Source organism: Lysobacter sp. CA199, from assembly GCF_052078715.1.
Lineage (GTDB): Bacteria > Pseudomonadota > Gammaproteobacteria > Xanthomonadales > Xanthomonadaceae > Lysobacter.
In genome coordinates, this window is the sequence record NZ_JBQJIL010000015.1 from 113,338 (window position 1) to 228,680 (window position 115,343).

A 115,343-nucleotide genomic window follows, 5' to 3' on the forward strand; every position below is an offset into this window, starting at 1 on the left:
GTCGGGATCGACATAGACCATGCGGTAACGCCAGCCGCCTTCGGTCTCGGCGCGGCCGGTGTGGAGCACGTCGGGATTCATCAATACCAGCGAATCCGGCGGCGCGAGGTGGTCGCTGCCGCGGTAACGGAAACGCTCCACGCCCGATTCGATCGCGCCCAGCCCGTAGGCCTCGTGGGTATGCGGTTCGAAAGCATGTCGAACGATATGCGCGCGGTACAACTCCACGCCCGGACGATGCGCGGGCTGCCGGAACTGCGCGGCATCGAAACCGTTGTCGAACTGGGCGGGCACGCCTTGCATGGGGCGAGTATGGCATTTGTCGCGAAGTCTCTGTGGGAGGGCTTCAGCCCCGACGTTCTCTGTCAGATCGCCGTGTCGGAGCGGAAAGTGTCGGGGCTGAAGCCCCTCCCACAAGAGCGAGCTGCTTTCACTCCGGTAAGGACGCATCGGCGATAACGAGGTTCGAATTTTGAAGCGCCGATATGCCGTTCAAGGTGGCAAGGATGCGATGTCCGCTGATCGAGTGGCCGCGAGGTCTTTTGTGGGAGGGGCTTCAGCCCCGACGCTCTTTTTTCAGATCGCCGCGTTTGAGTGGAAAGCGTCGGGGCTGAAGCCCACCCACGAGAGCAAGCCTGTCCACAAAAGCCGGCCCCCCAAACGGTCTACGATTCGCCGCCACCCGGACGCAGCGCCTGCAACGCAACCCAGGTGCGCGGAGTCATGATCTCGAACAAGCCTTCGCGCGCGGTGCGACGGCCCAGCACGATCAGGGCATGGTCGCGGCTCAGCAACCAGCGCGCCCGCGCGGCCAGGGCGAGCTCGAGGAATTTCTGATCGTCCGGATCGGCGCAGCGCGGCAACCGGGTCGCGGCGATGTCTTCGGGCGAATACGGGTGCGGCCGCAGCAGCGTGTCGTACTCGCGCAGGCAATGCGCGCGCGTGGCTGGGTCGAGCGCGAGCTTGGGATAGTCGAGGATGCGCAGCCATTCCTCGCGGCAAGCGTTGTCGGTGACCGCGATCAAAGCGCCCTCGCGCAACGCGGCGAGCAGCGGCGCGGTCGCCGGATCGGCGAAGGCGAACAGGTCCAGGCAGACGTTGCTGTCCAGGACGATGCGCGGCGTGTCCGCGCTCATGCGGGCGTTCGCGTGCGGGTCAAAGATCGTCCTCGCCCGGCAGGGAAATGCCGAACTCGACCACCGTCAGCAAGCGGCCTTGTTTGGGATAGCGCCGGTCGGCGCTGGAAAACGCGCTGTCGCCGACCGGAAAATCGCCAGGTTGCAGTGCGGTCTCGCCGGTGTAACCCAACCGCGCGTGCCGCATGACCGCAGCGCTGCCGTCGCCGGCGAGTTTGCCGCCGTTCCAATCGTCGACCACGCCGCCGTAGTCCCAGTCCAAGCCGCTGAAGCGGATCGGTTTGCCGTTCAATCGCGCCAACTCGGCCAGCGGCATGCCCATGCGCAAACCGGTATCCAGGCGCCAGCGCGTGTCGCGGTCTCGGACCGTCACCGTGGACAGGCCGCGCAGGTTCTGTTCGTCCTGGAAGTACAGATAGGCGCGGCGGGTGGAGTCTTGCGGATACACGATCACGCCGCGGAATTGTTCGCCTTCCGCGCCGTTCAATCGCTCGTCGATGGCGACGTTGGCGGCGCCGAACAGTTGCCGCAGTTGCTCCGGGCCGAGGTCGGGTGCCAGCGCGCCGGGCAGCACGTAGTCGGCGATCGGGGCGAGGGTGGGGCGCGCTTTGTCGGCCGCATCGGCGGCGACCGCGTTTGTCGCGCTCGGTTGCTTCGTGACCGTGGGTGCAGGGTTTTGCGCATCTGACGCTGGACGATCGCAAGCGCTCAGCGCCAGGGCCAGCGCCGCGATCGACGCCCACCGCGCGCCGAGCGCGGACCTCATTGCTTGAGTTCGCGGATGTCGGCGCTGGCGATGCGCCAGGCGCGCTGTTCGGCGCTGGCGCCGTCGACCACGGTGCGGCGCAAGGTGTAGGCGCCGACGTATTTGCGCAGGCTGCCGTCGCGTTGGGTGGCGGTGATCGCCACCGGCACTTCGATATGGCGCTGGCCGGCGCCGGCGTCGACGCGACCGGGCGGCGCGAGTTCGATCGAAACGCCGGCGGTCTGGGCGAAACCGTTGGCGAACTGTTGCGGATCCTGTCCGCTGGCGCGGCCGCCGTCGGACCACAGCGCGTAGGCGCGATCGAACTGACGGCCGTTGATCGCCGCGTAGTAGTCGCGGACCAGGGCGACCGCGTCCTCCGGCGTCGGTTCGCTGAGCAGCGCCGCTGCGGGATCGACGGCACCCGCAGCCGGGTCGGGCGCGATGGCCGCCGGATCGTCCGCGGCAACGGTGTCGCCACTTGCCGGCAAGGGATTACCGTTTTCGTCGAGCGCCGGTTCGACCACCGCCGCATCCACCGGCGCGCCGATCTGGCCCGGGCCGGGTTTGTCCGGCATGCCGGTCACGCCGCCGCGGCCGGCGCTTTCCGGCGAGGGCAGGGATTGGCCTGATTCGCCTTGCGCGTCGGTGCCCGCCGCCGGATCCCCACCGCCGCAGGCGGTCAAGAACAGCGACAGGATCGATGCGGCGATCAGAAGGCTCAGCGAAGGCGAGCGCGGCAGGTGCGGGAGGCGCATGGGCGGTCCATGAAAACGGTCGCGCGACACCGGTCGGTCGCGCGTGCGGCCCAGTGTATAGGCGCCTTCGCGACCGCGGCGATCTGCCGGAAGTCGGGATGGGCCGGCGCTCAGGCAGATGGACGCAGGCTGACCGCGCGGCGATGCGGCCGGTTCGCGCGGCGGACTTACTGCAACGTCGCCGAGATCGACACCGCGGTCAGTTCCCAATGTCGGTCGACCGAATTGCGGCGCATCCGGTACCAGCCCTTGTAGCGTCGGCTCTCGCCGTTTTCCAAGCTCGCGCGCAAATCCACCGGAACTTCCAGCGTCTCGGGCCGCGGTTCGTCGTCCAGGGCCTTGGGCGCATCGTTTTCGATGCGCAACCCGCGCAGATTCTTCAGCGAGCGCAGATCGGATTCTTCGTTGCCGCGCGGTTGACGTTGATACGCCCAGTGCTTTGCGGCGTCCTCGGTCTTGCCCGAGCCGACCTTCTGCAGATAGGTGTGCAGCGTCTCGACGGCTTCGGCGCTGTCTTCCAGGCGTTGTTTCTCCAGTGCCTGCGCGCGCAACTCGGCGGCGCTGGGCTCGGCCGGCGGTGCGGCTTGCGCCGGTGGCGGCGCGGCTTGGTCGCCATCGGCCTGGTCCTGGTTCTGGCGTTGGCAGGAGCAGCCGACGAAGGTCAATGCGAGCAAGGCGGGAATCAGCAGGCGCATCGGCGCGGGTCCGGTCAGGCGCTGCGCCACCGCAGCCGTCTGGCGATGCTAGCGGTTGCGGCCGGACTTGCGAATGCCCGCGCCGACCGGCGGCGCCGGCCGACGCAAACCGTGACGCGCTGCCGGTCGCGGCGATGGAGACCTCCGCCGCGACCCGTGCGCGGCGGCGCGAAACTCAGGCCTGCGCGTCGCGCAACTGCTGTTCCAGCTTGTTCTTGAGGGCGTCGTCGATCTTGAGCTGGCGCGCAAGCTCGTCCAGGTACGCGCGCTCCATGTAGCTCTGTTCGTCCACCGCCAGCAGGCTGGCCAGATACATCTCCGCGCCGATTTCCGGCGTGGCCGCCGCGCGCGCGACTTCGGCCGGATCCAGCGGTTTTTCCAGTTCGTCGTGCAGCCAGCGGCGCAGTTCGGGATCGCCGTCGATGCGGCTGAACTCGCCTTCGATGACCTCGCGCTCACGGTCGTCGATATGGCCGTCGGCCTTGGCCGCGGCGACCAGCGCCCTGAGGATGGCCTGGCTGTGCTGTTCGGCCTGCGGCGGCGGCAGGCGGTCGACGGTCTGCGGCTCGACCCCGGTCTCGCCCTGCTGGCGCTTGTAGTCGCCATACGCCTTGTAGGCCAGCACGCCGACCGCGGCGACGCCGCCGTACAAGGCGATCTTGCCGGCATGCTTGCGCAGTTTTTTGTTGCCCAGCAGCAACCCCAACGCGCCTCCGGTCAGCGCGCCCTTGCCGAAATCGGCGTTGAGCAGACCGCGCTTTTCTTCCTTCGGCGCCTCGTACCGCGCCGACGGCTTGCCGCCGCCAAGCAGGCTGTCGAGGCCGCCGCCGGCGAGGCTGTTCTGGGCGGTCTTGAGCAACTGATCGAGAAAGCCTTGGGTCTTCATGCGCGGCGCTCCATGGAATGAGGTCGTGAATCACCGACCTATGGGCGCGCGACAAGGCTTCAAGCCGCGCGCGGGGGGCGCGGCCCGGACGGTAAAGGCCGGGTTTAGGCGCGGCCGGTTCAGCCGCGCTGTTGCACCGCCAGGCGCAGGCCCAGGGCGATGAAGACCGTGCCGGTCAGGCGTTCCTTCCAGCGTCCGCCGCGTTGCTTGAAACGCCGGCCGATCTGCCCGGCCAGGAAGGTCAGGGCCAGGCTGTGGCTCAGGCCGATCGCCGAGAGCAGGGCGCCCAGCACCAGGAATTGCAACCACACCATGCCGCGCTCTGGATGGACGAACTGCGGCAGGAACGCCAGGAAGAACAGCGCGACCTTGGGGTTGAGCACACCGGTCATCACCGAGCGCAGATACACCTCGCGTCCCGATGCGCGCGGCCGAGCGGGCGCGACCGAATCGTCCGCCGCCGCGGGCGCGCCGCTGCGCCAGGCCTTGATGCCGAGCCAGATCAGATAAGCCGCGCCGGCGTACTTGATCGCCTCGAACGCCAACGCCGAAGTCGCCAACAGCGCCGACAGGCCCAGTCCCGCGGCCAGTGCGTGGATCAGCGTCGCCGTCTCCAGTCCGAACGCGGCCTGGACGCCGCGCATCGTGCCGCCGGCGGTGCTCTGGGCCAGGATCCAGGCCGTACCTGGCCCGGGAATCAGCACCAGCAACGCGGCGGCGGCGAGATAGGTGGCGAGGGTGGCGAGATCGAACATGGCGGCCGGTATCGAAGGGTCGAGATAGCAGTCTGCGCCGCCGCGCCGAGGCCGCCAAGTACGGGCGCCGGATCGGCGTGGGATGTTGCGTTCCGCCGATCGCGCGGCTGCGCAACGCGCCGGCGAAACTCAGGCCGCCGCAGGCTGATCCGCGCGCAGCTTGTCGATGGCGGCGATGAACGCATCGGTGCCGGGCCATTGGCCGATCCGGCCGAGTTTCTTCGCGCCGCGGAACACCAGGAACGCCGGAATGCCGTGCAGGCCGAACCGGGTGGCCATGACCGGATCTTCGTAGACGTTGTCGTGCAGCCACTCCACGTCCGGCCAGCTGAAGCGATCCTGGGCGAGCAGCATCTGGCCCTTGGCGATGTCGCAGTTCGGGCAGTCCTTGCCCCACAGGAACAGGATCCGCAACTGACCGTCGTCGGGCAGGAACTCGGCCAGGCGCGCCTCGCGCACCAGCTTCATCGGAAACTGCCAGAAAAAACGCGGGTGGGTGGTTTCGGTCACCCGAACATCGTACTCCGCCCGCGGCCGTGCGGGCGCATGGGGTGGGCGGGGTCGGGCTTTTCCAGGAGGCTCTTGTGGGAGAGGCTTCAGCCCCGACGCTTTCCGATCCGATCACCCACTTCCAACCCGAGCGAGCGGCTCAAGCTCATCCCGTAAGGACCTTGTTCGCAAAGATTCGCGCGTCGACGGACCGCCACCGCGCTATTGCGCAACCAACTGGATATTGTTCTTGCGGAACGCCGCCAAGGTGGTGTCGTAGATATCCGAGATCACATTGTGCTGGCCGTTTTCCGGATCGCTGATCCAGAAGTGTCCATCGAGCTGGATGCCCTTGTCGTTGACGCCGGTGATGTACATATGCGGCGGCGGTTGCTGCAGCACGCGCTCGTGCGCGGCCATGGCCTCGACGAACAGGCGGCGGGCCAGTTCCAGATCGGCGTCGCCCTTGACCAGGATGCCGCAGACCAGGCGCAGGTTACGGTCCGACCAGGATTGGTTGACGATCACGTTGCTGGTCAGGCTGTCGTTGGGAACGATCGCCTCCACGCCGTCGCGGGTGCGGATCATCGTGTAGCGCACGGTCATGCGGGTGACCCGCCCGGTGATCTGGTTGGTGACGATGTTGTCGCCGACCCGCACGGATTGCTCGAACAGCACGATCAGCCCGCTGATGTAACTGGCGGCAAGCTTCTGCAAGCCCAGGCCCAGGCCGATGCCGAGCGCGCCGCTGAACGCGGCCAGCGCGGTGAGGTTGATGCCGCTGGAGGAGAAGATCACCACGGTCGCGGTGATCCACACCGCGACGCTGAAGATCCGCGACAGCGCCAGCACGAAATTGGGCTGCAAGGTGCGGCTGCGGCGCAGCAGATTGGTCACCGCCTTGTCGCCCCACAACGCGATGATCGCGACCACGACGCCGACTACCAGCCCTTTGAAAATTCCCTCGCTGGACAGCGTGATCGCGCCGACCTCGTATTGCGCCGCGTAGAACTTGGCGATGGTCTTGCTGCGGTCGGCGAATACGCCGAACACCAGCGCCAGCCAGGTCACCACGGTGACCACGCGCAGCATGATCTTCAGCAGCAGGGTCGGGCGGAACAGCAGTTCCAGCACGGCGCCGAGCAGGCGGATGATCAGGAACAGCGTCAGCAAGGTCGCCGCCAAGCCGATCAGCGGGTTGTCCAGCGAACCGCCGAACAGGCTCAGCCCGCCCAGCGTCAACAAGGTCAGCAGCGGCGTGCACAGGTATTCGACCAAGGTCCGCAGGGCTGGGCGCTGGTGGCCGAGCACGAGCTTGAGCTTGTGCGTGACCAGCACGCCGACCGCGATCGCCGCGACCAGCGCCAGCAGCGTCACCAACAGGTCGGTCGGATTGGACACCACGGTCATGGCGTCGCTGACGACTTCGGCGAATTCCGGGTCTTGTTCGAGCGGGGGGTTGTGGTCGGCCATCGGCGTTGCGGTCACAGGCTCGGTTCGGTGAGGGCGCGGTCGCGCCGGCATTGCGCGAGCGTTTTGCCCTGCGAGGACACGATGCGTTCGATCCGCATATGTTTGCGGTCGGTGCGCACCTTCATGCAGGCGCAACCGTAGCCATAGCTGTTGCCGCCGTACTGCACCCATTCTTTCTCGGCGATCGGCGGCGGCCAGTCGCCATCGGCCTGATGGCCGCCTTGCATCGCCACGACCCACTCGCCGTCGCGGTCGATCAGCCAGGCGTTGGCGGGGGAGGGATTGACGAACCAACCGCAGCGGTGTTCGACAGCGGCCTTACCCGAAGCCGGTTTCCCGTTAGCTCCCGCCGCCGCAAGCGGCATCGCCGCGAACAGCACGAGCAGCGCCAAGCCGATCCGCCGCAACGCGCTTGCGTGGGGGGCATGATCGAATCGGGTGAATGCCGGCATCGTGAAGCTCCTTCGATCCATCGGTGAATAACGCGCTGCGGCGCCGCTTGTGAGCGTGCCGCGATGGCCAGCCTACGCTATGCGGACCGGCCTTGCCGCCGGTCTTGAGGCCGATGCCTGAGGTGGTCGCGATTGCGCTGGAGCGAGGCGAGCCCGTGTAGGAGCGGCGCGAGCCGCGACCGCGACACCACGCTTTCGACGCATGCGCGATGTCGCGGTCGCGGCTTGCGCCGCTCCTACAGTCGGGTGCCCGGGCCGGCTCGCTGTCAGTCTTCCTCGTGCCTGGGTTTATAGGCCTCGACCAACTTCTGCTGGACGTTGCCCGGCACCGGTTCGTAGTGGCTGAAATCCAGCGAGTAACGCCCGCGCCCGGCGGTCACCGATTTCAACTCCGCCGCGTAGCCCTCCAATTCCGACAGCGGCACCTGCGCGCGCACGACGATCTCGCCGCCGCGGACGCTGTCGGTGCCGCTGATGCGCGCGCGCTTGCTGGCCAGTCCGCCGCTGATGTCGCCCATGTGCTGCTCGGGTGCGTTGACTTCCAGTTCGACGATGGGTTCGAGCACTTGCGGCCGGGCCTTGCCGATCGCATCCAGAAACGCCTTCTTGCCGGCGGCGACGAAGGCGACTTCCTTGCTGTCCACGCTGTGGTATTTGCCGTCGTAGACGATCACCCGCACGTCCTGGATCGGATAGCCGGCCACCGCGCCGTCGTGCAGCACCTGGCGCACGCCTTTCTCGACCGCCGGCAGGAACTGGCCGGGAATCGTGCCGCCCTTGACCTCGTCGACGAATTCGAACCCGCCGCCGCGCGGCAGCGGCTCGACCCGCAGGAACACTTCGCCGAACTGGCCGGCGCCGCCGGTCTGTTTCTTGTGGCGGTAATGGCCTTCGGCCTTGCCGGCCACGGTTTCGCGATAAGCGATGCGCGGCGGGCGCGATTTCACCTCGACGCCGTACTTGTCCTTGAGCCGATCGATGTTGATGCGCAGGTGCAGATCCGAAAGGCCGCGGATCACGGTCTCGTTGGTTTCGGTCTCGTGTTCGACCTGGAAGCAGGGATCTTCTTCGGCCAGCTTGTGCAGGGCGGTGGCGAGTTTCTGCTCCTGGCCCTTGCTCGCCGCCTCCACCGCCAGGCCGAACATCGGCCGCGGGAAATTCAGCGGCTGCAGATGGATATGGTCTTCGTCGTGGCTGTCGTGCAACACCGCGTCGAAATGCAGTTCGTCGACCTTGGCCACCGCCGCGATGTCGCCGGGAATGGCCTGGTCGATCTCGACGTGATCCTTGCCCTTGAGCTTGAACAGATGCCCGACCTTGAACGGCTTCTTGCCGTCGTCGACGAACAACTGCGTGTCTTTCTTGACCGTGCCCTGATAGACGCGGAACACGCCGAGCTTGCCGACGAAGGGATCGTTGACGATCTTGAACACGTCGGCGATCACGTGCGCCTTCGCATTGGGCACCGCCAGGATCGGTTTGGCGTCCTCGCCGATGCCCTTGAGGAACAGCGGGGCATTGGCTTCGCCCGGGTGCGGGAACAGATGCTCGGCTACATCCAGCAGTTCCTTGACGCCGGCCCCGCTGCGCGCCGAACAGAACAGCACCGGCACCAGATGGCCTTCGCGCAGGCATTGCTCGAAGGCGTCGTGCAGCTCCTCGCCAGACAGTCCGCCTTCGCCCAGATCCAGATAATGCTCCATCACGGTCTCGTTGATCTCGACCACCTGGTCGATGATCTTCTGATGCCAGTCGCCGACCGCGCCGAGGTCGCTGTCGCCTTGCGCGCTGCCGAAGCAGTCGACCACGCGTTGGCCGCCGTCGGCGGGCAGGTTGAGCGGCAGGCATTCCGGGCCGAAGGTCTCGCGGATGCTGTCGAGCACGCGCACCGCGTCGGCGCCTTCGTGATCGATCTTGTTGACCACGATCGCCCGGCACAGCCCGCGCGTCTTGGCATGTTCCATCATCCGGCGGGTGCCGTACTCCACGCCGCTGTCGGCATCGACCACGATCGCCACGGTTTCCACCGCCGCCAGCGCCGACAAGGTCGGTCCGCGGAAATCCGGGTAGCCGGGGGTGTCGATCAGATTGACGTGTACATGCTTATTAGAAGCGGCGGCGCGATCGATGCTGGCGATCGCGCAATCCAGCGAATGCCCGCGTTGTTTCTCGACCGGATCGAAATCCGACACCGTGGTGCCGCGTTCGATGCTGCCTGCCGTCTGGACTGCGCCGCCGGCCTGCAGCAGGGCTTCGAAGAGCGTGGTTTTGCCGGCGCCGGGGTGGCCTGCCAAGGCCACATTGCGAATCGATTCTGTGCTGTAGGACATGAGCGGACTTCTCCCTATTCGAAAGGGTGGGAAGGCCGTCATGGCTGTCCGCGCTGCGCGCCCGAGCGTGGCGCTCGGCGGGCGGTCATGGCGGGCCGGCGGGTCGCCGGGATCACAGACTCCCGCAGCGGGCAGGATGGGTCAAGCCCGATGACGCGAAGCGCGCACTGCTTGGCGGTTGTCGGTGTTGCATTGCGGCAGGGAATGGAGGAGTGGGAATGGAAGGCGCGCGCCGTGCCTTTACCCACATGAGGTCCGCGCTCCCATCCGTTCCCCACTCCCCCATTCCCTCTCCCGTAACATCGCCGCCGCTACGCTATGCCTCCCCTTACCGCACCGGAGCCACACATGGGCATTTCGCGTCACGCCACCGCGCATTGGGAAGGCGATCTCAAGAGCGGGCAGGGCCGCTTGAGCACGCCGCAGAGCGGTTTGCTCGACAACACGCGTTACGGCTTCAACAGCCGCTTCGGCGAGGAGAAGGGCACCAATCCCGAGGAGCTGATCGCTGCCGCGCACGCCGGCTGCTTCACCATGGCGCTGTCGGCCAAGTTGACCGAGGCCGGGCATCCGCCGGCCAAACTCGACACCCGCGCCGAGGTCGATCTGTCGATGGAGGGCGGGCCGACGCTGTCGCAGATCCGGCTGAAGGTGACCGCCGAAGTGCCGGGCATCGATGCGGCCAAGTTCCAGGCCATCGCCGACGACGCCAAGGCCAATTGCCCGGTGTCCAAGGCGTTGAGCGCGGTGCCGGTGAGTTTGGAGGCGAAGTTGGTCTGACGCTTTCCCTTCTCCCGCATCGCGGGAGAAGGTGCCCGAAGGGCGGATGAGGGCGTAAGAAAAGCGGCCGACGGCGCTAGTCGCTACTCCGCGCGCCCTCACCCCAACCCCCGGCCCGAGCGCATATCGCTCTGGCGTTCGGCGCCGCGCGAGCCAATGGCTCGCAAGCGCGGCCCCTCACCCCGCAAGCGGGAGAGGGGTTAAGAACCCGACGAGGGAATGGGAACAGAGGCGACGAGTGGAAGATGGAATATCGAGACCGGGTTCATGCCCAATCGAAAGAACCCATGACGCCGCCAACCCCCATCCGCCATGCCCTGCTGATCCACGGCGCCGGTGCCGGCGGCTGGGAATGGGACCTGTGGCGCGAGGTGCTGCACGCGCGCGGCCTGATCACGGTTGCGCCGGATCTGCGGCCCGCGCCGCAAGGCTTGGCCGCGACCACGCTGGACGACTACCGCGAACAGATGCGCGCCGAACTGGCGGCGCTGCCGCGCCCGCGCGTGGCGATCGGCGCCAGCCTCGGCGGCCTGCTGGCCTGGTTATGCGGCGATCTGGCCGACGCGATGGTCCTGATCAACCCGCTGCCGCCGCAGCCTTGGGCCGCGCAGAATCCGCCGCGCGACTGGCCCGAGGTCATGCCCTGGCGCCGCGACGCACGCCTGGCCTCGACCCGCCGGGCCATGCCCGACGCCGACGAGGCGGCCACCGTGTACGCCCTGCGGCGCTGGCGCGACGAATCCGGCGCAGTGCTGCGCCGGGCCGTGGCCGGGGTCGACGCGCCGACGCCAACCTGTCCGCTGCTGTGCATCGCTTCGCGTGAGGATCGCGACGTGGAAGCGCAACACACCGCCCGGTTCGCCGCCGCGGTCGGTGCGAGTCTGATCGTCGGCCCCGGCAGTCACGTCTGCCCATTGCTGGGGCGCGACGCGGCGCGATGGGCCGCGCAGACGGCCGATTGGCTGTCGGCGAGGTAAACGTCCCACCCTCGCAACGGGCGGCCCCGGGCCCATTCAGCCCGGGTTGACCGCTACGGCCCGACGATCCGCATCACGCCATCCCGGCGTCCGGAGTCCACCCCATGAACCGCTCGCTCGTCACCGCCCTGGGCTTGGCGCTGGCCGCCGTCACCGGCATCGCTTCGGCGCAGTCCTACGGTTATCCGCAGAACAGCTATCCGCAGAGCACCAGCAATGCCAGCTACAGCTCGCAGATCGATTTCGCGCGGGTGGTCCGGGTCGATCCGGTGTTCGAAAACTACAGCTCGCAGCCGGTCAGCGGCCCGCGTTGCTATGAGCGTCCGGCCTATGTGCAGGGCGATGCCTACTACGGCGACGGGAACGGCAACGGCGACAGCTATTACGACCCGTACGGCAGCGAGCGCCGCAGCGCCGGCACCGAAGGCGGGCGCACCGCAGCGACCGTGGTCGGCGGCATCGTCGGCGCCGTGCTCGGCAGCAAGGTCGGCGGCGGCAGCGCGCGTTACGCCACCTCGGCGATCGGCTCGATGGTCGGCGGCATGGCCGGGCGCAGCATCTACGAGCAGAACAAGCGCAGCCAGCAGCCGCGCACCGGCTCGGTGCGGGTCTGCGATCCGGTGTCCAACAACGGCAACTACTATTCCACCGGCGGCGAACGCGCGGTCAGCGCGTACGACGTCACCTACGAATACGCGGGCAAGACCTACCGCACCCGCACCGATCACAACCCGGGCGATCGCATCCGCGTGCGCGTGGACGTGCGTCCGGACTGATGGTTCGCAAGCATTACGGCGTGGTCGCGACCGCGCCGTATCCGCATCGACGGTGCCGCGGCGCAAGGAACGGTGCGTCGCCTCCGCCGGTGAACGCCGGGGCCGCAAGGCTCCGGCGTTTTCGTTTGCGCCGGCCGGGTCGGAAAAGCGTCGGGGCTGAAGCCCCTCCCACAACAGACAACGGCGTGTTCGCGAGGTCTTTTGTGGGAGGGGCTTCAGCCCCGACGCTTTTCGATCCGACAGAACGATCTGCACCCAACGCTCGCCTTCCACAAGAAACCCTGCGACGCCCCTTGTGCCTAGACCATGGTCTTAACGCGACCGTTACCTCGCTGGTCTAGCCTCGGACGCATGCCCCAGGCCGAGACCGCCGCATGCGCTATCAGGACTTTCATCGCCGTTCGATCGAGCAGCCCGAAGCGTTCTGGGCCGAACAAGCCCAAGCGATCCACTGGCATAAACCGCCGCAGAGCATCCTGGACTATTCCAATCCGCCGTTCCGCCAGTGGTTCGCCGGCGGGCAAACCAATCTTTGCTACAACGCGATCGACCGCCATCTCGACGAACGCGGCGATCAACTGGCCCTGGTCGCGATCTCCAGCGAAACCGGGCAAACCCGCGAGCTGAGTTATCGCGAGCTGCATCGCGAGGTCAACACTTTCGCCGCGGTGCTCAAGTCGCTCGACGTCGGCCACGGCGACCGCGTGGTGATCTACATGCCGAACATGGCCGAGGCGGTGTTCGCGATGCTGGCCTGCGCGCGCATCGGTGCGGTCCATTCGGTGGTGTTCGGCGGCTTCGCCGCGCACAACCTGGCACTGCGCATCGACGATGCCGAGCCCAAGCTGCTGATCTGCGCCGACGCGGGCATGCGCGGCGGCAAGGTGATCGCCTACAAGCCGCTGGTCGATGCGGCCTGCGCCGAGGCGCAATCGCCGCCGCCGCATGTGTTGATCGTCGGCCGCGGGCTCGATCCCGATCACGCCATGGTCGCTGGCCGCGATCTCGATTACGCCGCGCTGCGCGCGCAATACGACGGCGCCCAGGTCGAAGTCCAATGGCTGGAGTCCAACGAGCCCAGCTACCTGCTTTACACCTCAGGCACCACCGGCAAGCCCAAGGGCGTGCAGCGCGACGTCGGCGGCTATGCGGTCGCGCTGGCCTTGTCGATGTGGTCGATCTACGACATCCGCCCCGGGCAGGTGATGTTCTCCACCTCCGACGTCGGCTGGGCGGTCGGCCATTCCTACAACGTCTACGGCCCACTGATCGCCGGGGCGACCTCGGTGTTGTACGAAGGCCTGCCGACGAACCCCGATCCGGGTATCTGGTGGCGCATCTGCGAGCAGTACGGCGTGCGCACCATGTTCTCCTCGCCGACCGGCATCCGCGTGCTCAAGAAGCAGGACGCGGCCTGGTTGAAGAAACACGATCTGTCGCAACTGCAATGGCTGTTCCTGGCCGGCGAACCGCTGGACGAACCCACCGCGCACTGGATCACCGACGGCATCGGCAAGACGATCATCGATAATTATTGGCAGACCGAAACCGGCTGGCCGGTGTTGGCGCTGATGCCGGGGCTGGACCTGCAGCCGGTGAAGTTCGGTTCGCCCGGTTTACCGACGCCGGGTTATCACCTGCGCGTGATCGACGAAGCCACCGGCAACGATGTCGGCGCGAACGAAAAAGGCGTGCTGGTGATCGTGCCGCCGCTTCCGCCGGGCTGCATGACCACGGTGTGGAACGACGACGCGCGGTTCCTGTCGAGCTATTTCAGCCATTTCAAGGAACTGCTGTACAGCTCGCTGGATTGGGCGATTCGCGACGAAGACGGCTATACCTTCATCCTGGGACGCACCGACGACGTCATCAACGTCGCCGGCCACCGCCTGGGCACGCGCGAGATCGAAGAATCCGTTGCCGCTTACGCCAGCGTCGCCGAAGCGGCGGTGGTCGGCGTGCACGACGAGCTCAAGGGCCAGGTGCCGGTGGTGTTCGCCACGCTCAAGCCCACCGGCGAACAGGACCCCAAACTCGCCGCGGCCGGCATGCAGCAATGCGTGGTCCAACTGCTGGGCGCGGTGGCGCGTCCGGCGCGGGTGTACGTAGTCAATGCCTTGCCGAAAACCCGCTCGGGCAAGCTGCTGCGGCGTTCGATCCAGGCCTTGGCCGAGAACCGCGATCCCGGCGATCTGTCGACCTTGGACGATCCGGCGGCGTTGGAGGAAGTGCGGCGCGCGCTCGAACGCGGCGCCGATGCCGGTGGATGACTCATACCTAATCGCCGAACGTGAGCGTTGACATATTCTTTCCGCGACCGCGTTAGCATCGACGCAATGGGCCGGCAGTCGACGCCCGATTTCACCCGAGAGGCGAACGCGCCATGCAAGATCCCGAAGCCGAATCGAGCGCGACGCAGGACCGCGCACCGGGCTGGGACGCCATCAATCACGCGCTGAACCGGATCTACCCGCGTCAGGCGCCCAGGCACTACGGCACCGTGATCGGCTTCGCGCTGGGCGGCAACGATCCGTTGCCCGGCATCAGCGCCTATAAACGGATCACGCCGGTGCCGCATTGGCACTTCGTCACCTACGGCTTCAGCGAGTTGTACGAAAAACAATCCGACGATCCGCAGATCAGCGGCTACGGATTCGAGTTGACCTTCCGCCTGGCCGATCCGGACGACGGCGCGGAACCGCCGGATTGGGCGCTGAACTTCTTGCAGAATCTGGCGCGCTACGTGTTCGAAAGCGGACACGGTTTCCATGCCGGGCACTACCTCAACGCCAACGGGCCGATCGCCGCCGACAGCGACAGCGCGATCCGTTCGGTGGCGTTCGCCCACGACCCGGAGCTGCCGCCGATCGACAGCGAAAACGGCCGGGTCGAGTTTCTGCAGGTGATCGGCCTGACCAACGAGGAAGAATTCGCGCTCAAGCGCTGGTCGACCTTGAAGGTGCTCGACGTGTTCAAGGACTACCTGCCGCTGTGGACCACCGATCTGGAGCGCGGCTCGCTGCTGGCCGATGGCGACGTCGCCGCGAGGCTGGCCGAAGGCTCGGCGCGCGAAGGATCCTCGGTCGGCATGATCTACACCGATCAGTTGGCGTGGGAGCAGCGCAAGCGCCTGTTGCGCGAGCCGCTGACCCAGGTGGCGATCGGCGCGCGCCAGGTCGGCGAGTTGCTGGCCTTGCTGCCGTTGCGGCTGCCGTTCGCGCATAAGTTCAGCGTGGTCGGGCCCGATGTGCGGGTGGTGTTCGAGCCGGCGGCGCGCAACAGCGCCGAAGCGATCGGCGACGACCTGCATCTGCGCCTGGACGAACGCGCCTTGCGCAGCCTGGTCTCGCGCCTGCGCGCGCAGGCGGGCGACTACGAGGTCGACGGTTTCCCGGCGCTGCAGTTGCAAGTGCGCAAGACCGAGATTCGCAGGACCGACGGCAGCGTGGAGCAGGTGATCGGTTGAGCGCGACGGGTGTCGGCTCGAGCGGCGCAGGCTCGAGCGGCGGGGCCCCGGCCGCGACGGCACATGTGTGACATCCGCCGCGACGCGGTCGGGCCGGCTGCGTTCGTTGCGGGCCCTTGGCGTTCGAAACGCACCAGTATGGACGTCGCTGCGCGCGCGCCGGCCGCGTGGGGCGGGCCTGCCGCGCTTTGCCGAGGGCATCGGCTCGGCGGTTTTGCGCATTCAGGCGATTGAGTCCGGGCCGCCATCCGGGGTCGTGCGCAACTCGCGTCATCGGTCGGTCCGCGTCGCGGGTTAAAATGTCCGGATCGCCCCGCCCGGGCCACCCGGAGTTTCAAGATGACCCAACTCTCCGCCGGCGTGAAGTTCCGCGCCGCGCTCAAAGAAGAATCGCCGCTGCAGGTCATCGGCGCGATCAACGCCAATCACGCCCTGCTGGCCAAGCGCGCGGGTTATCGCGCGATCTACCTGTCCGGCGGCGGCGTCGCCGCGGGCTCGCTGGGCTTGCCGGACCTGGGCATCAACACGCTCGAAGACGTGCTGATCGACGTGCGCCGCATCACCGACGTCTGCGATCTGCCGTTGCTGGTCGATATCGACACCGGCTTCGGCCCGAGCGCGTTCAACATCGAGCGCACGGTGAAGTCGCTGATCAAGGCTGGAGCCGCCGCGTGTCATATCGAGGATCAGGTCGGCGCCAAGCGTTGCGGCCATCGTCCCGGCAAGGAAATCGTCTCGGCCGGCGAAATGGCCGACCGGGTCAAGGCCGCGGCCGACGCCAAGACCGATCCGGATTTCTTCCTGATCGCGCGCACCGACGCGATCGCCGTCGACGGCGTCGATGCGGCGATCGAACGCGCCATCGCCTGCGTCGAAGCCGGCGCCGACGGCATCTTCGCCGAGGCCGCCTACGATCTTCCGACCTACCGCCGCTTCGTCGATGCAGTGAAGGTGCCGGTGCTGGCCAACATCACCGAGTTCGGCCAGACCCCGTTGTTCACCCGCGATGAGCTGGCTTCGGCCGGCGTGGCGATCCAGTTGTTCCCGCTGTCGGCGTTCCGCGCGATGAACAAGGCCGCCGAAAACGTGTACCAGTCGATCCGTCGCGAGGGCCACCAGAAGAACGTGGTCGAGACCATGCAGACGCGCGAAGAGTTGTACGACCGCATTGGGTATCACGCGTTCGAGGGAAAATTGGACGCATTGTTCGCGAAGAAGGGCGGTTGATTCGATTTTCCCTTCTCCCGCGCAGCGGGAGAAGGGGGCCGACAGGCCGGATGAGGGCGCTCGTGACTTGGAGCCATCGACGTAGCCAGAAGTCGCGTGCCCTCACCCTTGCCCTCTCCCGCACGCGGGAGAGGGAAATAGGAATAAAAGACAATTTAATCGAGGAAGGACCATGAGCGATACGCAACAGACCCTGCCGAAACCGAAGAAATCCGTCGCCCTCAGCGGCACCGCCGCTGGCAATACCGCACTGTGCACCGTCGGCCGCAGCGGCAACGATCTGCATTACCGCGGTTACGACATCCACGATCTGGCGACCAAGTCCACCTTCGAGGAAGTCTCGCACCTGCTGGTCCACGGCGTGCTGCCGACCACCTCGCAGCTCAAGGCCTACAAGACCAAACTCAAGCGCCTGCGCGGCCTGCCGGCGATCGTCACCGATGCGCTGGAACTGGTGCCGGCCAACGCGCATCCGATGGACGTGCTGCGCACCGGCTGCTCGGTGCTCGGCACCGTGCTGCCCGAGCGCGAAGGCCATGCGGCCAGCGAAGCGCGCGATATCGCCGACCGCCTGATCGCCAGCTTCGGTTCGATGCTGCTGTACTGGTGGCATTTCACCCGCAACGGCCGCCGCATCGATTGCGAAACCGACGACGATTCGGTCGCCGCTCATTTCCTGCATCTGCTGCACGGCGAGCCGCCGAGCCAGCTTCTGGCCGATTCGCTGGACAAGTCGCTGATTCTCTACGCCGAGCACGAGTTCAACGCCTCGACCTTTGCCGCGCGCGTCATCGCCGGTACCGGTTCGGACCTGCATTCGTGCATCACCGGCGCGATCGGCGCGCTGCGCGGCCCCAAGCACGGCGGCGCCAACGAAGTCGCCATGGACATCATCTCGCGCTACGACAGCGCCGATGAGGCCGAGGCCGACATCCGCGCTCGCGTGGAGCGAAAGGAAATCGTGATCGGCTTCGGCCACCCGGTCTATACCACCGGCGATCCGCGCAATCCGATCATCAAGGAAATCTCGCGCGCGCTGTGCAAGGACGGCGGCAACCAGGTGCTGTTCGACGTCAGCGAGCGCATCGAGACCTTGATGTGGGACAGCAAGAAGATGTTCCCGAACCTGGATTGGTACTCGGCGTCGGCCTATCACATGATGGGCATTCCCACGCCGATGTTCACGCCGTTGTTCGTGATCGCCCGCACCACCGGCTGGAGCGCGCACGTGATCGAGCAGCGCGAGGACGGCAAGATCATCCGCCCGAGCGCCAACTACACCGGTCCGGAAGATCGTCAGTACGTGCCGATCGGGCAGCGCTGATCGCACCGCATCGAGCGCGCGTCGCGCCGGCCGTCGCCGGCGCGCTAAAACGCAATACGACCACGGAAGAGGCCAGGCGTTCGCCTGGCTTTTTCCTTGCATCCGACCTTTGCGGGTTGACGTACGTCCGCATACGACTATCGTCGAATACGACACAGAAATTTCGCGGTTTCAGCTGTCATAGTCCGGTGCCAGCCGGGAGACGTCGGCGCTGGCCGAGCGCGCGAGTGCATCGTTGCGACGATCACAGGCCGCGTTCCGGGACTCCGGAACATCCGTCGTGGGACGGGGTTCAATACGAGGGAAAGCCATGCGCGACAGTGACGTTCCGGTTAAGACCAATGAAGGTCGCGATGAAATCCAACATCGCACGCGCAAGTTACCGACGGTGCTGCGCTCGATCCTGCTGATCGTCGACGGCGATCGCAGCGCGCGTCACCTGCGCGATCTGATCGCGAGCCTGCACGGTCCGGCCGATGCGCTGGAACAGTTGGAGACGATGGGGTTGATCGCATCCTCGGCCGCGGTCGCCGCCACCCAGGTGGCGCATGCGCCGACGCCGCAGGCGCCGTTCGCGGTGCCGCGTGCCATCAACGGCCATGGCGCCGTGCCCGCCGACGCGGCGCAACGCTACCAGACGCTCTACACGCTGATGAGCGAGACCGTGCGCGAACATCTGGGCCTGCGCGGCTATTTCCTGCAGCTCAAGATCGAGCGTTGCGGCAACAGCGAAGAACTCACCGAACTGTTGCCGGATCTGAGCGCAGCCTTGGCGAAGGTGCGCAAGGACGATATCGCCGCAGAAATCGAGGCGCGGTTCGCTACCGGAAGCTGAGCTTCGCTGACGCTGACGCGTCGTCATCGTAATAGCGATAAAGCTTCAATAACCCCTCTCCCGCAAGCGGGGTGAGGGGGCGTGCTTGCGAGCCACTGGCTCGCACGGCACCGAACGCCCGAACGCTATGCGTTCGGGCGGGGCTGGGGCTGGGGTTGGGGTGAGGGTGCGTGAATCGCGGATACCGCGAGCGCATGCATTGAAGCGTCAAAGCTGCCCTCACCCTGGCCCTCTCCCGCAAGCGTCAGAGGAGATGTTCGATCAGGTATGCAACCGCGATTCCATCAGTCAGAACGACGGGCTGGTCAGAGCAGCCCTTCGGCCTTCAACGCCGCCTGCACGCCGGCATCGGCTTCCATGCGCTGCTTGAACGCGGCCAGGTGCGCGTAACCCGACAGATCGACCTTGACCGCATCGGCCCAGCGCAGGGTGATGTAGAGATACGGATCGGCGTAGCTGCGGAAACCGGCGAGCCACTGGCGATCGGCCAGGCGCTGATCGGCGCTCGCGTACAAGCCGCGCAGACGTTCGCGCGCGTGCTGACGCAAGGTGTCGGCCTGGTCCGTATCGGGATGGAACCGGCCCGGCGCGAAGATCGGCAGGAACGCCGGATGCACGTCCGAGTTCACGAACGAGAGCCAACGCGCGGCTTCTGCGCGCTGTTGCGCGCTGCCGTCGCCGGCCAACCGCGCCTGCGGAAAGGTGTCGGCGATGTAGCCCATGATCGCCGCGTTCTGGGTCAGCACGAAGTCGCCGTCGACCACCGCCGGCACCGCGCCGACCGGATTGATGGCGAGGTAGGCGGGCGCCTTCAACGAGTCCTTGTCGAGCACCTCGACTTCGAACGCGCCGCCGGTCCACTGCAGGGCGATATGGTCGGCGGTCGAACACGCGCCGGGCTTGCTGTAGAGCTTCATCCGCTATCCCTCTCGATAAGAAAAACAGGTCGGCGACTATCACCGACCTGCTGCGTATCCTCAAGGAGGGAACTGCAACGGAGCGTTACGAACGCCGGCGCTTGCGCGTCGGCGATGCGCGCCCGGCGTAGCGGCCGGAGCGCGCCTGCGATATCAACCGCGGCGCGACTTGAGCTTTTGCACCTTGTAGAAGGTGTGATCGCCGATGGTGGCGACCTGATAGGCGTTGCGCCACGACGGGCTGGCGATCGCGTGCGCGGCGAAGTGGCTCGCGCCCGGCACGATCTCCTTGCGCTGACCGGCCGGCAAGGCCCAGTTGCGCTCGGCGGCCAGAGCCACGTTGACCGACTCGGCCCAGGCCTCGGAGTTGTTCAGACGCGTGCCCGGCGAGACCAGGGTCGGCGCGAACTGCTTGTTGGCGGTAACGACCTCGCAGACCGTATCGCCCCACAGGCCGCTGTCGCGGCGGCGCAGGGCGACCTCGGCGACGGCTTGCTGGCCGCGCAGGGACTGGTCGCGGGCTTCCAGGTAAACGGTGGTGCTCAAACACAGCGAGTCGGCGGTTTGCGGCGGCAGCACGGAGGCCAGCCACAGGATCCAAGCCAGTTTCATATGACTCCTTGCTCCGTTGCGTCGGGCCGCACTGGATCGTCTGTCTCCCGGAACGGGAGAAAGGGACAGCGGTGAAGCCGACATGGCGTACTGGGGAGGGCAGCGGCTCTAACGGCGCGCTTTTGCCCCGTCACCGGAATCCGAGCCAAATGGGGCTACGGGGCGGTGGTGGGTGCCGCCTCTGCAGGGGCGGCGGAAAAGTTGGCGCAAGGTATCGGCGCCTAACCAAACCGCTACTGAACGACAAAATCCAAACGTCTAATTTGGTTGGAGTTTTTATTCTGAACAGGCGGTAGGTGCTTGGTTTTGAAAGGCTTTGTGCCGGCAAGAACCGCGCCGCCCAATCTCACTGTTGTGTGAGCGGCCGTGTTCAGCAAAACCGCGCCCCGTGAATTGGCGTCTCCGGGCGGCGGTGGACTCAGGTCGGGATGGGATTTCCGGCTCAACCGGTCTGTCCGACCCAACAGATTGGGGGACGAAGAGCCCCAATGGCCAGCGATAGTGGCCGAAGCTCCCTGTAGCAGCGGCGCGAGCCGCGACTGCGACTCCCGGCATGGGTCGTATGCGCGGTGTCGCAGTCGCGGCTCGCGCCGCTCCTACAGTCACACATACATATATATATGTAGGAACCGCGCTCAGAGCTGCGCCGCGAGCCGGCTGCCCTGATCGATCGCACGCTTGGCATCGAGCTCGGCCGCCACGTCCGCGCCGCCGATCACATGCACCGGTTTACCGCTGTCGGCGAGCGCCGCAGCCAAGGGCTTGTACGGCTCTTGACCCGCGCAGATCACCACTTGATCGACCGGCAGCACTTGCTCGCTGCCGTCGACGCGGATGCGGAAACCTTCTTCGTCCAGGCCGAGGTATTCCACGCCGCCGAGCATGCGCACCTGCTTGGCCTTCAAAGTGGCGCGATGGATCCAGCCGGTGGTCTTGCCGAGTTTCGCGCCGGGCTTGCCGGGACTGCGCTGCAGCAGCCAGACCTGGCGCGCGGGCGGTTCGGGCCGCGGTTCGGTCAGGCCGCCACGGTTGTCGCCGTAATCCAGGTCCACGCCCCATTCGGCGCGCCAGCGGGCAGGATCGGGGTGGTGCGGCTCATCGGTCGAGTGGGGGCCGTCGTGGACCAGGAACTCGGCGACGTCGAAGCCGATGCCGCCGGCGCCGACGATGGCCACGCGCGGTCCCGGCACCACCCGGCCTTGCAGTACGTCCAGGTAGGTGCAGACCTTGGCGTGATCCGAACCGGGGAATTCGACCTGACGCGGCTTGATTCCGGAGGCGAGCACGATCTCGTCGAACCCGGCCAGGGCCGCGGCGTCGGCGGTGGTGTTCAGGCGCAACTCGATGCCGGTCTGTTCGATCCGGCCGGCGAAGTAGCGCAGGGTTTCGTAGAACTCTTCCTTGCCCGGAATGCGCTTGGCCAGATTGAACTGGCCGCCGATGCGCGCGGCGCTGTCGAACAAGGTCACCCGGTGGCCGCGCTCGGCCGCGACCGTCGCGCAGGCCAGCCCGGCCGGGCCGGCGCCGACCACCGCCACCCGCTTGGGCGCCTGGGTCGGCAGGTAGTTGAGTTCGGTCTCGGCGCAGGCGCGCGGATTGACCAGGCAGCTGGCGTGCTTATTGGCGAACACGTGATCCAGACAGGCCTGATTGCAGCCGATGCAGGTGTTGATATCGGCCGCGCGCTGCCGGCGCGCCTTGTTGACCCAGTCCGAATCGGCCAGCAGCGGCCGGGCCATCGAGACCATGTCGGCCTCGCCGTCGGCGAGGATGCGCTCGGCCACGTCGGGCATGTTGATGCGGTTGGTGGTGACCAGCGGAATCCGCACCTCGGGTTTCAGCCGCGCGGTGATGCCGGTGAACGCGCCGCGCGGGACCGAGGTGGCGATGGTCGGCACCCGCGCCTCGTGCCAGCCGATGCCGGTGTTGATGAGCGTGGCGCCGGCCGCTTCGATCGCGCGCGCCTGGGCGATCACCTCGCTCCAGGTCGAGCCCTCGTCGACCAGGTCGATCATCGACAGGCGGTAGACGATGATGAAGTCCGGGCCGCAGGCCTCGCGGATGCGGCGGACGATTTCCACGCTGAAACGGCAGCGCTTGCTGGCTTCTCCACCCCAAGCATCACCGCGTCGGTTGGTGCGCGGCACGGTGAACTGGTTGAGCAGATAACCTTCCGAACCCATCACCTCGACGCCGTCGTAGCCGGCCTCGCGCGCCAGCCGCGCCGAATTGACGAAGGCCTTGATCTGTCGCTCGACCCCGCCGGCCGACAGCGCGCGCGGGGTGAACGGATTGATCGGCGCCTTGAGCTTGCTCGGCGCGACTTGCAGCGGGTGATAGCCGTAGCGGCCGGCGTGCAGGATCTGCATGCAGATGCGGCCGCCGTGTTCGTGCACCGCGCGGGTCACCTGTTTGTGCTTGCCCGCTTCCCACGGCCAGCTGAGCTTGCCGCCGAAGGGCTTGAGCCAGCCGACGATATTGGGCGCGAAACCGCCGGTGACGATCAGGCCCACGCCGCCGGCCGCGCGCTCGGCGAAATACGCCGCCAGCTTGGGGAAGTCGGCGGCCTTGTCCTCCAGTCCGGTGTGCATCGACCCCATCAGCACCCGGTTGGGCAGGGTGCAAAAGCCCAGGTCCAGCGGCGCGAACAGGTGCGGGTACAGGGGATGCGGCGCGGACTCGGCTGGATGCGGGCCCGGATCGAGCGGCTGCGGCGGGTTCGAACCGGTACGGACGGCCGTGGACATGCTGGCTGTATACGCTGGCGTATGGAATGCGCACGATGCCGGGAAAAGCGCTGTAATTCAAGGGGCGCGACGCGCCGGCCCGGCCAACGTGCGGGGTCGGGCCCGGCGCGGCCGAGGCCACGGTCAAGGCCGCGCGAAGGCAGGCACGCGGCGGGGCGCAACGCAACGGTTGTCACGGACGCGGCCCATCGCCGAACATGCCCGACCCCCCGTAGTCCGTATTTCATGGATCCAGCCACCGAAACCAGCATCCAGGACTACCTGCGCGCCGACATCGTCGCCGCCGATCTGCCCGATCTGCAGCCCCTGCTGGGCGCGCGCGACCTGCTGCGCGCGTTCTCTACCTTGTTCCACGGCGGCGAAGAGTCGGTGATGGTGCGCCTGCTGGTGCTGCGCGCGATCGGCGAGCGCGGCTCGGCGCCGGACTGGGCGCCGCAGGAACTGCGCGAACACTTCGCCTACCTCGACCCGGTCAAGTTCGACACCGTGATCGGCCGTCTGCGCGACAACGCGCTGCTGCTGTGGGACAACGAAAGCCAGCGCTACCGGATCAGCCCGGCCGGCCGTCAGGCCTTGTCGGCGATCGGCCTGCTGCTGCAGTTCAATCGCGAAGGCGATGAGCTGGCCTACGTGACCGCGCAGATCGCCGCCGGCCAGGCGGTGGGCCGGGTGCGTCCGGACGATTTGCAGCATCTGCTCTCGCGCCTCAACGAATTGCGCGAGGACTTCGACCAGGCCGTGCTCAGTGGTTCGGAGCACCGCATCCTGCGCGCCGCCGGCACCTTGCAGCAGGCCTGGCGCTGGATCGAGAAAGGCACCGAAATCGTCGAGGAAATTTCCGCCGATCTCGAACTCGACAGCCATACCCACCGCGTCGCCCAGCAGATCGGCCGCGCGCAGAGCGCGATGTTGCGCCAGGCCTCGGTGTTCCAGCGCGCGCTGAGCACGCTCGACCGCCATCGCGTGCATCTGGGCGCCAGCGGCCTGTCGTCTTCGGACGTGAATCGGTACTTGCGCGATCTGGATATCGACGCGCTGGCCGCGATCGCCGACGACGTGCTCGCGCGTTCGGCGATACCGGCCTTCATGCTCGCGCCGATCGCCCTGGACGTGGCCGAGTACGAACTGGTCGAACGCGAACGCGAAGCGCGCGAAGACCAGTCGCTGCCGCCGTCGATGGCCGCGCCCAGCGCCGACGGCTCGCCCGCGGCGGCCACCGATTTCCAGCACGCCGAACGTTGGCTCGACGAGTTGACCGCGCTGAGCGCGATGACCGGCGAGGACCCCTTGCTGAGCGAGCTGATTCCGCAGGACAGCTTCACGCTCAGCGCCTACCGCATGTCGCTGCTGGGCCTGATCGGCGATCCGGGCGCGGAAAACCGCGAAGGCGTCAGCGCCTCGATGGCGCGGTTGCCCTTGGCTTGGCACGTGGACAGCGAGTTCGAAACCGTCGAACGCGCCGGCGTGGCCTACATGAGCCGCGGCCGATTGCGCACGGTGAGCGAAGAAGAACGCCTGCAGGCGCGCGCGCCGCGCAAGCGCTCCAAAGCCGATATCGCCGAGAGCGAAGCGACCGACCAGTTGGCTCGCGTGATCGAAGACGGCGACGAGACGGGAACGGCCTCACCGCGCAAGCGCGCCGGCAAACCGAAGAACACCGATAAGAAGACCGCCTCCGCGCGCGGCACCGGGCAACCGGCACGGCGCGCGAAAGCGGCGAAGGAAACCGTGGACACCCCATGAACGACCCTATCGCTTCACTGATCGCGCGGCTGATCGCCGAACGCTGGCTGCCGCGCGACGACGTCGCCGTGCGCGACCTGCTCACCGACGCCGAACTGCGCAACGACCTCGACCGTCGCCTGGCTTCGGTCGGCATGCGCCTGCTCGAACATCCCTATGCGGCCAACATCGCTGTCGGCATCGCGCGGCCGCAGGAATCGGCGGTGTTCGGCAGCGCCAAGGCCTGGTCGTCGACCAATCTGCAACTCGACCGCGATGCGATCGCGCTGCTGGTGGTGCTGTGGGCGCTGTTGGTGTTGCCCAAGCGCCAGCGCCAGATCGCGCGCCAGCAGGCCGATCGCGATCAGGACCAGGAACAGATGTTCGCCGAGCTCAAACCGGTGCCGGTCGGCGCGGAAGTGGTCGAGCCGATCAACGAGCGCACGCTGCTGGCCGATTTCGGCGAAAAGCTCGGCGGCAAGACCCGCATCCAGTTCAGTCTGGGCACGCTGGCGCGGCAAGGTTTCATCGTCCGCCGCAAGGAGCGCATCCATGAAGGTCCGCTGCTGGATCTCGCCCTGGATTACGAACGCATCGCCGGCCGGGTGATGGACGGCGCGCTCACTTACGTGGTCGCCGAGGCGCGTCAGCACGCGTTGGAGCTGGCGGCGCAGGAAGCGGCCGAAGCCGCCGCTGCGGGCGAGGGCGGGGTCGATGCGACCGCGACGGATGCGACTTCGGATTCGTACCCGGTGTCGCCGCGCGTCGCCGCCACGGGCGCCATCGCCGCCGACGGTTACATCGATTTCGACGCGGCCGCGTTCGAGGCTTCGTTCACCGACGCCGATCCGCAATCCGAGTTCGAATCCAACGCCGACGCGGAGCCCGACCTCGCGCTCGACCCGGAAGACGCCCAGGCGCTCGCCGCCGAACCGTTGCCGCAGTTGCCGCCGCAGGCCGCCGAGTCCGCGTCGCAAACGCCCGAACCGTCCCCAGACACCGCAGAGAAGCAGGAGGCCGCGGCCGATGTTTGAGTTCCGCTCCCTCGAAGTCGTGCATTGGGACTACTGGCAGCGCTTTCAGTTGCCGCTGGATGCCTCGATCGTCACCGTGGTCGGCCCGAACGGTTCGGGCAAGACCACCTTGCTCGATGCGCTGCGCACCTTGCTGGCGATCGAAGACCGCGACACCGCACGCGACTACAAGACGTATCTGCGCCACAACGGCAAGCCTTACGCTTGGCTGCGCGCGGTGGTCAGCAATCGCGCCGACCGCCGCGGCGGCCGGCCGTTCTTTCCGATCAAGGACGATCTGGTCACCCTGGCCTGCCGCATCCGCAAGCGTGGCGGCGACTGGAGCCGCGACTACCAGATCGTCGGCGGCGACGTGCCGGTGGAAACCCTGGAGCAGGGCGGCGATTGGCTCGGCGTGCGCGATTACCGCGTGCGTCTGGCCGGTGCCGGCCTGACCCGCGCGATCTGCCGCGTGCTTACGCTCGAACAGGGCGCGACCGACAAGCTCTGCCAGTACTCGCCGCGCGAATTGCTGCAGCTGATCTTCGACGTGTTCGAAGACAAGGCCGTGCTCGACGATTACCAGCGCGCGCGCACCGAGCAGTTCGACGTGGAGAAGGAGCTGCAGCAGCTCGGCCAGGATCTGGCCGGCCTGCATCTGCGGCTGGAATCGGCCAAGGCCGATGTGCGCTCGTTCGAGGAAGGCAATGGGTTGCGCAATCAGCGCCAGCGCCTGGAAAGCGAGATCGCGCCGAAGGTCGAACTGGCCGAGCAGCGCAACGCGATCGAAGGCGCCAAGCCGCGCCTGACCGGCCTGCGCCGCGCGCTGCGCGAGCGCGAACGCGCGCTCGAGCAGATGCGCGACGAGGACGCGATCGCGTCGAGCGGCCGCGATGTGCTGGCCGAAGCCATGCGCGAAGCGCGGCATCAGGTCGGCGCCAGCGAACAGGCCTTCACCCAGGCCCGCGACGCCGCGCGCGACGCCGAAATGCTGGTCAAGCGCCGCGATGAGTTGGCCAAGCTGCAGGCGCAGCGCGGTTCGCTCGATGTCGACGCGCTCAGCGCCAGCGTCGAGAACGGACGCCGCCGTCAGGCCGAACTCAAGCTGGAAGCCGAACGCGACCGCAAGCGCGCCGGCGAGATTTCCGCGCAGATCGCCGCGCTCAGCGGTGGCGGCCGCATCGTCGAACCGTTCGAACGCGATTTCCGCGCGGCGCTCGATCAGGCCAGGATCGAGCACCGGGTGCTGACCGAACTGGTCGAGATCGTCGACCCGCAATGGTCGGTCGCGGTGGAAGCGGTGCTGGCGCCTTATCGCCATTTGCTGGTGCTGGAGAATCCCAAGCAATCGCGCGCGGCCTGGCAACTCGGCGAAAGCCAGCAGTATCGGCACTTCATCGTCGCCGAACGCGCGCCGGTGCCCAAGGCCAGCGCAGGTTCCTTGCTGGAAGTGGTGCGGTTCTCGGCCGATCCGCCGGCGTGGTTGCCGCGCCAGCTCGACCGCATCCGCCGAGTCAGCGACATCGAACACGGCTCGCGCCTGCCGGCCGGACAGGACTGGATCACCCAGAAGGGTTATCTGCGCGAAAGTCGCGGCGGCCGTCATATCGGCGGCAGCCAGCATCACTTCGGCACCGGCGCGCGGCAATCGCAGCTGGCCGAACTGCGCGCCGAGCAGGCCGCGGTCGCTCAGCGCGCGCAGTCGCGCGAAGCCGAGTTGCAGGAACTGAGCCAGCGCGTCGATGCCGATCAGTCGCGCTTGCTCGGCCTGGATGCGACCCAGGAACTGGTGACCCGCGCGGCCGAGTTCGCCGCCGCGCAGGCGCGTTTGCCGGAACTGGCCGAGGCCGCCGCGCTGGCCGCCGCCGCGCTGGCCCAGGCGCGCGCCAAGATCGACGAAGCCGGCGATCAGGACAAGGCCGAAGGCATCGCCGCGGCCAAGCGCCAGGGCCAGATCGACACGCTCGCGCGCGAGCTGCGCGAACGCGGGCAGCAGATCAACGGCGAGCGCCAGAGCCTGATCCAGCGCATCCTCGATTACCGCCGCAAGCGCGCGTTGATGCCCGAGTCCTGGCGCAGCCCGACCGCGCTGCAGGCCGCGCGCGCCGAGTACGAAAGCGCCTCGGCGGTGCGTCGCGAGCTCGAGCGCATGGACGACCGGCTGGAGCGCGGCGGTTTCGTCACCGACGAGGCCTGCGTGCCGCTGCGCGACAAGATCGGCGCCGACCACGATGAGCTCGCCAGTTCGATCATGCGCCGCGAAGGCCATCTGGAGCGCGCCAAGCGGCTCACCGAGGAAGCGCGCGGCGCCTACATCAACGTGTTGCGCGCGACCGTACGCCGCTACAAGAAGAATCTGGCCGCGCTCGGCGAGCTCGCCGGCATCGGCGTGGACGCCGACATGCCCGAGTTGGCCAACAACGACGTCGCTCTGGCCCAGGCCGGTTTGTCGGTGCGTTTCGATTTCGACCGCAAGGGCTGGATCGGCCTGGACGACGGCGAGGCCTCCGGCGGCCAGCAGGTGATGAAGTCGCTGCTGTTATTGGTGGCCTTGCTGCGCGATGAGGACCAGCCGGGCGGCTTCGTCTTCATCGACGAACCGTTCGCGCATCTGGACGTGTTCAACATCGAGAAGGTCGGCCGCTTCCTGCGCGCTACCGACGCGCAGTACATCCTGACCACGCCGATCACCCACAACCTCAACGTGTTCGATCCATCCGACCTGGTGCTGACCACCAGCAAGCGCCGCGGCGGCAGCGCCTGGGCGGAACCGGTGGCGGTGCTCAAGCGTCAGCGCGAGGACAATAAGGCGGCGTAACCAAAGCCGCGGCGAATTCCACGCCATCCCCCTGTAGGAGCGGCGCAAGCCGCGACCGCGAAACCTAGGTTTCGCCGCAACTGAGGTTTCGCGGTCGCGGCTTGCGTCGCTCCTACAGTGACTCAGTGGCGATCGAAGCGATCTGGTCGCAATCAGCGCGCCAGCGCTGGAACAATACGTCTCGCTAATACCGATGCGCTTCGGCTTGACTCACGCCGCGCCGCCCTTACTCTATGCACACGAAAAACCACCCGATCCTTTAGGCAGCAACCCGTCATGAAGCGCTTCCCGCTACTGATATCGCTGAACGCCCTGCGCGAGAGCGCGGGCCGGGTGCGCCTGCCTCCTGTGATCTACGGTTCGCGGTCGATGTAATCGGCCCCGCCGCAGCCACACCGAATCAGAGCACCCGCAAGGGTGCTTTTTTATTGCCTGTTGTTTGACCCGACGCCGGCCCGCGAGGCCGGATTCCACTCGCCGCCGTCGCTCGCAACCCAAGGAGAACGTGTCGTGAATACCGCGACCGATACCCAAACCTAGCCGCGCGCCCTGTCGCCAACCGGGGACGCGCGGCCTCCCTTCGTTGGCAACATTGCGAATCATCTTATGAACACCACCATTGCTTCGAGCTGGCGCAGCCTCGGCATCATCGCCCACGTAGACGCGGGCAAGACCACGCTCACCGAACGCCTGTTGTGGAAAACCGGCGCGATCCACCGCATGGGCGAAGTCCACGACGGCGCGGCCACCACCGACTTCACCAAGATCGAACAGGATCGCGGCATCACCATCGGCGCCGCGGCCGTGCAGACGCGCTGGACGCCGCAAGGCCAGGCCGAACATCGGCTGACCATCATCGACACGCCAGGCCATATCGACTTCGCCATCGAAGTCGAACGCTCGCTGCGCGTGCTCGACGGCGCGGTCGCCGTGTTCAGCGCGGTCGACGGCGTGCAGCCGCAATCGGAAACCGTGTGGCGCCAGGCGCGCCGGCACGGCGTGCCGCTGATCGCGTTCGTCAACAAGATGGACCGGATCGGCGCTTCGTTCGAGCGCACCCTGGCGCAGATGCGCGAGAAGCTCGACGCGGTGCCGTGGCCGCTGGGTCAGTCGATCGGCGTAGAAAACGATCTGCGAGGCTGGGTCGACTACGTCGCCCGCGACATCGTGCTGTGGGATGCGGACAACCAATTGTCCCGCCGCCCCTGGAGCGAGGACGAGGCGCGCGAATTCGAGCCGTTGCGTGCGCGCCTGATCGAGGCGGTCGCCGATCACGACGATGCGCTGGCCGAGGCGTTTCTGGAGGCGCGCGCGATCGATGCGGACGCGCTCAAGGCGGCGCTGCGCCGCGCCACGCTCAAGGGCGCGGGCACGCCGGTGCTCGGCGGTTCGGCGTTCAAGAACAAGGGCGTGGAAACGTTGTTGGACGCGATCGTCGACTATCTGCCGTCGCCGTTGGATCGGCCGAGCGTGCGCGCAGAAAGTGAAAGCGCACGCGAACGCGGCGAAGTCGCGCTCGCGCCGGATGCGTCCGGCCCGCTCGCGGGATTGCTGTTCAAGATCGTGCATCAGGAACACGGTGCGCTCTCGTTCGTGCGCTTGTACTCGGGCACGCTGCGGGTCGGCGATACGCTGTGGGCTTCGCGTCGCGATAAGTCGGTGCGGGTCGGCCGCTTGGTCGTGGTCCAGGCCAATCGCGGGCACGACGTCGATGTCGCCTATGCGGGCGAGATCGTCGCGGTCCAGGGTTGGAAGGATGCGGTCAGCGGCGAAACGTTGAGTGCGGTCGGCAACCGGTTGGTACTGGACGCGATCCAGGCGCAACCGGCGGTGCTGTCGTGGCGTCTGACCGCGGGCAAGGCGGGCGACTTGATCCGCCTGGGCCAAGGGTTGGCTAGCCTGGCACAGGAAGATCCGTCGTTCCGTGTGGGCACCGATTCGGAAACCGGCGAGACCTTGGTATGGGGCATGGGCGAACTGCATCTGGACGTGATGGTGCAGAAGCTGCGCGACGATTGGGGCGTGGAAGTGCGCACCGGATCGCCGCGCGTGGCCTACCAGGAAACGCCGAGCGCCGCGGTGCGCGCGATCGAAGGCAAGTTGTCCAAGCAGAACGGCGGCACCGGGCAGTTCGCCCGTGTGGTGATCGATGTCGAGCCGCGCCAGGACGGGCAGTTCGAGTTCGTCGATCGCACGACCGGCGGTGTGGTGCCGCGCAACTTCGTCAATGCGACGGAGAAGGGCTTGCGCCTCGCGCTCGCGGAAGGCCCGCGCGGTTACCCCGTAGTCGGTCTGACCGTGACCTTGACCGACGGCCAGACCCACGCGGTGGATTCGTCCGAACTGGCGTTCCAGCGCGCGGCCGGCGATGCGCTCAAAGCGGCGTTGGCGCAAAGCGGCACGACCTTGCTCGAACCGGTGATGTCGCTGGTCATCGACACGCCCGGCGGCAACGTCGGCGACGTGGTCGGCGATCTGCAACGGCGCTCGGGCCGGGTGGTGTCGCTCGAGGACAAGGGCACGCGCACCGATGTGACCGCGCGCGCCCCGCTGGCCCAGTTGTCGGGTTACACGACCGCGTTGCGGTCGTTGACCCAGGGCCGCGCTTCGGCGTCGATGGTGTTCAACGGCTATGAGGAAGCGCGTTCTGCGCCGAAGGCGGCGTAAGCGCTGTGTGGTAGGCAACACGAGACAGGGCCGGCATGCCGGCCCTGTTTTTAACTCGGATTCGTGGGTTTTCTTTTGCTCGTCATCCCCGCCTTCGCGGGGATGACGGCTTCAAGCTATAGGGCGATCTGGATGGAACAGGAGCCGCTCCTGCGCGCCGTCACCATCCCGCCAACACCAACTTCCCGATCGTCTTGCCCGACTCCAACCGCCGATGCGTCTCGCGCAGATTCGCCGCGTCGATCTTGCCCAGCGTTTCGGTGTGCGTGCCCTTGAGCTCGCCCGCATCGATCAACTGCGCCACGCGGTCGAGGATCTTGCCTTGTTCGATCATGTCCGGCGTCTTGAAGCGCGGACGGGTGAACATCATTTCCCAGTGGATGCCGATGCACTTGGCCTTGTACGGGTCGCCGATCTTGAGCGCGCCGGGCGGCTCGACGATCAGGCCCACATGGCCCTGCGGCGCCAGCAGTTCGCCGAGCGTTTCCCAATAGTGGGCGGTGTCGACCAGATTGACCGCGGCGTCGATCTGCTCGAAACCCAAAGCCTGCAGCTGCGGCGCCAGCGGTTGGCGATGGTCGATCACATGGTCGGCCCCCATCTGCTTGCACCATTGGACGCTTTCGTCGCGCGAGGCGGTCGCGATCACGGTGAAGCCGGCGCGTTTGGCGATCTGGATCGCGATCGAGCCCACGCCGCCGGCACCGGCGACGATCAACAACGACTTGCCCCGCCCGCCGCTGTCCGGATCGAACGGCATGCGCTGGAACAGCAGTTCCCAGGCGGTGATCGTGGTCAGCGGCAAGGCCGCCGCCTGCGCCGCGCTGAGCGACTTGGGCGCCGCGCCGACGATGCGTTCGTCGACCAGATGTAGTTCGCTGTTGGTGCCCGGACGGGTGATGTCGCCAGCGTAGTAGACGCGGTCGCCGACCTTGAAGCGGGTGACGCTTTCGCCGACCGCTTCGACGACGCCGGCGGCGTCGTAACCGAGCACGCGCGGCTGCGCCTCGACCTGCGGCTTGGGCGAGCGCAACTTGGTATCGACCGGATTGACCGAAATCGCCTCGACCCGCACCAGCAGATCGTGGCCGCTGGCGGTCGGCGCGGGCAGGTCGACGTCGACCAGCGACTGCGGATCGTCGATCGGGAGGTAACGGGTGAGTGCTACGGCTTTCATTGCGGACTCCGGATTGCGTGGGAGGGTGAGGCCGGCATCGATGGATCGATGGCGGATTGTGGGCCAAGCGGCCGGCCCGTTCTGCGAAAGCGCGCCGGCCGCGAGATATCTGGATTCAGCGCGTGCCGAACAACGCCGCCTCGTCTACGGCTTGCGCCATGGCGCGGTAACCGGCGTCGCCCGGATGCAGGCGATCGCCCGAATCGTAGGCCGGCAGGAAACGCCGCGGATGCTTGGGATCGCGGGTGATCGCATCGAAGTCGACCACCGCGTCGAACTCGCCGCTGTCGCGGATCCAGGCGTTGACCGCCTGGCGCACCTTTTCCTTGTCGGCGCTGTAGTAATCGCGGATCGGCGCATCCGGCAGCGCGCCTTCGAACGGGGTCAGGGTAGCGCCGACGATGCGCACCGAGTCGAGCCGCGCGCGCGCGATCAACTGGCGGTAGCCCTCGATCAGGCGTTCGGCGCTCATCGCTTCGCGTTGGGGCTCGAAGCTGCTGCCGGGCCAGCCGATGTCGTTGATGCCGATCAGCACGAACACGGTGTCGGGTTTGAGGCTGAGCACGTCGCGTTCGAATCGCGCCAAGGCGCTTACGCCCATGCCGTCGTTCAACACTTGTCCACCGGAGATGCCGGCGTTGAGCACGGCCACGTCGCGCGCGGCCAGCCGCTGGGCGAGGACGTCCGGCCAGCGTTGGTAACGGTTCGGCGTGGAGGCGGCGCCGTCGGTGATCGAATCGCCCAGGGTCACCACGGTGCGGGTCGGCCGCGCCGGTTCGACATAGACGCCGCTGAGGAAAGGCCGGGTCTGCAGGACTTCGCCGCCGTCGATGCGCGCGTCGGCGGTGCGGTCGCCGGCGGCCAGATAGGCGTCCTGGCGTCCTTCCCAGTGGAAAGTTTTCAGTGGCGTGTCTTGCGGCAGATACAGGCTGACCGCGACTTCGCCGAGCGCGGCGACATCGAGTTCGACCGGATCGCTGAGCACTGGCGCGCCCGCCGGCACGGTCACGCTGGAACGGCCGCCGAAGGTCAGCGCGCGGTCGCTGTCGGTGTCGATGCGCGAGCCGCCGGCGCTGCGGGCGATGCGCGCCGCGCCGATGACCAGCGGCCGGTCGCCGTAGGCGTTGGACACCGTGATGCGCACGCGCTGGCCGCCGACGCTGACGCGCGCGACCTGGCGCACGGTCTGATCGTGCAGCCGCTGCGGCGCGCCATTGGGCAGGACGAAGCCGGCTTCCCAGGTCGCCTGAGGGCTGGCGATCCAGGTGCCGACCCAGCGCGTGCCGTCGGCGGCCTGGGCCGGGACGGTCAGCGCCAGCGCGACCGCGGCGGCGGCGAGCGGCTTGAGCAGGGACGAAGCGTTCATGAGGAGAGTCCGCAATAACGTCGGGGATTCGACGGGCTCACGTTAGGTTCTTCCGATTCGCGCCAGTAGCAGGCAAGATCGCATATGGTTCATTCCATATCGGAATGAACAGCGTCCCGGGAGTGGCATGGACACGCTTCGCAGCCTCCAGACCTTCGTGCGCGCGGTCGAATTGGGCAGCTTGTCGGCCGTCGCGCGCGAGCAGGGCACCACCCAGCCGACGATCAGCAAGACCGTCGCGGCGTTGGAACAAGACCTCGGCGTGCGCCTGCTCCAGCGCAGCACCACCCACCTGGCGCCGACCGAACAAGGCCGGCGTTTCTACGAACGCGCGCGGCGGGTGATCGAGGAGTACGGCGAAGCGGTGGCCGACGCGCGCGGCCTCACCGAAACACCGGCCGGGCTGCTGCGGGTGAGCGCGCCGGTCAGCATCGGCGTGCTGCGTTTGAATCGATTGGCGCAGGAGTTTCTGGCGTTGTATCCGCAGATCGAGATCGAGCTGATCCTCAACGACCGTTTCGTCGATCTGGTCGAGGAGGGCATGGATGCGGCGCTGCGGCTCGGCGCGAACCTGCCGCCGAACGTGGTCGCGCGCCGCGTCGCGCTGTCGCCGCGCGGATTGGTCGCGTCGGTCGAGTATCTGGCGCGGCATCCTCGCATCGAAACGCCGGCCGACGTGGCCGCGCACAACTACCTGCGTTTCGCCTGGGCCGGCGACAGCATCGAACTGCACGGGCCCGGCGGCGAGGTGCAGCGCCTGAGCGCGAACGGGCGGTACCGGATCAACAATTCGCTGGGGATACGCGAGAGTTTTCTGATCGGCGCAGGCGTCGGCCTGGCGCCGGCCTGGTTGGTCCAGGACCTGATCGACAGCGGCGAATTGGCCTGGGTGTTGCCGCAATGGAAGGCCTCGGCGCATGAAGCGTATCTGCTGTATCCGGCGCGGCGGTATCTGCCGTTGCGCACGCGGGTGTTCGTGGAGTTCTTGAGTGAGCGGTTGGTGCGGTTGCCGGGGTTCTTTGCAGTGGCCGATCAGGCCTGATGCTCCAAAGCTTTTGCCGTCATTCCCGCGAAGGCGGGAATCCAGAGACTGCAGAGTCACTCCTCGGTGAATCCCTGGATTCCCGCCTTCGCGGGAATGCCGAGCAAGGGCGAAGGCGACCATTCGTATCGAGATCGGCATACGCATCGAGTAGTCGAAGCTCGAACTCAACCCGCGGCGCAAACCGCAGCCGCTTCGCCTTCCACCCGCGCATCCGCGGCAATCGCAGCCGCGCGTTTAGGCGCATCCAACTTGGCCGCCAACACCGCCAACACCAATCCCGACAGCGTCACCAACGCCGCAACCCAAGTCACCGCGCCCAATCCCGGGCCATGTTCGATCACCGCGCCGCCGAGCCACGCGCCGAGCGCATTGCCGAGATTGAACGCGCCGATGTTGAGACTCGAAGCGAGGTTCTGCCCGGCCGGATCGGTCTTCTGCAACACCCACAGTTGCAGCGGCGGCACGGTTGCGAACGCGGCTACGCCGAGCAGGCCGACGAAGGCGATCGCGGCGAGCTGATGGTGCAAGGCGAAAGTCATCACGCCCAACACGATCGCCAAGGCGATCAAGGTGCCGATCAACGCCGGCGCCAGACGTTTGTCGGCCAGTCGTCCGCCGATCAGATTGCCCAGGATCATGCCGCCGCCGAACACCAAAAGAATCGGTGAAACCGCGGCAGCGCTGAATCCGCTGATGGAGGTAAGAATCGGCTGGATAAAGGTATAAACCGTAAACACACCGGCAAAGCCCAACACCGTCATCAACAAGCCAAGCAACACCTGCGGGTGCACCACCGCCTTGATTTCGCGGCGCAGCGCCACCGGCTCGGGCTTGCTCTTGTCCTTCGGCACCAGCGTGGCGATCACCACAGTCGCGATCAGGCCGATGATCGACACCGCCCAGAACGTGGAACGCCAACCGTACTGCAGGCCCAGCCACGCGCCGGCGGGCACGCCGAGCAAGGTGGCCACGGTCAGGCCGGTGAACATGATCGAGATCGCCGAGGCTTTCTTGTCGGCCGGCACCAGGCCGGTGGCGACGACGGCGCCGACGCCGAAGAACGTACCGTGCGCCAGCGAGGTGATCACCCGCGCGATCATCAGCACGGTGTAGTTCGGCGCGATCGCGCAGACGATGTTGCCGAGGGTGAAGATCACCATCAGCGCCACCAGCACCGCCTTGCGCGGCATGCGCCCGGTGGCGATGGTCAGCACCGGCGCACCGACGAACACGCCCAGCGCATAGCCGGAGATCAGCAGCCCGGCCGCGGCCAGGCCGACCTGCAGATCGGCGGCGACCTGCAGCAGCAGGCCCATGATCACGAACTCGGTGGTGCCGATGCCGAAGGCGCCGACGGTCAGCGCGTACAGCGCGATCGGCAGACCCTTGGCACTGGGTACTGTCTCGGTGGCGGCTGGCGTGGCGGCGGGGGAGGAGGACGGGGCATGCATGGGGGCGCATCCGGGGAAAGATGCGGCAGTCTGGGCCGTTGCATCTTGTGGAAAAACCCGCAGGATGACGAATCACTATCAACGGTTCGTTGAAAATGCCATGGACCGCATCGCCGACCTGACCCTGTTCCTGCGGGTGCTCGACCTGGGCTCGATCAGCGCCGCCGCGCGCAGCCTGGACGTATCGGTGGCCGTCGCCAGCCAGCGCCTGAAGCGGCTGGAACGCGACCTGGGCGTGCGCCTGCTGCACCGGACCACGCGCCAACTGCACGCCACCGCCGAGGGCGTGGCCCTGGCCGAACGCGGCCGGGCCCTGATCGAGGAGCTCGAAGGCCTGACCAGCGACCTGCGCCAATCCGGCAGCGAGCCTTCGGGCGTGTTGCGCGTTACCACGTCGGCTTCGTTTGGGCGCATGTACATCTCGCCGTTGCTGCCCGAGTTCCAGCGCCGCTACCCGGCGGTGCGTTTGAGCGTGAACCTCAACGACGAGCGGCTGGACCTGATCGCCTCGGGCATGGACCTGGCGATCCGCATCGGCCCGCTCGACGATTCCAGCCTGGTCGCGCGCAAACTCGCCGACAACCGCCGGCTGCTGGCGTGTTCGCCCGACTACCTGCGCCGCCACGTCGCGCCGCGCGTGCCCGGGGATCTGGCCGATCACGAATGCCTGCTGCTGGTCGGAGCGCAGGGGCGCATGGACTATTGGCGCATGCTCGATGGCGCGGGCCACGAGACCACGGTGCGGGTCAACGGGCGGCTCGAGAGCAACTTCGGCGAAGTGCTGCGCGACGCGGCGATCGCAGGCTTGGGCATCGCCCATTTTTCGGCCTGGCACGTACACGAGGACCTGCGCGCGGGGCGCTTGGTCGAAGTACTGCCGGGTTACCGATTGCCCGACACCGCGATCAACGCGGTGATGCCGCAGCGCCGGTTCGTGCCGTTACGGGTGAGGGCGTTCGTGGATTTCGTGGCCGAGTCGTTCGGACAGGTGCCGCCGTGGGAGCGAACCGCATGACCACTCCGCGTCGCCGAGCGCCGCTGTAGGAGCTGCGCAAGCTGCGACCGTGTCATAACGGCAACGCTGAAAGTTCCGTCGCAGTTGAGTTGTCGCAGTCGCAGCTTGCGCAGCTCCTACAAGAGCAGGCGCGACTGTCGCGGCGATCGGGCAAGGCTTTTAAATCACGCTTCAATCGAATCCGAACGCATCCAAGGCCAGCGATCCCATCTCGTGCGAGCGATGGATCGTCCGTACGTTCGGCGCTTCGCCCGCCGCGCCCAGCGCGACGAACAGCGGCATCAGATGCTCGACCGTGGGATGCGCATGCCGCGCGTTCGGCGCCTGCGCTTGCCAGTCGAGCAGGGCGGCATGATCGCCGGCATCGAGTTTCTCGTGCATCCACGCACTGAACTCCGCCGCCCACGACGGCATCGGCGCGTCGCGTTGCGTCCAGTCCAGGTCGCCCAGGTTGTGCACGAAACCGCCCGAACCGATCACCAACACCCCTTCGTCTCTCAATGCAGCCAGTGCCTGGCCCACGGCATAGTGCTGCGCGGCCGTGCCATGCGGCATGACCGATAACGGCACCACCGGAATATCCGCCTGCGGATACATCCGCCGCAGCGGCACCCACACCCCATGGTCCAGGCCGTGGTTGTCGCGCAGCTTGGCGTTGAGACCGGCGTCGCTGAGCCGCGCGGCGATCTGTTCGGCCAGGCGCGGCAGGCCCGGCGCCGGGTACTGGATCTGGTACAGCGGCTGCGGAAAGCCGCCGAAGTCGTGCACGGTGTGCGGTTTGTCGTGGCCGCCGACCATCGGCCGGTCGGTCATGAAGTGGGCCGAAGCGATCACGATCGCGCGCGGCCACGGCAGTTGCTGACCCAGCGCATCGAGAAAACGCCCGGCGGGCGAATCTTCCAGCGCGAGCATCGGCGAGCCGTGGGAAAGGAACAAGGTGGGCAAGCGAGTCGGGATGTCCATGCCCGAAGGGTGATCCTCGGCCGGGCGATTTCCAAGTTCGGCCGGCGCGCAACATCGTTCTGTAATTGCGAGCAATTCGCAACAACCTGTCGGATTGTCCGCTCCGACGCTTCCGTATCGTCGCCGCGCAATCGGCCTGCGAGCCGACACGGCGCAACCGGTCGCCGCGCCGGACCCTTCGCGTCTGGCAAAATAGCGGGCTCACTCACCCGTTCGCAGGCCCCGTGCACATGAGCCACTTCGACATCCGCTCGACCGTCCGCCCCGATCCCGACAAGCCGATGGTCGACATCGCCGACTACGTCGCCGACTACAAGATCGATTCGAAAGAGGCTTACGACACCGCCCGCTACATGCTGCTCGACTCTTTGGCCTGCGCCGCGCTGGCTATGGACCACAAGGAGTGCCTCAAGCACCTCGGCCCGCTGGTGCCGGGCGCGCAGATGAGCGGCGGCGCGCGCGTGCCGTACACCTCCTATGAGCTCGACCCGGTCCAGGCCGCCTACAACATCGGCGTGCAGATCCGCTGGCTCGACTTCAACGACACCTGGCTCGCGGCCGAATGGGGCCATCCGTCCGACAACCTCGGCGCCATCCTCGGCGTGGCCGACTACCTGGGCCGCAAGGCCGAGGCTGAAGGCGGCAAGGCCATGACCGTGCGCGACGTGCTCGGCCACGCGATCAAGGCCCACGAAATCCAGGGTGGCTACGCGCTCAAGAATTCGTTCAACCGGGTCGGCCTGGATCACGTGATCCTGGTGCGCCTGGCTTCGACCGCTGTCACCACCCAGATGCTGGGCGGCAACAAGGAAGCGATCGTGACCGCCGTGTCGCACTCGTGGATCGACAACGGCGTGCTGCGCACCTACCGCCACGCGCCGAACACCGGCCCGCGCAAGAGCTGGGCCGCCGGCGACGCCTGCCGCCGCGCCGTCACTCATGCCTTGAATGCCGTGAAGGGCGTGGTCGGTTATCCGAGCGCGCTGTCGGTCAAGACCTGGGGCTTCTACGACATCGCCTTCAAGGGCAAGCAGTTCGAGTTCGAGCGCCCGTTCGGCAGCTACGTCATGGAGAACGTTCTCTTCAAGATCAGCTTCCCGGCCGAGTTCCACGCCCAGACCGCGGTCGAGTGCGCGATGAAGCTGCACGATCAGGTCAAGGACAAGCTGGACCAGATCGAGCGCATCGAGCTGGAGACCCAGGAAGCCGGCGTGCGCATCATCGACAAGGCCGGCCCGCTGGCCAATTACGCCGACCGCGACCACTGCCTGCAGTACATGGTCGCCGTGCCGCTGATCTTCGGCCGCCTGACCGCCGACGACTATGTCGACGCCATCGCCGCCGATCCGCGCATCGACGCCCTGCGCGACAAGATGACGGTGAAGGAGAACGAGCAGTTCACCAAGGACTACTTCGATCCCGACAAGCGCTACATCGGCAACTCGGTGCAGGTGTTCTTCAAGGACGGTACGTCCACCGAAAAGGTGTCCATCGACTTTCCGATCGGCCACCGCAAGCGCCGCGCCGAGGGCATCCCGGTGCTGATGGCCAAGTTCGAGGCCGCCGTCCGCGCCAAGTTGCCGGCCGCCCAGGCCGACCGCCTGCTGGCCTTGGCCAACAACCCGGCCGAACTCGAAGCCCTGCCGGTGACCGAATTCATGGCCCTGTTCGCCCAGTCGGCCAAGTAAGCCGCCCGCTTCGGCAATCCACACCCGAGAAGTGCAGTTCGTTGCTGAACGGACTGCCTTCTCGAACCTGAATGGATCGCTACTCGGTCCCAGTATTCATGGAACCGAGTCGAATGTTAGACGGTTGTTAACACCGCTTTCACGTTGGCAAACCTACTCTGCGCAGCGATGGCGTCATCCAGGCGGCCGTCCTGAACGGTAGAAACCTCGCAGACGCGGTTTCCAAAAATTTTTAGAACCAGGAGCTACAAGATGAATAAGAAACTCCTCTGTGCCGCCCTGCTGGGTGGTTTGAGCCTCGCGCAGGTCGCCAGCGCTCAGGACTTCGACGACCGTTGGTACCTGACCGGCGCTGCCGGCATGAACATCCAGGACAACGACCGCGGCACCCGCAACGCTCCGTTCGGTGCGATCGGCCTGGGCAAGTTCCTTAACAAGAACTGGTCGTTGGACGGTGAACTGAACTATCAGAACCCGAAGTTCGACGACAACCAGGACGCCAACTGGAGCCAGTACGGCATCTCGCTGGACCTGCGTCGCCACTTCGTGACCGACGGCCGTAACTGGAACCCGTACGTCCTGATGGGCCTGGGCTACCAGCGTTCGGAAGAAGAGTACCTGTTGCCGTCGGTGCTCTCGCCGGGCAACCGTAAGGACGGCAACTTCGCCGCCAAGGTCGGCGTGGGTATCCAGGGCGACCTGGGCCGCGTCGGTATCCGTACCGAGCTGGCGTACCGCGCCGACTTCGACGACACCAGCGTGAACGCGCCGCAGGAAGATTGGTTCGGCGACGTGCTGGCTTCGGTCGGCATCGTGATCCCGCTGGGTCCGGAGCCCGTTGCTGCCGTGGCTCCGGCCCCGATCGTGGAAGCCGGTTGCGCCGATAAGGACGACGACGGCGACGGCGTGAACAACTGCGACGACAAGTGCCCCGGTTCGCAAGCTGGCCAGACCATCGGTCCGGACGGCTGCCCGGTCCCGGTCTCGATCGACCTGAAGGGCGTGAACTTCGATTTCGACAAGGCGACCCTGCGTCCGGACGCGGTCACCATCCTCAACGAGGCCGCCGAAATCCTGAAGCGCTACCCCGAGCTGAAGGTCGAAGTCGCCGGTCACACCGACCTGTGCGGTAAGGACGAGTACAACCAGAAGCTGTCGGAGCGTCGCGCCAAGGCTGCGTACGACTACCTGACCAGCAATGGCGTCGACGGTGGCCGTCTGGCCGGTCCGATCGGCTACGGCGAGAGCCGTCCGCTCGAGCCGACCCCGCAGACCTTCCCGGCCTGCAAGAGCGAAAAGAACCGCCGCACCGAGCTCAACGTCCAGAACTGATCGGACGAGGCGGCAGCTACGGGCCGTTCGCGGCCCGCAGTGCAACAAAGCTGAAGCCCGGCCTAGCGCCGGGCTTCATTTTTGTATCGCAACCGCACGCGTAAGCATTATCAAAACTAAGACATCCGCCGCATTTTGTTTCCGAATTCCGACCGTTCGTCGGCCGAATCGAGACGAAGTGGGCGTAGCGAGTATGTAAACGTTACATACAAATCTGCTCATACCCGACTGAACTACGTTAAGTGGTATTAACAAACTTCTTGACCGTGTATGATCCCCCCGCCAGTGACTGCGGCGCCCGGCCATGCCAGTGCTGAAAGTGTCTCTGTCACAGGAGTCAGCGCCGCATAAGACTGTCCCGATCACACAGTCCCGATCACCCCCCGTTCCGATCGATCTGAAGGAGTTACAAATGAAGATTCGTATGTTGAGCACCGCATTGCTCGCGGGCTTGGCTTTTTCGCAGGCTGCCAGCGCGCAGGATTTCGATGACCGCTGGTACCTGACCGGTGCTGCCGGCATGAACATCCAGGACAACGACCGCGGCACCCGCAACGCTCCGTTCGGTGCGATCGGCCTGGGCAAGTTCCTTAACAAGAACTGGTCGTTGGACGGTGAACTGAACTATCAGAACCCGAAGTTCGACGACAACCAGGACGCCAACTGGAGCCAGTACGGCATCTCGCTGGACCTGCGTCGCCACTTCGTGACCGACGGCCGTAACTGGAACCCGTACGTCCTGATGGGCCTGGGCTACCAGCGTTCGGAAGAAGAGTACCTGTTGCCGTCGGTGCTCTCGCCGGGCAACCGTAAGGACGGCAACTTCGCCGCCAAGGTCGGCGTGGGTATCCAGGGCGACCTGGGCCGCGTCGGTATCCGCACCGAGCTGGCGTACCGCGCCGACTTCGACGACACCAGCGTGAACGCGCCGCAGGAAGATTGGTTCGGCGACGTGCTGGCTTCGGTCGGCATCGTGATCCCGCTGGGTCCGGAACCCGTTGCTGCCGTGGCTCCGGCCCCGATCGTGGAAGCCGGTTGCGCCGATAAGGACGACGACGGCGACGGCGTGAACAACTGCGACGACAAGTGCCCCGGTTCGCAGGCTGGCCAGACCATCGGTCCGGACGGCTGCCCGGTCCCGGTCACCATCGACCTGAAGGGCGTGAACTTCGATTTCGACAAGGCGACCCTGCGTCCGGACGCCGTGGCCATCCTCAATGAGGCCGCCGAGATCCTGAAGCGCAACCCGACCCTGCGCGCCGAAGTCGCCGGTCACACCGACCTGTGCGGTAAGGACGAGTACAACCAGAAGCTGTCGGAGCGTCGCGCCAAGGCCGTGTACGACTACCTGACCAGCAATGGCGTCGAAGCCACCCGTCTGGCGGGCCCGGTGGGCTACGGCGAGAGCCGTCCGCTCGAGCCGACCCCGCAGACCTTCCCGGCCTGCAAGAGCGAGAAGAACCGCCGCACCGAGCTCGGCGTCCAGAACTGATTGGACGATCGGCAACTGCGGGCCGTTCGCGGTCCGCAGTGCAACAAACCAAGAAGCCCGGCCTCGTGCCGGGCTTCTTTTTTGCGTGCGTAGCGGGTCGCTGACGGACGGTCGCGCGAACGCCGGCGCGCGCTTGCGGCCGCTAATGCAGCCCGTTCATAAGAAATGCCGATAAGCGACTGATTTCGCGGGTTGTCCGATCTGTTCGCCGCGCCTACACTGGCGCGCATCGTTGAAAACACGCGCGCCGGCTTCGCCTTTCGCGCCGATCACTGGAGAGAGAGCCATGCGCCGATTGCTTGCCGCCACGTCGTTGATCCTGATCGCCGGAGCGGCGCAGGCGCAGAGCAGCACCGCCAACTGCGCGGCCTTGACCGCGGCGCGCGCACAGCCGGTGCAACCGACCCTGATCGCGCCGGTCTCGCCGGAACTGGTCGCGCCCTCGCATCAACTCGGCGCGCCGACCGGCGTGCTGTCGCAGGCCTTGGACGAAGCGTTGTCGGTCGACCAGGTGCTGCTGCGTATCCGTCTGGACGGCTGCAATGTGGCCAAGGCCACGCCGGCCTCGACCGGTATGCCCTCGGCCAACGATCCGGCGGCCTACAAGCCCAAGACCGAGTTCGACAACACGCCCTGGCGCTTCGACATGAGCCAGGGCGGCAAGCGCATGACCGCCGACGAATTCAGCGCCTGGATGAAGGCCAAGGGCGTGCGCGTGGCCAAGGGCGCCGCCGCCGCTCCGGCCGCTGAACCCGCGCCGGCCGCTCCGGCTCCGGCGCCCGCTGCGGCCGAGCAGAAGAAAAAGAAGTAAGCCTCGCACACGAGGTTTAATTCCGATGGCCGTGGGCGACGCCCGCGGCCGTTTTACTTTGAGTATGGCGCGCCGCGGAGTATCGGCGTGGCACGCCATGCGATCGGGTTTCGATCCGTTGCGATAATGCGCGGCGCATCGCGCGCATCCGCATTCGGGATATCGGCGGCGGCGCTATGGCTTCGTCGGCCCGGCGCGAATCGCCGAATAATGCGTTAACGCGCTGAATATCGGAAGGTGCGCCGATAATCTCAATCATCGGTCGCGTTCGCCGCCGTGGCGATACCGTCTGAGCATCACTGCTTCCAGGATAGCTGCGTTGAACAAACCATTGCCCCGACACGGCCTGGCCCGCGTGCTGTCCAAGCAGGGGCTGTGTTCGCGCAGCGAGGCGGCGAAATGGATCGCGGCCGGACGCGTGTCGGTCGACGGCTGCATCGTGCGCGATGCGGAGTTTCCGATCGTGCAGGGCCGCCACCACATCGTCGTCGATGGCAAAGCGCCCGATGCCGCGCCGCGAATGTACCTGATGCTGAACAAGCCGCGCGGTCTGGTGACCACGGTCAGCGACGAACGCGGCCGGGACACCGTGTACCGCTGCTTCGACGGCGCCACGGTCGATGGCGCGCCGCTGCCATGGCTGGCTCCGGTCGGCCGGCTCGACAAGGCCAGCGAAGGCCTGCTGCTGTTCTGCAACGACCCGCAATGGGCCGCGAACATCACCGATCCGGAGCTCGGGCCGGACAAGACCTATCACGTGCAGATCGACGCGATTCCCGACGCAGCGCAGCTGGCCGCGCTGCAGGTCGGCGTGAGCGAAGACGGCGAACTGCTGCGAGCCAAATCCGCGGTCTTGCTGCGCAGCGGCGAAAAGAACGCGTGGCTGGAGATCGTGCTCGACGAAGGCCGCAACCGACAAATCCGGCGTTTGCTGGCGACGTTCGACCTCAACGTGTTGCGGCTGATCCGGGTGGCGATCGGTTCGCTGGCTTTGGGCGATCTGGGCAAGGGCCAGTGGCGTCAGCTGAGCCAGGACGATCTGGACGATTTGCGATGAGGCGAACACAGAGTGGACCCGAACTCCGACCGGGATAACAGTCGTCGCCGACAGCGGCGCGATACATTGCCGAGGTAAGGATTGTCGGATCAAGCCCTAAGCGTCGGCGCCGCCCAAACAGGGTTCGAGCGCCCACGCAATCACAAGGAGGTGCACCGCCCGCAGGACAGGGCCATTCCATTGGAAATCGTATGCAGCGTCGCGAACCGCGCGGCGTCGGCGCGCGTGACGCCTATTGGCGACGTCGACGTCGCGCCAATAAATCGACCATTCAAGGAGAAACACGATGACTTACGAAATCGCACGTTCCGCCATCGCCCGGCCCGTCGCCGCCCGGTTCGCCGCCTTGCGCGTGCTGATGCTGTCGCTGCTGATGCTGGTCAGCCAAGGCGTCTGGGCCGATCCGGTCGTGGCCGATCAGGTGCTGTCGGTGACCAAGCAGAACTTCACCGTGCTCAAGCAAAACTACCAGATCGCCAAGATCCAGTTGCAGGCCGGGCAAACCAACGCCGCGGTGATGTCGTTCACCCTGGCCAAGGTGCAGGCTACGAAAATGACCTCGGATCTGATCCGCCTGTTGAATGAGAACCGGCATACGCTGGACAACGGCCTCTACCAGAACGGTGACGAGCAACAGCGGACGGTGAACTTCAACACCATCGCCAAGAGCACCGCGCAGACGCTCCAAGTCAAGTTGACGATCCTGACGATGCAGCCGACCTCGCAGATCGATCTGGTCATCGCCGATCAGGCGCTGACCCGGTTGACGTTTGATATGAATCGGGTCGAGCAGGCGATGATCGCCGCGCAACAGTAAGCCATTACGGCTGCGGCGCGGATCGCCGCATCGCCCCCACTTCAAGGAGAAAACGATGTCGTACGCAATCACTGTTTCCGATCCTGGCATCCAATCGCCTGCGTTCATGCCGGGCCGATCGGCCAAGGCCCTGCTGGCCGGACTCGTCGCGCTGCTGCTCGCAAGCACGCTGTTGTTCAGCGGCCGCGCCTCCGCCGATCCGGTCGTCGCCAACCAGATCCTGCAGGCGATTCGTCAGGATCGGCAGGTGCTCGACTTGTATATTCAGCTGGCCAAGCAGCACGCATCGAGCGGCAACATCGCCGCAGCGCGTTCGACCTATCTGTCGGCGAACATGGAGGCGCTCAAGCTGAGCGCTCGTTTGCGGAATCTGCAGCAGCAGAATCTGGATTCGTTGAATCGCGGCCTGTATCGCGATCGCGCCGCGCTGGAGCGAGCCATCCAGTTCGGGCAGTCGGCCAATGTGGACATCAAGGTGCTGGCGCTGGACCTGCAGATGCTTACGCAAACGCCGACTTCCCTGCAGTTTCAGACGCAGCTGCAGATCGACACGATCAAGTTCAATATGAACATGGATCGGCTGGAGCAGGCGATGCGCGACGCTTGATCGCATCGCATCGCATCGCGGCTAAGGCGCGGACCGCGCCTTAGCCGTTACGTTGCCTTGTCGAAGAAGTGGCCTGGGCCCGCGGCAAGCCGTCAGGCCTTGATGACGCCCAATTCGCGGCCGATCTTGACGAACGCGTCGATCGCGCGATCCAGATGTTCGCGGGTATGCGCGGCCGACATCTGCGTGCGGATGCGCGCCTGGCCCTGCGGAACCACCGGGAAGAAGAAGCCGATCGCGTAGATGCCTTCTTCGAGCAGACGCGAGGCGAACTTCTGCGCGAGCGGGGCGTCGTACAGCATCACCGGGCTGATCGGATGCACGCCGGGCTTCACGTCGAAGCCGGCCTGGGTCATCCGCTCGCGGAAGTACGCGGTGTTCTGCGCCAACCGGTCGCGCAGGTCGCCGGCCGCCGACAGCATCTCGAACGCCTTGATCCCCGCGGCCACCACGTGCGGCGGCAGCGAATTGGAGAACAGGTACGGGCGCGAACGCTGACGCAGCAGTTCGATCACTTCCTTTTTGGCGGTGGTGAAGCCGCCGAGCGCGCCGCCCATGGCCTTGCCCAGGGTGCCGGTGAAGATGTCGATCCTGTCCATCACGCCCTTGACCTCGGCCGAGCCGCGGCCGGTCTGGCCGAGGAAGCCGGTGGCGTGGCATTCGTCGATATGCACCAGCGCGCCGTACTTTTTCGCCAGTGCGGTGATCTCGTCGAGCGGGGCGATGAAGCCGTCCATCGAGAACACGCCGTCGCTGGTGATCAGCTTGGTTTTGCAACCGGCCGCGTCGGCGGCCTGCAGCTGCTTCTCCAGATCGGCCATGTCGCAATTGGCGTAGCGGAAGCGCTTGGCTTTGCACAGGCGCACGCCGTCGATGATCGAGGCGTGGTTGAGCGCGTCGGAGATGATCGCGTCGTTTTCGCCGAGCAGCGGCTCGAACAAGCCGCCGTTGGCGTCGAAGCACGCGGCGTACAGGATCGTATCTTCGGTGCCGAAGAAATCCGCGATGGTTTTTTCCAACTGCTTGTGCAGGTCCTGGGTGCCGCAGATGAAGCGCACCGAAGCCATGCCGAAGCCGTGCGTGTCGAGCGCGTCCTTGGCCGACTGGATGATGTCGGGATGATCGGCCAGGCCCAGGTAGTTGTTGGCGCAGAAGTTCAGCACCGTACGGCCGTCTTCGAGCACGATCTGCGCCGACTGCGGGCTGGTGATGATGCGCTCGGACTTGAACAGGCCCTGGGCGCGGATTTCGTCGAGGGTGTCGGCGTAGTGTTGGGTCAGGGACATGAGGGGCCGGGATTCGAGATTAGGGATTTGGGATTGGCAAAAGCGGGATGGCTGAGATCGGGCGGGATCGCTTTACGAATCCCGTAAACCCAATCCCGAATCCCGCTCAGTTCCAACTAAGCACGACCTTGCCCGCCTTGCCCGCTTCCATCAGATCGAAACCCTTCTGGAAATCGTCGATCGGCAGCTGATGGGTGAGCACCTTGCCGAGCGGGAAACCGCCGAGCACGAGCTGCGTCATCTTGTACCAGGTCTCGTACATCTTGCGGCCGTAGATGCCGTGCAGGGTCAGGCCCTTGAAGATGATCTTGTCCCAGTCCGCGCCGGCGCCCTTGGGCATGATGCCGAGCATGGCGATCTTGCCGCCGTGGTACATGCAGTCGAGCATGTCGTTGAACGCGCGCGGGTTGCCGCTCATTTCAAGGCCGACGTCGAAGCCTTCCATGTGCAGGTCGGCCATCACGTCCTTGAGCGACTGGTTGGCGACGTTGACCACGCGGGTGGCGCCCATGTCGGCGGCGAGCTTCAAGCGGAAATCGTTGACGTCGGTGACCACCACGTTGCGCGCGCCGATGTGCTTGCAGATGCCCGCGGCGATGATGCCGATCGGGCCGGCGCCGGTGATCAGCACGTCCTCGCCGACCACGTCGAATTCCAGCGCGCAATGCGCGGCGTTGCCGTAAGGGTCGAAGAACGCGGCCAGTTCGCTGGGGATCTGGTCGGGAATCGGCCACAGATTGCTGGCCGGCATGACGATGTACTCGGCGAACGCGCCATTGCGGTTGACGCCGATGCCGGTGGTGTTGGGGCACAGGTGCTGGCGGCCGCCGCGGCAATTGCGGCAGTGGCCGCAGACGATATGGCCTTCGGCCGACACGCGCTGGCCGGGGCGATAACCGACCACGCCGGGGCCGAGATCGACCACGCGACCGACGAATTCATGGCCGATCACCAAGCCTGGCTTGATCGTGCGCTGGCTCCACTCGTCCCACAGGTAGATGTGCAGGTCGGTACCGCAGATCGCGGTCTTTTCCAGCTTGATCAGCACCTCGTTCGGGCCGGGCACAGGCACCGGAACTTCTTCCATCCAGATGCCCTTGCCGGCTTCGCGCTTGACCAGGGCTTTCATCGTTTGCGTCATGGGACTCGATACCTGTGGGCCGCGGCCGGGCCGGGCGGGAATGAAGGCCGAATTATACGCACTCGCCTTCGACCGGACCGCCGCCGGGGTTTGCCCGGGCCGGGCGGCTTGGCCTATCGTCGCGGCTTCTTCGCCGTCTGGTACGACCATGCGCCCCCGTGTGTTAGCCCTGTCCCTGGCGCTGTGCGCCACCGCCGCCCAGGCCGATGAAGGCATGTGGATGCCCTCGCAATTGCCCGACATCGCGCGACAACTGCGCGCAGCCGGGTTCAAGGGCGATCCAGGCGATCTGGCCGAACTGACCCGCGCGCCGATGAACGCGGTGGTCAAGGTCGGCGGCGCCACCGGTTCGTTCGTGTCCGGCGATGGCCTGGTGCTGACCAATCACCATGTCGCCTTCGGCGTGATCCAGTACAACTCCGGCAAGTCCGCGGACGGCCGCGATCGCGACTTGATCGGCAACGGCTTCGTCGCCGCCGATCGCGCCGCCGAACTGCCGGCCAACCCGGATTTCCGCGTGCTGGTGACCACCGGTTTCGACAAGGTGACCGATCGCATTCTCAAGGATGCGCGCGGCAAGAACGGGCGCGCGTATTTCGATGCGGTCGAAGCGGCGAGCAAGGTATTGGTGGCGCAGTGCGAGCGCGAGGAGGGGTATCGCTGCAGCGTCGCCAACATGTACTACGGCACCGACTTTTATCTGATCCGGCAGTTGGAGCTGCGCGACATCCGTCTGGTGTACGCGCCGCCCAACAGCATCGGCAACTACGGCGATGAGATCGACAACTTCGTCTGGCCGCGCCACAGCGGCGACTTCACCTTGCTGCGCGCCTACGTCGGTCGCGACGGCAAGCCGGCCGATTACTCGCCCGACAACGTGCCCTACACGCCGCCGGGGCATCTGCAGATCTCCACCGATCCGGTGCGCGAAGGCGATTACGCCATGCTCGCCGGTTATCCGGGGGTGACCTTCCGTCATCGCATGGCTTCCGAGTTCGCCCAGCAGATCCAATGGCAGCTGCCGTCGCGGGTGGCTTTGTACGCCGACATGATCAAGACCATCGAAGCGGCCAGCGCCGGCGATGCCGATGCGAAGGTGCGTTACGCCGCGCAGATCGCCGGGTTCAAGAACACGCTCAAGCGCGCCCAGGGCGAACTGGACGGCTTGCGCCGCAGCGACGCGGTCGATGTGCGCCGAGCCGACGAGACGGCGATGTTGGCCTGGTTGAACAAGCAATCCGAGGCCAAGGCGATCCGCGCCGACATCGACGCGGCGCAGAAGGTGCTCGAACACGGCGCTGTGATGCGCGATCGCGATCAACTGCTGACCGCGATCCGCACCCAGGCGCAGTTGCTCAACGCCGCGCTGACCGTGCAGCGGCTCGCCCAGGAACGCGCCAAGCCCGATGCCGAGCGCGAATCGGGTTATCAGCAGCGCGACGAGGGCCTGATCGCCGGCAAGCTCAAGCAGGTCCAGCGCCGGTACGCGCCATCGGTGGAGAAAGCCCTGTTGCTGGAACTGCTGAGCCAGTACAAGGCCTTGCCGAAGACCGCGCGCGTGGCCGAGTTCGATCGCGTGTTCGCCGGCGAAGACCGCGCCGCATTGCAGCGCACCCTCGATGCCTTGTACTCCGGCACCCGATTCGGCGACGAGCAGGTGCGTGCGCAGGCGATGACGTCCGACGCGGCCGCGCTGGCGGCGTCCGACGACAGCCTGCTCAAGGCCGCGGCCGCGCTGTTGCCGGCGGTGCTGCGCGCCGAAGATGAAACCAAGAGCCGCGAAGGCGAATTGCTGCGTCTGCGTCCGGCCTACATGCGCGCGCTGATCGCGTATCGCCAATCGCAGGGCCGCGCGGTGTATCCGGATGCGAACTCGACCTTGCGCGTGAGTTTCGGCGCGGTCAGCGCGATGGATCCGCGCGACGGCGTACATTATCGACCGCTGACCACGGTGCAGGGCATCGTGGAAAAGCACACCGGGGCCAAACCCTTCGACGCGCCGCAGGCGCTGCGCGAGGCGATCGCCAAGGGCGATTTCGGCAGCACCGTCGATCCGGAGCTCAAGACCCAGACCGTGGATTTCCTGACCAACCTCGATACCACCGGCGGCAATTCGGGCTCGCCGGTGCTCGATGCCAACGGCAGGCTGATCGGGCTCAACTTCGACAGCAACTGGGAGGCGGTGAGCGCCAGCTGGATGTTCGATCCGCGCTACAAGCGCGCGATCCACGTGGACATGCGTTACCTGCGCTGGCTGCTGGCCAAAGTGTATCCGGCGCCGCATCTGCTCAAGGAAATGAAGTTGCCGGCGGAATGATCCAGCCGCGGCGAGGCGGTCCGACCAACGGCGCCCCACTGTTCATGTAGCCCCACAGCCGTGCCGATGTGGGGCGAATGGCCCGAAAACCGGCCGTCCGCTGCGTTGCGCGACGGCGGCCACGGGCGCGCCCGGAGCCGGATCGGCAAAACTTTCCGGCCGATTTACCGTTATTTACCGTCATCCATCTCGTAAGGGGAACACGATGCGCTACACCGTATTGGCCGCCGCGCTCGCGGCAGGGACGCTGGGACTGGGCGTTGCGTCCACGGCCGTCGCCGTCGAGGGCATGTGGGTGCCGCAGCAGTTGCCGGAGATCTCCGCGCCGCTGAAGAAGGCCGGACTCAAGCTCAACGCCAAGCAGTTGGCCGATCTCACCGGCGACCCGATGGGCGCGGTGGTATCGCTCGGCGGCTGCACCGCCAGCTTCGTGTCGCCGCGCGGCCTGGTGGTGACCAACCACCACTGCGCCTATGGCGCGATCCAGCTCAACTCCACCGCGCAGAAGAATCTGATGCGCGACGGCTTCAGCGCCGCGACCGTGGAGGAGGAAGTCTCGGCCGGTCCGAGTTCGCGCATCTACGTGCTCGATTCGATCCAGGACGTGACCGAGCAGGTCAAGGCCGCGATCGACGATGCGGTCGAACCGATCGACCGCACTCATGCCTTGGAAGCGATCGACAAGCGTCTGGTCGCACAATGCGAGGCGCAAGCCGGTTACAGCTGCGATCTCTACAGCTTCTTCGGCGGCGGCACCTATCGCTTGTTCCGCAGGCTCGAGATCAAGGACGTGCGCCTGGTCTACGCGCCTCCGGGCAGCGTCGGCAACTACGGCGGCGAAGTCGACAACTGGATGTGGCCGCGCCACACCGGCGATTTCTCCTTCTACCGCGCCTACGTCGGCAAGGACGGCAAGCCGGCGGCGTATTCGAAGGACAACGTGCCGTATCAGCCCAAGCGTTTTCTGAAGATCGCCGACAAGCCGCTGGGCGACGGCGATTTCGTCATGGTCGCCGGTTACCCGGGCCGCACCAGCCGTTACGCGCTGGCCAGCGATTTCGACGCGACCGAGAACTGGACCTACCCGGTCACCTCGGCCCACGACAAGAAGCTGATCGCGCTGATCGAGGAGGTGTCCAAGAAGGATCCGGAGATCGGCGTCAAATACGCCAGCACCGTGCGCGGCATGCAGAACCGCTCGAAGAACTACGACGGCCAGTTGGAAGGCTTCAAGCGCATCGGCGCGGCGCAGAAGAAGCGCGCCGACGAACAAGCCGTGCTGCAATGGTTGGGCAAGCGCGGCGAGCAGGGCGCGCCGGCGTTGGCCGCGCACGAGAAGCTGGAGGCGGTCGGCGAGGCCGCGATCGCTCACCGTGAGCGAGATATGGCGTTCTCGCAACTGCGCAGGGTCGGCGTGATTTCGGCGGCGGGCACCTTGTACCGTCTGGCGGTCGAGCGCGCCAAGCCCGATGCCGAGCGCGAGGAAGGCTATCAGCAGCGCGACCTGCCGGCGATCAAGGCCGCCCTGGAGCAGATGGAGCGCCGTTACGATCCGCGCATGGATCGCGAGCTGCAGGCGTACTGGTTGCGCGAATACGTCAAGCTGCCGGCCGGCGAGCGCATCGCCGAACTCGACCGCTGGCTCGGCGGTTCCGACGAGAAGGCGATCAAGCGCGGGCTGGACAAGCTGGCCAAGACCAAGCTCGGCGGCACCAAGGAGCGGCTGGCGCTGTTCGACGCCGACCGCGCCGCGCTCGACAAGAGCAAGGATCCGGCGATCCAACTGGGCAAGGCGCTGTTGCCGGCGGTGCTGCGCCTGGAGCAGGAAGCCAAGACCATCGAAGGCGAAACCCTGGTCGCGCGCCCGGTGTATCTGCAGGGCGTGATCGATTACCGCAAGAGCCAGAAGCAGGCGGTGTATCCCGACGCCAACTCGACCTTGCGCATCACCTTCGGCAACGTCAAGGCCTACACCAAGCTCGACGGCAGCAAGCAGGCCTCGTTCACCAAGCTGGAAGAAGTCGCGGCCAAGGCCACCGGTCAGGAGCCATTCGACGCGCCCGCTGGCTTGCTGGAAGCCATCGCCGACAAGCGTTACGGCGGTCTGGCCGACAAGCGGCTGAAGACGGTGCCGGTGAATTTCCTCTCCGATCTGGACATCACCGGCGGCAACTCGGGTTCGCCCGTGCTCGACGCGCAGGGCAAGCTGGTCGGGCTGGCGTTCGACGGCAACTGGGAGTCGGTGAGTTCGAACTGGCTGTTCGACTCGACCATGACCCGCATGATCGCGGTCGATCAGCGCTACATGCGTTGGATCATGCAAGAGGTGTATCCGGCGCCGCAGTTGCTGATCGAACTGGGCGTGCCGGCGAAGAAGTAAGCCCACGCGCGGTCCATCGAGGTTCGCAGACGCCAGCCGCTCGCGCGGCTGGCGTTTTTTTTCGAGCGCCTTCGATTCGCCGCAAGCACTAACGAATTTTTAGCGTTATCGAACGAGTCGGAAGCAAAAACTGAGCGCCGAGCTACTGCGAACACCCACATGCCGTTTTCGCCATGGCGTTCACAGATTTACCCAGGCTAGACTCGGCCTTTCGCCGATCCAGGACGTTTTGATGCGATACACGCTGCTGGCCAGAACCATGGCCATGACAGGGACGTTGGTCTGCGGTCTGGTCTGGCACGGGACTGCGCAGGCGGTGGAAGGCATGTGGACGGCGCAGCAACTGCCCGAGCTGACGTCCGCGCTCAAGCAATCCGGCCTGCGGGCCACGCCCAAGCAACTCGCCCAATGGGCCGATCCCAAGGGCGATCCGCTCGGCGCGGTGGTGCCGTTGGGCGGATGCACCGCCAGCTTCGTCTCGTCCAAGGGCCTGCTGCTGACCAATCACCACTGCGCGCTCGGCGCGATCGGGCTCAATTCCACCCCGCAGCGCAATCTGCTGCGCGACGGCTTCAAGACCGGTACCAATAACGAAGAAGTCTCCGTCGGGCCGAACGCGCGCATCTTCGTGCTCGATTCGGTGCAGGACGTGACCGCCAAGGTCCAAGCCGCGCTGAGCGGCGCCGATCCGCTGGCGCGCATCGTCGCGCTGGACGTATTGGAGAAGCAGCTGATCGGCGACTGCGAGAAAACCGCGGGCTACGGCTGCCGCCTTTACAGCTATCTGGGCGGCAACCGCTACGAACTGCAGCGCAGCGTGGAGATCCGCGACCTGCGCCTGGTCTACGCGCCACCGGAGAGCATCGGCAACTTCGGCGGCGAAAGCGACAACTGGATGTGGCCGCGCCACACCGGCGATTTCGCCTTCTATCGCGCCTATGTCGGCAAGGATGGCAAGCCGGCGCGGTATGCGATCGACAACGTGCCGTATCAGCCCAAGCGTTGGCTCAAGATCGCCGACAAGCCCTTGGGCGCGGGCGACTTCGTCATGCTCGCCGGCTTTCCCTCGCTGACCAACCGTTACGCGATGGCCGACGATTTCCAGGCCAACGCCGAATGGACGTATCCGACCGTGGCCGCGCACTACAAGCGCCTGGCCGCGTCGATCGAGGCCGAGAGCCGCAAGAACCCGCAGATCGCCGCCAAGTACGCCGGCACGTTGCGCGGCTGGCAGGGCGCGGCGAAGAATTACGAAAGCCAGATCGAGAGCTTCCGCCGCGCCGGCACTGCGCAGATCAAGCGCAACGAGGAAACCGAGCTGCTGGAATGGCTGCGCGGCAAGGGCGCGGCCGGGCAAGCGGCGTTGGCCGCGCATGCGCGTCTGGTCGAACTGGGCCAGCAGGCGCGCGCCGAGCGCGATCGCGATCTGATCCTGGGCCAATTGGCGGCGACCGGGTCGTTGTCGGCGGCGACCCAGCTGTACCGTTCGGCGATCGAGCGCACCAAGCCCGATGCGCAGCGCGAACCCGGTTACCGCGACCGCGACCGCACCGCATTCGAGAACGGCCTCAAGCAGATGGACCGCCGCACCGAGCCGCGCATGGACCGGCAGTTGCAGAGCTACTGGCTGCACGAATACGTCAAGCTGCCCAAGGAACACCGCGTCGTAGCGCTGGACAAATGGCTGGAGGGCGAGGACGAGAAGGCGGTCAAGCGCGCCTTGGACCGCATCGCCAAATCGCGTTTCAACAATCCCGAACAGCGCGCCAACTGGCTCAACAGCGATCGCGCCGGGTTCGAACAGAGCAAGGACGCGAGCAAGGACGGCGCGATGTCCTTCGCCGTGGCGGTCATGCCGACCTTGCTGCAGATGGAGCAGGAGATCCGCGCCCGCGCCGGCGAAACGCTGATCGTGCGTCCGGTGTATCTCAAGGCGCTGGCCGATTTCCGCAAGAGCGTGGGCCGAGTGGCCTATCCCGACGCGAACGGCTCGCTGCGCATCAGCTACGGCACGATCACCGCATACACCAAGAGCAACGGCGCGCAGCAGCTGCCGTTCACGCGGGTCGACGAGATCGCCGCACGCAACACCGGTACCGCGCCGTTCAATGCGCCGCAGGCCTTGCTCGACGCGGTCGCGGCCAAGCGTTACGGCGCGACCTTGATCGACAAGCGGCTCGAATCGGTGCCGGTGAATTTCCTCGCCGATCTGGACATCAGCGGCGGCAACTCCGGTTCTCCGGTGCTCGACGGGCAGGGCAAGCTGGCGGGCATCGCGTTCGACAACAACTGGGAATCGGTGAGCTCCAGTTGGTTGTTCGACCCGGCCGCCACGCGCACGATTTCGGTCGACCAACGCTATCTGCGCTGGGTCATGCAGGAAGTGTTTCCCGCGCCGCGATTGCTGGCGGAGATGGGCGTGCCGGCGTCGGGCAAATGAAGCGCCCGCCAGCTTGATGTCCGACTGCAGGAGCGGCGCAAGCCGCGACAGCGACATCACAGATGCGACGCAAGCGAGGTTTCGCTGTCGCGGCTCGCGCCGCTCCTACAGGGAGAAACGAAACGGCGGCGATGCTTGCAAAAACAACGGGCCGGCAATGCCGGCCCGTTGCGTGTTCCCGCGGCGCATGGCGCTGCGCCGCTTGCGCATCAGTCGCGCGGCGGCGGGCAGATCATGTGGCCGCTGCTGTACTTGGCGGTGCGCACGCCCGATTCGGTGAGCACGCCGTCGCAGCTGAGCTGCGCTTCGCCGACCACGTTACCGGCGGTGTCGAAATAGAAATAGAACTCGCCGATTTCGTCCGGACCCGGTGGGCGGGCGAGGGCGACGGTGGCGACGAGGGCGGCGGCGAGGCCGATACCGGCAACGAAAGACTTACGCATGGCGAACTCCTGATTTCTTCAACATGGCGAAAGATGCGTCCGGCGCGACAGCTGCCGCGCGACGGAAGCGGGGGTACAACCGGTGGCGCGATGAGTTTCGCCGCTGCTGTCGCTCACGGCAGTTGCGCCCCTCATCGAACCGTTGCTGCATGAAACATCACCCGTGCGCGGCCACGACAGGCCGCGCGCCGATCACGCTTCCGGATCGCAGATGTAGTAGCCGACGCCGAAATCCTTGGTCGGGCGGCCCCAGGCTTCGCGCGTGCCGTCGCAGTGGATCGAGGACTGGCCGGACACCGAGCCGTCGGGGTTGTAGTAGGTGTAGATCTCTCCCGGACCGGTGGGACCGGGCGCGGCGAGCGCGGCGCCGACCGCGGCGAGCGCCGCGAAGCCGAGCGTCAGAGCGAGTTTCTTACGCATGATGAGGTTCTCTCTTCAAAGTGCCGGCAGATCGCCGGCGCAACGAAACTAGGCCGCGCGGAGCGATTACTCACCTGACAACTAACACCTGAACGTATCTTTGTGACATCGGTCGAATCCGTTCCACCGACGGCCTCGGACAAAACTGAGAACCGATCGACATACGCACATCGAATCGGCGATCGGGGTTCAATTCATAACGGGCCGGGGTTCGAAACCCAGGCGTCCATCGGCCGCCGCCCCGACATGCATGCTTGCCAAGCGCGCCCGCGCTGGCTTAGGCTGCGCGGGCAGTCGCGGATTCCCATGCCAGCCGGCCCCGTCTCCCGACCCGTGTCAGATGCCGCTTCCACGCGGCGCCGCTTGCGGCGGATTGGTCCCTGTTCAGGGGCGCGATTCCCACCCTGAGCGCATATCTACCCGTAGTGCCGGCTCGCAACGTCTCCCGTCTGTCCCTCACGACTTGGAGCTTGCGATGAAAGTACTGGCCTGCGATGGCATCCACGAAGACGGTCTGGCCCTGTTCCGCGATGCGGGCTGGGAAGTCGTCGTATCCGATCCGATCAAGGAACCCGCCGCGCTGGCCGCCGCGCTCAAGGGCGTGGACGCGATCCTGGTGCGTTCGGCGACCAAGGTGCCGGCCGAGGCGCTGGCCGACGCGGCGCAATTGCGCGTGATCGGCCGCGCCGGCGCCGGCGTGGACACGATCGATGTCGAGGCCGCCACCGAACGCGGCATCGCGGTGATGAACGCACCCGACGGCAACACCCTGGCCGCGGCCGAACACGCGATCTCGCTGCTGTTCGCGCTGGCCCGCCACATCCCCCGCGCCGACGCCGGTATGAAGGCCGGCGAATGGCCCAAGGCCGGCCTCACCGGTTTCGAACTGGAAGGCAAGAAGCTCGGCGTGATCGGTCTGGGCCGCATCGGCGGCACGGTCGCGCGCAAGGCACAGGGCATCGGCATGGAAGTGGCCGCGCACGATCCCTTCCTGCCCGCCTCGGCCGCCGGCAAGGGCAGCGTGCCGCTGAAGACGCTCGAGGAACTGCTGGCCTGGGCCGACGTGGTGACCCTGCATATCCCGCGCACCAAGGAAACCACCAACCTGCTGTCGGAAACCAGCATGCGCTCGATGAAGAAGGGCGCGTATCTGGTCAACGCCGCGCGCGGCGGACTGGTCGACGAAAACGCCTTGCTGCAGCTGATCGAAGAAGGCCATATCGCCGGCGCCGCGCTCGACACCTTCGTCACCGAACCGCTGCAGGCCGACTCGCCGCTGCGCGCGAATCCGAAATTGATCCTGACCCCGCACCTGGGTGCGTCCACCAGCGAAGCGCAGCAGGCGGTCAGCACGATCCTGGCGCGCCAGATCATCGATTTCGTCGCCACCGGCGCGGTCGCCGGCTGCGTCAATCTGCCGCCGCTGACCGCCGAAGCCGCGCGCGAAGTCGGCCCGTGGATGCCGCTGATGTCCTCGCTCGGCCGCCTGGCCGCGCGCCTGGTGCCGGCGCCGACGCGTCTGGAAATCACCTACGCCGGCCGTACCGACGCGCTGGATACGCGGCCGTTGTCGCGGTTGTTGGTCGCTGCATTGCTCGGTACCGCTTCGGGGCGGGTCACGCCCGTGAACGCATTGCAGGAAGCGGCGGCGCGCGGCCTGGTGGTGTCGGAAACCCTCGGCGGCGACGGCGACGGTTTCGATCGTCTGCTCAAGCTGCGCGTGGTCGGCGAGAACCGCACCCGCGAGATCGAAGCGACCTTGCATCGCGGTCCGCGCGTGGTGCGTCTGGACGGCGTGGAAATCGAATTCGACCCGCAGGCGCACGTGCTGCTGCTGCGCAACGAAGACCGCCCCGGCATGATCGGCGTGGTCGGCTCCACCCTCGGCGCGGCCGGCGTCAACATCGTCAACTTCGCCCTCGGCGCGGCCGGCGACGGTGAGGCGCGCGCGGCGATCACGGTCGATCGTCCGGTCAACGACGAACAGCTCGCCGCCTTGCGCGCGACCCCCGGCATCCTTTCGCTGGCGCAGGTGTAAGCATGCGCATCCTGCTTGCCCGTCACGGCGAAACCCCGTGGAACGCCGAAGGCCGCTATCAGGGCCAGGAAGACATCGCCTTGTCGCCGGTCGGCGAGAGCCAGGCCCGCGCGCTCGGCGCGCGCCTGCGCGACGTGTCGATCACCCGCGCGGTCGCCTCGCCGCTGTCGCGCGCGCGCTACACCGCCGAGTTGGCCCTGGGCGAGGAACGCGCCTCGATGCTCAAGCTCAATCCGGGCCTGATGGAAATCGCGCACGGCACCTGGGAAGGCCTGCTCGCCAGCGAAATCCGCGAGCGCGACGGCGACCGACTGCGCGCGTGGCGCGATACGCCGCATGAGGTGCTGATGCCCGGCGGCGAATCGATCTTGCACGTACTCGATCGCGCCTGGCCGGCGTTCGCGCGCGCCTGCGAAGGTTTGAAGGCCGACGACACTTTGCTGGTGGTGGCGCACGACGCGGTCAACCGCGTATTGCTGTGCAAGGTGCTGGGCATTCCGCTGGCCAAGCTGTGGACCTTCCGCCAGGCGCCGACGACGTTGAATCTGCTCGAAGGCGACGATGTCGATCGTCTGGAAGTGGTGCGATTGAACGATTGCAGCCATCACACGGCGTTGTTCGGAGAGGCGGTGCATCGGGCGTTGTAGTTCGCCGCGCGAAACGCCACGGCGCGCGAGGCCGGTTTCGCGCGCAGCTTGCGTGCGGCGACGCGGTGTCTTTGGGAAGGTCTGGATCAAGCACTGACGTGCTTGATCCGCGAGACGCGAGCAACGTCGGCTTGGACTAATCGGCCGAGTCATGCACGCCCAGCGACCGGACCTGTCCGCCGAACGATTTGCCAAACCCATCTTAATTCGCCGAATCGCCGCGCACCAATGTGCGTTTTTGTGCCCGAGCGCCGCAGCGCATCCAGTGCGAATCATGGAACCTCGCCCTGCGATCCACGGTGCAGGGGGCGTCGATTGCTGATTCTTTCTTCGAACTCAGCGGAGTCTCCCCTATGCCTACCCATGTATCCGCTCGTCCCAGTCCACTGGCCGCCGCCGCGGGCCTGTTGGCCTTCGCGCTTCCCGCGTTGACCGCATTCGCCCAGCCCGCGCTGCCCGACGGCAGCCTCGACCCCGGTTTCGGCCGCGGCGGTGTGGCGATCAGCGATTTCCCGCTCAACAACGATTGGGTCCACGCCGTCGCGACGCAGCCCGACGGAAAAATCCTCACCTTCAGTCGCGGCGGCGGTCCCACGCCGCACGATCCGACGTTCTTGCGCTGCCGCCTGTTGCGTTGGAGCAGCGACGGCAAACTGGACCCAACCTTCGGCAACGCTGGTCAAGCACTACTTAGTGGGCCGAGGGACAGCGCGGGGTTGCCCTCTTGTACCACCGTAGCCGTGCAGTCGGACGGAAAGATCGTGGTCGGCGGTACGCTGGGTTTCAATGTGCTGTTGGCCCGCTACACGCCCGATGGTCGCCTCGATCGCGATTTCGACGATGACGGCATCGTGGTCACCCGCGACTATTATCTCAACGAGCCCTATGAGATCGCCTTCCAGCCCGACGGCAGGATCGTGGTGGGCGCGATCGGTTTCGATGATTCGTCGAGCACGTTCACACCGGCGGTCGCGCGTTTCACCGCCAACGGCAAGCTCGATCCGAGTTTCGGTCGTGGCGGCGTTGCCGCGACACCGCTGCCCGAGCGTTTCGGCGGCGGTTCGGTAAGACTGGTGTTGCAGCACGACGGCAAGATCGTGACGGCCGGTTCGGTGCAAAACGCCAGCATGTTGATCCGTTATCTGCCCGACGGCCGCCTCGATCCGGCTTTCGGCGCGGGCGGCATCGTACGTTTCATCGGCAATAACCTCTACGACACGGTCAACGGGATGGTGTTGCAGGCCGATGGCAGCTTCCTGACCAGTCATAGCCTACGCACGTTCGATCCCGGCCCTGACTTCAAAGGTACGGTGATACGGCATCGCGCCGACGGCAGTCTGGACAGCGGCTATGGCTCGCCGCTGGTGCGCGGCAGCGGCCGCCTGGCCTTGCAGGCCGACGGCCGCGTACTGATGTTGGGCTACCACAACCGATCATCGGTGATGCAGCGAATCAATCCCGACGGCTCGCCCGACACCGGTTTCGACAGGCCGCGGATCGACTTCGGCGGTGTGGACGGCACCTTTCAGGCCATGGCGGTGCAGGGTAACGGCGCAATCGTGCTGGTCGCGTGGCTGGACGATCAACGCATCGGCGTGGCGCGCTTGCTCAGCCCGACGTATTGCCTGGCGGACCCGTTCAATCCCGGGCGCTACATCGGTTTCAGCGACAGCGGCTGGTTCTCCACGGCTAACAGCGGTGTCGGCGGCAACGGCTACGGCGTGGTCGGACGCGGCAGTATCCAGGCGTGGAATCGACCGGGCGTGGGGCAATATCATCGTTTGACCGCATCGGGCGCTTCGCCGGATTCGGTGTATCGCGTCGATGCATCCGTGCATACCGACGGCCGCTCCGGTTGGGGCTCCGGCAACGTGTTCGCCAACGGCGCGACGCCGGCCCGTTACGCGACCTTGGATGCGCGCATCAACGATATCGGTTGCAGCATTCGTTCCAGTCGATAGTCGGACGCCAAGCGGCGGGGCGCCGAGGCGAAGCCGATAGGCGCCCTGCCGTTCGCGAGCGACGCCCGGCAGTCCGCGGTGCCGTTGCCTCCGCGCGAACCACCCGGCCCGGACCCGAGTCTCAGCCTGCCTGACGCAGGAACTTCTGGGCGACAATACGCGGATGCAAACCCGCACTCTCGCCGACTGGCTCAGCTACATCGAACGCATCCACCCCAAGTCCATCGACATGGGGTTGGAGCGCATCCTCGCGGTGTCCAGGCGTCTGGGCCTCAAGCGCCCCGGGCGCAAGGTGGTCACCGTCGGCGGCACCAACGGCAAGGGCTCCACGGTCGCCTTCATCGAGGCGATCGCCCGTGCCGGCGGCAAGAAAGTCGGCGCGTATACCTCGCCGCACCTGCTGACCTATAACGAGCGCATCCGCATCGACGGCCGCGACGCGGCCGATGCCGACATCGTCGCCGCGTTCGAGGCCATCGAGGCCGCGCGGCTGAGCGGCGGGGAGGGCGGGATCGCGCTGACCTACTTCGAATACGGCACCCTGGCCGCGTTGTGGCTGTTCGAACGGGCCAAGCTGGATCTGGCGATCCTGGAGGTCGGCCTGGGTGGACGCCTGGATGCGACCAACATCGTCGATCCCGACGTCGCGGTGATCACCACGGTCGATCTGGACCACCAGGATTACCTCGGCGAGGACCGCGAAAGCATCGGGTTCGAGAAGGCCGGCATCGCCCGCGCGTTCAAGCCGCTGGTGCTCGGCGACGACGATCCGCCGTCGAGCGTGTTGCGCCACGCGTACGAGATCGGCGCCTCGGCGGTGCGCGCCGGTTGCGATTTCTTCTTCACGTCAACCGAAGAGGACGGAAACTGGCGCTGGCGCGAAGTGAATTACCAAGTTGACCTGCCAGCCCCCTTTCTATCCGCCCCGGTGCAACTGCGCAACGCCGCGGTCGCGATCGCCGCGTTGCGCGCGCTGGGCAGATCGCCGAGCCGCCAGGAACTGGCGCAGGGCGTGGCCGCCGCGCGCGTCGCCGGGCGGCTGCAGCGCTTCGAGCACGAGGGCATCGAGGTTCTGGTCGACGTCGGCCACAACCCGCAGGCCGCGCGCGAGTTGGCCACCTGGCTGGCCGCGCAGCCGCTGCGGCGCACGCATGCGGTGTTCGCCGCGCTGGGCGACAAGGACGCGCCGGGCGTGGTCGCGGCGCTGGCCGAGCGCATCGATGCCTGGCATCTGGCCGGCCTGGTCGGCAGCGGCCCGCGCGGCGTGAGCGTGGAGGCCTTCGCCGAACGCCTGCGCGACAGCGCGGCGGCGCAAGGCAGCCGCCATGCCGACGTCGCGTCGGCGCTGGCCGCGACCCTCGCGCAGGCGCGGCCGGACGAGCGGGTGCTGGTGTTCGGCTCGTTCCACACCGCCGCGCAGGCGCTGGAATGGCTGGCTGCGCACTCGGCCTGATCGATCGCCCCGCGTCGCGCCCCGCAGCGGGCGAGGCGCGCGCAACGGCCGCTTTATCCCGCGATTTTCTGAACATAGCGCTCCGACCCAAGCGCGTACACCGGTCCGATGCCCGCGCGGGGGTATAATTCACGCCGATAACCGGCCCTTGCGAGTGATCGAGTAGCGATGGAACCTGCCCTGAAACAGCGACTGATCGGTGCGATGGTGCTGATCGCCCTGGCGGTGATCTTCCTGCCCATGCTGATCAAGGGCCCCGCGCCGGAGAGCGGCGCGTCCGATGTCCCTTTGACCTTGCCCGAGCAACCGCAGGGCGGCGGCCAGACCGAAACCCGCGAACTGCCGCTGGTGACCCCGGGCGATGCGCCGCAAGGCGGCATGGTCGGCATGGAACATCCCGCGCCGACTGGCGACGGCCAGACGCTGCCGACCGTCGACACCGCGGCCGGCCGTCCTGACGGCATGATGCCGCCGTCCACCGCGGGCGGCGATTACGCGGTCAGCTTCGGCAGCTACGCCAGCGCCAGCGACGCGGATCGGGTGATCGCGGCGCTGCACGCCGCACGCCTGCCCGGCTATCAGGAAACCGCGGCCGGCGCCAACGGCCGCACCGTCTACCGGGTGCGGATCGGGCCGTTCGCGACCCAGGCCGACGCCGAATCCGCGCGCCTGAGCTCGACCAAGGTGCGCAACGACATCGGCGCCAAGGTCGTGGTACTCAACGCCGACGCGGCCGATCTGGCCACGCCGGCAGGCCCGTCGCAACCCGCCAAGCCGGCGCAGCCTGCGGCTGTCGCGCCCAAGCCCGAGCCCAGCAAGCCCGAGCCCACCAAACCGGCGCCGGTCAAGCCGGTGAAGATCGAGCCGCTGCCGGCCGAAACGCCCAAGCCGGCGCCCGCGAAACCCGTCGCGGCCAAACCCGAGCCCGCCAAGCCCGCGCCCGCACCCGCCAAACCCGCCGCCGCTGGCACCGGTTTCGCCGTGCAGTTGGGCGCGTTCGGCAACGTGGATGAGGCCAACAAGCTCCGCGACCGCGCGCGCGCGGCCGGTTTCAGCGCTTTCGTCGAACAGGTCCGCACCGACAAGGGCACGCTCAACCGCGTGCGTATCGGTCCGGTGGTCAACCGCGCCGACGCGGACAAGCTCAAGACTCAGGTCGCGGGCAAGCTCGGGATCGGCGACGCCCTGGTCAAACCGCATCCGTGATCGCGGACGGCGGGTGCGGGGCGGGGCCGCCAGTGAACGGCGGCCGGACACACTAAGGAGCGGCGCGCTATGACGGCACTGGATTGGGGACTGCTGCTGATCGTCGGCTTGTCGGCGCTGCTGGGCATGGCCCGCGGGCTGATCGGCGTGGCGGCGTCGCTGGCGGCCTGGCTGTTGGCCGGGCTCGGCGCGTTCCTGTTCGGCGGCGATGTCGGCCGCAGCCTGACCTCCGAGCTGGGCTGGGGTTCCTACGCCGCCGGTTATGCGCTGAGCTTCGCGGTGATCTGGATCGGCGTCGGACTGATCGGTTACGTGATCCGCAGCATCGCCCATTCCTACGGCCTGTCCGGGATGGACCGGATGATGGGCATGGGGCTGGGCGCGGTGCGCGGGGTGATCTTCGCCTGCGCCGCGCTGGTGTTCATGGCCATGACCACGTTGCCGCGCGAACGCGCCTGGCGCGAATCCAGCTTTGCCGCGGTGCTGATGCCGGGCGCCCGGCTGATGCGCAGCGCGCTGCCCGATCCGATGGCGGCCAAGGTCGATCTGGAAGGCCGCGGCAACTCGCTGCAGGCCACGGTCCAGGCCGAGGCGCGCGGCCTGGAAAAGAATCTGAAGCAGAAAATGCCCACGGGCTTGCCCGGCGGTCTGGGCGAGGCGATGTCGGGCGGCTTGGGCGGTTTGGGCGGCGGCCACGAAAGCGATCAGCGCGATCAGCGCGATCCGTCGCCATTGCCCTTGCCGCTGCCGGAACCTGAATCTGAATCTTCGTCCGGATTGGTCGGTCTGCTGCCGGGCGCGATGCGCGACCTGCTGCCCCAGTCCAAGCAGAACTCCAAGCACAACCGCGCCGAAGGTACCCAGATCGAAGGCGATCCGGCCCAAGTCGGCGCACAACGGCGCGACGACAAGCAGGTGCAGTGACTCGCGCCGGTCCGCCGGCGCAACGCTACATCGCGGCAAACGCCATCGAAATCCGGCTCCACGGCACCACAACGGACCGTGCCGAACACGTTCTTTCTCGCCCGCCATGAACGGCGGTCGAGCATTTGCGGCGCGCAGCGGCGATAATCCGCGCCGCCGCGGTCACGCGGCATTCGACTCTCAGGCAGGACCAGCGCTATGTGCGGCATTCTCGGAATCGTCGGCAACACGGATGTCGCCGCCCAGCTCTACGACGGACTCACCGTGCTGCAGCATCGCGGCCAGGACGCGGCCGGCATCGCCACCGCCGACGGCGCCCGCCTGCGCGTGCACAAGGGCAACGGCCTGGTCAGCGACGTGTTCGACGAGAAGGCCATGCGCCTGCTGGAAGGGCGGGTGGGCATCGGCCATTGCCGCTACCCGACCGCCGGCAGCGAGGGCTCCGACGAGGCCCAGCCGTTTTACGTCAATTCGCCGTTCGGCATCGCCCTGGCCCACAACGGCAATCTGATCAATACCGACATGCTGCGGCGCGAGGTGTTCGAGCAGGATCGCCGCAACGTCAACACCGAATCCGACTCGGAAGTGCTGCTCAACGTGTTTGCGCACGAGTTGGACCGTCAGCGCGTGCTGACCCCAGAGGCCGCGTTCGGCGCGATCGAAGGCGTCAACCGCCGTTGCATCGGCGGCTACGCGGTGGTCGCCACCGTGCTGGGCCTGGGCCTGATCGCGTTCCGCGATCCGCACGGCATCCGTCCGCTGGTGCTGGGCAAGCGCAACACCGGCGGCCAGGACGAATACGCGATCGCCTCCGAATCGGTGGCGCTGGATCTGCTCGGCTTCGAGCGTCTGCGCGACGTGCGTCCGGGCGAAGGCATCGTGATCAACGCGCGCGGCGAACTGTTCTCTCGCCAGTGCGCGCAGCCGCGCCAGCACGCGCCGTGCATCTTCGAATACGTGTACTTCGCCCGTCCCGACTCGATGATGGACGACGTCTCGGTGCACAAGGCGCGCATGCGCATGGGCCAGACGCTGGGCGAGAAGATCCTGCGCCTGCGTCCGGATCACGACATCGACGTGGTCATTCCGATTCCCGACACCTCGCGCGATTCCGCGCTCGAGATCGCCAACACCCTGGGCGTGAAGTACCGCGAAGGCTTCATCAAGAATCGCTACGTCGGCCGCACCTTCATCATGCCGGGACAGGGCGAGCGCGCTAAATCGGTGCGGCGCAAGCTCAATCCGATTCCGCTGGAGTTCCGTAACCGCGTCGTGCTCCTGGTCGACGACTCGATCGTGCGCGGCACCACCTCGCGCCAGATCGTGCAGATGGCGCGCGACGCCGGCGCGCGCAAGGTCTATCTGGCCTCGGCCGCGCCGCCGGTGCGCTTCCCGAACATCTACGGCATCGACATGCCGTCCACCGACGAGTTGGTCGCGCACGGCCGCACCGACGACGAGGTGCAGACCCTGCTCGGCTGCGACTGGCTGATCTACCAGGATCTGGACGCGCTGGAACAGGCGGTGTCCGGCCCCAAGCACCGCATCGATCACTTCGATTCCTCGTGCTTCAACGGCGAATACGTCACCGGTGTGGAGCCGGGCTATTTCGAGCGCATCCAGCAACTGCGTTCGGACGAAGCCAAGAAGACCCGTCGCGCCTCCTGAGCCGGGGCGCGCGCCGGCCATGCCGAACTTCAGCACGCTGTTCAATAGCAGGCTGTTCAATGGCAGTCTGTTCGACGCCGCGCGCGCCTGCCTGGACGCGGCCACGCCCGACGCCAAGGTCGAGCTGACTTTCGCCTGCGCGCAAGCCTATGCGCGCGGCGAACTGGCCACGCCCGACGACGCGCCCGCGCCGGAACCGGTCCGCATGCCCGGCCGCCCGGCACGCCCGGCGCTGGTGCATCCGCGCGAACTGCCCAAGCGCGGTTTCGGCACCGCCGAAGGCCGCGCGGCGTTCATTCACGCGATCGCCCACATCGAATTCAACGCCATCGACCTGGGCTGGGACGCGGTGTATCGCTTCCGCGGTTTGCCGGCGCAGTTCTATACCGATTGGGTCGGCGTGGCCAACGACGAAGCGCGCCACTTCACCCTGTTGCGCGATCGCTTACGCGAACTGGACTACGACTACGGCGATTTCGACGCCCACAACGGTTTGTGGGAAATGGCCGAGAAGACCGCGCACGACGGCTTGGCGCGCATGGCCCTGGTGCCGCGGGTTCTGGAAGCGCGCGGGCTGGACGTCACCCCGGGAATGATCGTCAAGCTGACCTCGATCGGCGACAAAGCCACGGTCGCGATCCTGGAAACGATCCTGCGCGAGGAAGTCGCCCACGTCGCCGCCGGTTCGCGCTGGTTCCGCTGGTATTGCGAACGCGCCGGAATCGATCCCAATCCGCGTTTCCGCGAGTTGCTGGGCGAGTACGCGCGCGCGGTGCTGTACGGGCCGTTCAACTTCCCAGCGCGCAGCGCGGCGGGGTTCGACGATGAGGAACTGCGGATGCTCGAGGCTTTCGTCGAGCGGTAGCGGGCCGCTGGTCGCTTGGCGGCGCGGCGGGATTGGGGAAAAGCGTCGGGGCTGAAGCCCCTCCCACAAAAGACTTCGCGGCTGACAGAACATCTCGCGGCTGAAATCTTTTCCGAATCGCTTCAGGGCTAAAACCTTCCTGCGCAAGCCTTGGGATACGAAGCTTGTGTCGAGGAGCTTGGCGACTGCGAAGTCTTTTGTGGGGAGGGGCTTCAGCCCCGACGCTTTCCTCTCAGCCTGCCGGCAAATCACTTTGCGTCGTTCCGCCGGCCTTGCCGTGCGCCGCCACGGCAGCTGCTGACTCTCCCAAGCAAAGCCCCGGCGCCATGCCATCCTGAGCACCCATATCGTTGGCGGTTTTCGCCCGGCATAACCACGCAGTCTCATCGTGCCGACCCGCGCGTCGCTGTTTTTTTTCTGTACCGGTTGCCCTGCCGCCCGCGTTTCGCTGCACCGCCGCAACGGCGGGCCATCGAAAGCAAAGTCGCCGCCCGCGCCGTGTGCGATCTTCTGCTTTCCTGGCAAGGGGAGGGGACAGCATGAAGCGATGGACGATCTGGGGTGCGGCGCTGTGCGCCGCGCTGTCGACGGCGGCATGGGCGCAAACCCCGGCCTTGTCGGAGGCCGATTACGCGCGCGCCGAGCGCGTGCTGGACTACAACCTGAAGGGCCGGATCAAGAACGCCACGGTGCGGCCGAATTGGCTCGCCGATGGTCGCTTCTGGTATCGCCGCGACGGCGAGCGTGGCGTTGAATACATTTTGGTCGATCCGGCCCGCGGCGAACGCCGGCCGCTGTTCGATGCGCCGCGCCTGGCTGCCGCGATGCAGGTCGACTTGCCGGCCGCACCCACGCCCGAACTGCTGACGCTGCACGCGGACGACGGCGCGCTCAGCGCGCGATTGCGCGGCGCCAAGGCGCGCGAGCTGGATTGCGATCTGCAGACCTATCGCTGCGCTGCGGTGGACTCGATCCACGCCGATCCGGGTTGGCTGCTTTCGCCCGACGGCAGCCGCGCGGTGTTCGTGCGCGAACACAACCTGTGGCTGCGCGACTTGCGCAGCGGCGCCGAACGCGCCTTGACCCGCGATGGCGAGCGTCATTACGGCTATGGCGTACAGCCCGATTTCTGGATGCGCGGCATTCCCAAGCTGCAAGGACGCGGCCAGACCCGTCCGTTCGAGGTGGTGTGGTCGCCCGACGGCCGTCGTCTGTTCGGCGTGCGATTCGACGAGCGCAAGGTGCTGCCGTATCCGTTTCTGGCGCTGGCGCCGGAGCATGGCTTCCGTCCGGTGGCTTACGAATTACGGCTGACTTTGCCGGGCGATCGCGAGCCGGCCCGCGACGAGTGGTTCGCGATCGAGGTCGACGCGGGCGGCGCGCGTCGCATCGCGATTCCGGCCGGATGGAACGCGATGCGCGAAGCTGGCGTGCTGGGTTGGTCGGTCGACAACGAGCGGGTGTACACCGCGATCGCCTACGACGGCCGTCCGGCGGGTGCGCGTCTGGTCGAGATCGGCTTGCGCGACGGCGCCGTGCGCCAGGTGCTCGAGGAGCGCTCGGACACCCGCGTGCAAGTCAACGATTTCCTGTACCTGCCGGCCGCCGCGCGCGTGCTCGCGGCGAGCGGCGAGGCGGTGTGGTATTCCGAACGCGACGGTTGGGGGCATCTGTATTTGTACGATCTGCGCAGCGGCCGTCAGATCCGTCGTTTGACCGGCGGCGAATGGGCGGTGCGCGATCTGATCGGCATCGACGAACGCCGTCGCCGGCTGTATTTCACCGCGGGCGGACGCGAGTCGGGCGATCCGTATGAGCGTCGTTTGTATCGGGTTTCGCTCGATGGCGGCGAGCCGACGTTGTTGACCGCGGAGCAGGCCGATCACGACATCAACGGCGGCGGCGGAACCTTGTTCGACGGCCGCGCCGCCGATCCTTTATCGCCGGCGCGCGACTATGTCGTCGATACCTACTCCACGCTCGACCAGCCGCCGCGCAGCGTGCTGCGGTCCACCGAAGACGGCAAGGTGATCGCCGAACTCGAACGCGCCGATGTGTCGGCGGTGGCCGCATCGGGCTGGTTGCCGCCGCAACGGCTCAAGTTCAAGGCCGCCGACGGACGCACCGATATCTACGCGACGGCCTACTTCCCGCCGGACTATTCGCGCGAACGCGCCAAGCCCGGACAGTACCCGGTGATCGACGCCTTCTACGGCGGGCCGCAGGTGACCAATGCGCCGGTCGCATACGTGGAGGCGACCGCGGCGATGAATCCGATTTCGCGTTCCAGCCTGGCTCGTCTGGGTTTCGTGGTGATCACCATCGACGGACGCGGCACGCCGGGCCGCTCGCGCGCGTTCCACGACGTCAGCTACGGACTCAAGCACGACCCGCAGGTAGAGGATCATGTCGCCGCGATCAAGCAACTGGCCGAGCGTTGTCCCGGCCTGGATCTGCAGCGCGTCGGCGTCTACGGCCATTCCTACGGCGGGTATTCCTCGACCCGAGCGATCCTGTTGCGGCCGGATTTCTACAAGGTCGCGGTGTCCTCGGCCGGCAATCAGAACTTTCAGGGCATGTACGGCGGCGGCGTATTGGGGCTGGATCGTCTGCTGACTGGCCCCTTGGACTACGGCAACGGCGAGCGCTTGCGACCCTCGCCCGACGCGGTGCCGACGGTGTACCGCGCGTTCGACAACGCCAGCCTGGCCGATCGCCTGCAAGGCAAGCTGATGCTGGTCTACGGCGACCTCGACGAAAACGCCTATCCGGCCGTGACCGTGCAATTCACCTCGGCGCTGATCCGCGCCAACAAGGACTTCGACCTGCTGTACCTGCCCAACCAGAACCACGAACTGTTCCGCAACGATCCGTACTACACCCGGCGGATGTGGGATTACTTCGTCGAGCATCTGATGGGCGCCAAGCCGCCGGCGAACTATCGCCTGAAGCCGCCGCCGAAGGTGGATCAGATGGGATACTGATCGGCAGGCGCCTTGCGCAGAGAGGGATGACATGCGGTTATCGATATGGAGATTGAGGGGGCGTATGCAAAATGCCTTGGCTTACTTGCGACACCTGTTGCGTGGACCGGGCGCGCGCCGCCAGCGAGCGATGGCCTATCTGCGCGACGGAGTGGTGTATGTCCGTCCGGAGAACCTGACCGTCCATCGGCTGGGGATGGGGACAACCCCGGTGGAAGCAGTGGAGGCGACGGCACCGGAAAGGCTGGGTGCAGCGATGGAACGAGCCTTGGCCGCATCGAGAGAGGGAGTGCCGCATCCTGTGGTCTGGGACGACCTGACCGCTCCCTTGCGCGAGGCGGCGAAGGTCAGATCCTGGTCGGCGTTTGTAAAGACAGCGAAGTTTGTCCAAATCGAACGTTCGGCCACGGAGGTCGTGTTCTTCCCATACAAGAACGTTGGGCCGAGAAAGAGGCACGAGCCTTTAATCGGCAAGGAACTCAGACGGCCTTCCACCTCGACGCAGATCGGCGAAGAATTGCTGGCCGTATTCGATCTGTGCGAGTGATCGCTCGGTGGCCGGATGCCCGCAATCGCGTTTCGGCGAAAGCGCGACCGTGACGGTGCAGGGCACGAGAGGCTAGTTCCACCACGCTCGCCATGGCCCGTCGGCATGGCAACGCCGCGATCGCGAAAGTCATCGATGTGTCAGCGCGATGACGGCCTGTGTGGGTGGTGCAATTGCCAAACCGCACACGGTTTCCGGGGAAGCCGTGCACAGGCGGCGTGCCGAATCCATCAACTGACGCCGATTTGAAATATCGCTTTCACACGTCCCCCACAGACTCCCGGGCTTCGCTCTCAAGCCGCCCAGAGTGATTAAGCGCAGCGGATTCTGCATCGCACGCGGCGGCCACTCACCCTTGGAAGTCCCCATGACGACGAAGACGACGCTCCTCGCCGCCTCGATTTTGCTGTGCCTGCAAGCCGGAACCGGCTTGGCCGCAGAACTCGCGCCCGCCACCGCCAGCGCCGACGCGGGCACCACCGCCGACGCCGGCCGCGACGCCACCACGCTCGACGCGGTCTCGGTGGTCGGTACCGGCCAGACCCGTCAGGTGCAGGCGCTGGGCCGCGCCGAACTGCAGCGCGAAGCCGCCGGCACCAGCCCGCTGAAGGTCATGGCCAAGCTGCCGGGCGTGCACTTCCAAAGCTCCGATCCGTGGGGCAACTACGAGTGGTCGAGCAAGCTCAGCATCCGCGGTTTCTCGCAGCAGCAGCTTGGTTTCACCCTCGACGGCGTGCCGCTGGGCGACATGAGCTACGGCAACCACAACGGCCTGCACATCGGCCGCGCGATCAGCTCGGAGAATCTGTCCGGCGCGGAACTCTCGCAAGGCAGTGGCGCGATCGATACCGCGTCCTCGGGCAACCTGGGCGGCACGCTGCGCTTCTTCAGCTCCGATCCGGCCGCCGACTTCGGCGTGCGTCTGGCCCAGACTTTCGGCAGCGACGCCACCAGCCGCAGCTACGCGCGCCTGGACACCGGCGACCATAACGGCTTCAGCGCTTATCTGAGCGGCGTGTTCCACACCACCGACAAGTGGAAGGGCGACGGCCCGCAGCGCAACAGCCAGTTCAACGGCAAGTTCGTCTACGCCGGCGAGGACTTCAAGATCACCGGCTTCGCCGATTCCTCGCGTCGCCGCGAAACCGACTACGCCGATTTGTCGCTGGAATCGGCCCAGCGCCTGGGCATGGACTGGGACAACTACGCCAAGGATTGGCAGCGCGCGATCGACGCGGCCGGCGGCATCTTCCGCGGCGGCGTCACCAGCCTGGACGATGCGTACTACATCGCCCGCGGCGTGCGCGACGACGACCTGGTCTATCTGAGCGCGGATTGGAACGCCACGCCCGACCTGACCCTGTCGGCGACCGCGTACTACCACACCAACAAAGGCCAGGGCCATTGGGCCACGCCGTACTCGACCTCGCCGACGGTGCCGATCCGCATGCGCACCACCGAATACGACATCGAGCGTACCGGCTTCATGCCCAACCTGAGCTGGCAGATCGGCAATCACCGCCTGCAGGCCGGCCTGTGGCTGGAGAAGAACGACCACGGCGTGCAGCGCAACTTCTACGACCTCAACCGCAACGAGCCGCCGGACGAGATCTTCTTCTATCGCAATCCCAGCGCGCGCGTGTTCCGCCAGCGCTTCGACACCGATACGCGCATGTACTACGTGCTCGATCACATGGAGTTCGCCGACGGCCGCTTGGCCGTGGACGCGGGCTTCAAGGGACTGCGGGTGGAGACCGACGGCAAGACCCTGATCGGCGGCGCCAGCCGCGCCAGCGGCAAGCTGGTGTCGGAAGACAACTTCCTGCCGCAGCTCGGTGCGCGCTGGCAGCTCAGCGAACACGAAGAAATCTTCGGCTCCTACAGCGAGAACCTGTCGGCGTTCCGCACCGGCGTCAACGGTCCGCATTCGACTTCGCAGGCGGCCTTCGACGCGGCGGTGAAGACGCTGGAGCCGGAAAGCTCGAAGACCTTCGAGGCCGGCCTGCGCACCAGCCGCGATAGCATCGAGGCGTCGGTTGCGGTGTACCGGGTCAATTTCGAGAACCGCCTGTTGGCGATCGCGCGTTGCGCAGGCATCGTCGGCTGCGCCTCCAGCTTCGCCAACGTCGGCGACGTCGACAGCCGCGGCGCGGAGATCACCGTGCTGTGGAAGCCGATCGCCGGTTTGAGCTGGTACCACTCGCTGGCGTTCAACGATTCGCAGTACGAGTCCGACTATCTGGACGGCACTACCCTGGTGCGGACCAAGGGCAAGCAGGTGGTCGATGCGCCCAAGCGTCTGTATGCGACCGAAGTGCGTTGGGAGCAAGACGGTTTGTCGCTGCAGCTCGGCGCCAAGTACACCGACAAGCGTTATCTGACCTATCTCAACGATTCCAAGGTCGACGGCTTTTGGGTGGTCGACGCCTCGGCTTCCTACGAATGGAAGCAGTTGTCCTGGGCCGATGCGTTCAAGCTGCAGTTGAACGCGACCAACCTGTTCGACAAGGAGTACTTCGGCAGCCTCGGCACCAACGGCTTCGTCGCCTCCGATCCGCGCGGGCTGAACTACACCGTGCAATCGGGCGCGCCGCGTCAGGTGTTCGTAACCGCGGAAGTGCGGTTCTGATCGGCGCCAACCCGGTCCGATGACTTCGCACGGCTTGTCCGCGTGCGAATGGATCGCAACGAACGCCCGGCTTCGGCCGGGCGTTCGCGTATCGGTGTATGTGCCATCAGTCGACTCGTTAGGCATAGCGCAAACTCGTTAGTATTCGAGCGGGGATGCGAGCGGGGGAGAGTCGCGATGGGGATCGGATTTCGAGTCGCCAGCACGTCTTGGAAACGGCGCATGTGGGCCAAGCCCAGCGTGTCGGCACTGGCGCGCGAACTGCGTCGCACCTGCCAGGAAGCCTTGTCCGAGCCGATGCTGCGCGAGCGCTTGAACCTGTGGCAGCGCGAGCAGGGCGTGAGCGTGGCCTGGCATCCGGCCGAGGAAGGCTTGTCGATCGACCTGCGCGCCGACGGCAGTCTGCTTGCCTGGGCCGCCACCAATACCATCGGCCCCGGTTATCACGCGTTCCTGATCGACTTGCTGGATAGGATCGCCGCGCAGTGGGGATTGCGTTGGCTTTGGGACGATGCGGGCGAGGACGAGGGCGGCGATGAAACCGGCTATGCCGTTCATCGCGACATGGCCCGCTTGCAGGACGAAATGGCGGCGTGGTTGCGGCAGATCGCCAAGATATTGCTGCAACACCACGATGCCGAGAATCTGTTCGTATCCATGCCGATCGGGCCGTTGCCGCGCTTCGCCGGTTTCGTCGGCTCGCCCATGGGCATCTGGAGCGAGGAACGTTTCCGAGCCGTCGCCGACGATGCCGGCGAAGCCTCGCGCTTGGCGCGCGAATTCTTTCCGTGGTGGGAGCGCGGCTTCGGCGCGGATTTCTGGAGCGGGATCGCGCGGGTGGGCCTGTGGTGCGACGTCAGCTGGGTCGGTCCGCGCGATCAGGCCGAACGCGACACCTTGCGTCGCGTGCTGGAGAGCGATCGCCGCGCGACCGCGCTCGATCCGCGCCGCGGCCTGGAGCCGGCCCTACGCGACGAATTGCAATGGTTGCTCGAACGCGGCGCGGAGATCGAACTGCCGCAGGCCGAAGGCCCGGGCTACAAACGCCTGCCCACGCGGCACAGCTTGTACGACGAGCCGTGGAGCGTCGAGGTGCCGGGCCACTTCATCGAACATCGGCTCAACGAAGACAAGAATCTGCAGTACGTCGGCGACCGCCGCGCGGTCTACGTCAGTTCGCTGAGCATCGCCGCGGCCGCCGCCGGCCCGCCGCCGGCTGCGGAATTGCTGGAGACCGCCAATCGCGAAGCTCCCGCGGACCTGCAGTGGACGCAGGACGAAATACTGGGTTGCGCGCATTGGGAACACGACGCCGGCGGCGGCGTGCGCCACCTGTACACGGCCTGCGCGGTCGACGGCCACGTGCTGCTGCTCACCATCACCGACGAACTCGACGCCCCGGGCGACTGGGCCGAAGCGGTGGCGCGTTCGGTGCGTTGGGCGTCGCGAGCGGATTGAACGGCGCGACCGGGGCCGCCGGACGCGTTCCCAGCAGGGCAGCGGGAACCGCCGTCCGCAATATTTCCCGCCGACGGCCTCAGCTCATATTCTGCAACTGCATCCCGTCGCGATCGACCCGCAGCACCGAACCTTGTTCGTACCAATCGCCGAGCACGATGCGGGTGCGCGCGCGGCCGTCCACTTCGAGCCCATGCACCGCCGGGCGATGGGTGTGGCCGTGGATGATCGTATCGATGCCGTAGCGCGCGAAGGTCTCGGCGACCGTGGCCGGGGCGACGTCGGTGATGGTTTCCATGCGTCCGGCGTCCTTGAGCCCGGCCTGGTGCGCCTTGCTGGCCGCGCGCGCCTGTTGCGCGAACGCCAGCCGCGCCGCCAGCGGCTGGGCCAGAAACTGCGCCTGCCAGGCGGGATGGCGGGTCTGGGCGCGGAACTGCTGGTAGGCGACGTCGTCGGTGCACAGCAGATCGCCGTGGCCGATCAGCACCGGCTGGCCGTACAGCACGATCACCGACGGATCGGGCAGCACCCGCATGCCGGCGCGTTCGGCGTAGTCCTGGCCGAGCAGGAAGTCGCGATTGCCGCGGATGAAGAACACCGGCACGCCGCTGTCGGCCAGGGCCTTGAGCTCGCGGGCGACGAACGCGCCGGTCTCGGACGGATCGTCGTCGCCGACCCAGGCTTCGAACAGGTCGCCGAGGATGTACAGCGCATCGGCGCCGCGCGCGTCCTCGCGCACGAAGCGGCCGAACAGCTCGGTGATCTGCGGACGCTCGGCGTCGAGATGGAGGTCGGAGATGAAGAGGGTCGTCATGGGCCTAGTTTAGGCCACCACCGCTCAATCGGTTTCAAGAGGGTAGGAGCGGCGCAAGCCGCGACCGCGGCCTCCGGGATACGTCGCAGACCCGATGTCGAGGTCGCGGCTTGCGCCGCTCCTACCCCCTTGAAACCGGGCAAACACGAGCTTCCGCGTTCCATGCCGGCACCGATACGGCCAGTCCGTTAAAATGACCGACTCCCCGATCCACCCGAGCCCCGCATGACCCGCACCCGCTTCGCCCCCAGCCCCACCGGATACCTGCACATCGGCGGCGCGCGCACCGCGCTGTACTGCTGGCTGGAAGCGCGCCGCGCGGGCGGGCAGTTCATCTTGCGGATCGAGGACACCGACCGCGAGCGCAGCACCCAGGCGGCGATCGACGCGATCCTGGAGGCGATGGACTGGCTCGGCTTGAGCTATGACGAGGGCCCGATCTATCAGACCCAGCGCCTGGACCGTTACCGCGAGGTCGCCGAACAGATGGTCGCCGCGGGCACCGCCTATTACGCCTACGAGACCAAGGACGAGCTGGCGGCCGCGCGCGATGCTGCGTTGGCGGCCAAGGAAAAGCCGCGCTACAGCGGGGCTTACCGTGAGCGCAACGAGCCCGGCTTCGATGAAGCACGCCGCGACGATCCCAACCGGGTGATCCGCTTCAAGAATCCGCTCGAGGGCACGGTGGTGTTCGAGGACAAGGTCAAGGGCCGGATCGAGATCGCAAACAGCGAACTCGACGATCTGGTGATCTTCCGCGCCGACGGTTATCCGACCTATAACTTCGCCGTCGTCGTCGACGATCTGGACATGCGCATCACCGACGTCGTGCGCGGCGACGATCATGTCAACAACACCCCGCGCCAGATCAACATCTACCAGGCGCTGGGCGCGCCGGTGCCGCATTTCGCCCACTTGCCGATGATCCTCGATCCCGAGGGCGCCAAGCTGTCCAAGCGCACCGGCGCGGCCGATGTCATGCAGTACCGCGACGACGGCTATCTGCCGCACGCGCTGCTGAACTATCTGGTGCGGCTGGGCTGGTCGCACGGCGATCAGGAGATCTTCTCGATCGAGGAGATGACCCGCTTGTTCCAACTCGTCGACGTCAATTCCAGCGCCTCGCGCCTGGACGCGGCCAAGCTGGGCTGGATGAATCAGCAGTACCTCAAGAGCGACGATCCGGCCGAAGTCGGCAAGCACCTGGAATGGCATTTGCGCCAACAGGGGCTGGATCTGACTCAAGGCCCGGCGCCGGCCGACGTGGTGATCGCGCTGCGCGACCGCGTGCAGACGCTCAAGGACATGGCCGAACGCGCGGCGGTCTGGTACCGCCCGCTGGAAAACTACGACCAAGCCGCGGTCGCCAAGCACCTCAACGCCGCCGCGCAGGCGCCGCTGAACGAGGCCCGCGCGCGTCTGGCGGCGTTGGCCGCCTGGACCGCCGACAGCGTGTCCGCGGCGCTGCACGAGGCCGCCGAGGCGCTCGGCGTGGGCATGGGCAAGGTCGCCCAACCGCTGCGCGTGGCGATCACCGGCACCCAGGTCAGCCCGGACATCTCGCATACGGTGTACCTGGCGGGCCAGGCCGAGGCCTTGCAACGCATCGACGCCGCCCTCACTAAGATTCCTGCGTAGGAACCCGCCAGCGTCGCCGTCCCGCGCCGCGCATCAGGAGCCCCGCCATGAGCACCAGCCACGCCTGCACCGATCCCCAACACCACGTCCACGACGGCGATGCCTTCGTGCACGAGGTCGAGCGGGCCTGCGAGCAGCGCGGCCTGCGGCTCACACCGATCCGCGCCCACGCGCTGCGCCTGATCGCCGCCGCCGGTCGGCCGATGAAAGCCTACGATCTGCTCGATCAGATGAAGGCCACCCACGACGCCGCCGCGCCGCCGACGATCTACCGCGCGCTCGACTTCCTGCTCGAACACGGCTTCATCCACAAGCTTGCCTCGATCAACGCCTTCGTCGGCTGCCACCATCCCGGCGGCGCACAGCATGCGGTGCCGTTCCTGATCTGCGACAACTGCCAGTCGGCCACCGAGCTGGAAGACGAGCGCATCGTCGATCTGCTGGAAACCCGCGCACGCGCGCTGGGTTTCGTACCGCAGGCGCAAACGCTGGAAGTGCACGGCCTGTGCGCCGATTGCGTCGAAGCCAAGGCGAGCGCGTAGCTCGCGACATCGATTCGCCCGGCGCAACCCGCTGGACCGGCCGGCGACTGATCGCACGGTTCAATGCGGACCTGCGTTGCCGTGAACGGTTCTTGCGGGTGCAGCTTTCGCGCCGATGATGTTCAACCCGCTGGAGCGAACCGAACCGCTCGCGGTTGAAGCACCCTCCCGCAACGGCACCCGCGCTCAAGCGGGCGGTTTTCTGCCGCGGTGTCCGGCGATGGCGTCAAGGAAATCTCATCAGGCACTCGCGCACCTGGTCGGCTTGGCCCGATGCGATCAGATCGCACGCGCGGGCGTCGTCGAGCGCCGGTACCGTCGCGCGCAGCCAGTCCAGGCTGCGCTCCCGGCAGTGGTAGTGCACCGCCCAGGCGATATCGGCGTGGCCGCCGCATTCGCGTATCAGCTCTTCCTGGAACGAGCATTCCTGGAACGATTCCTGGCACCAACGCGCGTACGCCGACCAGTGGGACGGATCCAAGCTCATCGCTGTGCTCCTGGGGTGGGACTCAAGCCGGGACCGGCACTGCACGCTGGATCTGCGCCTCGCGGATTGGCAGATGCGCGGCCGCGGCCATCAGCGCCAGGGCGATATCGGCATACCACATCCAGGTGTAGTCACCGAACTTGGCCATCGCCAGTCCGCCGAGCCAGGCGCCGAAGAAGCCGCCGATCTGATGCGAGAGCAGGGTCAGGCCGAACAGCGTGCCCAGATAGCGCGGCCCGAACAGTTTACCGACCAGGCCCGCGGTCGGCGGCACCGTCGCCAGCCAGGTCACGCCCAGGCCCGCGGCGAACAGATAGAACGTCATCGGTGTCGGCGGCGAGATCAGATAGATCGCGATCAGCACCGCGCGGCTGGCGTACATCAGCGCGAGCAGATGCTTCATGCGGTAACGCTGTCCCAGCCAGCCCGCGGCCAGGCTGCCGGCGACGTTGAACAGGCCGATCAGCGCCAGCGCCATCGCCGAGACATTGTCCGACAGCCCGCACAACGCGATTTCGCCGGGCAGATGGGTGACCAGGAAAGCGATGTGGAAGCCGCAGGTGAAAAAGCCGATGTGCAACATCCAGTAACTGGGATTGCGCAGGGCGATGCGCACTTGTTCGCGCAGGCCGATGCCCGGTGCCGGCGTGGCGGTGGGGTTCGCCGCGTTCGCCGCCGCCGGCTTGCGGCGACGCAATGGCCAGGCCAGCGGCAGCGTCGCGAATGCGGCCACCGCCAGGGTCCACATCGCCGCCATCCAGCCGGCGGCGGCGATCACCGCCTGCACCAGCGGCGCGAACAGGAACTGGCCCATCGAGCCGCCGGCATTGATCAGCCCGGCCGCCATCGAACGCTTTTCCGCCGGCAGTTGCTGCGCGGTCGCGCCGATCAGGATCGAGAAGCTGCCGGCGCCGGCGCCGGCAGCGCCGAGCAGGCCGAGCGTGACTATCAACCCCCATTGCGACGACACCAACGGAGTCAGCGCCATGCCCGCGATCAACAACACACCGCCGAACACCAGCACGCGTCCCGGGCCGCGCTGATCGGCCAGCGCGCCGAACACCGGCTGCACCGCGCCCCACACGAACTGGCCGATCGCCAGAGCGAAACTGATTTCGGCGATGCCCATGCCGGTGCTCTGGCCGATCGGCTTGATCAGCAGCCCCTGCGATTGGCGGATGCCCATGGTGATCATCAGCATCGCCGTCGCGGCCAGCAGCAGCGGCCAATAGGACGGAGTCTTGGCGCCGGATAACGCGTCGGGGGTGGCGTTCATTGGGATCTCGGCAGGTGGGGCTGCGGGAGGTGAGGGGACGATGTTTGTTCGACTGTGCGCACGCTTACGCGCGCAGTCGTGCTTGCGGTGGATCCGATGCGACGCCGCAGTGGCCGCGAAAATTCGTTGGTGCGTTGGCGGTCGTTCTTGCCGTCGTTCCCGGGAACGCGGAAATCCTGGATTTTTTCGGGCGAGAGACTCCGAAGTCTTCCCGCACCTGCACCCGCTCGCGCATCCGCTTTTGCTCTTGCCGTCATTCCCGCGAAGGCGGGAATCCAGGGCCTTTCGCGCGAAAAACTCTGAAGCCGCCGTGCTGCCCTTGTGCCGTGACTCCCGCAAAGGCGTAACTCCAGCGACTTCGAACGTTCTCGCACAAAAGGCCTTGGATTCCCGCCTTCGCGGGAATGACGGTCGGAGGGTTGCGCGGCATAGGATCGCGCGGCGCAAGGGACGAGGTTCGCGAGCATCACTCTGTCGCTCCTTGCAACTGTGCGATCGCCCGATCCAACTGCGCATGCAACAACGCAATGCCGTCCTCGCCGAGCCCGCGATCGATCCCGTCCTGCGCCACCCGCCACAACGGTTGCGCGCGTTCGATCACCGCGCGGCCGGCGGCGGTGATGCGCAGCCGGCGTTGGCGTGCGTCTTCACCGGGCACCGATTCGATCCAGCCCGCGGCGACCAGGGGCTTGAGATCGCGGCTGAGCGTGGTGCGGTCCATGCCGAGCTCATGCGCCACCTCGCCCAGCGGCCGGCCGCGGCCGCCGGTGCGGCGCAGGATCGAGTACTGGTTGAGGTTGATCCCGACCGGCGCCAGCGCCTGGTCGTAGCGCTGGCTCATCAGCCGGGCGAGTTTGCGCATGCGAAAGCAGGTGCAGACGCTGGGCGGGGCGTTTTCGGTCGCCAGGGTTTCGCGGATCGTGCTCATTATGTGTATATACACCTATATGGGTCGCAACCGCAAACGCCGGCGCGAAGGCCGGCGTTCGGGGCCGCGGGACAGGCGCTACCGGACGACTTGGAGAGAGTCGGATCGGCCCCGCAAGCAATCGGTCGGACCGCGGATCAGAAGAACACCCGCACGCCGAAGTCCACGCCGCGGCCCGGCAACACCACCGTGTCCTTGAGGAAGGAGGTGTGCACGCGCGCGGTCTGGTCGGTCAGGTTGGTGCCGTCCAGGAACAGCTCATAACCCAGATTGCCGACATCCCAGTGATAGGCCAGATGCGCGTCGACCAGGGTGTAGCCGGCGGTCGGGGTTTCGTTGACCGCGACCTTGTCCTGCTTCATGTAGCGCGTGGCGCCCAGCGAGGCGCGCCAGCTGTCGGCGTCCCAGCGCAATTCGCCGCCGACCCGGGCCGGAGCGATGCGCGGCAGATTGCCGCCGCCGTTGTCGAGCTTGGCGCGCACGGTGTCGCCGAACACGCGCACGTCGAACTTGCCGGCGTCGCCGTCGAACAGGTGCGCGATGGCTTCGCCTTCGAAGCCGGTGAACTTGGCGTCGGCCTGGCTCCACTGGCGGATCGGGTTGTTCTCCTCGTCGAAGCCGCCGGTGTCGAGCAAGTAGATGAAGCCGTCGAAACGGGTCTGGTACGCGGCCAATTTCGCCTCGAACATCGCACCGTGGTAATGCAGGCCGAGCTCGAATTGATTGGCGCGCTCCTTGCGCAAATTGGCGTCGCCGATTTCGTACGACGCGGTCGCCGCGTGCAGGCCATCGGCGAACAGTTCCTCTTCCGCCGGCGCGCGCTCGGCGCGGTCGACGTTGAAGGTCAGGCGCCAGGCGTCGTTGAACTTCCACAACACGCCGGCCGACAGGCTCAGCGGATTGAAGTCGCGCTTGGCCGCGCCTTCGGGCGAGACTTCCACGCGGTCGATGCGCGCGCCCAGTTCGATCTGCAACTGGTCCCACTTGCGTTGTTCGGTCAGGAACACACCGCCGGCGCGGGTCTTGGTCTTGGGCACGAAGGCTTCTTCGCCGATCGCCTGGAACTTGCGGTCGTAGCCCTGCACGCCGATGGCGCCGACCCATCCGCCCAGCGGCTTGTGGGTCAGCTCGAAGCGGCCTTCGGTGGCGTCGCTGAGAAAGCGCGTGCCGATTTCGCTGCCTTCGAACTCGGTGTGCTCATATTCGGTGTTGGCCACGCTCGCGCGCAGGCCGCTGAAGATGCCGAATTCCTGATTGATGCCGCCCTTCAACTCGAAGCGGTTCTGCCTCATGTCGATGTGCACGGGCGATTCGCCTTCTTCGGCATTGCCCGGTTCGCCGGGATTGCCGTACTTGTCTTCGTAGCGCGCGGCCGAGAAGCCCAGGAAGCCCAGGTCGCCGACCAGCGATGCGCCGAGCGCACCGGTCTTGGTGTCGACGAAGCTGTTGCGTTGGCGGCCGAGCGGAGTGTCGTAGTCGTCGTTGTTGCGATACACGCCGTCGGCATGCAGCACCAGCGCGCCGTCGGCGCCGCTGGCATCGACTCGGGCCATGCCGGTGACGCCGTCGTTGACGGTGCTGCGGCGGATCTCGGCGCGGCCGGCCACGGTTTCGTCGAGCGGTTTTTCGGCGATGCGGCCGTCGACCACGTTGACCACGCCGCCGATCGCGCCGCTGCCGTAGAGCAGGGTGGCCGGGCCCTTGAGCACTTCGATCTGGTCGGCCAGGAACGGCTCGACGGTGACGTTGTGGTCCTGGCTGACGGTGGACACGTCCTGGGTGGCCAGGCCGCCGGTCATCACGCCCACGCGCGGGCCCTCCAGGCCGCGGATGATCGGCCGGCCGACGCCGGCGCCGAAGTTCGAGCTCTGCACGCCGGGCAGCTTGCCGACGGTTTCGCCCAGGGTGGTGCCGCGCGCTTCATCGAGTCGTTCGCCCGAAAGCACTTCCACTGGCTGCGCCAATTCTTCCGCGCTGGACTGCAGCGGGGTGGCCGTTACCACGACCGCGTCCAGGCTGGTGGCCTTGGTGTGGCGGGTGTCGCTGGGAATGCCGGGGGTGCTGCTTTGAGCGGGAGTGTTCTGGGCGGAGGCATCCGCGGAGGCGTCCTGGGCGGCGGCTTGGCCGAACGGCAGGGCGAGGGTCAGTGCGATGGCTAGCGCGCTGCGGTGCGTGCGCGGGAAGCGGGCGATGGGCTTGGGCATGTCGAGGGGGCTGGGGTAAACTGGCGGGGAGGGTTGAAATGTTATAAAGTAACGTTACCTAATTGACAACCGTCCCAGAAGTCATCTCTACATGCCTTCCTTTCTTCGCGAACTGCTCGACCGGATCGGCGCCGTCGGCTCGCTGGCCTGCGCCGTGCATTGCGCCGTCCTGCCGCTGCTGATCGCCTTGCTGCCCTCGCTGGGCATCGCGGTGTGGTTCGGCGACAGCTTCGAGCTGGCGTTCGTGATCTTCGCGACCTTACTGGGCAGTTTCAGCGTGATTTCCGGCTATCGCCATCACCGCGAGTTGCGTGCGTTCTCGCTGTTGGTTCCCGGCCTGACCCTGCTGTGGGTCGGCGTGCTGTACGCCCCCTTGCACCATTCCCTGCTGCCTCACGCCATCGCCATGACCTGCGGCGGCGTCCTGGTCGGCCTGGCCCATCTGGCCAATCTGCGCCTCAACCACGGCCATATCCACGACGCCCGCTGCGCCCACTGAGCGCACCGGTCGATCTAGAACGCCTAATCGGGGCGCTTGTGCTAGGCTTCGCAGCCTCGCGCGCGGCCATGCTGCGCCGGAAACCGGGCTTCGCGCCCTTCCGCAGCGGCACTGGCGGCTGCGCGGACCATCATTCGAAACATGTTCAAACGCATACAGGAGCACGACCATGGGTAAAGGCGACCGCAAGACCGCCAAGGGCAAGCGCTACAACTCCAGCTACGGCAATGCCCGCAGCAAGGCCGTGACCAAGGCCGCCGGCACCGCCGCCGCCCCGGCTGCCAAGAAGACCGCCAAGACCGCCGTCGCCAAGGCGCCGGCCAAGAAGGTCGTGGCGAAGAAGACCGCAAAGGAGTAAGCCGCCTGCCGGCTGTTACGCAGGCCGCTTCGCGGCCGTGGGTAACGGACTGCGGCTCAGGCTTAAAGAAAGCCCCGCCTATGCGGGGCTTTTCTTTTGCCGTGGTTTGGCTGCCGGGGTTGGCGCCGGGCCGCTTCCGGCCCGGCGCGAGATGTTTTTGAGCGTGAGCGCAGTCGGAAAAATCGCGACAAAGTGTAAGTTTTTCATTAAGATTCCGGCCGTTCCCGGGAATGGGAACGGAATCGAATTCATCAAAGGACCCAAGGGGATTTATGAAGAATCAACTCGTGCTGGCCGTGCTGTTGGCCACCGCTTCCTCGACCGCCGCGGCGGCCGACGGTCTGCGCCATACCTACGTCGAAGCCGGTTTCATCCGTCACCAGGTCAAGACGCCGCTGCAAGGCCCGGCCGAAATTCCTGCCGCCGATGTATCGATCGAAGACGCCAAGGCCGATGGCGGCTACATCGCCGGCTCGTACGAGATCGGCGAGCGTTTCTATGTGTTCGGCGGTTATCAAAAGGGCAACGCCGACATCGGCGTGAGCATCGTTGGCTTGGGCGATGTGCTGGAAATCGATACCGATCTGCAGCAGGGCCGGGTCGGCTTCGGTTATCACCGTCCGGTCAGTGACCGCGTGGAGTGGACCGGCGAGCTGAGCTTTATCCATACGCAGATCAAGTTCGATCGCGAATACGTCGTCAATCCGCGTGCCAAGGGCGACGATTACCGCGCTTCGCTGGGCCTGCAAGGCGATCTGGCCGCGAACTTCGAAGGCTGGGTCAAGGCCAACTACACCGACGGCGACGTATACGACGGCGAGTTCAGCGGCACTCTGGGCGCGCTGATCAAGTTCAACGAAGTCTGGGGCATCGTCGGCGAAGCCGAAGTCGGCTCCGACGATCGTCAGTTCCGCGTCGGCGTGCGCGCGAGCTTCTGAGCGAGCGCGATACGATCGCAAGGCGATGGACGAAGCCCGGCGAAAGCCGGGCTTCGTTTTTTCGTATCCTGCATGCGTCGGGATTCATGTAGGAGCGGCGTGAGCCGCGACCGCGGCATCGGGCTTACGACGCAGTTGAGCTGCCGCGGTCGCGGCTCGCGCCGCTCCTACAGGCGAGAAGCGAAGCCAACGATCAGCCGGGTGCGTTCTGCACGAGCACGTATTGCTTGCGATATTCCAGGCCAGCGCCGGCGGGCCAGGTCGCCGCGTAGGCGCGCAACGCGTCCAGTCCCTGTTCCCATTCCTCGCCATCGACCCGACAATCGGCCTGGCAGGCGCCGTTGGCATGGTCGATGGAGGCGAACAAGCGCAGGCCATACATGCGATCGGTTCGCAGCAGAGGCTCGAAGGCGTCGATCGATTTGGTAAACAGACAGCAAGGGCAGAAATCCTCGGCCTCCGCGTCGTGGTCCGCTTCTTCTTTCGCGTTGTCTTCTGCGTCGTCTTGCACCGTCAAGTCCGACTCGGACTCAGGCCGGCCGTAGTGCTCGATCGGCCCGAACAACAGACGCCGTTTGCGCGCCGGCTGTCCATCCTCGTCCGGCAATTCCAGGCTCATGGTCATGCACGCTTCGGGCTCGTCGCGCTCGGCGTCGAGCAGCACCGGCAGGTCGGTCCGCGCCCATTTGCGAAACCCCGCGCCGGCGGCTTCGTCGAAGGTTTCGTGGATCGCGTATTGGTATTCGAACAATCCTTGCGGCGACAAACGCGGGTGATTGCACTGCACCGTGGTGGCGGTGCCGATGTTGCCGTCCTCGCGCTCGTGGAATTCGATGAACTGCGGCAACAACCGCCACTGGCTGTCGCTCAACTCCAGCCAGCCGTCCTCGCGCACCCGCGCCGCGTGGCCGAGTTCGCTCAGCACCGTGGCGGCGAGTTCGGGCAGGTCGAAAGGCTCGAACCATTCCTCGCCGGTTTCGTCGTGGAAGCGCAGATGGCCGTGCGTGTCGCTGCCCGGATTGCCGGGCAGCGGCTCGAAGCTCTGCGTCGCATCGGCTTGGCTCACGGCCTCGCTCACGGCCTGGCCGCCTTGGCCTCGACCACGCCCCACACCCGCAACAGGTTGTCGCCGAGCACCTTGCGGATGGTTTCGTCGGAGTGGCCGCGCGCCTTCAGGCCTTCGATCAGATTGGGATAGTCGGCGACCGATTTCAGTCCTTCCGGCAGCGCGCCGCCGACGCCGTCGAAGTCCGAACCGATGCCGATGTGATCGGCGCCGACCAGCTTGATGCCGTAGTCGATCTGATTGAGCACCGCATCGATCTTGACCGGCAGCGGCGGATGCGCGGCTTCCCATTCCTTGTCGAAGGCTTCCGAGGATTTCGGCGTTTCGCCGCGCGATCGCGCCGCGGCCTGTTCCTGTTCGAACTTGGCGCTGGCAACGAAATAGGCCTGGGTGACGGCGGCCGACGCGGGATCGACGAACGCGTTGCCGAACACGACCTGGATGACGCCGCCTTTGGCCGTGACCGCCTTTGCCAGTTCATCGCTTAGGTTGCGCTCGAAGCCCGGAGTGAAATGACGCAGGCCCGAATGGCTGGCGATCACCGGCGCCTTGCTGCGCGCGAGCACGTCGCGCACGGCGTCGTCGGACAGGTGCGAGACGTCGACCATGATGCCCAGGCGGTTCATTTCGTCGACGACTTTCTCGCCGAACGGGCTCAGCCCTTTCCAGGTGCGCTTGCGGCTGTAGGACGAATCGCTGATGCGGTTGTCTTCGCTGTGGGCCAGGGTGATGTAGCGCACGCCGCGCTCGTGGAACAGTTTGAGCTTGGACAGGTCCTCGCCGATTGGCGCGCCGTTCTCCATGCCCAGGGCCAGCAGCACGCGCTGGCCATGCGCGTGCAGGCGCTCGAAATCCTTTGGCGAGCGCAGCAGCGCGAACTGATCCGGGCGGCGGCCGATCATCGCCTCGACCGCGTCGATCTGGGTGTGGGCGGTCTGCGTGGCGGTATCGGCGCGGTCTTCGCCGGGCGAGGTGTAGATCGACATGAAGGCGACATCGAGTCCGCCCTGGCGCGCGCGCGGGTAGTCGAACTCGACCTTGGGCGTGTCCAGGCCGAGGTCGGCCCAATGGCGCAGCAGCAGGCTCGGCGCGTCGATGTGGGTATCGACGATGGTCGCCTCCTGGGCGAAACGCTGGCCTGCGCTGAGGGGCTGGTCGGCCTGCGCGGCGAGCGGCAGCAGGGCAAGGGCTAGGGCGAGAGCAGCGATCCGCACGTGACCTCCGTAGTGTCGACTGGGCGCATCGAATCACGCGCCGGGCGCCCAGCGTACAACAGCGCGCGTGGGCTGCCTTGCGGCGCTGCAGCGTTTGCGCGGCGAGGCGGCGAGGCGTGTGCTTACCTCGTCGATGCGGGTTCGCGGTCGCGGCTTGCGCCGCTCCTACCCCAAAACGAAAGCGCTCCCTGTAGGAGCGGCGCAAGCCGCGACCGCGAACCGACTACCGCCGGCGCAAGCTCACTTACCGAGATTCAATCCGACTCGCTGGGTTCGACCAGCACGCGGCCACCGGCGACCACCCGGTGCGCCAGGCGTCCGCCGAGCCAATAACACAGCTCGGACGGATGCGAGATCCGCCATTGCACGAAATCCGCGCGCGCGCCGACCCGCAGCACGCCGGCATCGACGATGCCCAGTGCGCGCGCCGCATGTACGGTCGCGCCGCGCAGCGCTTCTTCCGGGGTCAGGCGGAAATGCGTGCACGACAACTGCATGGCCTGACGCAGCGACAGCAGCGGCGAGGTGCCCGGATTGCAGTCGGTCGCCAGCGCCATCGCCACGCCGTGCTCGCGGAAGGCTTCCAGCGGCGGCAGCTTGGTTTCGCGCAGCACGTGGAACGCGCCAGGCAACAGAACCGCGACCGTGCCGTGCGCGGCCATCGCGCGCACGCTGTCGTCGGAGGTGTGTTCGACGTGATCGGCCGACAAGCCGTCGAACGCCGCCGCGAGTGCGCCGCCGCCCAGATCGCTGAGCTGATCGGCGTGCAGCTTCACCGGCAACCCCAGCGCGCGCGCGGCTTCGAACACGCGTGTGGTCTGTTGCGGGCTGAAGCCGATGCCTTCGCAGAACGCGTCGACCGCGTCGATGAGTCCTTCGGCATGCAGACGCGGCATCCATTGGCAGACCGCATCGATGTACTCGTCGGCGCGGCCCTGGTACTCCGGCGGCAGCGCATGCGCGCCCAGATAGGTGGTGCGCACTTGCACGCCGAGCGTCGCGCCGACTTGGCGCGCGACCCGCAGCATCTTGCGTTCGTTATCGAAATCCAGGCCGTAGCCGGACTTGATCTCCAGCGTGGTCGCGCCGTCGGCGAGCAGGGCGCGGGCGCGCGGCAAGGATTGACGCAACAGCTCGGCCTCGGAGGCTTCGCGGGTGGCGCGCACGCTGGAGACGATGCCGCCGCCGGCGCGGGCGATCTGTTCGTAGCTGGCGCCCTTCAGGCGCAGCTCGAATTCGCGCGCGCGGTCGCCTGCGAAGACCAGATGGGTGTGGCAGTCGATCAGGCCGGGGGTGATCCAACCGTCGGCCTCGATCACGGACGCGGCCAGTTCGGCCGGCGCGCCCGGCAATTGCGCGCGCGGCCCGAGCCAGGCGATGCGGCCGTCGCGCCAGGCCAGCGCGGCATCGGCGATCTCGCCGTAACCCTCGGCGGCGTCCAGGGTCGCCAGCGAAGCGCCGAGGGCCAAGCCATCGTAAAGCCGGCCATCGTAAAGCCGGCCGTCGGGCCGGGGCGTGAGCGGGGCGGAAGCGGTGTTCATGCCGCCAATTCTAGTCAATGGCGGTTGTCGGAGGGGCTCGAACCCCGAGGCGTTCCCTTCGGATGACGCATTCGCACTCGAGCAACGGTCTGGGGCCGATCCTGGACCTTGCGCAGCCCGCAGCCCGCAGCCGCGCCATACGCGCCGCAACGGTCGCGCCGCGCGCGCATGCAGGCGAGAATGCGCGCATGACCACCTCGACTCCGACCGTTCTTTGGACCCCCGACGGCTGGCGCGGCGACGCCGCCGGCGAGCGCATCGTGCCGGGCATCGCCAATCTGCATTCGCACGCGTTCCAGCGCGCCATGGCCGGCATGGCCGAACGCCAGACCAATCCGGCCGACAGCTTCTGGACCTGGCGCGAGACCATGTACCGCTTCGCCGAGCGCTTCACCCCCGAGGCGCTGCATGCGGTCGCGACCCAACTTTACGTGGAAATGCTCGAAGCCGGCTACACCAGCGTGTGCGAATTCCACTATCTGCATCACGCGCCCGACGGCCGTCCCTATGCCGATCCGGCCGAAATGTCGCGCGCGCTGATCGCCGCCGCGCGCGAGACCGGCATCCGCATGACCTTGCTGCCGGTGCTTTACATGACCGGCGGTTTCGACGAACGGCCGCTGAGCGAACGTCAGCGTCGCTTCGGGCACACGGTCGAGGCCTATCTGCGCCTGCTCGACGACCTGCGCGCCGACACCGACCAGCTGCTGCAAGTGGGCTGCTGCCTGCACAGCCTGCGCGCGGTGCCGCCGCAGCCGATGCGCGAGGTGCTGGCCGCGTTGCCGGCCGACAGCCGCGTGCACGTGCATATCGCCGAACAGGTGGCCGAGGTCGAAGACTGCCTGGCGGTGCGCAAGGCGCGTCCGGTGGAGTGGCTGCTGGCCAACGCACAGGTCGACGAACGTTGGACCCTGGTGCATGCCACGCATCTGGACGCCGCCGAAGTGCGCGGTATCGCCGCTAGCGGGGCGACGGTGGCGATCTGCACCACCACCGAAGGCAATCTGGGCGACGGCTTGTTTCCGCTACGCGATTACCTCGATGCCGGCGGCTACTGGGGCGTCGGCTCGGATTCGCATATTTCGGTGTCGCCGATCGAGGAACTGCGTTGGCTGGAATACGGCCAGCGACTGATCACCCGGCGGCGCAACATCGCGGTGAGCGCGGCGTCCGACAGCGTCGGCGAAACCTTGTTGCGCGGCGCGCACGCCAGCGCGGAGCGCTCGACCGGTTTCGCCGCGACGGCGTCGGCCGGCGACACGCTGACTTTGGATCGCGACGCGCCCGCATTCGCCGGAGCGAGCGATGAAGACTATATCGATCGCTGGTTGTTCAGCGGCAATCGCAATCTGGTGCGCGAGGTGCGGGTCGGCGGCCGGCAGATCGTGGCCGAAGGACGGCATCGCGACCGCGAGGCGATCGCGGCGCGCTATGGCCGGACTTTGCGGGGTTTGCTGGCCGAGTGAGCCGTTGCTCGAGGCGCGGCGATCTTGGCGGAAAGCGTCGGGGCTGAAGCCCTCCCACAAAAGACCTCGTCGCAGCGCAATCTTTTGTGGGAGGGGCTTCAGCCCCGACGCTTTTCGATCCGATCCAATCAGCGATCCGATCGCTTCAAACCGCGAACAGATCGTCGATGGGCACGCGCCTGTCGGTCAACGCGCCTTCCAGGTTCAGAAGAAATTCCTTGGTCGGCAACCCGCCGCCGAAACCGGTCAGGCTGCCGTCGGCGCCGATCACCCGATGGCAGGGCAGCACGATCGGCAGCGGATTGCGGCCGTTGGCCGCGCCGACCGCACGGGTGGCGGTCGGCTGACCCAGATGTCGCGCCATCTGGCCGTAGCTCCAGGTCTCGCCCCATGGAATCAGCGCCAGGGTATGCCAGCACTGCAACTGAAACGGCGTGCCGTGCGGCGCCAACGGCAGATCGAACCCTTGGCGCGTGCCGGCGAAGTATTCGGCGAGTTGCTTGCGCGTTTCCAGCAGCACGCCGTTGTCGCCTTCCCGCCAGTCCGGTTCGATCACCACCGGATGCCAGGGCGCTTCGAATTCGATCAGGCGCAAGCCGTCCTCGCCGCTGGCCAGCAACAAACGTCCGACCGGACTGTCGATGTGCTGGAACGTGACCGCGCCGGTCTTGAGGCGGATGTGCTTGCTCATGCGGCTTTCCTCGGTTTGCGTACCGCCTTGGCCGATACCGATGCGGTCGTGCCCGCCGCGGCCTGGGCGATCGGCACCGGCATGCTGTCGCGCCAGACCTGGATCACGCCGTAGGCGCGCCACGGTCGCCAGGCTTCGGCGCGCGCGTTGAGCGCTTTCGCGGTCATGCGCACGCCGTCTTCGGGCAGGGCTTTTTGCAGCACCAGATCGTCGGCCGGGAACGCATCGGGATGGCCGAGCGCGCGCAGCGCGATGTAATGCGCGGTCCACGGGCCGATGCCGGGCAGGGCGACCCAACGCGCGACGAAATCGTCGAGGGTGCGTTCGGCGCGGAAATCCACCCGGCCTTCGAGCAGCGCGCGCGCCACCGTGCGCACCGTCTCGGCGCGCGCGCGGGTCAGGCCGATCTCGACCAGATCCGCATCGGCCAACGCTTCGGGCGTGGGAAACAGATGCTCCAATCCCGGGCCGAACGCTTTCGGCAGGGCTTGACCGAAGCGCTGCGCCACTCGCGCGGCCAGCGTGCGTGCGGCGGCGACGCTGACTTGTTGTCCGAGGATCGCGCGCACCGAAATCTCGAAACCGTCCCAACCGCTGGGCAGCCGCAATCCCGGACGTTTGGCGAACAACGCCTGCAGGCGCGGATCGACCGACAAGGCCGAGGCGATCGCGTGGGGATCGGCGTCCAGATCGAACATGCGGCGCAGGCGGTTGATGATCTCCAGCAATCGCGCCGGCGCGGGCCCGTGCAGTTCCAGCTTCAACGCATGCTGGGTGTCGCGCTTGTCGGCTGGCCAGGCGCTCACCCGCAACCAACCGGGCGATTGGATCGGGCCGATCACCCGGCTGTAGCTGCGTTCATCGACCACTTCCACCCCGGGCAGGGCGCGGCCGCGCAGGAAATCCAGCATCGCGGCGAAGTCGTACGGCGGCCGGTAGCCCAGCCGCAGCGCCAGACCGTCGCCGTCGCCGTTCGGCGTTTCGTTGGGGCGCCGGCGCAGATCGCGCGGGGCCATGCGGTAGGCCTCGCGGAAGGTCGTGTTGAAGCGGCGCAGGCTGCCGAATCCGGCGGCCATCGCGACTTCGGTGATCGGCAAGCGGGTTTCGGTCAGCAATTGCTTGGCGAACAACAAACGGCGCGTGCCGTGCACACCGATCGGCGGCGCGCCCAAGCGTTCCACGAACAAGCGACGCAGTTGCCGTTCGCCCAGGCCGACGCGTTGCGCCAGTGCTGCGAGCGGTTGTTCGGCCAGCAGACCTTCGTCGATGAGTTTCAATGCGCGTGCGACCGCGGCATCGCCGCGCCGCCACGCGCCTTCTGCCGGCGACAATTCCGGACGGCAGCGCAGACAGGGCCGGAAACCGGCGGCTTCGGCCGCGGCGGCGTGACCGAAATATTTGACGTTCTCGCGCTTGGCCGCCGGCGCGGGGCAGACCGGGCGGCAATAGATGCCGGTACTGGTCACCGCGGTGAAGAACAGGCCGTCGAAGCGCGGATCGCGGCTGAAACGGGCTTGTTCGCAGACCCGCCAGTGCGGCAGCGAAGCGTTCGGTGCGGGGGCGGCGATGGCGTCCATGCACGTAGGCTAGCACCGCGGGCGGGGCCGGACTCGCCGGATTCGGACATCAATGGCGGACGGATTCGGACGAGCCTGCCGGCGGGGGCGGGCGTGATCGGCGCGATCGGGTTGCGTCGTGCGGATAGCGACCGTCTGGCGCTCTTGTTGGAGGGGCTTCAGCCCCGACGCCTTTCGGTCCGCTCGCGGCGATCCGATCGAAAGGCGTCGGGGCTGAAGCCCTCCCACAAAAGCTCTTGTCGCGTCGGCTTGCAAGCCCGCCGCTCCGATGGTCAGAGCGACGGGCTTCGCGCACATGCCGGACGGCTTATTGGCAACTCGGCAGCGGCGTACCGTCGCTCCATGCGTTGCGCAGCCACTTGATGCCTTCCACGCCGTTGTAGGGAATGGTCGGCGAATGGCTGGCCGGGTCGTTCTGGCCGAGATAGCAGGCGCTGCCCCATTGCGAGCCGCGCATGAATTGCGTGTCGCTGACCTCGATCACCACGCCCGAACCCAAACCCGAATCGTATGGCGCGAGCGTATAGCCGCCGCCGGCGAGCCGGCTTTCGCGGATCGTCAAGGTCGAGCCGGCGCCGGGACGGTCGGCCCAGAAAATCGCCGCGTTGCCATGGCCGGAGCTGTTGACCGGACGCGCGTCGATATCGCTGTGGATGACGCTGACGTGGCCGACTTGCCCAGGCGAATAGAACTGCAACGCGTCCAGATGATCGTCGGGATAGAAACAGGTGTCGTGAATCAAACTGTCCTGGATCAGCACCGGTTCGCCGCCGCCGGCGACCAGCATGTCGTCGCCGTTGTGATGCAGATGCGCGCGGATCAGCGTGTAGCTGTTGTCGCCGTTGATCAGGCGGCGGCCGCCGTTGTTGACCGCCGGGCAGCGTTCCGGACCCAGGTCGACGTCCTTGAGCACCAGATTGCGATTCGTGCGGTGATCGACGAAGCCCTTGATGCGGCTGTTGGTCACGGTGACGTTGTCGTGGCGGATGGTCAGGTCGCCGGTGATCAGCAAGGCATTGATGATCTGTCCGTTGCGGCTGCTGCTGTAATCGCCGTCGATGGTGGTCAGGCTCTGGCCGGCCGGGACGCCGGTGCAGGCGTGGTCGGGAAACGCCGGGAGCGGCGGGCAGGCGCGTGCGCTGGCCAGCGGCGGGGTGGTCGCGGCGACCGCTTCGGAACGCGCCGATTCGTTGCCGGCCGCATCCACCGCGCTGACCCGATAGCCGTAGCGCGTTTCCGGTTGCGCGGTGTCGTGGACGTAGGCGGTCAGTTCGGTTTCGCTCAGCGCCTCGGCGTCGCCGTCGAGATAGACGCGGTAACGCACCGCGCTGGTGTCGTCGGCGCTGGCGGTCCAGCTCAGGTTCACCGTGGTGGCGTCGGCCACCGTCGCCGATAGGCCGGTTGGCACGCTCGGCGGCGTGGTGTCGCCGCTGAGCGGAGCGAACTCCACGTCGACCCAGTAATTGGCCGAGCGCCAGGTCGAATCCGGGAATCCGCTCTGCGCGGCGTAACGATAGTTGCCGTTGCCGCCGTCGCTGCCGTCGCTGCCGTCGCGCAACGCGCGCAGCGGACCGTTGGCGTAATCGGCGGCCGAGAAGTAGTCCAGATCGGCCGAATAGCGGCCGTTGGGCGCGTAATAGGACACGATGTAGCTGGTGTCGGCGGCGATGCGCACCGGCGTGGCGAATGCGGCGCGCTGCCAGCCCGACGCGGTCTCGTCGGCGAATGCCACGCGCGCCAGCAAGGTCCCGTCCTGGCTCCACAGGTTGCCGATGTGCGCGCCGGTATTGGCCGTGGACTTGTAGAAACGCACGCCCTTGATCCAACCCGGCTGCGTGCTGCGGAAGCGCAGGCCCAGCTCGACGCCGTCCGGGTCGGTGGAATCGACCAGGGTCAGCAGGGCGCCGTCGGTCCACAGGCTCTGGTTGCCGGCCTGGAACGCGCGCACTTCGCGGATGTTGGTCCAGTAGGAACTGTTGTGGGTGCAATGCAGCTTGCCGGTCACGCGCATCGCGCGCACTTCACGCGGCGCGCCGCCGAAGCTGTAGACCACACCGGCGGTCTGCGATGAGTCGTAGGCGTATTGCGGTGTCACCGTCCAGCCGCTGTCGCGCCAGTCGCCGCGCGCGCTGTTGGAGAACTGCAGGCTCAGGCCGTCGCAGAACGCGCCGTCGCCGCTGCTGTTCCAACTGCCGTGGACGATTTCGACCCGGTCGATGGTGCGCGGCCGGTCGCTCCACAGCACGCCGGCGGCTTCGTAGTTGTCGCTGGGTTCGGCTTGGCCGCCGCTGAGATCGACGTCGACCGTGTCGTCGCCGTCGTTGAGCAAGGGCGCGGCGACGCGCACGCTGGTCGGCTCGGTTTCGCTGCGGCCGTCGGCGCCGGGTGTGTAGCCGTGCGCCCAGCGATAGGCGGTTCCGGCCGGAGCGATGTTCTGGGCGGAAACCGCCGGCGCGCACCACAGCAATGCAAGCAGCATCGCCGCGTGCGGCAAGCCGATGCTGGATAAACGCAAGTGGGTGCGTGCGGCGGAGCGCCCAGCGCGATCGCGCGCAGGCGTGGAACCTGATTCGGTCGGCATAGAGGGTCCGATGCGTGGATCGCGCGAGAGAGAACAAGCGCGCTCAAGGAACGGCGAACCGTTCCTTGAGCGGTGTTGCGGGGAGGAGGTCCCTGGATATCCCGGGCCTAAGCTAGCGTCGGCGAACCGCCGAAAAGCTGGGCGGGCGTCACCAAAACTCAGATCGATGACAAACGTCAGGATCGGGCACTGTCACGGGCGCATGCGCGCACACGAAGTCGCAGGTTTTCGGTATTGCCGGGCCCGGCATTGTCATGCTGCGCGTGTGACAACCCATTCGCGCCAGCGTCATCGCCCGGCGTTGCGCACCGGTCTGCGCAGTGCCGGGCGATTGCGGACCGATCCAGTCCGTGCGGCGGATCGGCGCGTCGTGCCTTCGCGCGATATCGGCAATCGCTCGCTGACCTTCCCTATGTCGGAAGTCTCTGCGCGAGGGATTTCAGCCCCGTCGCTTTCCGGTTAACCGCCGCAAGACTTCATGGGAATTGAGTCGACAGCGTCGGGGCTGAAGCCCCTCCCACAAAAACTTCGACGGCGTCGACGAGACCGTAAGTCTCTGCGATTCGCGTATCAGACCGACGCGGGCGCTTGTCGTAAAGACATCTTTACGCATCGCGTATCGCGTAATGCTTTCACTGCCTGCGCACGACGCGGAGCGCGATCGCAGCGGCGAACGACGAAGCGTGAAAGCCGACATATTTTATTTGTTGAACGCGTCCGGCTGGAACGAAGGTCGGGCTTTCTTTCGCAAATCCTCCGCGCTATGTATCTGTCACACACCCGAAACCTGGAGAGCCGCATGAGGCGATGTCAGCCGTTTTCGGCCGTGCTGGCCGCGACCGCGACCGCGACCGCGCTCTGCTCGGCGATCGCGCCGGCGCACGCGGCCGAAAGCCGCGTCTATACCCGTTCGGGCTACACCGTGGATTTCCGCGATCTGGATGGAAAGACTCAACAGGTCACCGCCGACCGCATGGTCGAGAGGTTCTTCGAGGTTTACCCGCGGCTGGCCGCCGACTTCAATCCGAGCGCGGTCAAGACGCTGCAGTTCCGGCTGGATCCGGCTTACGACGCAGTCGCCTATGCCGATGACGGCAAGGTGGTCTACAACCCGGGCTGGTTCGTGAAGCATCCCGACGACATCGACGTGGTCACTCATGAGGTGATGCACATCGTGCAGGCCTACGGTCCGTCGGGGCAGCCGGGCTGGCTGGTGGAGGGCATCGCCGATTACGTGCGCCATGTCTACGGCGGCGACAACCAGGCCGCAGGTTGGGCGCTGCCGGCGTACGCCACGACCCAGAAAGTCACCGACGGTTACCGCGTAACCGCGCGTTTCCTGGCGTGGCTGGAACTGCACGGCCATGCCGGCATCGTCAAATCGCTCGATGCGCGTCTGCGCGCGGGCCAGTACACCGCCGCTGCCTGGCGAGCGCTGACGGGGAACAGCGTGGATCAGCTGTGGGCGTCTTACGCGGCGGATCCGCGGCTGTGAATTGCGCGGTTCTAACTGCGGCCTCGAAATTAGATCGATTGAATAATGCTTTGGATGAGGTGTCGTCGAAATCCAAGAGTGGCGTTTGCTCGGGCAACGATTGTCTGAATTCTAATGCGTTGAATTTAGATCGATTTAAACCCGTACGCCATTGAGTCCGAACGGTCCGGCCTCGCTCACAGGGCCGGCGTCCACTTCCGGGGAGAGAACGAATGAAGCGGCGAGCGTATTGGATGATCGTTACGGGGCTGGCGGTATCCGCCGGCGCCGCGCAGGCCCAGCAAACGGCCGGCAATGACGCGGCGCAGTCGGAAGGCGAAAGCCGCAGCGCCAAGCAACTCGATGCGGTCAAGGTCACCGGATCGCTGATCCCGCGCGCGCAGATCGAAGGGCCGTCGCCGGTGGTCACGCTGACTCAGGCGCAGATCGACGCGAAGGGATTCGGCAGCGTGTTCGATGCGTTGCGCGCGCTGCCGCAGGCCAACGGTTCGGTGCAGGATCCGCAGTTCACCGGCGGCTACACGCCCGGCGCCAAGACCATCAGCCTGTTCGGCCTGCCGCCGGGATACACGCTCACCCTGCTCAACGGACGGCCGATGGCGAGCTACCCGTTGGCTTACAACGGAGGTAGCAACATCACCGATATCGCCAACGTTCCGCTGAGCATGGTCGAGCGCGTGGACGTGCTGACCGGCGGGCAGTCTTCGATCTACGGCTCGGCGGCGATCGCCGGCGTGGTCAACATCGTGCTCAAGGAACGGGTCGAGGGCACGCATCTGCGCGTGCGCGCCGGCGGCTACAGCGACGGCGGCGGACGCAACGAGCGTCTGCAATTCAGCAGCGGCTTCAATCGCGGCAAACTCGACGTGAGCTACGGCGTGGAATTCGGTCGCGAGCGGCCGGTGTGGGCCTACCAGCGCGACTACATCGATTCGTATTTCGACGATCCCACCGGTCGCGGCGCGGTGCCTTCGCGTACGTTCCTGCGCCAGCAAGTGGGTGCGGGCCAGCATTACATCGATCCGGGCGCGGCGACTTGCGCCCCGCTGAGTTATCTGTACGGCGGCACCACCGCCTACAGTTTCCGCGACGCCGCCGGCACCGGCTATTACTGCGGCAGCGCCCACAATGTCGGCTACACGACCTTGTCCAACGAGAGCACCAACGCCAACGGCTCGGTGTTCCTGCGCTACGCGCTGGACGGCGGGACCGAGCTGTACGCCGACGCGCTCTACAGCTACAGCAACCCGACTTACAGCGGCGGCAGTCCGTTCTGGAACCAGACGTTCTTCAATCGCGACAGCGGCCAGTACGAGCAGTGGCAGCGCATTTTCGCGCCCGAGGAAGTCGGATTGCAGGCCAAGGACCAGCACGTCTACACGCGCAGTTACAACTTCACCGCCGGCGCGCGCGGACCGGTCGGAGACAGCCGCTTCGATTACGATCTGTACTACAACCGCTCCCAGTCCGAGGTGGTCCGCAAGTCCACGGATTTCCTCGCGCGCGACGGCATCGACGACTATTTCCTCGGCCCGCAGTTGGGCACCGATGCGGCCGGGTACAAGATTTTCTCGCCGAACCTGGCCCGGCTCTACCAGCCCCTGGACAAGTCGGTATACGACCGCTCCAGCGACACCAATCGCGCCGACTCGATGGCCTGGACGCAGAACGTCACCGGCACCTTGACCACCACCGAACTGTTCCGGATGCCTGCCGGTCCGGTTGGTTTCGCCGCGATCGTCAAAGCGGGCAACGAGGAGTTCGAAAACAACTCGGCCAGCGAACTGGCCAAGACCGGCTACTTCCGCGGCGCCACCGGACGCACCAGCGCGGCCGGAAAGCGCCGCCAATACGCGGCCGGCGCGGAAATGCAGTTGCCGTTGCTGGACAAGTTCACCGCCAACCTGTCGACCCGCCACGACAAGTACAGTTATGCAAGCGAGGGCAACGGCAAGTTGACCTACAAAGTCGGCTTGGAGTTCCGCCCCACCGAAACCCTGCTGCTGCGCGGCAGCTACGCGACCGCGTTCCGCGCGCCGGACATGTTCAGCCTGTTCTCAAGCCAGAACAGCGGTTACTCCACCTCCACCGACTACTACCGCTGCCGCGTCGCCGGTTACGACGCCAGCTCCTACAATCGCTGTCCGTATGCAGGCCAATCGATGCTGGCCTATTCCAGCGGCAACACCCGTCTCAAGGACATCACCGCGCGCTCGTTCACTTACGGCTTCGTCTGGTCGGCGCTGGACAATGCGCTGAGCCTGTCGGTGGATTACAACTCCATCGTGATCGAGAACGAGGTGCAGACCCTGAGCAACGACCAGATCCTGCGTAACGAGGCGGATTGCCGCCTGGGCGTGTCGGAGAACGGCGACACGGGCTTCGACATCAATTCGCCGACCTGCCGCGAGTTGTTGAGCGAAGTCCGGCGCCTGCCGGCGAACGATCCGGTCACGCCCAACGGCGTCGAGGCGGTCTATACCTATCCCATCAACGTCGCCGAGCAGCGCCAGAGCGGCATCCAATCGACGCTGGATTACCGTGTGCGCAGCGAGCGTCTGGGCGATTTTCTGTTCAACGCCAACTACTACACGGTGCTCAAGCACAGCTCGCGGCAGAGGGACGGCGACGACACCATTGACTTGCTGTGCTGCGCCAACTCCAATGAATTGCGCAGCCGCGCCAGCGCCAGCGCGACCTGGAAACGCGACGACTGGAGCGCGACGCTGTACGGCCTGCGCAACGGCAAGACCTGGAACCGGATCGGCGAGGCGCGCAACGTCGGTCCGCTGATCACCTACAACGCCACGGCCCGTTACCAGATCAATCCCACGTTCTGGATGTCGGTTGCGGTCAACAACCTGACCAACAAGCGACCGCCGGTGGATCGGACCGATGGCGACTGGCCGTATTTCGATCGCGACAATTACAGCGCGTTGGGTCGTTCGTTCTGGTTGGAGCTCGGCGTGGATTTCGGTTCCTGACTGTGCTGCGTTGACGCCGCGTGCGTGTCGCGACCCCGCGTGCGGACGTGCGCGGCGTTGCGTGATCGCGATGCGCATGCGAACAGGGCCGAGGCAAATCCCCCGGCGCAGTCGCATCCACCTGAAGCGCGCCACGCAGGCGCCAGCCCCCTTTTTCAATGGGGCGAAGTTTGCGAGATCTTCATCTGCCGTTGCTCTCACCGTTCCCCCTTTGAAAAAGGGGGCAGGGGGGATTGGCTCTTGTCGCCGAATCGCCGCGTTTCACACCACCCAACCCATCTTCAGCCAACGCGAACGCAGCCGAAAAAACGGCCCGGCAGTCGGGGGACATGCCGGGCCAGAGGTCTTGCTGCGGAGCAGGTTGAGGTCCCTGGAGTACTGGCGTCCAAGCTACTGCCGATGCGCGAAACGAAAGAGCCGCCACCGTCACTGAATCCCGAACTGATGACAAACGTCAGCGCGGAAAGCGCGAAGCCGATCGAGAAAATCGCGGCGGCGTGCATCGTTCGCCGACATCGCGCGACGGTTTCAGCCGTTACTGTTTTTTCTTCGCGCGATCGGGCAATAACGCCGGCAGCAGCGGCGTGATGTCGCCGTCGTTCTTGGCCGGGACGATGCCGATCAAGCGCGCCAGCAGCGGATACACATCGACGTTGTCGAACGGCGGCAAGATCGCGCCGCGCTTGAACGCAGGGCCGCGCGCGAGAAAGATCGCGCGCATCGACGGCAGCGCCGGATCGTAGCCGTGCGAGCCGCGGGTCTGGTTCTTGGGCCAGGCCTTGAGTTTCGCGTCTTCGATCGCGTCCCAGCCTTCGTGCATCTGGCAGACGATCGGCGGCACCCGCGGGTGAGTGCCGTAATGCCAACGCGCCGGCAGCTCGCTCTTGCGCCAGCAGTCGTAATGATCGTGCGGGCCGAGCAGACGGCGTTCGACTTCGGCCTCATGGCCCGGGTTGGGGGCGATGCCGATCGATTGGCCGACCGAAGTCACCACCGCCTGTTCGACCGACACCATGTCCTCGACCGCGATGCGCTGTCCCGGCGCGACTTCGGCCATGCCATGGTCGGACACCACGATCAGGTTGACCCGTTCGAGCTGGCCGTGCGCGGCCAGGCCGTCGAGCAGGCGGCCGACGGCGGCGTCGATGCGTTGCAGGGCCTCACGCGATTCGGGCGAGTTCGGGCCGTGGTCGTGGCTTTCGTGATCGAGCGCATCGAAGTACAAGGTCGCCACGTGCGGGCGCGTGGTGGCGGGTTCGCCCAGCCAACCCAGCACTTCGTCGACGCGCGTGTTCTCGTCGATCTTGGCGTCGAATGGGCGCCAGCGGTTCGGGCGCTGGCCGTGGATCGGCGCTTCGCTGCCGGGCCAGAACAAGGTTGCGCTGCGCAGACCGGCTTTCTGCGCGCCGATCCAGATCGGTTCGCCGCCTTTCCACCAGCGCGTATCGCCCACCGCATCGCGGTCGGAGATCTTGAACTTGCCGATTGCGGTGTCCCACATGCTGTTGTGGATCACCCCATGGTGGTCGGGGCGCAGGCCGGTGACCAGGGTGTAGTGATTGGGAAACGTCAGCGACGGATACGAAGGCGTCATCCATTGCGCGCGCACGCCGTCGCGCGCCAACCGTTCCAGGTTGGGGGTCAGGCCTAGTTCGAAATAGTCGGCGCGGAAGCCGTCGATCGAGATCAACAGCAGCGGCGTGTCGGCCGGCGGCGCGGAGCGGGTCGGCGCGGCGCAGGCGGTCAGGATCAGGACGAAGGCGAGCAGGGCGGCGCGGGCCGCGGGGATGATCGAACGCATCGGCGCATGATAACGGCCGGCGGTTGCCGGCCGGTGTCAGTCGTCGCTCGCGCCGGCCGCGCGGCGAGCCGCCAAGGTCGGCACCATCGGCGATGCGGTCGGCGCCGGCCATGACTTCAGTCGCTGGCGCGGCGCCGCGCGCGGCGGGATAGTGGGCGCGGGTTTTCATCGAGATACGCCATGCGCGCCACCGCTCGTGCCGCCTGTCTGGGCCTGTCGTTGCTGGCGTTCGCGCCGGCGTGGGCGCAGGCCGACGCAAACTCCGGTGCCAAGCCGGCGACGCCCGCTCCGGACGCGGCGCCGCCGTTGACGCCGCTCAGCGACGAGGAATGCGCGGTCTGGGCGCGCGAGCTGAGCTTCGCCCGCTCGGTCGCCGAACACGACACCAAGGCCTTCGCTTCGCATCTGCACGCGCAAGCGGCGTTCGGCGCCGGCCGCCCGCAGCCCACGCGCGGCCGCGAACGAGTGGTCGAGCAATGGGCCGGGCTGATCGAAGGCAAGACCCTGCGGCTGCGTTGGTACCCGACCCGGGTGACCATCGGCGGCGACGGAGAGGTGGCCTGGTCGACCGGGCCGGCGCTCTATCACAAGCTCGATCCGGGCGCGGAACCGCGCTATTCGATCGGCGCGTACCAGTCGGTCTGGCGGCGCGACGGCGACGGGGCGTGGAAGATCGTGTTCGACGACGGTCTGACCCCGCGTCCGGCCACCGAGGCCGAAGCCATGGCCTTCGAACGCGGGCGCCGCGAGGACTGCCCGCGACGCTGACGACTGCTTAAACGGCCGGTGCCGCAGGGCCGTCGTGGCGGTGCCGGAAGCGTAGGCTGGCTGTGTCCGTTACGTCTCAGGGTTCCTGTTCTCAGGAGGTGTTCGATGAAACGTTCGATGCTTGCCGTATTGCTGGGCGCTTGCGTGTTCGCCGCCTCGGCGCAACCCGCGCACGAGGATGCGCGCGAACCGACCACGCCCGCCGCCACGGCCCAGGCCGATGCCAAGCCGGCCGCCGCGGCCGCGGCCGCGAAGAAAGATCGCCGCGATCCCACCTGTCTGACCCAGACCGGTTCGCGTTTGCAACCGCGCAGCCAGAACGGCTGCGCCGGTTACGGCCGCAGCTACAGCCGCGATGACCTCGACCGCACCGGCCGCACCGATGTGGGCCAGGCGCTGCGTCAGCTCGATCCGCGCTTGAACTGAGCGCGCGCGTATCCCTTCCGGTTCGGGCTTCGGTTCGGACCGTCCTCACGCCCGGCCTTGCGCCGGGCGTTTTTTGCGTGCGGGTGTTTTTGCATAGCGGCGCGTCCTTATGCAGCGCCGCAACAAGACCGCATCCGATGGCACTGCATCCGATGGCACGTTTACCCGAACAGAGCCCGGACGATCAATCGAGTCAGGCCCGGCCCCGCAAAAACATTCAAATCCACCGTTCCGGTAACGCCGTCGACGCTCCCGGCCGGCGAATACTGCCAACAGTTCCATGCGTTCCAACCGGTCGGGATTTTCGGCTCGGTTACACCGTAGTCGGCGATCCATAACGGATAACCGGAAAAATCCGCGTTCACCGTCTGATCCCAGAACGAGGGGCTGGTGTAGATCATCGGCCTGCGGCCCAGGGCCTTTTCGACGGTATCCAGCCAGATTTGCAGATTGGCGGCAACGCTGTTGCTGCCGTAATCGCCTTTGAAGGTTTCTATATCGACGACCGGCGGTAGATCCTCGGCGCCGAGCGTTCCGACCGTATGGATGAAATTGTTCGCCTGGGCGACCGGATCGTCATAGGTTTCGTAGAAGTGATAAGCGCCGCGCAACATGCCTGCGCCTTGCATTGCTTGCCAATTGGCGGCGAATTTCGGGTCGAGATAGGTATTGCCTTCGGTGGCCTTGGCGTAGGCGAAGACGATGCCGGCGGCTTTCACCTTTGCCCAATCGACATCGCCTTGGTAGTGGGATACGTCTATGCCATGGATTTGGTCGAGGTTGGTCATTGGATGGCCGTCGTCGCGTTGTGGAGTCGGGGCGGGTCGGCTGCGCGACCCGGTCTGACTGTTGTTAACGACTGGCCGCGGTCGGCGTGAAAAGGGTGAAGGCGGCTATGGCCGCGATGGCTTAGCCGCGCCGCGTGGGGCATTCCGGCAGCGGACCGTTTCAATGCAAGCCGCTTCGGCGGTTGCCGCTCTTGTGGGAGGGGCTTGAGCCCCGACGCTTTTCAGCCGGATCGCGGAGATCCGAGTCAAAAGACGTTGGGGCCGAATCCTCTCGCGACGGTCGAAACCGCTGTCGCAGCTCAGGCTTGTATGCCTTCGAGCAAGCGATCCAGCGACGCCTGGTAGAAATCGCGAAACTCGCGTTCGCCATAACTGAAGCGGCCGGCGCGGTACAGCACGATCAAGCCGTGGGTATGCGCCCACATCGTCATCGCGATGTCCCAAGGATCGCCCGCGCGCAGGCGGCCGGCGTGCTGCGCTTCGATCACCACGTCGGCGACCACGTTCAAGGTCGGCGAGCGGCGCGCGCGGAAATCTTCAGGAAAACGCCGCGCCTGATCGCGCCGCATCGAGAAGGCGTGATCGAACAGATGCGGGTGGGCCAAGGCGTAGTCCAGATAGATCTGCTGGGTGGCGCGCAGGCGCGCGATCACGTCGCCGCCGTCGTTGCGCGCGCTCCAGTGGCGCGAGATCTCCTGGAAGCTGTCGTCGCTGATGCGTTGCAGCAGCGCCTCGCGATTGGGGAAGTGGCGGTAGATCGCCATCGGGGTCACTCCGACCGCCTCGGCGATGCGGCGCATGCTGACCTTCTGTGCGCCGCCGCGCTCGAACAAGGCGCGGGCGGCGCGCAGGATACGGTCGGCGGTGGCGGGCACAGTCATGTATACAGCGTATACATTTTCGCCTCGCAGCGGCAAATTCGGGCGCAAACACCGTATTGGCTGCCCGTCCGGACCGGCGTGCGCTGGCGGGGGCTCGGACCGCGGCGCGATAATTCCTGCTTCTCACGAACGCCGGAGTCGCCGTGTCCGCCACCGATCGCAACGATCCCTCTCGCGTCATCCGCGCCCCGCGCGGCAGCGAAATCAGCTGCAAGTCCTGGCTCAGCGAAGCCGCCTTCCGCATGATCCAGAACAATCTGGACCCGGACGTAGCCGAGAATCCGGCCGAACTGGTGGTCTACGGCGGCATCGGCCGCGCCGCTCGCGACTGGCCTTCGTTCGACGCGATTCTCAAGTCGTTGCGCGAGCTGGAAGATAACGAGACGCTGCTGATCCAATCGGGCAAGCCGGTCGGTGTGTTCCCGACCCATGCCGACGCGCCGCGGGTGTTGCTTGCGAATTCCAACTTGGTCCCGCACTGGGCGACCTGGGAGCACTTCAACGAGCTCGATAAGAAAGGCCTGATGATGTACGGCCAGATGACCGCCGGCAGCTGGATCTACATCGGCTCGCAGGGCATCGTCCAGGGCACGTACGAAACCTTCGTCGAGATGGGACGCCAGCATTACGGCGGAAGCTTGAGCGGCAAGTGGATCCTCACCGCCGGCCTGGGCGGCATGGGCGGCGCGCAGCCGCTGGCCGCGTCGCTGGCCGGCGCGTGCTCGCTCAATATCGAATGCAAGCAGAGCAGCATCGACATGCGTCTGCGCACGCGTTACGTCGACGAACAAGCCAGCGACCTGGATGACGCGCTGGCGCGCATCGCCAAGTACACCGCGGCCGGCGAAGCCAAGTCGATCGCGTTGCTCGGCAATGCCGCGCAAGTGGTGCCGGAACTGGTGCGCCGCGGCGTGCGTCCGGACGCGGTGACCGACCAGACCAGCGCGCACGATCCGGTGCACGGTTATCTGCCGATCGGCTGGACGGTCGAGCAATGGCTGGCCGAACAGAAGATCAATCCCGAAGGCGTGCGCGATGCGGCCAAGAAGTCGATGCGCGTGCATGTCGAAGCGATGCTGGCGTTCCAGCAGCAGGGCATCCCGACCTTCGACTACGGCAACAACATCCGCCAGATGGCGCAGGATGAAGGCTGCAAAAACGCCTTCGATTTCCCCGGTTTCGTGCCGGCCTATGTGCGTGCGCTGTTCTGCCGCGGCGTCGGTCCGTTCCGCTGGGTCGCGCTCAGCGGCGATCCCGAGGACATCTACAAGACCGACGCCAAGGTCAAGGAAATCATCGCCGACGATGCGCATCTGCATCGCTGGCTGGACATGGCCAAGGAGCGCATCAGCTTCCAGGGTTTGCCGGCGCGCATCTGTTGGGTCGGCCTGGGCCTGCGCCACAAGCTCGGCCTGGCTTTCAACGAAATGGTGCGCAACGGCGAGTTGAAGGCGCCGATCGTGATCGGCCGCGATCACCTCGACAGCGGTTCGGTGGCTTCGCCCAACCGCGAAACCGAAGCGATGAAGGACGGCAGCGACGCGGTCAGCGACTGGCCGCTGCTCAACGCCATGCTCAACGTCGCCGGCGGCGCGACCTGGGTGTCGCTGCACCATGGCGGCGGTGTCGGCATGGGTTATTCGCAGCACTCCGGCGTGGTCATCGTTTGCGACGGCAGCGAAGAGGCCGACAAGCGGATCGCGCGAGTGCTGTGGAACGACCCGGGCACCGGCGTGATGCGGCATGCCGATGCGGGCTATGAGATCGCGCAACAGTGCGCGAAGGAGCAGGGGTTGAAGTTGCCGATGCTTTGAACCGGTCGCCGCGATCCGGCGGAGTTACTTGAAATCAACGCCGCGATGCGGCGCGATCTCCCTGTAGGAGCGGCGCGAGCCGCGACATCGTGGTGACGGTCGGCGGCGAAGGATTCGTCGCTGTTGCGTTAGCGCTGTCGCGGCTTGCGCCGCTCCTACAAGGGGCTGCGTTGCGATGAATGCTTGATGTGGGAGCGGCGTAAGTCGCGACATCAGGGGTGCCGTCGGCGGCGAAGATTTCGCCGCAACTGCGTCAGCGCTGGGGCCGCTCCTACACGCGTTTGGGTAAAGACGAACGTACGGCCTGGCGAATCCGGGCCGTCGTCGTTCGTGCGCGATCAACCCGGAATCGAAGGCTCCACCAGCCGCTCCAGCAGGGTCAGCGACTCCTGCCAGCCCAGATGGCACTGCTCGACCGGGATCACCTCGGGAATGCCTTCCTGCACTACCTGCACCTCGGTACCGCAGGACACCTCGCGGAAGGTGATGGTGGTGACCATGGTGCCGGGCAGGTTGGGATCGTCGAAGCGGTCGTCGTGGACGATGCGCTGATTCGGCACCAGTTCCAGATAGGTGCCGCCGAAACTGTGGCCGTTGCCGGTGGAGAAATTGGTGAAGCTCATCTTGTATTTGCCGCCGACCCGCGCGTCCAGCTCGTGCACGGTGCAGGTGAAGCCGTCCGGCGGCAGCCACTTGGACAGGGCGGCGGCATCGAGAAAGGCACGGTAGACGCGCTCGGGCGGGGCGGTGAAGACGCGTTGCAGGCGGACGGTGCCGGTCATGGGTGATCTCCTGTGATGAGGTGAAGCCCTCATGATGTAGACGAACGGGACGGGCGTGGATCGACATCCCAGGGCGAATACATTCTCGTAACGGTCATGCGGGGCGCTGCCGGGGGCGGTTGTCGATCCGGTGTCCCGTGGTTCGTCGTACTGTTGTCACTGGTCAATCGGGCAGCCCGCCCTATCATCGGCCGGTGCGACTACAGCACGGAGCTCGCGATGACTCAAGAACCTTCCACCGTCGATACCCCCGCGGCCGCCGCGCCGCCTGCGCACACGTTGTGGAGCGATCTGCGCGATGCCATCCGCGGCACCGACGCCGACTACACCAAGATCCCGCTGCGGCGCGCGGTGTTCCTGCTGGCCGTGCCGATGGTGCTGGAGCTGGTGCTGGAGTCCACCTTCGCGGTGGTCGACATCTTCTTCGTCGCCAAGCTCGGGCCGTCGGCGGTGGCGACGGTTGGGCTGACCGAGAGTTACCTGTTCCTGCTGTACGCGGTGGCCATGGGCCTGGCGATGGCGGTGACCGCGGTGGTGGCGCGGCGGGTGGGCGAGGGCAGGCGCGAGGACGCGGCGATCACCGCAGTGCAGGCGATCTTCATCGCTTTGCTGGTCTCGGTGTTGCCCGCCGTGGCCGGCATTTTCTATGCCCAGGACCTGCTGCGGCTGATGGGCGCCGATGCCTGGAGCATCGAACACGGCTACCGCTACACCCAGTGGATGCTCGGCGGCAACGCGGTGATCATGCTGTTGTTCGTGATCAACGCGATCTTCCGCGGCGCCGGCGACGCGGCCATTGCGATGCGGGTGCTGTGGCTGTCCAACGGTCTGAACATCCTGCTGTGCCCGCTGCTGATCTTCGGCCTCGGGCCGGTGCCGGCGCTCGGCATCGAGGGCGCGGCGATCGCCACCAATATCGGCCGCGGCATCGGCGTGCTGTTCCAACTGTGGGTGCTGTTCCACGGCGGCAAGCACATCCGGGTGACGATGGCGCAACTGGTCTGGCGCGGCGCCATGCTGTGGAACATCGTGCGCACCTCGCTCGGCGGCGTCGGCCAGATGATCGTGGCGATGACTTCGTGGATCTTCCTGATGCGGATTCTCGCCAGCATCGGCAGCGAAGCCGTCGCCGGTGCGACCATCGCCATCCGCATCATGATGTTCACGATGATGCCGGCCTGGGGCATGTCCAACGCCGCCGCGACCTTGGTCGGGCAGAATCTCGGCGCGTCGCAGCCCGATCGTGCCGAAGCCTCGGTGTGGCATATCGGCTGGTACAACATGGCCTATCTGGTGATCGTCTCGGTGCTGTTCTTCGCGTTCCCGCGGCAGTTGATGGATTTGTTCACCGACGATCCGCAGGTGATCGCGATCGGCGCGGAATGGTTGCGGATTCTGTCGTACTCGTTCTTCATCTACGGCTGGTGGATGGTGACGGTGCAGGCCTTCAACGGCGCCGGCGACACCATGACGCCGACCAAGATCAACGTGGTGTTCTTCTGGCTGATCCAGATCCCGCTGTCGTACGTGCTGGCCATTACCCTGGATTGGAAGCATTCGGGCGTGTTCTGGGGCGTGTTCATTTCCGAAACTTCGGTCGGCCTGTTCACGCTGTGGTTGTTCACTCGCGGGCGTTGGAAGAACGCGCAGGTATAAGGCTTCTGTGGCGGGTCTTCAGTCCCGGCGCTTTCGATCGGTTCGTCTCGAACCGGTAAAAGCGCTGGGGCGTGAGCCTCTCCCCCTATTTGCGGAAACCTCGGCGAGTCGAGTCCTGATTTTCAGGCGGCCGGTTCGGCCAACGGCGCCGACCATTCGACTTCGGTTTGGCGGAACTGGCCAGGAAACAGTTCGCCCGGCAGCGAGGCCGGACGCAATACGCCGTGCCGCCGTACCGCTTGCGCGGCGAGCCGGTCGATACCGGCGCTGATCAAGGCTTCGAGCTCGTTGTAACGCGGATCGTAATGGCCGTACTTGGGATGCGTGTCCGAGGTCTGCCGCCCGGCGTTGACCTCGGCTTCCCAACGTCGCCAGATCACCCAATGCTCCTGCGCCCAGGCCCAGGTTTCCGCGTCGATCGGCGTGACCACGAACACCTCGCCGTACTCCTCGTTTTCCAAGTCGTACACACGGGAGAAGTAGTGCGGCCGGCCCTCGCAATCGGCGATGCCGGTGCGCGGACCGTCCCAGTAGTCCCAGGTCATGTGGATGGGTTCGTAGGCCATGGAGATGGGTTGCGGGATCGGGTGGCGATAGCATGCGCGATCGGTCGGCCCGGTCAAGATCGCACTGCACCATCCGCGATGGCGCCCGCTGCGGCCCGCGTCGGGCGCCGCGAGCTTCGATGCTGTCGTGCGATCAGCGATCCGTCCACACCGCCAATTCGTAACCGCGCCTTGGTCGATCGCGCACATCGCAGCCAACCTGGCCGCGTAAGCCGCGAGGTCTTTTGTGAGAGGGCCTTCAGGCCCGACGCCCGCACCGCGCCCGCAAACGAAAAGGGCCGCCGTCGCCGGCAGCCCTTTCGCATCGCATCGCGTGGCAACGCCAGGCGACGGACTACTTCGACAGCTCCAGCGCCAAGGACGACACCCAGCCCTTGTTGCCGAGTTCGTCCTCGACTTCCCACATCGCGCCCTGCTTATTGCCGGTGGGGTAGAGCATCATGCCCGCATCGAGCGGACGCACCACCTTGCCGGCGCCGTTGGACGCGGCGAACAAGCGCGCGGCCTTGACCACGGTGACCGCCTGCTGCGAATTCGACGCCGAGGGGTTGTCCGACAGGCCGCCGAGTTCGGAGACCAGATTGGTGTAGGCCTGCAGATAGGCCATGGTGATGACCTGACCGACTTCGGTGTTGGCGTAACCCGACACGCCGGCGCCGCCCAGACCGCTGCTGCCGAACAACGCGCCGCTGGCGCCGAAGCCGATGTCGGTCTTCTTGGCGCTGCCTTCGGCCATCGCGACCTGTTCGGAGGAACGCACGTCGGTGACGGTGAGCACCACGTCGGCGGTCTTCTTGTTGAAGTTGAGGTTGCTGGCGACCGCGCCGGCCTTGCCGCCGATCAGGCCGCCGAGCATGCCGCCGATCGCGTTGCCGCCGGCGTTGCTGTTCTTGGAGATCAGATCGGGCACCAGCACGTAGTCGGCGGCGCGGATCTGGCCCTTGCCGACGTTGGACTTGTTGCGCAGCTGGCCGCTGGAGGACAACTCGCGCTCGCGCATGGCCATGTCCATGCCGGCGCCGCGGTCGACCAGGGTGAAGCAGCGCGACTTCTGCACGAACACCTTGATCAGCTTGCTCGGCGCCGGCAGTTGCTGGCCGCTCCACCAGTTGACCGAGTCTTCCGGCTCGATCACCGAGATCGCGCCGAGGTTCTTGGAGCAGGTCGGGATCTGAGTCATCTTCTCGGCGCGCAGATCCTGCGCGCTCTTGCGCTGGGCCCACGTCGGTGCGGCGGTCAGCGCCAGTCCCAGGCCGATCGCGCATACGGCGGCCGGGATTGCCCTAATTGCGGTCTTCATTGTCGGTTCGTTCCTTCAAACTGCTTCCCTGAAAGCCGCGTCCATTGCGGCGCGCGGCGCCTGCGCGGTCGTCCCGTCCGATCCCGGCCTCGCTGCGAGGCAGCGGGAGGTCTACCGGATTCCCCAGGCGGGTTCGGGCGGGTTGGTCCCGTCCGAGCGACGACTCGCCCGCCGATGATAACGTGATAGCTGTCGTATTCAGGCCAGGGGCCGGCCGCACCGACAGACGGCGCCGGGCGCTGAGCGGCTCGCAGCCGTGCGGCCGGGCTCTGGACTCAACCTGTGCGACCTCCGCCGGCGATCCTGTCGACGGTTTTCTGCCCGGTATTCCGATCATGCTCACGACCCTGGCCATCGCCAATTACCGATCCCTGCGCGAACTGGCCGTGCCGATGGCGCGGCTCAACGTGGTCACCGGCGCCAACGGCAGCGGCAAGTCGAATCTGTACCGTGCGCTGCGCCTGCTGGCGGAAACCGCGCAAGGCGGCGTGGTGCCGGCGCTGGCGCGCGAAGGCGGATTGGAATCGTCGCTGTGGGCCGGGCCGGAAACGATCAGCGCACGGATGAAACGCGGCGAGGTGCCGATCCAGGGCGGGGCGCGCAAGGACCCGGTCTCGCTGCGCCTGGGTTTCGCCGGCGAAGACTACGGCTACGCCATCGACCTGGGCCTGCCGATTCCATCGAATTCGCGTTTCACCCACGACCCCCAGATCAAACGCGAAGCCATCTGGAGCGGCCCGTTCCTGCGCAGCGCCAATGTGCTGGTCGACCGCAACGGCAGCATGGCGCGCGTGCGCGACGGCCGCGGCTGGCGCGTGGTCGCGCAACACCTGAGTCCGTTCGAAAGCCTGTTCGCGCAGATCGCCGACCCGCACGCCGCGCCCGAAGTGCTGACCCTGCGCGAAACCATCCGTGGTTGGCGCTTCTATGATCACTTTCGCAGCGACGCCCACGCACCTGCGCGGCAACCGCAACTGGGCACGCGCACCCCGGTGTTGAGCCACGACGGCCGCGACCTCGCCGCGGCGTGGCAGACCATCATCGAAATCGGCGACGAACGCGCATTGGCCGCGGCGGTCGACGACGCCTTCCCCGGCGCGCGCGTGGACATCGCCGGCGAAGGCGCACGTTTCGCGCTCGAGTTCCATCAACACGGTCTGCTGCGGCCGTTGTCGGCGGCCGAACTCTCCGACGGCACCTTGCGTTACCTGCTGTGGATCGCCGCACTGCACACCCCGCGCCCGCCGCCGCTGATGGTGCTCAACGAACCGGAAACCAGTCTGCATCCGGATTTACTTCCGGCGCTGGCGCGGTTGATCGCGCACGCGGCCAAACGCACGCAGGTGTGGGTGGTCTCGCACGCCTCGCGCTTGATCAGTGCGTTGGAGCAGGTGGATGACTGCAACAGCATCCATCTGGAGAAACAGTTCAGCCAGACGCAGATCGTGGGGCAGGGGATGCTGGATGCGCCGGCTTGGTATTGGCCGGAGCGGTGAGCGGATTTTATGCGCCGTGCTGGACTTAAGCAGCGGCTCTGCGAGAAACAACAAAACCTGAGGCGAATTCAGGCGTCGGAACAAACTGCGACTGCAGTTGCACTTTCGCGGTCGTTTTATTTCAGCGCGATTGCAGTTACCCACCCGAACATGCGTCAGCCTTGACTGCCCCCGCGCACGGGGAGTAAATGGAGCAATCAGCCCGGCCAGGAATTGCCGGCGGCGTCGCAACAGCAGCGACGCCCGATCGTTACAACGGTCCAAGCCACATGGAGTAGTGCAAATGGAATTGCCGATGTTCGCGGTAACACGCGCCCTCAAGTTCGAGGGCCTCTCCCAGCCTACGATCGCTCGCGGCGCGAGCGCGCGGCTTTCTTGCCCATCCCTCATTGATGCCCGTGGCGTAGCCGCCTCGGGCGCTTGCGCGTGCTCGTCTGGCATCGCGGAAGTCCTTCCTTTCTGATTTCGGGAATCGACCATGTTCACAAGGATTCGTTACATGACGCCCAAACCCGAGTGGTTTCCCTCCGGCCGGATGTCCGGTTGGATCAAGCACGCCGTGCACCTGGGGCTGCTGCTATGCAGCACCGGCGCGGTCGCGGAGGAAAGTCAGATCAAATGGCAGATGACGGCATTCACCAGTCCGCCGCCTACGGCGCATGACACCCAGTACCAAGCCGAAGAAGCCATCAAGGTGATACCCAGCCCCTTCGGCGGTGCGCCCAGTCCTTTCCTGGAGATGACCAAGATCAAGGAGATCGCGCCAAGGGCCGACGGTAAAGCCGATGTCGTTTACTGGATGGGTCTATCGTCGCCGCTAGATCCGGATTGGCGCTACAGCCATGGACTCTCCCTGGACAAGTTCGCCGCCGAAGCGGAAATGGCCGCGTCCTTGAAGGCGTACTACGACGAGGAAAACCCGCATTGCCCGATCAAGGCGAAAGTCACTCCCGTCGGGGCCTGGGCCGCTTCGGTGCCTGGCTACGAAGGCCTGCTCGAAGAGCGGGAGTACACGGTCGAGTACTACACCGGACTCAACACGCCGAATTCGCCCTGCGAGGCGATGTCCGATCCAGTGGGCACGCAACGCGGCCGCAAACAGCAATGCCCGAGCCAGTGGACGCAGTGGAGCAACGAGCGCCAAGCCTGCGTCAACGAGAACTTCCTCGCCAACGTCGTCACCAACAAACTGCTCACTTGCGAAACGGCGACACCGGCGGTGTTTTCCGGGCTGGCGGGAAATCCCTGCGACACCAAGACCGGCGAGAAGAGCGAACATCAGCAGGATTTCGACCTGGGTTGGATCGCCTTCACGCGCAGCTATCACTCTGGCGTCGCGATCCGCTCCGGCGGCTTCGGCCCGGGTTGGACGCATTCGCTGGACCTGCGGCTCAGTATTTCTGCAGATACTCTCAGTCTGACCGGAGGCAACGGCTACCAGGTGCGCTACAAGAAAGTCGGCGATGCCTATATCGCAGCCGACAACAGCGGCGATCGGGTAGTCGCATCCGGCCCGCAATGGCGCTTGCATCGCGAGAACTCGGTTCTGCTGTTCGATGGCAAGGGACGCCTCGTGGAGCGGCAGGCCGAAGACGGCACCGCATTGATCTACACCTACAGCGATCATGGCCGCCTGGAGAAGGTCACGCACTCCACTGGCCGCTCGTTGCAACTCAATTACACGGACAGCTCCGGCGACGCCCTGATCACCTCGGTGACCTCAGAGGGCGCGACGCTGGCCAGTTACACCTATACCGCGAAGCGCCAGGTCGAAACGGCGACCTTCCCCGGCGGTACTTATCGAAAATATCACTATGAGGACACACGCTTCCCGCGCCATCTGACCGGCGTGACGGTGGAAGGCGAGGTGCGTTACAGCACCTTCGCCTACGACACCAAGGGGCGCGTGATCTCCAGTCAGCACGACAGCGGCATCGACGGAGTCGCCCTGGCCTACCGGCCGGAAGGCGGCGCGGTCGTGACCGATGCGCTGGGTCATCAGACGACGTATGGTCTGACCAGCGGCACCGGGGCGCTACCGCGGCGGGTCAGCGACGTCGTCGATGATCGCGGCGCGTTGAGCAAGATCTACAACGACGAAACAGCCGACTTCCGTGGCCGTTCTGCCGAATTCACCGATCGCAAGAACGTTAAAGCCAAATATGCCTACGCCGAAGCCAACGACCCGGTGACCGGCGCGCTTGCGCGCACCGTGACCACCACCGAAGCCGCAGGCACGGCGCAACAGCGCGTCACGTTGGAACGCCACGATATCGCCAGCAACCGGCCGATCTACTCGGCCATCGCCAATCGCGAGACCCGCATCGTCCGCAACGCACGCCTGCAGCCTGCCTCGATCGCCGTGCGCGACACGACTACCAACGAAACCCGCACCACCACGTTCGCCTACTGCGAAGCTGCCGACGTCGCCGCCAGCAACAGCGCCTGCCCGATCCTGGGCCTGCCCAAGTCGGCCGACGGCCCGCGCAGCGACGTCAGCGACCTAGTCCGCTTCGAGTACTACGGCAGCGACGACAGCACCTGCGCCAGCCAGCCCCCGCTGTGCACTTTCCGCAAAGGCGACCTGCGCAAGACCATCGACGCGCTCAACCGCACCACCGAAGTGCTGGGCTACGACCCGCAAGGCCGACCGCTGTCGGTGCTGGATGCCAACGGCGTAGTGACCGATTACGAGTACAACTCGCGCGGCTGGATCACCGCCACCAAGATCCGCGGCGCCGACAACGCCGTGGAAACCGACGACCGCATCACCCGCGTCGAACATTGGCCGACCGGGTTGGTCAAGAAGGTCACCCTGCCGGGCAATGTGGCCACCACCTACACCTACGATGCGGCCCAGCGCCTAACCGACATCACCGACAACGCCGGTAACTTCATCCACTACACCCTGGATTTGGCCGGCAACCGTAAGCAGGAAGACACCAAGACCGCCAACGGCACGCTCAAGCGGACGTTGTCGCGCGTGTTCAATACCCTGAGCCAGCTGGAAGCACTCAAGGACGCTTCGGAGAACCCGACCGGCTTCCGCTACGACAAGAACGGCAACCCGGACCGGACGACCGACGCGCTGCTGCGGAATACCGACCAGGCCTACGACCCGCTCAATCGCCTTATCACCACCATGCAAGACGTGGGCGGACTGAACGTTGAGACGAATCTGGAGTACAACGCCTTCGACCAGATCACCAAGGTCAAGGATCCCAAGCGCCTCGACACCGTCTATGCCTACAACGGCTTCGGCGACCGGACGAAACTGACCAGCCCGGACACCGGCGTCACCGACTACACCTACAACGCCGGCCTGCTGGCGACCAAGAAGGACGCCAACGACGCCGTCGCTCACCGCTACACCTACGACGCCTTGAACCGTCCGAAGGCGATCTTCTACACCACCGCGGGCCCGGCCGATGTCGAGTACGACTACGATGTCGTCAATACCGAGTGCGCCGCAGGTCAGACCTTCGCGCTGGGTCGCGTCACCGCGATGCGTCACGACGGCACCGAACTGAAATACTGC

General features: G+C 66.4%; 89 protein-coding genes and 2 pseudogenes (2 of these 91 only partly in view). 51 read left to right on the forward strand and 40 right to left on the reverse strand.

Going from position 1 to position 115,343, the window contains the following annotated elements; all coding sequences use genetic code 11:
- From ACTOWJ_RS25305 to fusA (ACTOWJ_RS25355), 11 genes are all read right to left on the reverse strand, one after another.
- A protein-coding gene (locus tag ACTOWJ_RS25305; protein ID WP_441337389.1) for an AraC family ligand binding domain-containing protein crosses the window boundary here: on the reverse strand, nucleotides 1-303 show its beginning. It extends 522 nt beyond the left edge of the window; 303 of the gene's 825 nt are visible here — the first part of the coding sequence; it begins with the start codon at nucleotides 301-303; the stop codon falls past the left edge of the window.
- A gap of 362 nt (nucleotides 304-665) precedes the next feature.
- Nucleotides 666-1,136, reverse strand: a complete 471-nt coding sequence (locus ACTOWJ_RS25310; protein WP_441337390.1) for a PIN domain-containing protein — start codon at nucleotides 1,134-1,136, stop codon at nucleotides 666-668.
- A gap of 19 nt (nucleotides 1,137-1,155) precedes the next feature.
- Nucleotides 1,156-1,902, reverse strand: coding sequence for a hypothetical protein (locus tag ACTOWJ_RS25315; RefSeq protein WP_441337391.1), 747 nt, complete (start codon nucleotides 1,900-1,902; stop codon nucleotides 1,156-1,158).
- Nucleotides 1,899-2,639, reverse strand: coding sequence for a hypothetical protein (locus ACTOWJ_RS25320; RefSeq protein ID WP_441337392.1), 741 nt, complete (start codon nucleotides 2,637-2,639; stop codon nucleotides 1,899-1,901). Before ACTOWJ_RS25320 ends, ACTOWJ_RS25315 begins: the two co-directional genes overlap by 4 nt.
- A 167-nt stretch (nucleotides 2,640-2,806) precedes the next feature.
- Nucleotides 2,807-3,334 carry a hypothetical protein gene (locus tag ACTOWJ_RS25325; protein ID WP_441337393.1) on the reverse strand — a complete coding sequence of 176 codons (528 nt, stop codon included), beginning with the start codon at nucleotides 3,332-3,334 and terminating at the stop codon, nucleotides 2,807-2,809.
- Between the two features lie 175 nt (nucleotides 3,335-3,509).
- Nucleotides 3,510-4,220, reverse strand: a complete 711-nt coding sequence (locus ACTOWJ_RS25330; RefSeq protein WP_441337394.1) for a tellurite resistance TerB family protein — start codon at nucleotides 4,218-4,220, stop codon at nucleotides 3,510-3,512.
- 119 nt (nucleotides 4,221-4,339) lie between these two features.
- Nucleotides 4,340-4,975 (reverse strand): LysE family translocator, encoded by a 636-nt coding sequence (locus ACTOWJ_RS25335; protein WP_441337395.1) that lies wholly within the window; start codon nucleotides 4,973-4,975, stop codon nucleotides 4,340-4,342.
- Nucleotides 4,976-5,104: 129 nt separating this feature from the next.
- On the reverse strand, nucleotides 5,105-5,485 hold the full coding sequence (locus ACTOWJ_RS25340; protein ID WP_441337396.1) for a thioredoxin family protein: 381 nt from the start codon (nucleotides 5,483-5,485) through the stop codon (nucleotides 5,105-5,107).
- Between the two features lie 201 nt (nucleotides 5,486-5,686).
- A complete protein-coding gene (locus tag ACTOWJ_RS25345; RefSeq protein ID WP_441337397.1) occupies nucleotides 5,687-6,952 on the reverse strand; it encodes a mechanosensitive ion channel family protein in 1,266 nt (421 codons plus the stop codon).
- Complete coding sequence (locus ACTOWJ_RS25350) at nucleotides 6,949-7,389, reverse strand: DUF4087 domain-containing protein (RefSeq protein ID WP_441337398.1); 441 nt, start codon at nucleotides 7,387-7,389, stop codon at nucleotides 6,949-6,951. The genes ACTOWJ_RS25345 and ACTOWJ_RS25350 overlap by 4 nt, the downstream gene beginning before the upstream one ends.
- A 266-nt stretch (nucleotides 7,390-7,655) precedes the next feature.
- Nucleotides 7,656-9,719, reverse strand: coding sequence for an elongation factor G (fusA, locus tag ACTOWJ_RS25355; protein WP_441337399.1), 2,064 nt, complete (start codon nucleotides 9,717-9,719; stop codon nucleotides 7,656-7,658).
- Between the two features lie 348 nt (nucleotides 9,720-10,067).
- Here fusA (ACTOWJ_RS25355) and ACTOWJ_RS25360 point away from each other — a divergent pair, with 348 nt between their 5' ends.
- From ACTOWJ_RS25360 to ACTOWJ_RS25395, 8 genes are all read left to right on the forward strand, one after another.
- On the forward strand, nucleotides 10,068-10,499 hold the full coding sequence (locus tag ACTOWJ_RS25360) for an OsmC family protein (RefSeq protein ID WP_441337400.1): 432 nt from the start codon (nucleotides 10,068-10,070) through the stop codon (nucleotides 10,497-10,499).
- A gap of 287 nt (nucleotides 10,500-10,786) precedes the next feature.
- Entirely contained in the window at nucleotides 10,787-11,476 is a 690-nt protein-coding gene (locus ACTOWJ_RS25365) for an alpha/beta hydrolase (protein ID WP_441337401.1), read from the forward strand.
- A 104-nt stretch (nucleotides 11,477-11,580) separates the two neighbouring features.
- Nucleotides 11,581-12,252 carry a glycine zipper 2TM domain-containing protein gene (locus ACTOWJ_RS25370; protein ID WP_441337402.1) on the forward strand — a complete coding sequence of 224 codons (672 nt, stop codon included), beginning with the start codon at nucleotides 11,581-11,583 and terminating at the stop codon, nucleotides 12,250-12,252.
- A 374-nt stretch (nucleotides 12,253-12,626) separates the two neighbouring features.
- Entirely contained in the window at nucleotides 12,627-14,522 is a 1,896-nt protein-coding gene (prpE, locus tag ACTOWJ_RS25375; RefSeq protein ID WP_441337403.1) for a propionate--CoA ligase, read from the forward strand.
- A 113-nt stretch (nucleotides 14,523-14,635) separates the two neighbouring features.
- Entirely contained in the window at nucleotides 14,636-15,718 is a 1,083-nt protein-coding gene (locus ACTOWJ_RS25380) for a suppressor of fused domain protein (RefSeq protein ID WP_441337404.1), read from the forward strand.
- 339 nt (nucleotides 15,719-16,057) lie between these two features.
- Nucleotides 16,058-16,945, forward strand: a complete 888-nt coding sequence (gene prpB / locus ACTOWJ_RS25385; RefSeq protein WP_441337405.1) for a methylisocitrate lyase — start codon at nucleotides 16,058-16,060, stop codon at nucleotides 16,943-16,945.
- Nucleotides 16,946-17,117: 172 nt separating this feature from the next.
- Nucleotides 17,118-18,269, forward strand: a complete 1,152-nt coding sequence (prpC, locus tag ACTOWJ_RS25390) for a bifunctional 2-methylcitrate synthase/citrate synthase (RefSeq protein ID WP_441337406.1) — start codon at nucleotides 17,118-17,120, stop codon at nucleotides 18,267-18,269.
- Between the two features lie 310 nt (nucleotides 18,270-18,579).
- The gene (locus tag ACTOWJ_RS25395; RefSeq protein ID WP_441337407.1) at nucleotides 18,580-19,104 is read left to right on the forward strand and encodes a hypothetical protein; all 525 of its coding nucleotides are present in this window, start codon (nucleotides 18,580-18,582) and stop codon (nucleotides 19,102-19,104) included.
- Nucleotides 19,105-19,409: 305 nt separating this feature from the next.
- Here the strand turns inward: ACTOWJ_RS25395 and ACTOWJ_RS25400 are convergent, their stop codons facing one another.
- From ACTOWJ_RS25400 to ACTOWJ_RS25410, 3 genes are all read right to left on the reverse strand, one after another.
- Entirely contained in the window at nucleotides 19,410-20,021 is a 612-nt protein-coding gene (locus ACTOWJ_RS25400) for a glutathione S-transferase N-terminal domain-containing protein (protein ID WP_441337408.1), read from the reverse strand.
- A 153-nt stretch (nucleotides 20,022-20,174) separates the two neighbouring features.
- Complete coding sequence (locus tag ACTOWJ_RS25405; RefSeq protein ID WP_441337409.1) at nucleotides 20,175-20,633, reverse strand: cell wall hydrolase; 459 nt, start codon at nucleotides 20,631-20,633, stop codon at nucleotides 20,175-20,177.
- Between the two features lie 635 nt (nucleotides 20,634-21,268).
- On the reverse strand, nucleotides 21,269-23,380 hold the full coding sequence (locus ACTOWJ_RS25410) for an oxidoreductase (protein WP_441337410.1): 2,112 nt from the start codon (nucleotides 23,378-23,380) through the stop codon (nucleotides 21,269-21,271).
- Nucleotides 23,381-23,605: 225 nt separating this feature from the next.
- Here ACTOWJ_RS25410 and ACTOWJ_RS25415 point away from each other — a divergent pair, with 225 nt between their 5' ends.
- The 4 genes from ACTOWJ_RS25415 (at nucleotide 23,606) to fusA (ACTOWJ_RS25430) (ending at nucleotide 31,600) form a co-directional block, all read left to right on the forward strand.
- Entirely contained in the window at nucleotides 23,606-25,123 is a 1,518-nt protein-coding gene (locus ACTOWJ_RS25415) for a hypothetical protein (protein ID WP_441337411.1), read from the forward strand.
- Nucleotides 25,120-26,136, forward strand: coding sequence for a hypothetical protein (locus tag ACTOWJ_RS25420; RefSeq protein ID WP_441337412.1), 1,017 nt, complete (start codon nucleotides 25,120-25,122; stop codon nucleotides 26,134-26,136). The genes ACTOWJ_RS25415 and ACTOWJ_RS25420 overlap by 4 nt, the downstream gene beginning before the upstream one ends.
- Entirely contained in the window at nucleotides 26,129-28,933 is a 2,805-nt protein-coding gene (locus ACTOWJ_RS25425; RefSeq protein ID WP_441337413.1) for an AAA family ATPase, read from the forward strand. Before ACTOWJ_RS25420 ends, ACTOWJ_RS25425 begins: the two co-directional genes overlap by 8 nt.
- 606 nt (nucleotides 28,934-29,539) lie before the next feature.
- Complete coding sequence (gene fusA / locus ACTOWJ_RS25430) at nucleotides 29,540-31,600, forward strand: elongation factor G (protein WP_441337414.1); 2,061 nt, start codon at nucleotides 29,540-29,542, stop codon at nucleotides 31,598-31,600.
- A gap of 160 nt (nucleotides 31,601-31,760) precedes the next feature.
- Here fusA (ACTOWJ_RS25430) and ACTOWJ_RS25435 read toward each other — a convergent pair whose 3' ends face one another.
- Nucleotides 31,761-32,777, reverse strand: a complete 1,017-nt coding sequence (locus ACTOWJ_RS25435) for a zinc-binding alcohol dehydrogenase family protein (RefSeq protein ID WP_441337415.1) — start codon at nucleotides 32,775-32,777, stop codon at nucleotides 31,761-31,763.
- 115 nt (nucleotides 32,778-32,892) lie between these two features.
- Nucleotides 32,893-34,143 (reverse strand): SGNH/GDSL hydrolase family protein, encoded by a 1,251-nt coding sequence (locus ACTOWJ_RS25440; protein ID WP_441337416.1) that lies wholly within the window; start codon nucleotides 34,141-34,143, stop codon nucleotides 32,893-32,895.
- A 127-nt stretch (nucleotides 34,144-34,270) separates the two neighbouring features.
- On the opposite strand from ACTOWJ_RS25440, the gene ACTOWJ_RS25445 reads away from it, so the two are divergent.
- Nucleotides 34,271-35,185, forward strand: coding sequence for a LysR substrate-binding domain-containing protein (locus ACTOWJ_RS25445; RefSeq protein WP_441337417.1), 915 nt, complete (start codon nucleotides 34,271-34,273; stop codon nucleotides 35,183-35,185).
- A gap of 167 nt (nucleotides 35,186-35,352) precedes the next feature.
- Here the strand turns inward: ACTOWJ_RS25445 and ACTOWJ_RS25450 are convergent, their stop codons facing one another.
- On the reverse strand, nucleotides 35,353-36,639 hold the full coding sequence (locus tag ACTOWJ_RS25450; protein WP_441337418.1) for an MFS transporter: 1,287 nt from the start codon (nucleotides 36,637-36,639) through the stop codon (nucleotides 35,353-35,355).
- 100 nt (nucleotides 36,640-36,739) lie between these two features.
- On the opposite strand from ACTOWJ_RS25450, the gene ACTOWJ_RS25455 reads away from it, so the two are divergent.
- Nucleotides 36,740-37,654 carry a LysR family transcriptional regulator gene (locus tag ACTOWJ_RS25455; RefSeq protein WP_441337419.1) on the forward strand — a complete coding sequence of 305 codons (915 nt, stop codon included), beginning with the start codon at nucleotides 36,740-36,742 and terminating at the stop codon, nucleotides 37,652-37,654.
- Between the two features lie 171 nt (nucleotides 37,655-37,825).
- Here the strand turns inward: ACTOWJ_RS25455 and ACTOWJ_RS25460 are convergent, their stop codons facing one another.
- Entirely contained in the window at nucleotides 37,826-38,617 is a 792-nt protein-coding gene (locus tag ACTOWJ_RS25460; RefSeq protein ID WP_441337420.1) for a DODA-type extradiol aromatic ring-opening family dioxygenase, read from the reverse strand.
- A 230-nt stretch (nucleotides 38,618-38,847) separates the two neighbouring features.
- Here ACTOWJ_RS25460 and ACTOWJ_RS25465 point away from each other — a divergent pair, with 230 nt between their 5' ends.
- From ACTOWJ_RS25465 to ACTOWJ_RS25495, 7 genes are all read left to right on the forward strand, one after another.
- Entirely contained in the window at nucleotides 38,848-40,305 is a 1,458-nt protein-coding gene (locus ACTOWJ_RS25465) for a bifunctional 2-methylcitrate dehydratase/aconitate hydratase (RefSeq protein WP_441337421.1), read from the forward strand.
- 252 nt (nucleotides 40,306-40,557) lie between these two features.
- Nucleotides 40,558-41,637 carry an OmpA family protein gene (locus ACTOWJ_RS25470; protein WP_441337422.1) on the forward strand — a complete coding sequence of 360 codons (1,080 nt, stop codon included), beginning with the start codon at nucleotides 40,558-40,560 and terminating at the stop codon, nucleotides 41,635-41,637.
- Between the two features lie 412 nt (nucleotides 41,638-42,049).
- Nucleotides 42,050-43,129, forward strand: a complete 1,080-nt coding sequence (locus ACTOWJ_RS25475; RefSeq protein ID WP_441337423.1) for an OmpA family protein — start codon at nucleotides 42,050-42,052, stop codon at nucleotides 43,127-43,129.
- A gap of 286 nt (nucleotides 43,130-43,415) precedes the next feature.
- Complete coding sequence (locus ACTOWJ_RS25480; protein WP_441337424.1) at nucleotides 43,416-43,940, forward strand: hypothetical protein; 525 nt, start codon at nucleotides 43,416-43,418, stop codon at nucleotides 43,938-43,940.
- Between the two features lie 319 nt (nucleotides 43,941-44,259).
- Nucleotides 44,260-44,997 carry a pseudouridine synthase gene (locus ACTOWJ_RS25485; protein ID WP_441337425.1) on the forward strand — a complete coding sequence of 246 codons (738 nt, stop codon included), beginning with the start codon at nucleotides 44,260-44,262 and terminating at the stop codon, nucleotides 44,995-44,997.
- 286 nt (nucleotides 44,998-45,283) lie between these two features.
- Entirely contained in the window at nucleotides 45,284-45,814 is a 531-nt protein-coding gene (locus ACTOWJ_RS25490) for a hypothetical protein (protein WP_441337426.1), read from the forward strand.
- A 55-nt stretch (nucleotides 45,815-45,869) separates the two neighbouring features.
- A complete protein-coding gene (locus ACTOWJ_RS25495; RefSeq protein WP_441337427.1) occupies nucleotides 45,870-46,421 on the forward strand; it encodes a hypothetical protein in 552 nt (183 codons plus the stop codon).
- A 92-nt stretch (nucleotides 46,422-46,513) separates the two neighbouring features.
- Here ACTOWJ_RS25495 and kbl read toward each other — a convergent pair whose 3' ends face one another.
- Both kbl and tdh read right to left on the reverse strand, forming a co-directional pair.
- Nucleotides 46,514-47,707 (reverse strand): glycine C-acetyltransferase, encoded by a 1,194-nt coding sequence (kbl, locus tag ACTOWJ_RS25500; protein WP_441337428.1) that lies wholly within the window; start codon nucleotides 47,705-47,707, stop codon nucleotides 46,514-46,516.
- 106 nt (nucleotides 47,708-47,813) lie between these two features.
- Nucleotides 47,814-48,848, reverse strand: coding sequence for an L-threonine 3-dehydrogenase (tdh, locus tag ACTOWJ_RS25505; RefSeq protein ID WP_441337429.1), 1,035 nt, complete (start codon nucleotides 48,846-48,848; stop codon nucleotides 47,814-47,816).
- A 148-nt stretch (nucleotides 48,849-48,996) separates the two neighbouring features.
- Between tdh and ACTOWJ_RS25510 the strand changes: the two genes are divergently transcribed.
- The 3 genes from ACTOWJ_RS25510 to ACTOWJ_RS25520 all read left to right on the forward strand — a co-directional run bounded on the left by ACTOWJ_RS25510 (nucleotide 48,997) and on the right by ACTOWJ_RS25520 (nucleotide 55,985).
- Nucleotides 48,997-51,165, forward strand: a complete 2,169-nt coding sequence (locus ACTOWJ_RS25510; protein ID WP_441337430.1) for a S46 family peptidase — start codon at nucleotides 48,997-48,999, stop codon at nucleotides 51,163-51,165.
- A 289-nt stretch (nucleotides 51,166-51,454) separates the two neighbouring features.
- Complete coding sequence (locus ACTOWJ_RS25515; RefSeq protein WP_441337482.1) at nucleotides 51,455-53,545, forward strand: S46 family peptidase; 2,091 nt, start codon at nucleotides 51,455-51,457, stop codon at nucleotides 53,543-53,545.
- 325 nt (nucleotides 53,546-53,870) lie between these two features.
- On the forward strand, nucleotides 53,871-55,985 hold the full coding sequence (locus ACTOWJ_RS25520) for a S46 family peptidase (protein ID WP_441337483.1): 2,115 nt from the start codon (nucleotides 53,871-53,873) through the stop codon (nucleotides 55,983-55,985).
- Between the two features lie 209 nt (nucleotides 55,986-56,194).
- Here the strand turns inward: ACTOWJ_RS25520 and ACTOWJ_RS25525 are convergent, their stop codons facing one another.
- Nucleotides 56,195-56,428 (reverse strand): DUF6289 family protein, encoded by a 234-nt coding sequence (locus ACTOWJ_RS25525; protein ID WP_441337431.1) that lies wholly within the window; start codon nucleotides 56,426-56,428, stop codon nucleotides 56,195-56,197.
- 192 nt (nucleotides 56,429-56,620) lie between these two features.
- The gene (locus tag ACTOWJ_RS25530) at nucleotides 56,621-56,848 is read right to left on the reverse strand and encodes a hypothetical protein (protein ID WP_441337432.1); all 228 of its coding nucleotides are present in this window, start codon (nucleotides 56,846-56,848) and stop codon (nucleotides 56,621-56,623) included.
- Nucleotides 56,849-57,323: 475 nt separating this feature from the next.
- Here ACTOWJ_RS25530 and serA point away from each other — a divergent pair, with 475 nt between their 5' ends.
- From serA to ACTOWJ_RS25590, 12 genes are all read left to right on the forward strand, one after another.
- Entirely contained in the window at nucleotides 57,324-58,886 is a 1,563-nt protein-coding gene (gene serA / locus ACTOWJ_RS25535; protein WP_441337433.1) for a phosphoglycerate dehydrogenase, read from the forward strand.
- Nucleotides 58,887-58,888: 2 nt separating this feature from the next.
- The gene (locus ACTOWJ_RS25540; RefSeq protein WP_441337434.1) at nucleotides 58,889-59,533 is read left to right on the forward strand and encodes a histidine phosphatase family protein; all 645 of its coding nucleotides are present in this window, start codon (nucleotides 58,889-58,891) and stop codon (nucleotides 59,531-59,533) included.
- Nucleotides 59,534-59,886: 353 nt separating this feature from the next.
- Nucleotides 59,887-61,494 (forward strand): hypothetical protein, encoded by a 1,608-nt coding sequence (locus ACTOWJ_RS25545; RefSeq protein ID WP_441337435.1) that lies wholly within the window; start codon nucleotides 59,887-59,889, stop codon nucleotides 61,492-61,494.
- A 163-nt stretch (nucleotides 61,495-61,657) separates the two neighbouring features.
- The gene (gene folC / locus ACTOWJ_RS25550) at nucleotides 61,658-62,947 is read left to right on the forward strand and encodes a bifunctional tetrahydrofolate synthase/dihydrofolate synthase (RefSeq protein ID WP_441337436.1); all 1,290 of its coding nucleotides are present in this window, start codon (nucleotides 61,658-61,660) and stop codon (nucleotides 62,945-62,947) included.
- Between the two features lie 168 nt (nucleotides 62,948-63,115).
- Nucleotides 63,116-64,153 carry an SPOR domain-containing protein gene (locus ACTOWJ_RS25555; protein ID WP_441337437.1) on the forward strand — a complete coding sequence of 346 codons (1,038 nt, stop codon included), beginning with the start codon at nucleotides 63,116-63,118 and terminating at the stop codon, nucleotides 64,151-64,153.
- 69 nt (nucleotides 64,154-64,222) lie between these two features.
- Nucleotides 64,223-65,077, forward strand: a complete 855-nt coding sequence (locus ACTOWJ_RS25560) for a CvpA family protein (protein WP_441337438.1) — start codon at nucleotides 64,223-64,225, stop codon at nucleotides 65,075-65,077.
- 198 nt (nucleotides 65,078-65,275) lie between these two features.
- On the forward strand, nucleotides 65,276-66,745 hold the full coding sequence (purF, locus tag ACTOWJ_RS25565) for an amidophosphoribosyltransferase (RefSeq protein WP_441337439.1): 1,470 nt from the start codon (nucleotides 65,276-65,278) through the stop codon (nucleotides 66,743-66,745).
- Between the two features lie 19 nt (nucleotides 66,746-66,764).
- Nucleotides 66,765-67,610: a ferritin-like domain-containing protein gene (locus ACTOWJ_RS25570; protein WP_441337440.1), complete on the forward strand. Its 846-nt coding sequence runs from the start codon at nucleotides 66,765-66,767 to the stop codon at nucleotides 67,608-67,610.
- A gap of 539 nt (nucleotides 67,611-68,149) precedes the next feature.
- A complete protein-coding gene (locus ACTOWJ_RS25575; protein WP_441337441.1) occupies nucleotides 68,150-70,594 on the forward strand; it encodes a DPP IV N-terminal domain-containing protein in 2,445 nt (814 codons plus the stop codon).
- A 64-nt stretch (nucleotides 70,595-70,658) separates the two neighbouring features.
- Complete coding sequence (locus ACTOWJ_RS25580) at nucleotides 70,659-71,141, forward strand: hypothetical protein (protein WP_441337442.1); 483 nt, start codon at nucleotides 70,659-70,661, stop codon at nucleotides 71,139-71,141.
- A gap of 367 nt (nucleotides 71,142-71,508) precedes the next feature.
- Nucleotides 71,509-73,770, forward strand: a complete 2,262-nt coding sequence (locus tag ACTOWJ_RS25585; protein WP_441337443.1) for a TonB-dependent receptor — start codon at nucleotides 71,509-71,511, stop codon at nucleotides 73,768-73,770.
- Nucleotides 73,771-73,992: 222 nt separating this feature from the next.
- Nucleotides 73,993-75,228, forward strand: coding sequence for a hypothetical protein (locus ACTOWJ_RS25590; protein ID WP_441337444.1), 1,236 nt, complete (start codon nucleotides 73,993-73,995; stop codon nucleotides 75,226-75,228).
- Nucleotides 75,229-75,307: 79 nt separating this feature from the next.
- Here ACTOWJ_RS25590 and lpxH read toward each other — a convergent pair whose 3' ends face one another.
- On the reverse strand, nucleotides 75,308-76,042 hold the full coding sequence (gene lpxH, locus ACTOWJ_RS25595; protein WP_441337445.1) for a UDP-2,3-diacylglucosamine diphosphatase: 735 nt from the start codon (nucleotides 76,040-76,042) through the stop codon (nucleotides 75,308-75,310).
- Between the two features lie 225 nt (nucleotides 76,043-76,267).
- On the opposite strand from lpxH, the gene gltX reads away from it, so the two are divergent.
- A complete protein-coding gene (gene gltX, locus ACTOWJ_RS25600) occupies nucleotides 76,268-77,680 on the forward strand; it encodes a glutamate--tRNA ligase (RefSeq protein WP_441337446.1) in 1,413 nt (470 codons plus the stop codon).
- 47 nt (nucleotides 77,681-77,727) lie between these two features.
- A complete protein-coding gene (locus tag ACTOWJ_RS25605; RefSeq protein ID WP_441337447.1) occupies nucleotides 77,728-78,222 on the forward strand; it encodes a transcriptional repressor in 495 nt (164 codons plus the stop codon).
- A 226-nt stretch (nucleotides 78,223-78,448) separates the two neighbouring features.
- On the opposite strand, the gene ACTOWJ_RS25610 is transcribed toward ACTOWJ_RS25605, so the two are convergent.
- The 4 genes from ACTOWJ_RS25610 to ACTOWJ_RS25625 form a co-directional block, all read right to left on the reverse strand.
- The gene (locus ACTOWJ_RS25610) at nucleotides 78,449-78,709 is read right to left on the reverse strand and encodes a hypothetical protein (protein ID WP_441337448.1); all 261 of its coding nucleotides are present in this window, start codon (nucleotides 78,707-78,709) and stop codon (nucleotides 78,449-78,451) included.
- 22 nt (nucleotides 78,710-78,731) lie between these two features.
- Nucleotides 78,732-79,985, reverse strand: a complete 1,254-nt coding sequence (locus ACTOWJ_RS25615; RefSeq protein ID WP_441337449.1) for an MFS transporter — start codon at nucleotides 79,983-79,985, stop codon at nucleotides 78,732-78,734.
- Nucleotides 79,986-80,451: 466 nt separating this feature from the next.
- Entirely contained in the window at nucleotides 80,452-80,913 is a 462-nt protein-coding gene (locus ACTOWJ_RS25620; RefSeq protein WP_441337450.1) for a MarR family winged helix-turn-helix transcriptional regulator, read from the reverse strand.
- Between the two features lie 137 nt (nucleotides 80,914-81,050).
- The gene (locus ACTOWJ_RS25625) at nucleotides 81,051-83,117 is read right to left on the reverse strand and encodes a TonB-dependent receptor (RefSeq protein ID WP_441337451.1); all 2,067 of its coding nucleotides are present in this window, start codon (nucleotides 83,115-83,117) and stop codon (nucleotides 81,051-81,053) included.
- Nucleotides 83,118-83,208: 91 nt separating this feature from the next.
- Here ACTOWJ_RS25625 and ACTOWJ_RS25630 point away from each other — a divergent pair, with 91 nt between their 5' ends.
- From ACTOWJ_RS25630 to ACTOWJ_RS25640, 3 genes are all read left to right on the forward strand, one after another.
- Nucleotides 83,209-83,616: a MerC domain-containing protein gene (locus tag ACTOWJ_RS25630; protein WP_441337452.1), complete on the forward strand. Its 408-nt coding sequence runs from the start codon at nucleotides 83,209-83,211 to the stop codon at nucleotides 83,614-83,616.
- A 169-nt stretch (nucleotides 83,617-83,785) separates the two neighbouring features.
- The gene (locus tag ACTOWJ_RS25635; RefSeq protein ID WP_441337453.1) at nucleotides 83,786-83,974 is read left to right on the forward strand and encodes a 30S ribosomal protein THX; all 189 of its coding nucleotides are present in this window, start codon (nucleotides 83,786-83,788) and stop codon (nucleotides 83,972-83,974) included.
- Nucleotides 83,975-84,246: 272 nt separating this feature from the next.
- The gene (locus tag ACTOWJ_RS25640; protein WP_441337454.1) at nucleotides 84,247-84,912 is read left to right on the forward strand and encodes a hypothetical protein; all 666 of its coding nucleotides are present in this window, start codon (nucleotides 84,247-84,249) and stop codon (nucleotides 84,910-84,912) included.
- A gap of 193 nt (nucleotides 84,913-85,105) precedes the next feature.
- Here ACTOWJ_RS25640 and ACTOWJ_RS25645 read toward each other — a convergent pair whose 3' ends face one another.
- The 3 genes from ACTOWJ_RS25645 to hutI all read right to left on the reverse strand — a co-directional run bounded on the left by ACTOWJ_RS25645 (nucleotide 85,106) and on the right by hutI (nucleotide 88,733).
- Entirely contained in the window at nucleotides 85,106-85,990 is an 885-nt protein-coding gene (locus tag ACTOWJ_RS25645) for a DUF6348 family protein (protein WP_441337455.1), read from the reverse strand.
- Entirely contained in the window at nucleotides 85,987-87,192 is a 1,206-nt protein-coding gene (locus ACTOWJ_RS25650) for a dipeptidase (RefSeq protein WP_441337456.1), read from the reverse strand. The genes ACTOWJ_RS25645 and ACTOWJ_RS25650 overlap by 4 nt, the downstream gene beginning before the upstream one ends.
- Before the next feature lie 254 nt (nucleotides 87,193-87,446).
- Nucleotides 87,447-88,733: an imidazolonepropionase gene (gene hutI / locus ACTOWJ_RS25655; protein ID WP_441337457.1), complete on the reverse strand. Its 1,287-nt coding sequence runs from the start codon at nucleotides 88,731-88,733 to the stop codon at nucleotides 87,447-87,449.
- A gap of 188 nt (nucleotides 88,734-88,921) precedes the next feature.
- Between hutI and ACTOWJ_RS25660 the strand changes: the two genes are divergently transcribed.
- Nucleotides 88,922-90,199: a formimidoylglutamate deiminase gene (locus ACTOWJ_RS25660; protein WP_441337458.1), complete on the forward strand. Its 1,278-nt coding sequence runs from the start codon at nucleotides 88,922-88,924 to the stop codon at nucleotides 90,197-90,199.
- Nucleotides 90,200-90,344: 145 nt separating this feature from the next.
- Here ACTOWJ_RS25660 and ACTOWJ_RS25665 read toward each other — a convergent pair whose 3' ends face one another.
- The 3 genes and pseudogenes from ACTOWJ_RS25665 to ACTOWJ_RS25675 all read right to left on the reverse strand — a co-directional run.
- Nucleotides 90,345-90,890, reverse strand: a complete 546-nt coding sequence (locus ACTOWJ_RS25665; RefSeq protein ID WP_441337459.1) for a methylated-DNA--[protein]-cysteine S-methyltransferase — start codon at nucleotides 90,888-90,890, stop codon at nucleotides 90,345-90,347.
- Complete coding sequence (locus ACTOWJ_RS25670; RefSeq protein WP_441337460.1) at nucleotides 90,887-92,467, reverse strand: AlkA N-terminal domain-containing protein; 1,581 nt, start codon at nucleotides 92,465-92,467, stop codon at nucleotides 90,887-90,889. Before ACTOWJ_RS25670 ends, ACTOWJ_RS25665 begins: the two co-directional genes overlap by 4 nt.
- A 49-nt stretch (nucleotides 92,468-92,516) precedes the next feature.
- Nucleotides 92,517-92,681: pseudogene (locus tag ACTOWJ_RS25675) on the reverse strand (DUF6053 domain-containing protein); the annotation flags it as partial.
- Between ACTOWJ_RS25675 and ACTOWJ_RS25680 the strand changes: the two are divergent.
- Nucleotides 92,623-92,850, forward strand: a pseudogene (locus ACTOWJ_RS25680) (DUF6053 domain-containing protein); the annotation flags it as partial. The pseudogenes ACTOWJ_RS25675 and ACTOWJ_RS25680 sit on opposite strands and share 59 nt — an antisense overlap.
- Here ACTOWJ_RS25680 and ACTOWJ_RS25685 read toward each other — a convergent pair.
- A complete protein-coding gene (locus ACTOWJ_RS25685) occupies nucleotides 92,775-94,982 on the reverse strand; it encodes a DUF4082 domain-containing protein (RefSeq protein ID WP_441337461.1) in 2,208 nt (735 codons plus the stop codon). The pseudogene ACTOWJ_RS25680 and the gene ACTOWJ_RS25685 overlap by 76 nt on opposite strands.
- A gap of 865 nt (nucleotides 94,983-95,847) precedes the next feature.
- Between ACTOWJ_RS25685 and ACTOWJ_RS25690 the strand changes: the two genes are divergently transcribed.
- Complete coding sequence (locus ACTOWJ_RS25690) at nucleotides 95,848-96,543, forward strand: basic secretory protein-like protein (RefSeq protein ID WP_441337462.1); 696 nt, start codon at nucleotides 95,848-95,850, stop codon at nucleotides 96,541-96,543.
- Between the two features lie 212 nt (nucleotides 96,544-96,755).
- Nucleotides 96,756-99,527 (forward strand): TonB-dependent receptor plug domain-containing protein, encoded by a 2,772-nt coding sequence (locus tag ACTOWJ_RS25695; RefSeq protein WP_441337463.1) that lies wholly within the window; start codon nucleotides 96,756-96,758, stop codon nucleotides 99,525-99,527.
- A 535-nt stretch (nucleotides 99,528-100,062) separates the two neighbouring features.
- Here ACTOWJ_RS25695 and ACTOWJ_RS25700 read toward each other — a convergent pair.
- The gene (locus ACTOWJ_RS25700) at nucleotides 100,063-101,328 is read right to left on the reverse strand and encodes an alkaline phosphatase family protein (protein ID WP_441337464.1); all 1,266 of its coding nucleotides are present in this window, start codon (nucleotides 101,326-101,328) and stop codon (nucleotides 100,063-100,065) included.
- Nucleotides 101,329-101,508: 180 nt separating this feature from the next.
- On the opposite strand from ACTOWJ_RS25700, the gene ACTOWJ_RS25705 reads away from it, so the two are divergent.
- Both ACTOWJ_RS25705 and ACTOWJ_RS25710 read left to right on the forward strand, forming a co-directional pair.
- A complete protein-coding gene (locus ACTOWJ_RS25705) occupies nucleotides 101,509-102,096 on the forward strand; it encodes a YybH family protein (protein ID WP_441337465.1) in 588 nt (195 codons plus the stop codon).
- Nucleotides 102,097-102,201: 105 nt separating this feature from the next.
- The gene (locus ACTOWJ_RS25710; RefSeq protein WP_441337466.1) at nucleotides 102,202-102,522 is read left to right on the forward strand and encodes a hypothetical protein; all 321 of its coding nucleotides are present in this window, start codon (nucleotides 102,202-102,204) and stop codon (nucleotides 102,520-102,522) included.
- Nucleotides 102,523-102,683: 161 nt separating this feature from the next.
- Here ACTOWJ_RS25710 and ACTOWJ_RS25715 read toward each other — a convergent pair whose 3' ends face one another.
- Nucleotides 102,684-103,310, reverse strand: coding sequence for a glycoside hydrolase family 25 protein (locus ACTOWJ_RS25715; RefSeq protein ID WP_441337467.1), 627 nt, complete (start codon nucleotides 103,308-103,310; stop codon nucleotides 102,684-102,686).
- A gap of 299 nt (nucleotides 103,311-103,609) precedes the next feature.
- Nucleotides 103,610-104,191: a TetR/AcrR family transcriptional regulator gene (locus ACTOWJ_RS25720; protein ID WP_441337468.1), complete on the reverse strand. Its 582-nt coding sequence runs from the start codon at nucleotides 104,189-104,191 to the stop codon at nucleotides 103,610-103,612.
- Nucleotides 104,192-104,334: 143 nt separating this feature from the next.
- Here ACTOWJ_RS25720 and hutU point away from each other — a divergent pair, with 143 nt between their 5' ends.
- Complete coding sequence (gene hutU, locus ACTOWJ_RS25725) at nucleotides 104,335-106,005, forward strand: urocanate hydratase (RefSeq protein ID WP_441337469.1); 1,671 nt, start codon at nucleotides 104,335-104,337, stop codon at nucleotides 106,003-106,005.
- Between the two features lie 338 nt (nucleotides 106,006-106,343).
- On the opposite strand, the gene ACTOWJ_RS25730 is transcribed toward hutU, so the two are convergent.
- Nucleotides 106,344-106,787, reverse strand: a complete 444-nt coding sequence (locus ACTOWJ_RS25730) for an SRPBCC family protein (protein WP_441337470.1) — start codon at nucleotides 106,785-106,787, stop codon at nucleotides 106,344-106,346.
- 219 nt (nucleotides 106,788-107,006) lie between these two features.
- Between ACTOWJ_RS25730 and ACTOWJ_RS25735 the strand changes: the two genes are divergently transcribed.
- Nucleotides 107,007-108,443 (forward strand): MATE family efflux transporter, encoded by a 1,437-nt coding sequence (locus ACTOWJ_RS25735; protein ID WP_441337471.1) that lies wholly within the window; start codon nucleotides 107,007-107,009, stop codon nucleotides 108,441-108,443.
- A 122-nt stretch (nucleotides 108,444-108,565) separates the two neighbouring features.
- Here the strand turns inward: ACTOWJ_RS25735 and ACTOWJ_RS25740 are convergent, their stop codons facing one another.
- Nucleotides 108,566-109,009: a hypothetical protein gene (locus tag ACTOWJ_RS25740; protein ID WP_441337472.1), complete on the reverse strand. Its 444-nt coding sequence runs from the start codon at nucleotides 109,007-109,009 to the stop codon at nucleotides 108,566-108,568.
- 334 nt (nucleotides 109,010-109,343) lie between these two features.
- Nucleotides 109,344-110,309 (reverse strand): CsgG/HfaB family protein, encoded by a 966-nt coding sequence (locus tag ACTOWJ_RS25745; RefSeq protein WP_441337473.1) that lies wholly within the window; start codon nucleotides 110,307-110,309, stop codon nucleotides 109,344-109,346.
- Nucleotides 110,310-110,644: 335 nt separating this feature from the next.
- Between ACTOWJ_RS25745 and ACTOWJ_RS25750 the strand changes: the two genes are divergently transcribed.
- Both ACTOWJ_RS25750 and ACTOWJ_RS25755 read left to right on the forward strand, forming a co-directional pair.
- The gene (locus ACTOWJ_RS25750; protein WP_441337474.1) at nucleotides 110,645-111,805 is read left to right on the forward strand and encodes an AAA family ATPase; all 1,161 of its coding nucleotides are present in this window, start codon (nucleotides 110,645-110,647) and stop codon (nucleotides 111,803-111,805) included.
- A 499-nt stretch (nucleotides 111,806-112,304) separates the two neighbouring features.
- Nucleotides 112,305-115,343, forward strand: partial view of an RHS repeat-associated core domain-containing protein gene (locus ACTOWJ_RS25755; protein WP_441337475.1) — the 5' portion only. Its footprint extends 1,740 nt past the window's final position; only the first 3,039 of its 4,779 coding nucleotides appear in the window; its start codon is at nucleotides 112,305-112,307; its stop codon lies off the right edge, out of view.

Coding starts and splice junctions, on each gene's coding strand:
- ACTOWJ_RS25745 (WP_441337473.1), bottom strand. CDS start 110,309: ATGAAGACCGCAATTAGGGCAATCCCGGCCGCCGTATGCGCGATCGGC.
- ACTOWJ_RS25570 (WP_441337440.1), top strand. CDS start 66,765: ATGCCGAACTTCAGCACGCTGTTCAATAGCAGGCTGTTCAATGGCAGT.
- ACTOWJ_RS25605 (WP_441337447.1), top strand. CDS start 77,728: ATGAGCACCAGCCACGCCTGCACCGATCCCCAACACCACGTCCACGAC.
- lpxH (WP_441337445.1), bottom strand. CDS start 76,042: ATGACGACCCTCTTCATCTCCGACCTCCATCTCGACGCCGAGCGTCCG.
- ACTOWJ_RS25420 (WP_441337412.1), top strand. CDS start 25,120: ATGAACGACCCTATCGCTTCACTGATCGCGCGGCTGATCGCCGAACGC.
- ACTOWJ_RS25480 (WP_441337424.1), top strand. CDS start 43,416: ATGCGCCGATTGCTTGCCGCCACGTCGTTGATCCTGATCGCCGGAGCG.
- ACTOWJ_RS25515 (WP_441337482.1), top strand. CDS start 51,455: ATGTGGGTGCCGCAGCAGTTGCCGGAGATCTCCGCGCCGCTGAAGAAG.
- fusA (WP_441337414.1), top strand. CDS start 29,540: ATGAACACCACCATTGCTTCGAGCTGGCGCAGCCTCGGCATCATCGCC.
- ACTOWJ_RS25720 (WP_441337468.1), bottom strand. CDS start 104,191: ATGACTGTGCCCGCCACCGCCGACCGTATCCTGCGCGCCGCCCGCGCC.
- ACTOWJ_RS25620 (WP_441337450.1), bottom strand. CDS start 80,913: ATGAGCACGATCCGCGAAACCCTGGCGACCGAAAACGCCCCGCCCAGC.
- ACTOWJ_RS25575 (WP_441337441.1), top strand. CDS start 68,150: ATGAAGCGATGGACGATCTGGGGTGCGGCGCTGTGCGCCGCGCTGTCG.
- folC (WP_441337436.1), top strand. CDS start 61,658: ATGCAAACCCGCACTCTCGCCGACTGGCTCAGCTACATCGAACGCATC.
- ACTOWJ_RS25630 (WP_441337452.1), top strand. CDS start 83,209: ATGCCTTCCTTTCTTCGCGAACTGCTCGACCGGATCGGCGCCGTCGGC.
- ACTOWJ_RS25315 (WP_441337391.1), bottom strand. CDS start 1,902: ATGAGGTCCGCGCTCGGCGCGCGGTGGGCGTCGATCGCGGCGCTGGCC.
- ACTOWJ_RS25525 (WP_441337431.1), bottom strand. CDS start 56,428: ATGCGTAAGTCTTTCGTTGCCGGTATCGGCCTCGCCGCCGCCCTCGTC.
- hutI (WP_441337457.1), bottom strand. CDS start 88,733: ATGAACACCGCTTCCGCCCCGCTCACGCCCCGGCCCGACGGCCGGCTT.
- purF (WP_441337439.1), top strand. CDS start 65,276: ATGTGCGGCATTCTCGGAATCGTCGGCAACACGGATGTCGCCGCCCAG.
- ACTOWJ_RS25640 (WP_441337454.1), top strand. CDS start 84,247: ATGAAGAATCAACTCGTGCTGGCCGTGCTGTTGGCCACCGCTTCCTCG.
- ACTOWJ_RS25695 (WP_441337463.1), top strand. CDS start 96,756: ATGAAGCGGCGAGCGTATTGGATGATCGTTACGGGGCTGGCGGTATCC.
- ACTOWJ_RS25465 (WP_441337421.1), top strand. CDS start 38,848: ATGAGCCACTTCGACATCCGCTCGACCGTCCGCCCCGATCCCGACAAG.
- ACTOWJ_RS25635 (WP_441337453.1), top strand. CDS start 83,786: ATGGGTAAAGGCGACCGCAAGACCGCCAAGGGCAAGCGCTACAACTCC.
- ACTOWJ_RS25700 (WP_441337464.1), bottom strand. CDS start 101,328: ATGCGTTCGATCATCCCCGCGGCCCGCGCCGCCCTGCTCGCCTTCGTC.
- ACTOWJ_RS25555 (WP_441337437.1), top strand. CDS start 63,116: ATGGAACCTGCCCTGAAACAGCGACTGATCGGTGCGATGGTGCTGATC.
- fusA (WP_441337399.1), bottom strand. CDS start 9,719: ATGTCCTACAGCACAGAATCGATTCGCAATGTGGCCTTGGCAGGCCAC.
- ACTOWJ_RS25670 (WP_441337460.1), bottom strand. CDS start 92,467: ATGGACGCCATCGCCGCCCCCGCACCGAACGCTTCGCTGCCGCACTGG.
- ACTOWJ_RS25665 (WP_441337459.1), bottom strand. CDS start 90,890: ATGAGCAAGCACATCCGCCTCAAGACCGGCGCGGTCACGTTCCAGCAC.
- ACTOWJ_RS25350 (WP_441337398.1), bottom strand. CDS start 7,389: ATGCCGGCATTCACCCGATTCGATCATGCCCCCCACGCAAGCGCGTTG.
- ACTOWJ_RS25625 (WP_441337451.1), bottom strand. CDS start 83,117: ATGCCCAAGCCCATCGCCCGCTTCCCGCGCACGCACCGCAGCGCGCTA.
- ACTOWJ_RS25540 (WP_441337434.1), top strand. CDS start 58,889: ATGCGCATCCTGCTTGCCCGTCACGGCGAAACCCCGTGGAACGCCGAA.
- ACTOWJ_RS25660 (WP_441337458.1), top strand. CDS start 88,922: ATGACCACCTCGACTCCGACCGTTCTTTGGACCCCCGACGGCTGGCGC.
- ACTOWJ_RS25310 (WP_441337390.1), bottom strand. CDS start 1,136: ATGAGCGCGGACACGCCGCGCATCGTCCTGGACAGCAACGTCTGCCTG.
- ACTOWJ_RS25365 (WP_441337401.1), top strand. CDS start 10,787: ATGACGCCGCCAACCCCCATCCGCCATGCCCTGCTGATCCACGGCGCC.
- ACTOWJ_RS25710 (WP_441337466.1), top strand. CDS start 102,202: ATGAAACGTTCGATGCTTGCCGTATTGCTGGGCGCTTGCGTGTTCGCC.
- ACTOWJ_RS25495 (WP_441337427.1), top strand. CDS start 45,870: ATGTCGTACGCAATCACTGTTTCCGATCCTGGCATCCAATCGCCTGCG.
- ACTOWJ_RS25440 (WP_441337416.1), bottom strand. CDS start 34,143: ATGAACGCTTCGTCCCTGCTCAAGCCGCTCGCCGCCGCCGCGGTCGCG.
- ACTOWJ_RS25730 (WP_441337470.1), bottom strand. CDS start 106,787: ATGACCGGCACCGTCCGCCTGCAACGCGTCTTCACCGCCCCGCCCGAG.
- ACTOWJ_RS25325 (WP_441337393.1), bottom strand. CDS start 3,334: ATGCGCCTGCTGATTCCCGCCTTGCTCGCATTGACCTTCGTCGGCTGC.
- ACTOWJ_RS25410 (WP_441337410.1), bottom strand. CDS start 23,380: ATGTCCACGGCCGTCCGTACCGGTTCGAACCCGCCGCAGCCGCTCGAT.
- ACTOWJ_RS25705 (WP_441337465.1), top strand. CDS start 101,509: ATGCGCGCCACCGCTCGTGCCGCCTGTCTGGGCCTGTCGTTGCTGGCG.
- ACTOWJ_RS25360 (WP_441337400.1), top strand. CDS start 10,068: ATGGGCATTTCGCGTCACGCCACCGCGCATTGGGAAGGCGATCTCAAG.
- prpC (WP_441337406.1), top strand. CDS start 17,118: ATGAGCGATACGCAACAGACCCTGCCGAAACCGAAGAAATCCGTCGCC.
- ACTOWJ_RS25425 (WP_441337413.1), top strand. CDS start 26,129: ATGTTTGAGTTCCGCTCCCTCGAAGTCGTGCATTGGGACTACTGGCAG.
- serA (WP_441337433.1), top strand. CDS start 57,324: ATGAAAGTACTGGCCTGCGATGGCATCCACGAAGACGGTCTGGCCCTG.
- ACTOWJ_RS25370 (WP_441337402.1), top strand. CDS start 11,581: ATGAACCGCTCGCTCGTCACCGCCCTGGGCTTGGCGCTGGCCGCCGTC.
- ACTOWJ_RS25450 (WP_441337418.1), bottom strand. CDS start 36,639: ATGCATGCCCCGTCCTCCTCCCCCGCCGCCACGCCAGCCGCCACCGAG.
- ACTOWJ_RS25395 (WP_441337407.1), top strand. CDS start 18,580: ATGCGCGACAGTGACGTTCCGGTTAAGACCAATGAAGGTCGCGATGAA.
- ACTOWJ_RS25470 (WP_441337422.1), top strand. CDS start 40,558: ATGAATAAGAAACTCCTCTGTGCCGCCCTGCTGGGTGGTTTGAGCCTC.
- ACTOWJ_RS25445 (WP_441337417.1), top strand. CDS start 34,271: ATGGACACGCTTCGCAGCCTCCAGACCTTCGTGCGCGCGGTCGAATTG.
- ACTOWJ_RS25405 (WP_441337409.1), bottom strand. CDS start 20,633: ATGAAACTGGCTTGGATCCTGTGGCTGGCCTCCGTGCTGCCGCCGCAA.
- ACTOWJ_RS25435 (WP_441337415.1), bottom strand. CDS start 32,777: ATGAAAGCCGTAGCACTCACCCGTTACCTCCCGATCGACGATCCGCAG.
- ACTOWJ_RS25715 (WP_441337467.1), bottom strand. CDS start 103,310: ATGACCAACCTCGACCAAATCCATGGCATAGACGTATCCCACTACCAA.
- ACTOWJ_RS25590 (WP_441337444.1), top strand. CDS start 73,993: ATGTGGGCCAAGCCCAGCGTGTCGGCACTGGCGCGCGAACTGCGTCGC.
- ACTOWJ_RS25380 (WP_441337404.1), top strand. CDS start 14,636: ATGCAAGATCCCGAAGCCGAATCGAGCGCGACGCAGGACCGCGCACCG.
- ACTOWJ_RS25545 (WP_441337435.1), top strand. CDS start 59,887: ATGCCTACCCATGTATCCGCTCGTCCCAGTCCACTGGCCGCCGCCGCG.
- kbl (WP_441337428.1), bottom strand. CDS start 47,707: ATGTCCCTGACCCAACACTACGCCGACACCCTCGACGAAATCCGCGCC.
- ACTOWJ_RS25320 (WP_441337392.1), bottom strand. CDS start 2,639: ATGCGCCTCCCGCACCTGCCGCGCTCGCCTTCGCTGAGCCTTCTGATC.
- ACTOWJ_RS25615 (WP_441337449.1), bottom strand. CDS start 79,985: ATGAACGCCACCCCCGACGCGTTATCCGGCGCCAAGACTCCGTCCTAT.
- prpE (WP_441337403.1), top strand. CDS start 12,627: ATGCGCTATCAGGACTTTCATCGCCGTTCGATCGAGCAGCCCGAAGCG.
- ACTOWJ_RS25510 (WP_441337430.1), top strand. CDS start 48,997: ATGCGCCCCCGTGTGTTAGCCCTGTCCCTGGCGCTGTGCGCCACCGCC.
- ACTOWJ_RS25520 (WP_441337483.1), top strand. CDS start 53,871: ATGTGGACGGCGCAGCAACTGCCCGAGCTGACGTCCGCGCTCAAGCAA.
- ACTOWJ_RS25475 (WP_441337423.1), top strand. CDS start 42,050: ATGAAGATTCGTATGTTGAGCACCGCATTGCTCGCGGGCTTGGCTTTT.
- ACTOWJ_RS25460 (WP_441337420.1), bottom strand. CDS start 38,617: ATGGACATCCCGACTCGCTTGCCCACCTTGTTCCTTTCCCACGGCTCG.
- ACTOWJ_RS25750 (WP_441337474.1), top strand. CDS start 110,645: ATGCTCACGACCCTGGCCATCGCCAATTACCGATCCCTGCGCGAACTG.
- gltX (WP_441337446.1), top strand. CDS start 76,268: ATGACCCGCACCCGCTTCGCCCCCAGCCCCACCGGATACCTGCACATC.
- ACTOWJ_RS25415 (WP_441337411.1), top strand. CDS start 23,606: ATGGATCCAGCCACCGAAACCAGCATCCAGGACTACCTGCGCGCCGAC.
- ACTOWJ_RS25335 (WP_441337395.1), bottom strand. CDS start 4,975: ATGTTCGATCTCGCCACCCTCGCCACCTATCTCGCCGCCGCCGCGTTG.
- ACTOWJ_RS25735 (WP_441337471.1), top strand. CDS start 107,007: ATGACTCAAGAACCTTCCACCGTCGATACCCCCGCGGCCGCCGCGCCG.
- ACTOWJ_RS25330 (WP_441337394.1), bottom strand. CDS start 4,220: ATGAAGACCCAAGGCTTTCTCGATCAGTTGCTCAAGACCGCCCAGAAC.
- ACTOWJ_RS25400 (WP_441337408.1), bottom strand. CDS start 20,021: ATGAAGCTCTACAGCAAGCCCGGCGCGTGTTCGACCGCCGACCATATC.
- prpB (WP_441337405.1), top strand. CDS start 16,058: ATGACCCAACTCTCCGCCGGCGTGAAGTTCCGCGCCGCGCTCAAAGAA.
- ACTOWJ_RS25690 (WP_441337462.1), top strand. CDS start 95,848: ATGAGGCGATGTCAGCCGTTTTCGGCCGTGCTGGCCGCGACCGCGACC.
- ACTOWJ_RS25490 (WP_441337426.1), top strand. CDS start 45,284: ATGACTTACGAAATCGCACGTTCCGCCATCGCCCGGCCCGTCGCCGCC.
- ACTOWJ_RS25530 (WP_441337432.1), bottom strand. CDS start 56,848: ATGCGTAAGAAACTCGCTCTGACGCTCGGCTTCGCGGCGCTCGCCGCG.
- ACTOWJ_RS25740 (WP_441337472.1), bottom strand. CDS start 109,009: ATGGCCTACGAACCCATCCACATGACCTGGGACTACTGGGACGGTCCG.
- ACTOWJ_RS25610 (WP_441337448.1), bottom strand. CDS start 78,709: ATGAGCTTGGATCCGTCCCACTGGTCGGCGTACGCGCGTTGGTGCCAG.
- ACTOWJ_RS25455 (WP_441337419.1), top strand. CDS start 36,740: ATGGACCGCATCGCCGACCTGACCCTGTTCCTGCGGGTGCTCGACCTG.
- ACTOWJ_RS25560 (WP_441337438.1), top strand. CDS start 64,223: ATGACGGCACTGGATTGGGGACTGCTGCTGATCGTCGGCTTGTCGGCG.
- ACTOWJ_RS25585 (WP_441337443.1), top strand. CDS start 71,509: ATGACGACGAAGACGACGCTCCTCGCCGCCTCGATTTTGCTGTGCCTG.
- tdh (WP_441337429.1), bottom strand. CDS start 48,848: ATGACGCAAACGATGAAAGCCCTGGTCAAGCGCGAAGCCGGCAAGGGC.
- ACTOWJ_RS25580 (WP_441337442.1), top strand. CDS start 70,659: ATGCAAAATGCCTTGGCTTACTTGCGACACCTGTTGCGTGGACCGGGC.